Below are 110500 nucleotides of genomic sequence, written 5' to 3'. Positions count from 1 at the left end.
TCGAGCATGGCCTGTTGTCGCATATGCGCTCGGCCGGCAAGGACGTGCTCGACGGCATCCGCAAGGAGAAGGCGCTGTCCGACGATCTGCGCGCCAGGCTGAAGGCAGAAATCGACGCCTTCGCCAAGACCTTTGCTTGAGCAGGACGGACGGGATCAGGTTTGAAGCATGCCTTCGTTAAAAGACCTTCGTAACCGTATCGCCTCGGTCAAGGCGACGCAGAAGATCACCAAGGCGATGCAGATGGTCGCCGCGGCGAAGCTGCGTCGCGCGCAGGAAGCGGCGGAAGCGGCGCGTCCCTATTCGGAGCGCATGGGCGCGGTGCTGGCCAATATCACCCAGGCGATCGGCGGCGGCGGCGATGCCCCGGCGCTGATGACCGGCACCGGCAAGGACGACGTGCATCTGCTTGTTGTCTGCACGGCCGAACGCGGCCTGTGCGGCGGCTTCAATTCGCAGATCGCCCGTTTTGCCCGCGACCACATCCGCAAGCTTCTGGCCGACGGCAAGCAGGTCAAGATCATCTGCGTCGGCAAGAAGGGGTTTGACATATTGCGCCGCGACTACGGCGCGCTGATCATCGAGCGTGTCGACCTGCGCGAGGTCAAGACGCTGGGCTTCGTCAATGCCGATGCCATCGCCAAGAAGGTGATCCACCTGTTCAACGAAGGCGGCTTCGATATCTGCACGCTGTTCTATTCGCAGTTCAAGTCGGTGATCAGCCAGATCCCGACGGCGCAGCAAATTATCCCGGCGGGCGCGCCTGCGGCTGGCGCGGAAGTGAGGGATGGCGGCAGCGCCGTCTACGAATACGAGCCGGAGCCGGGCGAGATCCTCTCCGATCTCATCCCGCGCAACATTTCCGTGCAGGTTTTTCGCGCGCTGCTCGAGAATGCTGCCGGCGAGATGGGCGCCAAGATGAGCGCCATGGACAATGCGACGCGCAACGCCGGCGACATGATCAACAAATTGTCGATCACCTACAACCGCCAGCGGCAGGCGCAGATCACCAAGGAATTGATCGAAATCATTTCGGGCGCCGAGGCGCTCTAGGCACGCTCACAAGGAGGTCATCGACCTCAAGCGTGTGAGAAACAAAGAGACGAAAAGGGTAAGGACGATGGCGAAAGCAGCGACCCCGAAGACGGCAGCCCCGAAGACCGCGGCACCAGCGAAGGCTCCGGCAGCAGCAAAGGCCGCTCCGGCCAAGAAAGCGGCAGCAACCAAGGTCGCCGCTGTGAATGCGCCGGCCGCCACCATCAAGAAAACCGGCCTGGCAGGCAAGGTTCGCCAGGTCATCGGCGCCGTTGTCGACGTCCAGTTCGGCGAACATCTACCGGCGATCCTGAACGCGCTTGAGACGATCAACGTCGGCAATCGCCTGGTGCTAGAGGTGGCCCAGCATCTGGGCGAAAACACCGTGCGCTGCATCGCCATGGACTCGACCGAAGGTTTGGTCCGTGGCCAGGACGTCTATGATACCGGCGCTCCGATCACCGTGCCGGTCGGCCCGGGCATGCTCGGCCGCATCATCAACGTCATCGGCGAGCCGGTCGACGAGGCAGGCCCGGTCGACGGCATCGAGATGCGCTCGATCCATCAGCCGGCGCCGACCTATGTCGAGCAGTCGACGGAAGCGCAGATCCTGGTCACCGGCATCAAGGTGCTCGACCTGCTGGCCCCCTATGCCCGCGGCGGCAAGATCGGCCTGTTCGGCGGCGCCGGCGTCGGCAAGACGGTGCTGATCCAGGAACTGATCAACAACGTCGCCAAGGCGCATGGCGGCTTCTCGGTGTTCGCCGGCGTCGGCGAGCGCACCCGCGAAGGCAACGACCTCTATCACGAGTTCATCGAGTCCGGCGTCAACAAGAAGGGCGGCGGCGAAGGCTCCAAGGCCGCGCTCGTCTATGGCCAGATGAACGAGCCGCCGGGCGCCCGCGCCCGCGTCGGCCTGACCGGGCTGACGGTTGCCGAATATTTCCGCGATCAGGGCCAGGACGTGCTGTTCTTCGTAGACAACATCTTCCGTTTCACGCAGGCGGGCTCGGAAGTGTCGGCGCTGCTCGGCCGCATTCCTTCGGCCGTGGGCTACCAGCCGACGCTGGCTACCGACATGGGGGCGCTGCAGGAGCGTATCACCACGACGACCAAGGGTTCGATCACCTCGGTGCAGGCGATCTATGTGCCGGCCGACGACCTGACCGACCCTGCACCGGCGACCTCGTTCGCCCACCTCGACGCGACGACCGTGCTCAACCGTGCGATTTCGGAAAAGGGCATCTATCCGGCGGTCGATCCGCTCGATTCGACCTCGCGCATGCTCGACCCGATGGTTGTCGGCGAAGAGCATTACCAGGTCGCCCGCCAGGTGCAGTCGATCCTTCAGCGCTACAAGTCGCTGCAGGACATCATCGCCATCCTGGGCATGGACGAGCTGTCGGAAGAGGATAAGCAGACCGTGGCCCGCGCCCGCAAGATCGAGCGCTTCCTGTCGCAGCCCTTCTTCGTCGCCGAAGTGTTCACCGGCGCACCGGGCAAGCTGGTCGACCTCGCCGACACCATCAAGGGCTTCAAGGGCCTTTGCAACGGCGACTACGACCATCTGCCAGAAGCCGCCTTCTACATGGTCGGCGGCATCGAGGAAGCGGTCGAGAAGGCACAGCGCCTGGCCGCTGAAGCGGCCTGATGGTGAATGGTCAATAGTGAATTGTGAATGGGGAGTAGCGGATAGGAAATCGGGGCTGAGTGAAGGTCATTCTTTCTGACCGTTCACCATTCACCATTCACCAGTCGCTAGATTGATCATGCCTGAAGCTTTCAAATTCGAACTGGTCTCGCCGGAGCGCCTCTTGGTTTCCGAGCAGGTCGAATCCGTCGTCATCCCGGGCGCCGAAGGCGAGATGACTGTCATGGCGCATCACGCACCGGTCATGACCACAATCAAGCCGGGCGTCGTTACGCTGAAGACCGCGCAAGGCAAGGAAGAGCGCTATGTGGTGTTCGGCGGCTTTGCCGACATCGTTCCGGCCGGCTGCACGCTGCTCGCCGAATCGGCTGTGGCCGTCGGCGACATCGACCGCGCCGACCTTGCCCGCCGCATCCAGGAGGCGAGGGAAGACGCCGCCGACGCCAAGGACGACCAGACCCGCAGCAAGGCCGAGCAGTTCCTCAACCAGCTCACCACGCTCGAAGGCGCCATCCTGCCGGCTTGAGGTTCGCTCAAATGACTAACTGAAAAAGCGGGCTTGCCCCGCTTTTTTGTTTGGTGGACAGTCTGGCTGCCTTGGCGTGGGGGGTGGCCGATGACAAAACAAGCAGTGCAACAAGAAACTATCTCGCGATCCAGATGGTCGACGGCCCTGGTGTCGGCCTTTGGCGGCCCGTTTGGCGGGTTCCTCTGGATCGGCAGCGGCAAACTGGCGGTCGCTAGCCTGGTGGTGATCAGCGCCGTCGTTTTCGCGCTTGTTTACATTGGCTTTCCGGTATTGCCTGGCGTCGATCTTGCTTGGTGGGCCAATTTTTCAGGGATCGGTTTGATGGCCCTGTGGGCAGCGATCGTTGTTCCCTTCGCGCACCGGTTCAAGCCGGACAGATGGTACGCGCGTGGGCTTTCGGTGCTGGTGCTCGTCTTTCTGACTTCGTATCCGGCTGCATTCGCAATACGCGCGTTCCTGCTCCAGCCTTTTTCGATTCCCTCCAGCAGCATGGTGCCGACGTTGCAGGGAGGCGACTATCTCTTCGTCTCCAAAATGGCATACGGCTACAGCCGCTACAGCGTGCCGTTCAACTTGCTTCCCGTTGATGGACGTATATTCGGCGCGGAACCCAAAAGGGGAGATCTGGTTGTCTTCAAGTTCCCGCCCGATCCGAGCGTGGACTACATCCAGCGGATCGTCGGCCTTCCCGGCGAGAAGATCCAGATCATCGGCGGGGTGCTTCACATCAACGATGTCGCAGTGGGACTCGACGATATCGGCACTTTTTCGTCCGACGAGTTCTCGAAAGCCAAACTTCAACGCGAAACTCTGCCGGGGGGCGTCACCACCCATTCCGTCCTCAACCTTACCGACAACTCGATCGGCGACAATACGCGTGTGTTTGAGGTGCCCGAAGGCCACTACTTCGTGCTTGGTGACAATCGCGACAATGCCTCCGACAGCCGGTTCAGTGTCGGGTTTGTTCCCTATGAAAATCTGGTCGGCAAGGCCGTGCGGCTGTTCTGGAATTCCAAAGGTACCGATTATTCGTCTCGACAGACGCTGAACGGCCAGGCGAGCAAGTAGCTCAAACTGTCAGTGCCTCTACTGCGCGCATGACGCCGCGCAGTTCGGCGAGGCCCTTCAGGCGGCCGATGCAGGAATAGCCGGGGTTCACCTTCTTGCCGATGTCGTCGACGATCGCGTGGCCATGGTCCGGACGCATCGGCACCTGCCAGTCCGCCCTGCCTGCCGCCTTGCGCCGCCGCTCTTCGCCAATCAGCGCCGACACGACCGCCACCATGTCGGTGTCGCCGTCGAGGTGCTCGGCTTCGTGGAAGGAGCCGTCTGGCTCCTTGGTGACGTTGCGCAGATGGGCGAAATGGATGTTTTCGGCGAAGGCCTTGGCCATTGCGGGCAGATCGTTCTGCGCGCCCGCGCCGTAGGAGCCGGTGCACAGCGTCAGCCCGTTAGCCGGCGAAGCGACCGCGTCGAGCAGCGCGCGGGCATGATTGGCGTTGGAAACGATGCGCGGCAGGCCGAACAGCGAAAAGGGCGGATCGTCGGGGTGGATCGCCATCCTGACGCCGGCCTCTTCGGCCACCGGCACGATCTCGCGCAGGAAGGCAAACAGGGTTTCGCGCAGGCCTTCGGTGGAGACGTCCTTGTAGAGGTCGAGGGCGCGGCGGAAGCTTGCGCGATCGAAGATGAATTCGCGCGCCGGCACCCAGCCGATCAGGTTGCGCTCCAGCCTTGCCTTGTCGCTGTCGCTCATCCCTTGCAGCCGCGCACGCGCGGCCTCGATACGGACCGGTGGGTGATCGGCCTCCGCCCCTTCTCGCTCAAGGATGAAGACGTCATAGGCGCAGAGCTCGACGACATCGAAGCGCAGCGCGGTGCCGCCATGCGGCATGGGATAATCGAGGTCGGTGCGCGTCCAGTCGGTGATCGCCATGAAATTATAGCAGACGGTATTGATCCCGGCGGCGGCGACGGAGCGGACCGACGCCTTGTAATTGTCGATCAGGGTGCGCCAGTTGCCGCTGCGGGTCTTGATGTCCTCATGGACGACGATGCTCTCGACCACATCCCAGGTCAGGCCTGCTGCCTCGATGTCGGCCTTGCGCCTGGCGATCTCGTCCGCCGGCCAGGCGCGGCCGTCATTGAGGTGATGCAGCGCGCTGACGATGCCGACGGCGCCGGCTTGACGGACATGGGCAAGCGTCACCGGATCGTCCGGCCCGAACCAGCGCCAGGTCTGTCTCATGGCTTCTCACTCCCTATGCCAAGCGCCGCGAAGGCAGCGGCAGGTCCGCCCCGCCGCAGGCGCTCGAGATGGGCTGCCGTCAGATCGATCAGTGTCATGCGGTGGGAATGGTCCTTGGCGAAGCCGGCGAGATCGAATATCGCTGTCACCGTTTCATCAGCCGGCCGGCTGCCGAGCGCCGTAAGCCGAGCGTCGATCGGGTCGGTAAAATGGGCTTCCGGCAAGGTTTTGCCGCGCGCCTCGCAAGCGGTGATCCAAGCCGCCACCACCAGCATGAGATGCGCGGGCAGGTCACCGGCGCCCAGCCGATCGAGGGCAGAGGCGACGATGCGCTGCGGCAGCTTCTGGCTGCCGTCATTGGCGATCTGCGCCGTGCGATGGGCGAGCGCGGTGTTCGAATAGCGTTCGGCGAGCTGGGCCGTGTAGCCGGCCGTATCGAGCCCGGCGTCCTGCGGCAGCGTCGGGATGGCCTCGGCCCATAGTCCGTCGACGAATTGCCGGATCGCCGGATCGGCAAAGGCGCGGTCGACCGTGTCGTAGCCGCTGAGCAGGCCGAGATAGGCGATTGCCGAATGCGAACCGTTGAGCAGCCGCAGCTTCATGTCCTCGAAGGGCCCGACGTCGCCGACCATGGTGACGCCGAACTTTTCCCAGGCCGGCCTGCCAGCCGGGAAATCGTCTTCGACCACCCATTGGCAGAACGGCTCGGTCATCACCGGCCAGGCATCCTCGACGCCGAGCTCGACGGCGATACGCGCCCGGTCGGCGTCGGTAGTCGCCGGCACGATGCGGTCGACCATGCTCGACGGAAACGCGACGCCGTCGGCGATGTGGGCGGCGAGCCTGGCATCGCCTGAAGTGGCGAGCCTGGCATCGCGCAGTGCGGCGAATTCGACCAGCAGGCGGTGCAGCGTGGCGCCATTGGCCGGAAGGTTGTCGCAGCAGAGCACGGTGAAAGGCTGGATGCCTGCGGCACGGCGGCGCGACAGCGCCTCGGTCAGGAAACCATGCGCCGTCCGTGGCATTTGCGGGTTGGCCAGATCATGGACGATGTCGGGGTGGGTATTGTCGAGGCCGCCGCCGGCTGCCCTCAAATAGGCCTTTTCGGTGATCGTCAGCGTGACGATGCGGGTGCGCTGATCGGTCAGGGCGGCGAGCACCGCAGCCGGATCTTCCGGTGCCACCAGCAGCGACAGGATCGAGCCGACGACGCGCAGCTCTTCGCCGATGCTGCTCCTGATCGCCAGCGTGTAGAGGCCATCCTGCGGCGCCAGTGCGTCGCGCGTGTCAGGACTGCGCAAGGACACGCCGACAATGCCCCAGTCCGCCTCGCCCGCCGCCAGGCAGTCGTCGACATAGGCCGCCTGGTGGGCGCGATGGAAGGCACCGACGCCGAGATGGACGATGCCCGGTGCAATAGCGCCGCGGGCGTAGCGCGGGACCGCGACCGAAGCCGGCAGTGCCTTCAGCGTGCTGTTGGAAAGGCGTCTATTGGTCATTGCGCCACGTGTCTGATCGAGATTGTTGGGTCACTGCTGGCAGGCGGCGTAACACCCGATGCCGTCACGCACAATGGGCAATGGCCGACGAAAAGTCATCATACAACAACCCAGTTTTTGTATGTTGACATTATTTCTTTCCAACCCTACCGATGTTCGGATTGGGAGGATTCACGTGGCCGCATTGACGGATCCGGACTTGCTGTTTGCCGCCGAGGCGCGCCCGCGTTCGTTGGCCCGCGATCTCTATGCCGCGGTCAAAGACCTTCCGATCGTCAGCCCGCACGGCCACACCGATCCGCGCTGGTATGCGCTCAACGAGGCGTTTCCCGATCCGGCGCAGTTGCTGATCGTGCCGGACCACTACATTTTCCGCATGCTGTTCAGCCAGGGCGTTCGGCTTGAGGAGCTTGGTGTGCCGACGCTTGACGGCTCGCCGGTTGAAACCGACGGCAGAACGATCTGGCGGTGCTTCGCCGAGCATTATTACCTGTTCCGCGGCACGCCGACCCGGCTGTGGTTCGACCATGTGCTTGCCCATCTGTTCGGCATCGACGAGCCGCTGACGGCCGCAACCGCCGACCGCCATTACGATATGATCTCGACCTTGCTGCAGTGGGAGAATTTTCGCCCGCGAGCGCTGTTCGAGCGCTTCAATATTGAAGTCATCGCAACGACCGAAGGCGCGCTCGACGATCTCAGATGGCACCAGATGATCCGCGACAGCGGCTGGGACGGCCGCGTCGTCACCGCCTATCGGCCGGATGCGATCGTCGATCCCGACTTCGAAGGGTTCTCGGCCAATCTCGACCGGCTTGGCGAGATCACCGGCTGCGACACCGGCAATTGGGCCGGCTATCTCGATGCGCATCGCCAGCGGCGCGCCTTCTTCAAGAGCTTTGGCGCGACTTCCTCCGATCACGGCCATTCGACGGCCGAAACCGCCAATCTCTCGGATGCCGCCGCGCAGAAGCTGTTCAACCGCATCCGCCGGGGCTCGGACGACGAGCGCGAGCGAAAGCTGTTCCGCGCCCAGATGCTGACCGAGATGGCCAAGATGAGCCGCGACGACGGGCTGGTCCTGCAGATCCATCCCGGCTCCTGGCGCAATCATTCGCCGGCTATCTTTCGGAAGTTCGGCAGGGACAAAGGCTTCGATATTCCGACGCGAACCGACTATGTGACGGCGCTGAAGCCGCTGCTCGACTGCGTCGGGCTGGAGCGCGACCTCACCATCATCCTCTTCACCCTCGACGAGACCAGCTATGCGCGCGAGCTGGCGCCGCTCGCCGGCGTCTACCCGGCATTGAAGCTCGGGCCGGCCTGGTGGTTCCACGACAGCCCCGAAGGCATGCGCAGGTTCCGTGAGATGACCACCGAAACCGCCGGTTTCTACAACACCGTCGGTTTCAACGACGATACCCGCGCCTTTCCATCCATACCGGCCCGCCATGATGTGGCGCGCCGGGTCGATTGCGCTTTTCTGGCGCGTCTCGTCGCCGAGCAGCGGCGCGGCGAGGACGAGGCGCACGAGCTGGCGCAGGAACTTGCCTATACGCTCGCGAAAAAGGCGTACCGGCTCTAACGGCGCTTGCCGCCATCGTTCAAACGGGAGGAAACCAATGCTGCATTTTTCGAGACTGGCGGGGGCTACGCTAGTTGCCGCCGCACTGCTGGCCGGAACGGCAAGCGCTCAGACGGTTCTGCGCTCGTCCGACACCCACCCGGACGGCTATCCGACGGTCGAGGCGGTCAAATATTTCGGCGAGCTGGTGAAAGAGCGCACGGCCGGCCGCTATGTGGTCGAGATCTATCCTTCCGCGCAACTTGGCGAGGAAAAGGACACGATCGAGCAGGTGCGCACCGGCGTGATCGATCTCAACCGCGTCTCGATGGCGCCGTTCAACGGGCTCATCCCGGAGACCACCGTGCCCTCGCTGCCCTACATCTTCCGTTCGGAAGAGCATATGCACAAGGTCATGGACGGGGCGATCGGCGACCAGATCGCGGCGGCGTTCGACCAGGTCGGGCTGGTGTTGCTCGCCTTTTACGACGGCGGCTCGCGCTCCTTCTACAATTCGAAGAAGCCGATCAACACCGTAGCCGACATGGCCGGGATGAAGTTCCGCGTCATCCAGTCCGACATCTTCGTCGACATGGTGGCGGCACTTGGCGCCAACGCGACGCCGATGCCGTATGGCGAAGTGTATTCGGCGATCGAGACCGGGGTGATCGACGGCGCGGAGAACAATTTTCCGAGCTACGACACCGCCAAGCACGCGGAAGTCGCCAAATACTATTCGCTCGACGAGCACACGATGGTGCCGGAAGCCTTCGTCATGGCGAAGTCGAGCTGGGACAAGCTGACGCCGGAAGACCAGGCGATCTTCAAGGCGGCCGCCAAGGAGAGCGTCGCCAAGCAGCGCGAGCTGTGGACCGCCAAGGTCAAGGAATCGCGCGCCAAGGTCGAGGCGGCCGGTTCGCAGATCACGACGCCGGACAAGCAGCCCTTCATCGACGCGATGGGGCCGGTCTACGAGAAGCACGTCAAGGACGACAAGCTGAAGGCCATGGTCGAAGCCATCAAGGCCGTGCAGTGATCAAGCGGCGGCGCGGACATTCCGTGCCGCCATCCTCCTGGGGAGAAAACCGGTGACTTCCAGCCCAAGACCAACACCGCTTCTGTCCGGCGTCGCGCAAGTGATGTCGCGCGTCAGCACGGCGGCGCTGTCGATCGCCGGCATCGGGCTGGTGCTGATGACCGCCTTCGTCGCCTGGCAGGTATTCGGCCGTTATGTTCTGAACCGTTCGCCGAGCTGGACCGAGCCGGGCTCGGTGATGCTGATGAGCTGGTTCATTTTCCTCGGCGCTGCCGTCGGCGTGCGCGAGAACTATCACCTCGGCTTTGACGTCCTGCTCTACGTGCTGCCGAAAGGCGGCAAGCGCTGGCTGCGGATGATTTCGGACCTCGTCGCGCTCGCCTTCGGCATCGGCATGATCTGGTACGGCAGTCAGCTGGTCGCATTGACCTGGGGCTCTGTCTTGCCGTCGCTCGGCATATCGGGGGGCTGGGACTACGTCCCGCTTGTGGCGGGAGGCGCGCTCATCGTGCTCTTCACGCTGGAGCGCATTGTGCTTCGCCTCTCCGGCGCGCCGATCGACGATGCCCTCGATGAACTGCCGCCGGCCGAAGTCGCGGCCGAACTCGACACCGCCAACGTGAAGGTCTGACGCCATGGAACTGTGGATTCTCTTCGGCGTCTTCACCCTGCTGATGCTTATCGGCACGCCGATCGCTTTCTGCCTCGGCGTCGCAAGCCTCGCCACCGTCCTCTATATGGGCCTGCCGCCGCTGATCGTGTTCCAGCGCCTGAATTCCGGCATGAGCGTCTTTTCACTGCTGGCCATTCCGTTTTTCATCTACGCCGGCGACTTGATGGTGCGCGGCGGCATCGCCAGCAAGATCGTTGCCTTCGCCGGCTCGCTCGTCGGCCATTTGCGCGGCGGCCTCGGGCAGGTCAACATTGCAACCGCTACACTGTTCGGCGGCATTTCCGGCTCAGCGGTGGCGGAGGCAGCGGCGGTAGGCGGCCTGATGATCCCGCAGATGAAGGCGCGTGGATATGGAGCGGACTACGCCGTCAACGTCACGTCGATGGCGGCACTGATCGCGCTGCTGCTGCCGCCGTCGCACAACATGATCATCTACTCGATCTCGGCAGGCGGAAAGATCTCCATCGCCGATCTGTTCACGGCCGGCATCATCCCGGGCCTGCTGCTGGCCCTGTCGCTGATGGTCACCGCCTATATCGTGGCGCGCTCCCGCGGCTATCCGACCGAGGCGTTTCCGGGCTTCACCGCGGTCGCGCATCTTTTCGCCGTCGCCGTGCCCGGCCTGCTGTTGATCGCGATCATCTTCGGCGGCGTGCGATCGGGCGTCTTCACCGCCACCGAGAGTTCCTGTATCGCCGTCATCTATGCGCTGCTCGTGACCGTCTTCGTTTACCGGCAGATGACCTGGGAAGGGTTCGTTCATGCTACCCATGGCGCCGTGCGCACCACGGCCATGGTGCTGCTCATCATCGGCATGGCGGCGGCGTTCTCGTGGCTGATGGCCTTCCTGAAAGTGCCGGCAGCGTTGATAGCCTCCATGAACGCGATCTCGGACGATCCGCTGGTTGTGCTTCTCCTGCTCAACCTCTTGATGCTGTTCCTCGGCACGTTCATGGACATGGGGCCGACGATCATCATTTGCACGCCGATCTTCCTGCCCGTGGCGCAGGCCTACGGCGTCGATCCGGTGCATTTCGGCGTCATCATGATCCTCAATTTCGGCATCGGACTGAACACGCCGCCGGTGGGCGCGGTGCAGTTCGTGGCGTGTGCAGTGGGCAAGATATCCGTCTGGGAATCGATGCGCTCGATCTGGCCGTTCTATGCGGCAGGCCTCGTGGTGCTGGCGCTCGTCACCTACATTCCGGCCATTTCGCTATGGCTGCCGAGTGTCTTCAAATAGGGGTGCGACATGGCTTCGGATACCGCAGTCGGGCTCCGCGTCGAACGAAGACCGAAGCTTTCGGAAACCGTTGTCGCTGCGATCCGCAAGCAGTTGCAGGCGGGCGAGATCCAGCCCGGGCAAAAGCTGCCGACCGAGGGTCAGCTGACTGAAACCTTCGGGGTCAGCCGCACCGTGATACGCGAGGCGCTGGCCAAGCTTGCCGCGGACGGCCTGGTCGAACCGCGCCAAGGCGCCGGCGTCTTCGTCACCGAGCATATCTCGACAGCGTTCGGTGCTCTGGCAGCGGAGATGGGCAGCAAGGATTCGATCGCCCTCAACGTGCTCGAAGTCAGGTTGGCGATCGAGATCGAATCCGCCGGGCTCGCCGCCATCCGGCGCAACGCCGCGCAGGAAGCGGCAATCCAGGAAGCCTTCTTCGAGTTCGAACGGCTGCTCCTCAACAGCGAGCCGACTGGACCGGCCGACCTTGCCTTCCACCGCGCAATCGCCAGCGCCACCAACAATCCGTTCTATGTCGAGATGCTCGACGTGCTCGGCCGGCGCGCCATTCCTTGCGATGTGACCTCGCCCTGGTCGACCGAGTTCGCACAGTCCGACGCCTACCAGCGCGGCCTGCAGCGCGAACACCTGATGATCCTCAACGCCATCTCGGCAGGCGATGCCGAAGCGGCGCGGGAGGCGATGCGCGCGCATCTCGGTGCCAGCCAGCAGCGCTATCGCGAGCGCCTGCACGCGCGCCAGGTTTTTTATGCCGACTCGGTCAAGGCCGCGGCAACTGAATAAGCAATTGAGGCAGCGCCATGGGACAGCAATGAATCACACTGACAAGCATACGGATTTCACCTCTCGCTTCGCCATCGATCCTGTTTCTGCCGCAGCCATGGGAACGGACGAGCTGCGGCACAATTTCCTGATCGAGGACTTGTTCCAGCCCGGCCGCATCGGCCTGACCTACACCCATTACGACCGCATGATCGTCGGCGGCGCCATGCCCGCTGGTACACCGCTGCCGCTGCAGGCGATCAAGCCGACCGGGACCAAGAATTTTCTCGACCGCCGTGAGATGATCATCGTCAACATCGCCGGTGCAGGCGTCGTCAAAGCCGGCGGCCAATCCTACGAGCTGCAGGCACGCGACATGCTCTATCTCGGCATGGGCACCGATGAGGTGTCGTTCGCTGCGACCAATCTGGCTGAGCCGGCTAAGTTCTACCTGCTCAGCGCGCCGGCGCATCAGAGCCATCCCAACCGGCTGATCCGCATCGGCGATGCCAAGCGGCTCGATCTCGGCAGCCAGGCAACCTCCAACGAGCGCTCGATCTTCCAGTTCATCCATGCCGATGGGGTAAAGACCTGTCAGCTTGTCGTCGGCATGACGCAGCTTGCCTCCGGTTCGGTCTGGAACACCATGCCATGCCATGTGCATGACCGGCGCATGGAAGCCTATCTTTATTTCGATCTGCCGGAGGCGGCGCGGGTGTTTCATTTCATGGGCGAGCCGGACGAAACGCGCCATCTCGTCATGCGCAACGAGGAGGCGGTGCTGTCGCCGGGATGGTCGATCCATTCGGGCGCCGGCACCTCCAACTACGCCTTCATCTGGGCGATGGCCGGCGATAATGTCGACTATACCGATGTCGACCTGGTGGCGATGGAGGAGCTCAAGTGAGCGATCTCTCGGCCTTCAGCCTTGCCGGCAAGCGCATCCTCGTCACCGGCGCCAATACCGGCATCGGCCAAGGCATCGCCGTGCCGATCGCGCGCGCAGGCGGCGCGGTCGTCGGCGTCGGCCGGTCGGCGATGGACGAGACGGCGGAGAAGATTGCGGCTGTCGGCGGCCGCTTCGAGGCGGTCCGCTGCGATCTTGGTGATGATGCAGCTGCCCAGGCGATGCTTGACCGCGTCTGGGACGGCACCGGACCACTCGATGGCCTGGTCAACAATGCGGGCATCATCCGGCGTGCCGATGCGGTTGACCTCACCGAAGCCGACTGGGATGACGTCATGGGCGTCAATCTGAAGACGGTGTTCTTTCTCAGCCAGAGTTTTGCCAGGCGCGTGCTTGCCGAATCTGGACGGCGTGGCAAGATCGTCAACATCGCTTCGGTGCTGAGCTTTCAGGGCGGCATTCGCGTCGCCTCCTACACCGCCTCCAAACACGGCGTGCTCGGCATCACCCGCCTGCTGGCATGTGAATGGGCGGCAAAGGGCATCAACGTCAACGGCATTGCGCCGGGCTATATCGAGACCAACAACACCGAGGCGCTGCGCACCGATCCCGACCGCAGCGCTTCGATCCTGGCGCGCATTCCGGCCGGCCGCTGGGGCGCGCCGGAAGACATCGGCGACGCAGCCGTCTTCCTGCTGGCGCCGGCGTCCAACTACATGCACGGCGCGGTGGTGCCGGTGGACGGCGGCTGGCTGGCACGATGAACAGCGACGATGAGAGTCTGACGATGACCGGAACCAAAATCTTCTCGCATGCCGGCGAGGGTGCGTGGACGCCGACGCCCGACGGCAACCGCCGGCGCGTGCTCCTGCACACCGACGAACTGATGATGGTCGAGTTCGGTTTCGACAAGGGCGGCGTCGGCGCGCTGCACTCGCACCCGCATGTCCAGGCAAGCTACGTCGCCGAAGGCCGCTTCGAAGTCACCATCGACGGCAGGACCGAAATCCTGGAGACGGGAAGCAGTTTCATCGTTCCGTCCAATCTGGTCCATGGTGTCAGGGCGTTGGAGGCGGGACGACTGGTCGACAGCTTCACGCCGCACCGCGCCGATTTCCTCGACTGAGCTGCGGGCCCGAAGTTCAGGCAGCCGGCTCTCGGAACGAAAAAACCCGCGCCTCCGGAGAGACGCGGGCGTGTTGCCTGGGCGCTTGTGGCGCCGCGGTACTCAAAACATCACCGCAGAACCTGAACCTGCCGAATGATGGTGAAGATAGGATTAACCGCTCCGAGGCGTTGCGATATTCACAGCCAAAGCGAATAGGGGCTGGAACGACGGTCTGATATCGGCCAATGAGAGAGAAGTTCGCCTCAGGCGGTGCCGCGGACAGGACCAGAGGGGTCGATAAATGTTCGAATCTGCTGTCCAGGCAATCACCTGGCGATTCGCCGGCGAATTTCGGCAGGTCGTATCCCCGAAAGTTCTGTAATGCAGGTTGCAGCGAGCATCCCGGCAGAGGATTCCAAGCGGCGCGTCCTGAAAGATGTATTCGGCTTCGATGATTTTCGTCTCGGCCAGGCGGCCGTGATGGAGGCGCTGCTGGCCGGGCATCATGTGCTGGCTGTCATGCCGACCGGCGCCGGCAAATCGCTCTGCTACCAGGTCCCGGCGCTGGTCCTGGGCGGGCTCACCATTGTCGTTTCGCCGCTGGTGGCCCTGATGCAGGATCAAGTCGCCGCATTGCGCCTTGCCGGCGTGGCGGCCGATACGATCAATTCCTCGCTCGACCGCGATGCCAATGTCGCTGCATGGCGCCGTGTCGCGGCAGGCCAGACGCGCCTGCTCTATCTTGCACCGGAGCGGCTCATGACCGTGCGAATGCTCGAGGCGTTGACCAAGCTCGATGTCCGGCTGATCGCCATCGACGAGGCACATTGCATCTCCCAATGGGGACCAGCGTTCCGGCGCGAATACGAAGAATTGTCGAGACTACGTGATATCTTCCCGAAAGTGCCGATCATTGCGTTGACGGCGACGGCGGACGAAACGACGCGCACCGACATTGCCGCGCAACTGTTCGACGGGCGCGTCGATACCGTGGTGCTCGGCTTCGACCGGCCGAACATCAAGCTAGGCATTGAGCCCAAGCAGGACAGCAAGCGCCAATTACTAAACTTCGTGCAGCGCCATGCGGGCCGCAGCGGGATCGTCTATTGCCTGTCACGCAAAAAGACCGAAGAGATGGCGGCGTTCCTCGAGCGGAACGGCGTACGCGCGCTCGCCTATCACGCCGGCATGAGCAAGGACGCGCGTGAAGCGAATCAAAACGCTTTCATGACCTTGTCCGGCGTGGTGATGGTGGCGACCATCGCCTTCGGCATGGGGATCGACAAGCCGGACGTCGCCTATGTCTTCCACACCGACCTGCCGGGCAGCTTGGAGGCCTATTATCAGGAAATCGGGCGCGCGGGCCGCGACGGGCGGGCGGCCGAGGCACATATGCTGTTCGGTCTCGGCGATATCCGCATGCGCCGGCTTTTCATCGAAGACGAGGACGCGCCGGCTGAGCACAAAAGGCGCGCGCATGGCCGGCTCGAAACGCTGATCGGTTATTGCGAGACGACGCAGTGCCGGCGCCAGATCCTGCTTGGCTATTTCGGCGAAAGTGCTTCGCCTTGCGGCAATTGCGACAACTGCCTCGACCAGGCGCCGCATGCGGATGGCGAGGCGGAGGCGCGGATCATCCTGGCGGCGATCGCACAGACCGGCGAGCGCTTCGGCGTCGCCCATGTCGTCGATGTCCTGCTCGGCCATGAAACCGAGAAGGTCCTGGACAGGAACCACCACAGGCTTGCCAGCTTCGGCACCGGTGTGGCGCATAAAAAGAGTTTCTTGCTGTCGCTGCTCCGCCAACTCGTCGCGGGCGGGTTCCTGACATTGGACTCAGCCGGCCATGGCGGCCTCGCCATTGCCGAGAAGGGCCGTGCGCTGGCTCGGGGCGAGGCTTCGTTCCGGTATCGCGTGGACGCGCGCCAGTCATCGCGAGGCAAGATACGTCCTGAAGATACCGCAGCGGGCACGGAAGGTCTGGATTCGGCGCTGCTGGCCGCGCTCAAGGCTGTACGGCTGCGTCTTGCCCGGGAACGCCAGGTGCCGGCCTTCGTGATCTTTTCGGATCGTACACTGATCGATATGGCCGAACGCTGCCCGCGTGATCTGGACGCCTTCGCCGCGGTCAACGGCGTCGGCGCCGCCAAGCTCAAGGATTTCGGCGAGATATTCCTCGGCGCGATCGCTGCGCATCAATCCGGGGTGGCGGGCTGAAGACCCACTTCAGTGACGCAATCAGCACCGGCTTCGTCTCGCCGCCGCAATCGCAGCCTCCTGCTGCCGCAAGCGCTCGATCTTCGCACTCTGGCGGGCAGCCACGGTCGAAGCGACACGCTGCCCTCCCAACAGCCAGCCCGGAATGTTGGTGTGGACGACTTTGCCACGAGCGATGGCTGTCGCCGACATTTCGTCGGCGACAGCGCCCATCGCCACGTTGAGCTCGACGCAACTCATCTTGTCGTATTTCGCAGCATCAAAGGATGCCGGCAAAGGCGATGCGCAACTTCCGACAAACATGAGGCTGCATATCAGAGGCGTGGCCGTGGAGATCGCCTTCATTCCCTTATCAAGCACATTGATGCCGGACGGGCGGATTTCCGGAGGGTTCTCGATCTCAGGCGGCGAAGCGCTCCCGAGGTTCCGCGTAACTGAAGCATGTGACCTCTACAATACTCTGTGCTGACCGACCTGTTTGTCTTCAAAGAATTCCGAGAGAGTCGCTGCCGTCTTGTCGGGGTGCTCTTCCGGGAAAAAGTGCCCGCCTTGGACAGCGCATCCTGCCACTCTGTCGGCCCATTTCCTCCAGATGGCCAGCGGCCCGCCTTCTTGCGCATACCAGTTCTCCAGGGCGCCTTCGCCACTCCATAGCGCCAGTAGCGGACAGTCGATGCGACGACCGTTTGCGCGGTCCAACGCGTCATGTTCACGATCGATCGTCGCAGCGGCGCGATACTCTTCGCAGATGGCATGAATATGCGCGGGATCGCGAAGCGCATCAACATAGGCGTTCCTGACCTCTTTGGAGACCATTTTCGCTGACGATCCCCACTGCGTTATTGCATCGTCGACGACAGCATCGGGAGCCGCTCCGATCAGACGCTCCGGCAGGGGCTCCGGCTGGGCAAGAAGGCTCCAGGGCCAGAAGCCAAGCGCCAGTCTGGCATCCGCCCGATCCCATGTTGCGGCGGTGGGGATGATGTCGAGGACGGCGATTTTGAGCACTTTGTCGGAATGGTCCAGCGCCAGGCGATAGGCAACCCGCCCGCCACGATCATGCCCGGCAACCATGAACCGCTCAAACCCCACTTGCTTCATGGCCTGAACCATGTCGCCGGCCATGGCGCGCTTGGCGTATGGGCTATGATCGGCAGAGGAAAACGGGCATCCGCTTTGCCCATAGCCTCGAAGGTCGGCGGCGACGACCGTGAAGCGGGGCGCCAAGGCTGCGGCGATATCCCTCCACATCAGATGCGTTTCTGGAAAACCGTGAAGAAGCAGCAGCGGCGGACCGGTGCCTCCGACCCTTGCGAAAATCGTCGTATCGTCCAGTCGTAGGCTGGTGGCTCTGAAACCTGCAAACACCGTCAGCTTCCTCCGCGCCCTTAGGAAAGCTCCGTAAGGGCGCTAACGGCCGCCTGAGGCGAAAACCCCGGCCGCGATGGCCAGGGTTCAAGCCGGCCAGTTGCTAGAATCGAAACCAGACCCAAACGCGCCTGCGGAAGCACCGCCTGCGCCGATAGCCGTTTCGCCAGTAAACGCGACAGACCCTTCTCCAGGCGCGCCGGCGGCGCCGGCGCGGCATGTGCCACCGGCGATGATAGACTGGTTGCAACTCTGCTTGAGTTTCGTCGTCGTCGAAGGTCTCGACATCCGGCGCCTCGAGTTCATCGAGAATGCCCCTTCTGGCAGTTGGAACGCCGGCCACCGCATTGATTGGCCGAACCGTGCTTGCAAGGGCCGCGGCCCCGGCAATGCCAAACATTCCTGTCAAAAATAGTCGCCGATCCATGGAAACCTCCCAGTCTTCAACCAGCGATAGAACAAGCTGACGATGGGGAGATAGCGCAGTCGGTGCAAACGCCTAGTGCCGCACGGCGACTAGCGGTGGTCCGGTCGGCCGGAGGGTGTTGTCTCGTCCTCGAAGTGGGATGGCTACCTCGATCGACAAGCACCCGGAGTTTTCTGAATTGGAGGGCCGAAAACAATGAAGATCGAATGACGTCTACGCCATAGCCACGCAATTTCACGCTACTCGCGTTGCAAGGAGGCTTGACTGCCATCCTACCAGAAGGTAGGTAAAAGCATGAGCAACTTGTCTACCACCTCTGACGACATCCTGGCTTGTGCGCGTTCGCTGATCGTGGCTGGCGGCTACAACGGTTTCAGTTATGCCGACGTTGCTGATGTGGTCGGGATCCGTAAGGCGAGCATCCATCACCATTTCCCAAGCAAGGTCGATCTGGTTCGGACGCTGGTTGCGCGGTATCGCGAAGAAACTGAAGCGGGGATTGCAAATGTCGAACTTCACGAATCCGATCCGCTCGAACAGTTGCGGATCTATGCCGGGTATTGGGAAGCCTGCATCGCGAACGCCAGCGCCCCGTTTTGTATCTGCGCGCTGTTGGCAAGCGAGCTCCCCGTGCTGCCCGAGGAAGTTAGCCTTGAGGTCCGGGCGCATTTCCGCTCGCTGTCGGCTTGGCTGACATCCGTGATGGAGCGCGGTGCGCGGCACGGCCAATTTCGACTGATGAGTACCCCTCGTGCCGAGGCTGAAGCGTTCATGGCGACCGTTCACGGCGCGATGCTTTCAGCACGGGCCTATGGCGATCCGAAGATATTCGCCGTCGTGACCGGCCCGCTCCTGGAGCGGCTCCGCGCTTCCCCCCGGATACCAGCCTAGATCTCAACTAACCATACTAGCGATCACTCCGCGACGTTCGTCGAGAGCCCCTACCTACTAGTCGAAAGGACAATCCAATGACGGTTCACAGTGGCGATCTCTCCCGCGCCAGCCAGGAACAATGGCTCAAGCTCTATTACTTCGCTCGGACGACGTTCTCGGCTGTCTGGGTGGCGGCTGCCTTTACGGTGGGACAGCATTCCGGGGTGGTCGCGGCGGTTTTGCTCGTGGCTTATCCTGCATGGGATGCCCTGGCCAATTTTGTCGACGCATCGCGCAGCGGAGGATTGGGACAGAATCGCACCCAGGCCATCAACGTCGTGGTCAGTGTGGCGACAACGTTCGCGGTCGTTGTTGCGCAGAAGATGAGCATGAACTGGGTGCTGGGCGTGTTCGGCCTATGGGCGATCCTGTCCGGCCTGCTTCAACTCGGTACCGCTGTCCGCCGTTGGAAGAGCTCTGGTGCGCAGTGGGCGATGGTCCTGAGCGGAGGGCAGTCAGCACTGGCAGGCACGTTTTTCATCGCACAGGCGCGGATGCCGATGCCGCCATCGATCACCAACGTGGCCGGCTATGCCGCAGTAGGCGCCCTCTACTTCCTGGTTTCGGCGGTGTGGCTGAGCGTGAGCCAATTGCGGCGGAAGGCTGCATAGCGTGCCGTCTTAAGCCATTACCGGCGCGATGAGAGATGCTGTTACCTATGGGTCCGGAATGGACAATTCCGAAGTGGCGGAGAGGGAGGGATTCGAACCCCCGATGGGCTTGCACCCATGCCGCATTTCGAGTGCGGTGCATTCGACCACTCTGCCACCTCTCCGCGGTCATGGTCCGCCGTTGCCGGCGCGGCGCACTAGATAACGGCTGGACAGGCAGGTTACAAGGGCCAATCTGCCCCGGCGCCGCAGCTTCTGTCCGTGCTTCTTCGAGGCTCCGGTGGTCACTGCTCGATATTTGCAAGGTCTGGGCTCAACCCATTCGCAGCTTGCCCGCGGCGCTTGCCTTGACTCAAGCCGAACCTTCGGTTAGGGACAGCGCGCAATCGGCGTGGAGGGATCTTCCGCGCCGCTTGTTTTTTGAACCCGCAGACTGACAAAAAGACGGCCGAACCGCCTGAAGCGGTTCATCAAGGCCGACCGAACAGCGAAAGGCAAAAAATGTTCGCAGTCATCAAAACGGGCGGCAAGCAGTATCGCGTTGCCGCCAACGATCTCCTGAAGATCGAAAAACTCGAAGCCAATGTCGGCGACATCGTCGAGATCGGTAACGTGCTCGCGCATGGCGAAGGCGAGAACGTCACATTCGGTGCGCCGTTCGTCGATGGTGCGATGGTCACCGCCGAAGTCGTCGAGCAGGGCAAGAACCGTACCGTCATCGCCTTCAAGAAGCGCCGCCGGCAGAATTCGCGCCGCAAGATCGGCCATCGCCAGCTTTTGACCACCGTCAGGATCGCCGAGATCCTGCTGGGTGGCGCCAAGCCGGCGAAGAAGGCCGCCGCCAAGACCGAAGCGAAGGCTGAAGTTGCAGCCAAGACCGAGGCGAAGGCTGAAGCCGCGCCGAAGGCAGCAGTGAAGGCAGAGGCTGCGCCGAAGAAGGAAGCCAAGGCCGAGACGACCGAGGACAAGGCTGCCGAAGCCGCCGCACCGTTGTTCAAGGCGCCGAAGGGCGAGCCGGACGACCTGACCGTGATCAAGGGCATCGGCCCGGTCGCCGCCGGCCAGCTCAACGAACAGGGCATCACCACCTTTGCCCAGATCGCCAAGCTGTCCGACAAGGACGTCGCCAAGATCGACGAGCACATGCCGTTCAGCGCCGACCAGATCAAGGACTGGCGTGAGCAGGCCAAGGAATTGGCGAAGAAGTAGAACGAACCGACGCAATCGTCGCCGGATCGGACTTGAAACGGAACGCGAACGCGTTCATAAGATCGTTTAGGCGCCTCGCGGCGCATCGGAGTAGTTAGATGGCACACAAGAAAGCTGGCGGATCGTCGCGCAATGGTCGCGACTCCCATTCCAAGCGGCTCGGCGTGAAGAAGTTCGGCGGCGAAGCCGTGATTCCGGGCAACATCATCATTCGTCAGCGTGGCACGACGTGGCATCCCGGCACCAATGTCGGCATTGGCACGGACCACACGCTGTTTGCGCTCGAAGCTGGCGCAGTCACCTTCAACAAAAAAGCCAATGGCCGAACCTACGTATCGGTGAACCCGATGACGAAGGCAGCGGAGTAGCCGGTTCCGCACGAGAACACCGGCACCCATCTCGGGACCGGTGTCTGGCCAAGCCAGGAAATGGATCAGGGGAGATGGGTTTCCATCTCCCCTTTTTCTTGTGCCTGGAGGACTTTGATATGGTTGCCGAAGCGGAAGACTCAGACGACGAAAGTTACACGATAGATTGCCCGGTGCTCGCGACCGAGCGGCTGGTCATGCGTGCCCCGCGTGAAAGCGACATCGAGCAATTGGTGGCGCTCGCCGACAACCGCCATGTCGCGGAAATGCTGGCTCGCATGCCGCATCCCTATGGCGAGGCCGAGGCACGCGCTTTCCTGGCCATGACGGCATCGCGCCGGGCCGGAATCGCCTATGCGCTGACGCTGGCCGGCACCGAGACCTTCGTCGGCTGTGCCGGGCTCAACACCACGGATCGTGGGCTGGAGCTCGGCTACTGGATCGGCGAGCCGCACTGGAAACGCGGCTACGCGACGGAAGCAGCGCACGCACTGGTCGACCTTGCCTTCCAGAGAACCACGATCCAGGTGCTGCACGCCTCGACGCGGGTTATCAATCCGGCCTCGCGCCGGGTCATCCACAAATGCGGCTTCCAGTATGCCGGCCAGGGCATGCTGAACTCGATCGTTGCCGGTCAGGTGCCGGTCGAACGCTACCGCCTCGATCGCAAGACCTGGACCAGCCTGCGGAACTGGGTGCATTTTTGATGGGTGCGGCTCACGTCATCTCGAGCCAGACCGGCAAGTGATCCGAACCGGCCGCTTGCCGGTCGACCCACAGGCGCTTCAGCGACTTGGCAAGCGAGGCGCTGGTGAAGATGTAGTCGATGCGCTTGTAGCGGCTGGTATCGTCCGGCCGCTTGGGGTCGACCCAGGTGACGAGATCGGCGCCGCCAGCGCCGAGGCGGGTGGCAGCATCGATGGCGAGGTCGGCGGTCACCGGCATGCCGAATTCATGGTCAGCCTGACCGGCGAGTTCGACATGTTCCGGCGATCCGGCCAGCATGTTGAAGTCGCCCATGACGACGAAGGCTTCGGGACAAGGCAGGTCCGGCAAGCCGATCTCGGCGACGCCGGAGAGCCCGCCGCCCTCGAGCGGGTAGTTCAACAGGCGCTGGCGCAGAAAGCGGATCTGGCTCAGCCGTTCAACCGGGCTGCGATGGTCGAGATGGGTGGAATAGAAGCGGATCGGACCAAGCGGCGTTTCGATCAGCGCCTCCAGCGCGCCGCGCTGGAAGTTCATCGCTTCGACACTGCGGCTGCGCGGCAAAAGGAGATTGCGCGACAGATGGATCGGCGTCCTCGACAGCACCATGTTGCCGAGCTGGAAGGTGGTCGTGATGGCGCGGCCGTTCTCCAGGCGCGAGCCGGCGTCGGCTTCGAAATTGCTGCCGTAGACGGCAAAATAGTCGGGCAGCGCCTCGCCGAGGTCGGCCACCATGTCGCGGCCGCCATTCTTCGGGTTGGCGCGGGTGACCTCCTGCAGCGCGATCACGTCGGCGCCGCGCACGGCATCGGCGATACGGCCGACATCGTAGCGGGCGTCGAGACCGACGCCGTAGTGGATATTGTAAGTTACCAGTTTCATTCCGACATCTCGCGCTTGGAAAGCCGAAGATCGATTTTCGGCAAGGGTCAACCAAATGCTACGCGTCCAGAGCTACGCGCGACGTTACAGTAGCAAAAACGGCCCTCGCCCTTCGTCCCGCCTTGCTTTAGAGCAATCCCGCAAAGCCAATAACAGAAACCATACAATCCGATGAAATTTCTCGATCAAGCCAAGGTCTACATCCGCTCCGGCGACGGCGGCGCCGGTTCGGTGTCGTTCCGGCGCGAAAAGTTCATCGAGTTCGGCGGCCCCGACGGCGGCGACGGTGGCCGCGGCGGCGATGTCTGGGTCGAGGCGGTCGATGGGCTGAATACGCTGATCGACTATCGCTATCAGCAGCATTTCAAGGCCAAGACCGGCACGCACGGCATGGGCCGCAACATGACTGGCGCCAAGGGTGCCGACGTGACGCTGAAAGTGCCGGCCGGAACGCAGGTCTTTGCCGAGGACAATGAGACGCTGATCTGCGATCTCACGGTCGTCGGCCAGCGCTTTCTTTTGGCCAAGGGCGGCAATGGCGGCTTCGGCAACCAGCACTTCAAGACCTCGACCAACCAGGCGCCGCGCCGCGCCAATCCCGGACTGCCGGGCGAAGAGCTCAACATCTGGCTCAGGCTGAAGCTGATCGCCGATGCCGGCCTCGTCGGGCTGCCCAACGCCGGCAAGTCGACCTTCCTGGCGGCGGTCACCGCGGCCAAGCCGAAGATCGCCGACTATCCCTTCACCACGCTGCATCCCGGCCTTGGCGTGGCCCGCATCGACGGTCGCGAATTCGTCATTGCCGATATCCCGGGCCTGATCGAAGGCGCGCATGAAGGTGTCGGCATCGGCGACCGCTTCCTTGGCCATGTCGAGCGCACGCGTGTCCTTCTGCATCTTGTCTCGGCGCAGGAAGAAAATCCGGCCAATGCCTACAAGACCGTGCGTGCCGAGCTCGAAGCCTACGGCAATGGGCTGACCGACAAGGTCGAAATCGTCGCGCTTTCCCAGGTCGACATACTCGATGCCGACGCACGCAAGAAAAAGACCGCCTCGCTGAAACGTGCCGCCGGCCGCGCGCCGATGCTGCTTTCGGCGGTCACCGGCGAAGGCGTCGAGGCGGTGTTGCGCGCGCTGATCGCTGTGGTGGCCGATGCACGCGAGGCGGTCGCTGCGCCGGTCGAGACGCGCTGGAACACATAGCCATGGCCGCGCAATCGCTGAAAAATTATCGGCGCATTGCCGTCAAGATCGGCTCGGCGCTGCTTGTCGACCGCACGACGGGCCTGAAGCGCGACTGGCTGGCCTCGCTTGCCGACGACATCGCCATGCTGGCCAGTGGCGGCGCCGAAATTCTCGTCGTGTCTTCCGGGGCGATTGCACTTGGCCGCACCATCCTCGGTCTCGGCAAGCGGGCGCTGAAGCTCGAGGAGAGCCAGGCGGCGGCCGCCGTCGGGCAGATCGCATTGGCCGGCGCCTGGTCGGATGCGCTCGGCAAGAATGGCTTGAAATCGGGCCAGATCCTGCTGACGCTCGGCGACACCGAAGAGCGTCGCCGCTATCTCAACGCACGGGCGACGATCTCGACACTGCTCAAAATGAAGGCGGTGCCGGTCATCAACGAGAACGATACGGTGGCCACCTCCGAAATCCGCTATGGCGACAACGACCGCCTGGCGGCGCGCGTCGCCACCATGATGGGCGCCGATCTTTTGGTGCTGCTTTCCGACATTGACGGGCTCTACACGGCGCCGCCGGCGCGCGACCCGCAAGCCCGGTTCATTCCGGTCGTCGACCGCATCACCCCTGACATCGAGGCGATGGCGGGTGCCGCTGCTTCGGAATTGTCGCGCGGCGGCATGCGCACCAAGCTCGACGCCGGCAAGATCGCGACCGCCGCCGGCACCGCCATGATCATCACATCAGGCACGCGGCTGTCGCCGTTGCTGGCAATCGAGCGCGGCGAGCGCGCCACCTTCTTCCGGCCGAGCGCCAATCCGGTCAAGGGCTACAAGACCTGGATCGCCGGGCAGCTCGAACCGGCCGGCCGGCTGACCGTCGATGCCGGCGCCATCGGCGCGCTGCTCTCGGGCAAGTCGCTGCTGCCGGCCGGCGTCAAACTGGTCAGCGGCAATTTTGCGCGTGGCGACACGGTGGCGATCCTGTCGCCCGAGGGCCGCGAGATCGCGCGCGGGCTGGTTGCCTATGATGCCGCCGATGCCGTAAGGATCGCTGGCCTGAAGACGACCGAGATCGAAACGGTGCTCGGCTACGAGGCGCGTTCGGCGATGATCCACCGCGACGATCTTGTGGTGAGCCATGCCGGTGGCGAGCAAGTAGTCGGTGACCAGGTTACATAGCGGAGGATGAGCCATGCTGACGCTGCATGAAAAATCCCGGGATGATACCGTGGCGCTGATGGCCGATATCGGCCGCCGCGCGCGTGCCGCGGCCCGCCCGCTGGCCATAGCTGCGGCCGAGCGCAAGCACGCGGCGCTGTTCGGCATGGCTCAGGCGATCCTTCGGCATGAGCAGGACATCCTCGACGCCAATGCCATCGACATCAGAAATGGCAGGGAGGCTGGCCTATCGGCAGCGTCGATGGATCGGCTGAAGCTCGATCCCGCCCGCATCCGCGCCATGGCAGACGGTATCAGCGAGATCGCCGGGTTACGCGATCCGGTCGGCGATGTCATTGCCGCATGGGACCGGCCGAACGGGTTGCATATCGAACGGGTGCGCACGCCGCTCGGCGTCGTCGGCGTCATCTATGAGAGCCGGCCTAACGTGACCGCCGATGCCGGCGCGCTCTGCCTCAAGGCGGGCAATCCGGTGATCCTGCGCGGCGGCTCGGATTCGGCGAATTCTTCCGCCGCTATCCATGCCTGCCTGGTCGAGGGGCTGAAGGCAGCCGGGCTGCCGGAGGATGCCATACAATTGGTGCCGACCACCGATCGCGCCGCCGTCGGCGAAATGCTGAAAGGACTTTCCGGCAATCTCGAGGTCATCATTCCGCGCGGCGGCCGCAGCCTGGTCGAGCGTGTGCAGAACGAGGCACGGGTGCCGGTCTTCGCGCATCTCGAGGGCATCTGCCATCTCTATATCGACCGATCGGCTGATCTCGACATGGCGGTCAAGATCGCGGTCAATGCCAAGATGCGGCGCACCGGGGTGTGCGGTGCTGCCGAGACGCTGCTGGTCGACCGTGCCGCCGCCGGCACGCACCTGGTGCCGATCCTCGAGGCCTTGCGGGCGGCAGGCTGCGAGATCCATGCCGATGCCGAGGCGCTGAGGCTTTATGCCGATGCCCAGCCCGCGACCGATGCAGACTGGGTGACCGAGTATCTCGATGCCATCATTGCGGTGAAGCTGGTCGACGGCATTGGCGGCGCCATCGAGCATATCGAGACGTTTTCCTCGCATCACACCGAGGCGATCATCGCCGAGGACGCCACAGCGGTCGACCGGTTCTTCAACGAGGTCGATTCGGCGATCCTTCTGCACAACGCCTCGACCCAGTTTGCCGATGGCGGCGAGTTCGGCATGGGCGCCGAGATCGGCATCGCCACCGGCAAGATGCATGCACGCGGGCCGGTCGGCGTCGAGCAACTGACCTCGTTCAAATACCGCGTACGCGGGTCGGGACAGGTGAGGCCTTGAGCGCCGGTCTTACCCTCCCCCTTGTGGGGAGGGTGGCGAGCATCGCGAGCCGGGTGGGGGTGCGACGCTGAACTCTGCAACACCCCCACCCCGCTCCGCTTCGCGGATCGACCCTCCCCACAAGGGGGAGGGTAAGGAATCCGTATCCTCCCACTATCTGCACATGCCGCATGCCGGGAAAGGCGTGGCGGTCGGGCTGTTCGGCGGTTCGTTCAACCCGCCGCATGCCGGCCATGCGCTGGTCGCCGAGATCGCACTCAGACGCCTTGCGCTCGATCAGCTGTGGTGGATGGTGACGCCCGGCAATCCGCTCAAGAATGCCGGAGACCTGGCGCCGCTGGCCGAGCGGCTGCAGCTATCCGAAAAGATCGCCAAGAACCCGAAGATCAAGGTCACCGCATTCGAGGCGGCCCACCGCGTCCGCTTCACCGCCGACACGCTGGCGCTGGTCAAGGCGCGTAACCCGGGCGTCGATTTTGTCTGGATCATGGGCGCCGACTCGCTTCGCGACTTCCACCGCTGGCAGCGCTGGCGCCGCATCGTCATGACGTTCCCGATCGCGGTGGTCGACCGGCCAGGTGCGACGCTGTCGTTCCTGTCGTCGGTGGTCGCCAAGACCTTCGACTATGCTCGCGTCGACGAGGGCGACGCACCGCGGCTCGCCCGCATGACGGCGCCGGCCTGGACCTTCATCCACGGCCCGCGTTCGTCGCTGTCGTCGAGCGCGATCCGCAAGGTGGCAAAGGGATAGGAGTCTCCTTCTCCCCCCTGTGGGACAAGGTGGCCGAGCGAAGCTCGGTCGGATGAGGGGTGCTGGAATGATCGCTAGCTTGAAGAACTAAGCACTTAAAATCCGTCGGTCTTTTTACGCTGCATTTCTTCCAGCACCCCTCATCCGTCTCGGCGCTGCGCGCCGATCCACCTTCTCCCACAAGGGGAGAAGGCAAGTCCGGTGATGTCGCTTTTGCCGCTGCCTTGACCTGCTTGATGGGCGATCCTCGGTCATGACGATTCTCGAGCGCGACCAGGACAAGAGCGGCCTAAGGCAGCCGGCGCCGTCGATCGCCATTGCCAGCATCCTTTTGTCGATGGCGCTGATCGCCGTCGGCAATGGGCTGATGTTCGCCTATATCCCAGTCCGGCTCGGCGCCGAGGGCTTCGATCCGACATGGGCGGGGCTGATCGTCACCGGCCTTTCGGCTGGCGGCCTTGCCGGTTGCATCCTGACCGGGCCGCTGGTGCGGCGTGTCGGCCATGCCCGCGTGTTCATGGTGCTGTCGGCACTGATCGTGCTGTCCAACGCCGCGGTCGGCGCCGGGCCGCACCCCTTGCCATGGATCGCTGCACGGGCACTCTACGGCTTTGCCATATGCGGCCTGTTCATCGTCGCGCAGAGCTGGCTGAACGATGTCGTCGCCAACGCCATCCGCGGCCGGGTCATGGCCATCTTCTACGTTGCCTATGTCGCCGGGCTCGGCGTCGGTTATTCGACGCTGGCGTTGATCGATATCCGCGCGGCCGATGCGCCGCTGATCGGCATTGCCTTTACCGCGCTGTCGATCCTTCCCGTCGGGCTGACGCGGCTCGCGCAGCCGCCGGCGCCGCAAGCGGCGTCCGTGGCGCTCGGCCGCGCCTGGCGGATCTCCCCGGTCGGCGTTGCCGGCATGCTTGCCGTCGGCGGCCTGTCGATGACGATCTCGGGTTTTGCGCCGATCCATGCCACGACCAAGGGCTACAGCCAGGCCGACGTCGCCTTGCTGCTTTCGGCAATGCCGGTCGGCACGCTGATCCTGCAGATTCCGCTCGGCTGGATTTCCGACCGCACCGACCGGCGCTTTGTGCTGATCGCGGCGTCGGCGCTTGCCGCCGCGGCGGGCCTGTTTGCCCTCGGTTTCGACGGCGGCGCGCTGGCGGCTCTGCTTGTCATCTATGTGGTCTGGGACGGCGCCTCGGAATCGATCTACTCGCTGGCCAGCGCCCATGCCGGTGACCGCGCCGGCAAGGACGACATGGTGGCGCTGTCGAGCTCGCTTTTGTTTGCCTGGTCGCTTTCCGGCTTCGTCGTACCCGGCATTGTGACCGGACTTTCCGCCGTCTACGGCACGCAGGCCTTCATCTATGTGGCAATCGTCATTGCCGCCGCCTACTGCCTGTTCGTTCTCTGGCGCGTCGTCATGGTGCGGCCGGTGCCCGCCACCGAGACCGGCAGTTTCGCGCCAATGACGGCGCAGGCGCCGTTGCCTGTCGATCTCGCCTTCGCGCCTGAAGATCAGCGCGGGCGCGGAGAGCTTTGAGGGGCATCCTGCCAGCTGGCTGCAACGCTCTATTGCTGCGTGGCTGAGGCCTCCGGCTGCGGCGCTTGCGGCGCCGGCGCCGGAATTGAAAGACCTTCGGCATCGAACGCCTGCTTGACCCCTTTGGTGAGGTCGATCTGGGCGGCGAAGAAATCGGCAGCCGCCGTCCAGTAGCGCAAGCTGATGGCGACGGTGCTGTCGCCGACGGTCGCGACAAAGGCGATCGGCGCAGGCTGCCGCCTGACGCGCCGGTCGGCGGCGGCAACGCCAAGCATGGTCTTCTGCGCAAAATCGATGTCGTTCCAGGAGCCGATGCTGAGCGTGATGTCGCCGCGCCGCACACCGTTGCGGGTGAAGTTGCGGACCGGCTGGTTCCACAGGGTCGAGTTGGGTGCAAGCACGTAGACGCCTTCGACCGTCCTCAGCGTTGTGGCAAACAGCCCGATCTCCTCGACGGTGCCGGATATCGCGCCGACTTCGACATATTCGCCGATGCGGAACGGCCGCAGCGCCAGGAGCATGATGCCGGCGGCAATGTTCTGCAGCGTGCCTTGCAGCGCCAGGCCGATGGCCAGGCCGGCGGCACCGATAGCGGCAATGATCGAAGCCGTCTGCACGCCGAACTGGCCGAGAACCATGATCACGACCAGTCCCAGGATGGCGTAGCGGACGACCTGCGAGAAGAAATGGCGGAGCGTTTCGTCGAAGCCGCTGATATGGCCGAGGCCGGCATAGATCGAACGCTCGGCGAGGCCGGCGACGATGTAGCCGATGACCAGCAGGATGACGGCGCCGACCGCCGAAAGCGAGTAGGAGACGATCAGCGTGCTGAGTTGCGCCAGGCCGGATTGCACGGTGAGGAGGGCGTTCTGGGGATCGATCGGCATGTCGGGATTCCGGTTCGTGGATGAGCCGATAACCGCTGCGGGGCGAGGCGGTTCCGATTTTCTGGCCCGAAAAGCCGGATATTCGGCCGCTGCCGGGTGCCTGCTTGCGAGCGGTGTCTTGAAACTGCAACCTAACTCTGCCTATCTAAGCAGTGTCACCTGATTTCAGAGGTGATTTGGTTGTTCTTGCTGCGAAAGGAAATACACTGAGAACAGCACTGCGGAAGAAGGCCGACATCGTGCCTTCGCCGGCCGGGATCAGCGTAAACGACGCCGTGTCCCGCGCCATCAAGACAGTCCTTGCCAGTCTGGAAGACTCCAAGGCCGAAAATATCGTCTCAATCGACATTCAGGGGAAATCGAGCCTCGGCGACTACATGGTCGTCGCGTCTGGCCGATCGCACCGTCATGTCTCGGCTGTTGCCGATCATCTCCTTAAGGCGCTCAAGGATGCCGGGCTCGGCACTGCGCGCGTCGAGGGGCTGGCTGGCGCCGACTGGGTCCTGATCGATTCGGGCGACATCATCGTCCATGTCTTCCGTCCCGAGGTCCGCGACTTCTACAATCTCGAAAAGATGTGGCAGGCGCCTGATCTCGAGGAGGAGACCCTCCACTGAGCCGTACTCGTCTTGATGCATGTCGTCGTCCGACATGCATCAGCGGCTCTTCGAGGCAGGGATGAAGATTACGGTTCATGCCGTGGGCCGAATGAAAGCCGGCCCCGAGAAGCAGTTGGCCGACCGCTATTTCGAGCGTTTTGCCAGGAGCGGTCCTGCCGTAGGCCTCGAATTCGCTGGGATCGTCGAGATTGCGGAAGGTCGCGCGCAGACGGCCGATGAGCGCCGGCGCGAGGAAGGCCAGAAGCTGCAGACGCACTTGCAACCGGGCACGGCGCTGATGCTGCTGGATGAGCGCGGCAAGAACCTTTCCTCCGAGGATTTCGCCGGCCGCATAGGTTCGCTGCGCGATGGCGGGCGCAAGGCGCTGGTGATCGCCATTGGCGGCGCCGACGGCCATGACCAGTCACTGCGCGACCTGGCTGATCTGACGGTGTCGCTCGGCGCGCTTACCTGGCCGCATCAGCTGGTCCGCGTGATGCTGGGCGAGCAGCTTTACCGGGCGGCCACGATCCTTTCCGGTCACCCCTACCATCGTTCATGAAGTCGGCTCCGTCGGCGAATTGATGCCAGCCGCCCGGATTTTTGCCCCAATGCTCATCGACAGTTTGGGCTCATGGGGTTTGCGGATGGCGGCCGGGGCTCGAACATGGTTGATGGTTCGTTAACGAAGCCGCGCATAGAGTTAGGCTTCAATGTCTGAAGACTGGAAATCACGAACGGGCTCCTGGCGCGTGCGCTACGGCATCGCCGTGGCGACGATCGCGCTTTCGCTCGGCGTCGCGCGGGCCGAGAACACGCTCGACCTGGCGCCCGACCCGGACCAGAGCCGCGCCGAATACGAAAAAGTATCGAAAGAGATCACGCTGTCGTCCGAGCGGCTGGCCAAGCTCGCAGCCGACATAGCGGCGGTCAAGAAGGACCACGCCTCGATCACCGCGGCGCTGATCCAGTCGGCGATGACCGAGCAGAAGCTCGGCCAGGACATCGAGGACATCGGCGGCAAGCTGGAAGGGCTGAAGGCGCAGGGGCAGAAGATCCGCGCCTCACTGGCCGCCAGACGCGACGTTCTGGCCGAAGTCCTCGGCGCGCTGCAGCGCATGGGGCTCAATCCGCCGCCGGCGATCCTGGTCAAGCCGGAGGACGCATTGTCGTCGGTGCGCAGCGCCATCCTGCTCGGTGCCGTGGTGCCGGAACTGCGCCAGCAGACCGACATGTTGCTGGCCGACCTCAAGGAGCAGTCGCGGGTGACGGCCTCGCTCGAGGCCGCGCGGGCGCGGCTGACGGCAGCTGTCGGCGAGCAGGCGGCGGAAAAAAAGCGGCTCGGCATGCTGCTCGAAGCGAAGCAGAAGCTCGCCGCCGATACGCAAACCGCGCTGGCCGTCGAAAAGCAGCGGTCCGCGACGCTGGCGGCCAAGGCCGGCAGCCTGAAAGAACTGATCGCCTCGCTCGAGGCCGACAGAGCCCGCAAGGCGGCGGATGCGGCCAAGGCAGCCGAGCAAAAGACGGCCGACGCCGACAAGGGCCCGGTATCGGCTGCGGCGCCGACGGAATTGGCCTCGCTGCCGGTGCCGGAGAGCAACAGGCTCACCGCTGCCGCGCCGTTTTCCGCGCTTCAAGGGCAGATCGCGCTGCCGGTCACCGGCAGGATCAAGCGGCGCTTCGGGGCCGACGACGGTAACGGCGCGATGATGCTCGGTGACATGGTTGCGACACAATCGGGAGCCATCGTCACAGCGCCGGCGGATGGAAATGTGCTTTATGCGGGGCCTTTCCGCTCTTACGGTCAACTCTTGATCCTGAATGCGGGTGACGGCTATCATGTCGTCCTGGCGGGGATGAGCAGAATCAGCGTCGCGTCTGGCCAGTCGGTGCTCGCAGGTGAGCCGGTCGGCGCGATGGGAGAGGCCCGGGTGGCGAGCACCTCGGCATCGAAGAATGGAAATGCCACGCCGGAGCTCTATGTCGAGTTCCGCAAGGATGGAAAACCCGTCGATCCGGCCCCATGGTGGGCGGACCGTTTTTCTGGAAGGACGTGAATGATGCGGAAACTGTCGCTTCTGTTTGCCGGTGCGCTGATGGGTGCATCGGCGATGAGCCTGGTCTATGGCGCGCCCGGCTCGACAGCGAAAGCTGCGGGCTCCGAGACCTATAAGCAACTGGCGATCTTCGGCGATATCTTCGAACGGGTGCGGGCGAATTATGTGACGCCGCCCGACGACAAGTCGCTGGTTGAAAATGCCATCAACGGCATGCTGTCGTCGCTCGACCCGCACTCCTCCTACATGAATGCCGAAGAAGCGCAGGACATGCGCGTGCAGACCAAGGGCGAATTCGGCGGCCTCGGCATCGAGGTCACCATGGAGAACGACCTGGTCAAGGTGATCACGCCGATCGACGATACGCCGGCCGCCAAGGCAGGCGTGCTCGCCGGCGACTATATCGCCAAGATCGACGGCGAGGAGGTCCGCGGCCTGACGCTCAACGACGCCGTCGAGAAGATGCGCGGGCTGGTCAATACGCCGATCAAGCTCACCATCCTGCGCCAGGGCGCCGACAAGCCGATCGAACTGACGGTCGTGCGCGACATCATCAAGGTCAAGGCGGTCAAGTTCCGGGTCGAAAACGACATCGGCTACATGAAGATCACCTCCTTTACCGAAAAAACCTATGACGACCTCGAGAATGCCATCGACACCATCAAGAAGCAGGTGCCGAACGACAAGCTCAAGGGCTACGTGCTCGACCTGCGCCTCAATCCGGGCGGTTTGCTCGACCAGGCGGTGAGCGTGTCGGATGCCTTCCTCGACCGTGGCGAGATCGTCTCGACGCGCGGCCGCGACCCGAAGGACGTCACCCGCTTCGACGCGCGGGCCGGCGACGACATCGGCGGCAAGCCGCTGATCGTGCTCGTCAATGGCGGCTCGGCCAGTGCCTCGGAAATCGTCGCCGGCGCACTGCAGGATCTGCGCCGCGCCACGGTGGTCGGCACGCAATCCTTCGGCAAGGGTTCGGTGCAGACCATCATCCCGCTTGGCGAGAACGGGGCGCTGCGGCTGACGACGGCGCTCTATTACACGCCGTCCGGCAAGTCGATCCAGGGCAAGGGCATCACGCCCGACATCAAGGTCGACCAGCCGCTGCCGGCGGAACTGCAGGGCAGGGACCTGACGCGCGGCGAATCTGACCTCAAGGGCCATATCAAGGGCGCCGACGAAAGCACGACCGGTTCGGGTTCGGCAGCCTATGTGCCGCCGGAACCGAAGGACGATTTGCAGCTCATCTATGCCGAGCAGCTGCTGCGCGGCCAGAAGACGGATCCGGCGTTCCCGCCGAATCCGCAAAAGGCCGTGTTGAACCAGTAAGGGCAGGCAAGCCGGGCCAAACAGGTCTGGCTGCCTGGGCGAAGCGATGCGATGCTGCCGGGGCCGCGAGGCTCCGGCAGTTTGATTCGGGGGCCGCGGCCGGCATGCTGCGCGTCCAGTGAAGCAAGGGGACGCGCCGACATTTTGGATTTTGCGCCTCCGGAGAAGGTTTCACTTCGGGGATGCGCGCCGGGGATGCGGGCTTGGCTGATATCGGCAAGGACATAGAACGACCTCTCGGACAGGCGATCCGGCTGCCGCGCTCAGGCAGCGGGATCAGCGCCGGTACGGTCGCGGCCGCGCTTGTCGTGCTGTCCGTGGTCGGCGTCTCCAGCGCCATCGCCTTGCGAGACAAGCCGTTCCGGAAGCTGCAAGAAGCAGCCGTTTCGACGCCGAAGACGCCGGCGGCGGATACCGCCGCCGCGCCCGCCAAGGCGACACCCGAAATGGCTGCGCCAAGCAACGCAAGCGGGACCAACATAAGCGGGCCGAAGACGGGCGGTCCGCAGATCATCCATGTCCAGACCGAGGGGGGCGACGCTCCACCCGAGGCGGCCATAGTCATTCGCGACCCTTCGACGATCGGCCAGAACCTCAGGATCGCGCATATTCCCGACAAGGCGCTGGTCGAGGCCAGCGAAACCGGTCCGTTGCCGATCCGCGCCGCCGACGGCAGGCGCCCGTTCGATGTCTATGCGCGGCCGTGGTCCGGGGCTCGCGGTGCACGCGTCGCGCTCGTCATCGGCGGGCTTGCCGTGTCGCAGACCGGCACGCAGGCAGCCATCGCCAAGCTGCCGGCGGAAGTGACGCTGGCCTTCGCGCCGCAAGGCAACAGCATCGGCCGCTGGATGCAGGTGGCGCGGCAGAGCGGCCATGAGGTCATCATGCAGGTACCGCTTGAGCCGTTCGACTATCCGAACGTCAATCCCGGCCGTAACACGCTGACCGTGGCTGCAACGCCGGACGAGAATTTGAAGAATTTACGCTGGGCGCTGTCGCGAACGACCAACTACACCGGCGTCATGAACTATATGGGCGCCCGCTTTTCGGCCGACGCGACGGCGATGGGGCCGTTGATGGCCGAGCTTGGCAAGCGTGGTCTGGCCTATGTCGACGACGGTTCGTCGGCGCGCAGCCTGGCACCCGAACTGGCGCTGAAGGACGGCGTGCCGTTCGTCGGCGGCGATACGGCGATCGATGCGGTGCAGGACCGCGGCGCCATATTGAAGAAACTGGATGGGCTGGAAGCGACGGCACGGGCGAAAGGATTTGCCGTCGGCATCGGCTCGGCTTTCGACCTGACGGTGGATACCGTGTCTTCCTGGGTGACCGAGGCCAAGAAGCGCGGCATCGAGATCGTGCCGGTTTCGGCGGTGGCCATAGATCCGGAAAAAGGCTGAGATGACAAAGAACAAGCTCGTTGAGCCCGAGACGCTGCCCTACCGGCCCTGCATAGGGGTGATGGTCCTCAATGAGGCCGGCCTGGTCTGGGTCGGCCGTCGCATTGCCGAGCCGGACAGCGAATTCGCTGGAACGACGCAGCTCTGGCAGATGCCGCAGGGCGGCATCGATGATGGCGAGGAGCCGCTGCCCGCGGCGGCGCGTGAACTTTACGAAGAGACCGGCATGCGCTCGGTGTCGCTGCTGGCCGAGGCGCCGCACTGGATCAAATACGACCTGCCGGCGCATCTGGTCGGCGTCGCCTTCAAGGGACGATATCGCGGCCAGACGCAGAAATGGTTTGCCTTCCGTTTCCACGGCGACGAAAGCGAGATCGCGATCAATCCGCCGCCGGGTGGCCACAAGGCCGAGTTCGACCGGTGGGCGTGGCGGCCGATGCTGGAATTGCCGGGCCTGATCGTGCCGTTCAAGCGCAAGGTCTACGAAGACGTGGTGGCGGCGTTCCGGCACCTGGTGGCGTAGCCGCCGGCCTTCCGTTAAAACAGGTCGGCATGAACAACATCTCCAGCAAATCTCTTCCGCCGACCGTCACCCTGAGCGAACCGATCAGCGAAGCCGCGGCAGGGGCGATCCTGACCATCGATCTCGGCGCCGTCCGTGAGAACTACCGGCGGCTGAAGGCGCGGCTGGGCGGCGTCGGCTGTGCTGGAGTGGTCAAGGCCGACGGCTATGGGATTGGCGCGGCGCCGGTGGCGGCGGCGCTGATGGGTGAGGGCTGTAATACTTTCTTTGTTGCGCATTTGGCCGGCGGCATCTTGCTGCGCAAGGCGCTCGGCTCAGATCCGGCCATTTATGTGCTGAACGGCATTCCGCCGGGTGCGGAAACGGAAGCGGTTGTGGCAGGGCTTTGCACCGTACTCAACAGCGCCAGCCAACTCGCGGCATGGCGCGAGATGGCCGGGCGGGTGGGCCGTAAGTTGCCGGCCGCCCTCCAGGTCGACAGCGGCATGTCGCGGCTCGGCATGACGCCATCCGAGGTGAAGGCAGTTGCGCAGGATCCGCAGGCTTTCGACGGTGTCGAACTGACCTTCGTGATGAGCCATCTCGCCTGCGCCGATGAACCCGAGCAGCCGGCCAACGAGCGGCAGCGGCTGGAATTCGAACGGCTGCGCCGGATGCTGCCGGAAGCGCCGGCTTCCCTTGCCAATTCATCAGGCATTTTTCTCGGGCAGCGCTATCACTACGACCTCGTTCGTCCGGGTGCCGCTCTCTATGGTGTCAATCCGACGCCGGCGAAGGACAATCCGATGCTGCCGGTGGTGCGATTGCAGGCCAAGGTCATCCAGACGCGGATATTGGAGGCCGGCGCCGGTGTCGGCTACGGTCACACTTTCCACGCCAAGGCCCCGCTTGCCGCGGCGACGATTTCGCTCGGCTACGGCGATGGCTGGCATCGACGCGCCGCTTCCGCCGCCTGGCTCGAAAATGTGCGGCTGCCCTTCGTCGGCCGGGTTTCGATGGATTCGATCATCCTCGACATTTCCGCATTGCCGCCCGGCAGGCTGAAGGCCGGCGACCTCGTCGAACTCATCGGACCGTCGTCGCAGACGGTGGACCAGGTAGCCGGCCAGGCCGGCACCATCGGCTATGAGGTCTTGACCAGCCTCGGCCACCGTTTCCACCGGCGCTATGTGAATGGCTAGGACGCAAGGTTGTTGTCCTCACGCATGTCTTTTCCCTAAGCATCGGCACTTGGCTGACGCCACAGAATCCGGCAGACATGAGGCGGCGATGATCCCGGTCTCGAATCCCGACGAGATGCCGCCGCGGAGAACCAAACGATGAAGATCTTCGTGCTGGGCGGCGGCGTGATCGGGGTCACCACCGCCTATTTTCTTGCCGAGGCCGGTCATCAGGTGACGGTGATCGATCGCCAGAAAGGCCCGGCGCTGGAAACCAGCTTTGCCAATGCCGGCGAGATCTCGCCCGGCTATGCCTCGCCCTGGGCCGGGCCCGGCGTTCCGCTGAAAGCCATCAAATGGCTTTTGATGAAGCACGGTCCACTGGTGGTGCGACCGGCCCTCGATCCGCATATGTGGATATGGCTGGTCAAGATGCTGCGCAATTGCACGGCTGAACGCTACGCGCTGAACAAGGCGCGCATGGTGCCGCTGGCCGAGTACAGCCGCGACACGCTGAAGGCGCTGCGCGAGGCGACCGGCATCGCCTATGACGAGCGCGCCAAGGGCACGCTGCAGCTCTTCCGAACGCAAAAGCAGCTCGACGGCGTCGGCGGCGATGTCGAGGTGCTGAAGGCCTATGGCGTCCCCTACGAGGTCCTCGACCCCGACGGCTGCATTGCGGCCGAGCCTGGGCTGGCCGGCGTGCGCGAAAAATTCGTCGGTGGCCTGCGGTTGCCCGGCGACGAAACCGGCGACTGCAAGATGTTCACCGACAGGCTTGCCGAGCTTTGCGCAGCACGCGGCGTCACCTTCGAATACGACACGGAGATACGGCGCGTCGTCAAGAAGCGCGATCGCATCACCAACATCAGCACCAGCAAGGGCTGGATGGTCGCCGATGCCTATGTGATGGCGATGGGCAGCTATTCGGCACGGTTCATGCGCATGCTGAAGCGGCCCATCCCGGTCTACCCGGTCAAGGGCTATTCGATCACCCTGCCGATCAAGGACGCCGCCGCTGCACCGGTCTCGACCGTGATGGACGAGAGCTACAAAGTAGCGATCACCCGGCTCGGCGACCGTATCCGGGTCGGCGGCACGGCGGAGATTTCCGGCTTCGACCTGCGGCTGCATGAATCGCGGCGCCGCACGCTCGAACATTCGGTCGGCGACCTGTTTCCGGGCAGCGGCGACATGCGATCGGCGACCTTCTGGTGCGGGCTGCGGCCGATGACACCGGACGGGCCGCCGCTGATCGGCCGCACCGATTTCTCCAATCTCTATCTCAACACTGGCCATGGCACACTCGGCTGGACCATGGCCTGCGGCTCGGCCAAAGTTCTGGCCGACATCATCTCCAGCCGGGTGCCCGACATCGACGTCGGCGATCTCGGGCCCGGACGATACGCCAAGTAAGACGCCCACCAGCTAAGACAGCCAGCGGCCGGCAGGCTCACGCGAACAAACCCCTGTCCCGTTCGACGGCCTTGGTAATGAAGCTCGCGACGACCTGGACGCGGCGCAGCGGCCTGACCGATTCATGATAGACCAGCCAGTAGGCGCGGCGGATGGGTGCGACGATATCGAGAGGCACCAGCTCCGGCATCGAGCGGGCAACGAAGGTGTGCAGGATGCCGATGCCGGCGCCGGAACGCACCGCTTCGGCCTGGCCGAGCGCGGAGGAAATGGCGAAGCTGGTCCGCCAGTCGGGGCTGAATTCGGCCGCGTAGTCGAGCGAGGGACTGACGATCAGGTCCGGCACGTAGCCGATCAGCGTATGCTGGCCTAGCTCGGCGGCGGTTCCGGGCAGGCCATGGGTGTCGGCGTAGGCACGCGACGCGAACAGGCCGAGCGTGTAGTCGACCAGCTTTCCCGCCACCAGGCGGCCTTCCGTCGGCCGTTCGACGGTGATGGCAATGTCAGCCTCGCGCCGGGACAAAGAGAAGGAGCGTGGCACCGGCACCAGCTGGATGGTGAGCTCACGGTGCAGAGCGGTCAGCGCGCCGAGGCGCCTGGCCAGGAAGGCGACGCCAAAGCCGTCCGGCGCGCCGATGCGCACGGTGCCCGAGATGTCGTCGCCTTCGCCTGAAACGGTCGAGCGCGCGGCGATCATGTCGCCCTCCATGCGTTCGGCAATCTCGAGGAAACGCTCGCCCGCCGGCGTCAGCTCGCTGCCGGTGGTAAGCCGGCGAAACAGTTTTGTCCTGAGCGCTGCCTCGAGGGCGGCAATGCGGCGCGAGACGGTCGCGTGATTAAGCTCCAGCCGCCTGGCGGCGCCGAGGATCTGGCCGGCCCGCGCTACGGCAAGGAAGATACGGGCATCATCCCAGTTCATGAGGGTCCTGGCGATAACGATCAAAACCGCGTTCCTTCGCGCCCCCCTCTGTCCTGCCGGACATCTCCCCCTCAAGGGGGGAGATTGGCAGTTTCGCCGCAGGCGTCTTTCTTGCCGCGGTGAAGATTTCCGAAGGCGGGCGTGACAGCCAATCTCCCCCCTTGAGGGGGAGATGTCCGGCAGGACAGAGGGGGGCGGTGAAGGAACTCAATCTCAATCCTTGCTGCTGGGGACCTGCATTCTTCCTATTTGCGAGAATTGATGCTCTGCCGTCAACCGCTATCTATTTTCTGCACAACGGTTGCGTTTTCGCTCGCGTTGCCATCGCTCCCGCAAAGGCGGACAATGCCTCATCACGAACCAGGGAGAGAGACCATGATCGAATACGGTCATTTCATCGGCGGCAAGCGCGTCGCCGGAACCAGCGGCCGCAAGCAGGACGTCATGCAGCCGATGGACGGCACGGTGCGCGGCACGGTGGCGCTGGCTTCGCAGGCGGAATTGCGTGCGGCGGTCGAAAACGCCAAGGCCGCACAGCCCGGCTGGGCGGCGACCAATCCGCAGCGGCGCGTACGCGTCCTGATGCGGTTCCTCGAGCTGGTCGCCAAGGAGTATGACGCGCTGGCCGAGATATTGGCGCGCGAACACGGCAAGACCATCGCCGACGCCAAGGGCGACATCCAGCGCGGCCTCGAAGTGGTCGAGGTCTGCATCGGTGCGCCGCATATGATGAAGGGCGAGTTCACCGATGGCGCCGGCCCCGGCATCGACGTCTATTCGATGCGCCAGCCGCTCGGCGTCGTCGCCGGCATCACACCGTTCAATTTTCCGGCGATGATCCCGCTGTGGAAGATCGCGCCGGCCATCGCCTGTGGCAATGCCTTCATTCTCAAGCCGTCCGAACGCGACCCGGGCGTGCCGATGCGCATTGCCGAACTGTTCATCGAGGCCGGTCTGCCGGCGGGCATCCTCAATGTCGTCAATGGCGACAAGGAAGTGGTCGACGCCATCCTCGACGATGCTGACATCAAGGCCATCGGTTTCGTCGGCTCGACACCGATCGCCCAGTACATTTATTCGCGCGGCTGCGCTGCCGGCAAGCGCGTGCAGTGCTTCGGCGGTGCCAAGAATCACATGATCATCATGCCGGATGCCGACATGGACCAAACCGTCGACGCGCTGATCGGCGCCGGCTACGGCTCGGCCGGCGAGCGCTGCATGGCGATCTCGGTGGCCGTCCCGGTCGGCAACGACACCGCCAACCGGCTGATGGAAAGACTGGTGCCGCGCGTCGAGAGCCTGAAGGTCGGTCCGTCGACGGATTCTTCCGCCGATTTCGGCCCGCTGGTCACGGCGCAGGCGCTGGAGCGGGTCAAGTCCTATGTCGACACCGGCGTCAAGGAAGGCGCCAGGCTGGTCGTCGACGGCCGCGGCTTCTCCATGCAGGGCTACGAGAACGGCTACTATATGGGCGGCTGCCTGTTCGACAATGTGACCGCCGACATGCGCATCTACAAGGAAGAGATCTTCGGGCCGGTGCTCTCGGTCGTTCGCGCACCGACCTACGAGAACGCCATCAAGCTCGCCAACGAGCACGAGATGGGCAATGGCGTCGCCATCTTCACCCGCGACGGCGACGCGGCGCGCGACTTCGCCTCGCGGGTTCAGGTCGGCATGGTCGGCATCAACGTGCCGATCCCGGTGCCGATCGCCTACTACACCTTTGGCGGCTGGAAGGCGTCCTCCTTCGGCGACCTCAACCAGCACGGGCCGGACGCGTTCCGCTTCTACACCAAGACCAAGACGGTAACGTCGCGCTGGCCGTCCGGCGTGAAGGACGGTGCCGAGTTCGTCATCCCGACGATGAACTGACCGAACGGTTTCTGTCAGCGCGTCCTCGCCTTCGGCTTGGGGCGCGCTGGCCGGCGTGAAGGATGGCGCCGAATTCGTCACCCCGACGATGAACTGATCCAAATCGCAGAAAGCAAGAAAAGGCCCGGGCACCAAGCTCGGGCCTTTTTGCCGCGGTCTTCATCGGCATGAACACTAATGTGATGGAACCAAGAAGGCAGCAATCTTCTTAGGTTGCAGTCCTGCCGCGAAGGAGATGCTGGCAGATCAACCAACGGCGCTGGTGACGGCTCCGGGGGATATCGTCCGGCGCAAAGGAGGTGTCAGATGGCACGTCTCATGGCGACTATAGCTTGCGCTGCGATGGCCCTTTCCGCCGTCCCGGCAATGGCTGCCGAGCAATGTGCGGCACGCGCCGATATGGTCAAGGCGCTCGGCGAGAAGTTTCATGAAAACCCGAGCGCGGTCGGCGTCGTCAATCCGAATGTGGTGCTTGAAGTCTTCGTTTCCGACAAGGGCACATGGACCATCCTCGCCAGCGACACAAAAGGTCAAAGCTGCGTGATTTCAGTCGGCGAAGGCTGGGAGAGCGCGATGACGAAAGCGGCGCTGCCAGGCACCTGAACGATTTATCACGGGTCTGCGCGCCTCGGCATGGCCGCGCGGCCTGTGGCTCATTCTTTCGGCGACAGCCGTAAAACGGATCTGCAGGCGCCCGCTTGGGCGCCTGCTTGCGCTTTTCCATTATCGATACCATATATCGAGAACATAATGGGAACATCTTAAATCGTTCCCACCAATGGCAGACCGGAACACAGAAAGGAACGACGCGATGATGATGACGTCGGAACCGGCCTGGATCGCTCCGGCAAAATGAGGCCGTCAAACCCCTCCTTTGCCGGAACGTGATGGCAAAGGAGGTGCCCTATGGCACGCAAATCGCTGTTGAGATGGGTGAAAACCCTGGTTCTTGCTGGCGCATTGGCGGTGGGTACGAACACCGCAGGCGCGCAATATCAACACTGCGTTGAACATGGCGAGCTCGTCGCCCATTTGAGCGAGAAGTTCCAGGAAAGGCAGTTTGCTTTGGGGCTGATCGGTCATGAGGCGGTCATGGAAGTCTTTGTCGCCGAGACCGGAACCTGGACCATCGTCGTCACCGATATCGCCGGCAGAAGCTGCATCGTCGCGGCCGGCGACAATTGGGAAAACGTGATGGCCCTGCCCGGCCAGGGCGCATGACGAAATGGCAGGCTCAGCGTGTGGCAGCTGCCTCGGCATGGCCGCGCAAAAGCGCCATCAGGCGCTTGGCGTCCTTGGCCGCGGCATCTTCGTCGCCGGCGAGGATCGAACGGATCAGTGCGACATGGTGCTCGGCGGATTCGGCCAATCCGGTATCGGCCTTGTAGCGGAACCAGAAGCGACGGCTATGGGTTTGCAAGGGTGCCGCCAGGCGCGCGGCGAACGGGTTGTCGGCAGCCAGCGCCAGCGCCTCGTCAAGCGCCTTGTCGGCCTGGATAAAGTAGAACACATTTTCCGAAATCACCGCCTTTTGCATGGCAAGGGCAGCGTCATGGAACAGGTCGGCGGCCTCGCGGGTAACGAAGCGGGCGGCCGAGCGGGCAAGCACCACCTCGACGCCACGGCGGGCGTCGAGGACACGCAGCCAGTCGCCGGGGTGAAGCGGCGCGATGGCGATGCCGGCGCGCGGCCGGACCTCGAGCAGCCCCTCCCAGGCCAGCCGCTGGATTGCTTCGCGAACCGGGGTGCGGCCGAGGCCGAGCCTGTCAATCAGCGCCCCCTCGGTGATGAAGCTCGCCGGCGCCAGTTCGAGAGTTACGATCATGTGCTCGAGCCTGCGGTAGGCCTTCGCAGTTGCCGGCTCGGAGCCCGGGCTGTCATATACCAATGCGGCATCTCCTGATATATTGTTGATATATCATATCAGATTCAACGTTGACAGCCGGCTTCTTAAGAAATATACGACTGATATATCAGATGGAGCGATCGACATGTGGGCCGGAGTCTTCCCCGCCGTTACGACCAAATTCACCGAGGACGACGGCCTCGACCATGCCGAGATGGAGCGCTGCTTTGCGCTGCAGATGGAGGCCGGCTGTGACGGCATCATCGTCTGCGGGTCGCTCGGCGAAGGCCCGATGCTGTCGCACGACGAGAAGATCGCGGTGCTGAAGACCGCGCAGAAGATCGCCGGCAAGAAACCGGTGCTGTTGACGGTCAACGAGGCCGGTACACGCGAGGCGGCGGCGATCGCGCGCCGCGCCGCCAAGGAAGGCGCCAACGGTTTGATGGTGGTGCCGAGCCCGATCTACCATACCAATGCCGAGGAGACGGTCGCGGCACTCAGCGCCGTCGCCGCGGCCGGCGACCTGCCGGTGATGATCTACTCCAACCGGCTTGCCTACCGCGTCGACGTCACCGTCGACCAGATGGAGGAGTTGGCGAAGGACCAACGCTTCGTCGCCATAAAAGAGTCCTCCGACGACATCCGCCGCTCGACCGAGATCATCAACCGCCTCGGCGACCGCTACGACCTGTTCACCGGCGTAGACAATCTCGCCTTCGAGGCGCTGTCGGTCGGCGCCATCGGCTGGGTGGCGGGCCTGGTCACCGCGTTCCCGCGCGAGACCGTCGCCATCTACCAGCTGATGCGACAGGGCCGCCGCGAGGAGGCGTTGAAGATCTACCGCTGGTTCCGGCCGCTGCTCGACCTCGACGTTTCGACCTATCTGGTGCAGAACATCAAGCTTGCCGAAGTGCTGGCGATCAACACCAACGACCGCGTGCGCATGCCGCGCCAGCCATTGTCGGGCGAGCGGCGCAAGGCAGTCGAAAAGATCGTCAGGGATGCGCTGGCGGTGCGGCCAGAGCTGCCGACATTCTGATCCAGTCGCTTTGAAGGCATTTGCAGATGTGCAGCGCGGCGCATGGCAATGAATGATAATGCTACGCTCGATGTCGCCATCATTGGTGGCGGCATCATCGGCATCTGCGCCGCCGCCTTTCTGGCAGAGGCGGGGCGAAACGTGACGATCTTCGATCGGACGGGGATCTGTGAGGAAACCAGTTCCGGCAATGCCGCTGCCTTTGCCTTCTCCGATGTGCTGCCGCTCGCCCACAAGGGCATGATCAAGCAGTTGCCGAAATGGCTCGCCGACCCGCTCGGCCCGCTCAGCATCCCACCCGCGTATCTGCCGAAGCTGCTGCCCTGGCTGGTCCGCTTCTGGCGCGCCGGCCGAAGCGACCGCTATGAAGGCGGCCTTGCCGCGCAGGCCGGGATGATGAAGCTCGCCGAGGCGGAATGGATGGGCTTGCTCGACCGTTCCGGCACACGGCCGATGCTGCGTGAGGACGGCTCGCTCGAACTCTACGACAGCGAGGCCGAGTTCAAGGCTTCACTGCCCGGCTGGGCGGCAAGGCAGCGCTTCGGCATCGGCTTCAGCCATGTCGAGGGGAGCGCTCTCACAGCCCTGCAGCCCGGTCTGTCGCCGCGCTTCGTCAAGGGAACGTTCGTGCCGGGGTGGAAAACCGTTGCCGATCCCAAGCTGCTTGGAAAGGCCTTGTGGGCCTATGCCGAGAGGTTGGGCGCCGGGTTCGAAAGGGCCCGGATCGAGCGTGTCGAGGCGGGACAGGACGGCGCGATCCTGACCACGGCCGACGGCACGCGGCGACGGGCGAAGCACGTCGTCATCGCTGCCGGGGCCTGGTCGCATCTGCTGGCGAGACATCTCGGCGACGGAATCCCGCTGGAGACCGAGCGTGGCTACAACACGACGTTGCCGAAGACTGCCTTCGACGTAAAGCGGCAATTGATCTTCTCCGGACATGGCTTCGTCATCACGCCGCTCGAGACGGGCCTGCGCGTCGGCGGCGCGGTCGAACTCGGCGGCCTTGAGAGGCCGCCCAATTATGCGCGCTCGAAAGCGCTGCTCGAAAAGGCGCAGAAATTCCTGCCGGGACTGGATCCGGCCAATGGACGCGAATGGATGGGGTTCCGGCCGTCGCTGCCGGATTCGCTGCCGGTGATCGGGCGGTCGCAACAAACGCCGTCGGTGGTGTATGGTTTCGGCCACGGTCACCTCGGCCTGCCCCAGGCCGCGGTGACCGGGCGCTTGATCCGCGAGCTCGTTCTCGGGCAGAATCCATCGCTCGATCTCGGCCCGTTCAGCCCGCAACGGTTTTGAGTTCGAAGACAGTCAGTTGGGAGCCGGCATGGCCAAGAATTCCTTCTTCTGCATAGACGGCCACACCTGCGGCAATCCGGTGCGGCTGGTCGCCGGCGGCGGGCCTTTGCTCAAGGGCTCGACGATGATGGAGCGGCGAGCGCATTTCCTGGCCGAATATGACTGGATCCGCACCGGGCTGATGTTCGAGCCGCGCGGCCATGACGTGATGTCCGGCTCGATCCTCTATCCGCCGACGCGTGAAGATTGCGACATCGCCATCCTGTTCATCGAAACCTCGGGCTGCTTGCCGATGTGCGGCCACGGCACCATCGGCACGGTAACTTTTGCCGTCGAGCATGGGCTGATCAAGCCGAAGACACCGGGCGTGCTCAGGCTGGATACGCCGGCGGGCTTGGTCGTAGCGGAGTACAGCCAAGTCGGCGACTATGTGGAGGAGGTGCGCATCACCAATGTGCCTTCCTTCCTCTATGCCGAGGCTCTGACGGTCGAATGCCCCGGGCTCGGCGAGATCAGCGTCGATGTCGCCTATGGCGGCAATTTCTACGCCATCGTCGAACCGCAAAAAACCTATCGCGACATGGCCGACCATTCGGCCGGCGAACTGATCGCCTGGAGCCCGGTGATGCGGCAGCGGCTCAACGAGAAATATTCCTTCGTCCACCCGGAGAATCCCGGCATCGATAAGCTGTCGCACATATTGTGGACCGGGGCGCCGACCAACCCGCAAGCCGATGCCCGCAACGCCGTCTTCTACGGCGACAAGGCAATCGACCGCTCGCCCTGCGGCACCGGCACCTCGGCGCGGATGGCGCAGCTTCACGCCAAGGGCAAGCTTGGGGTCGGCGACGACTTCGTCCACGAATCGATCATCGGGTCGCTGTTCAAGGGCAGGGTGGAGAAAGAGGTCACCGTCGCCGGCAAGCCGGCAATCATTCCGTCGATCGGCGGGTGGGCGCGGATGACCGGATTGAACACGATCTTCATCGACGACCGCGACCCGTTCGCGCACGGCTTCGTCGTCAAATAGAGAAAACGCTGACGCAAGCGAAAGAAAGAGAGCGCAAACGGATTGCCTTCGACGGCGCAACGATCCCGCTCATCAACTTATTTTGACGGCGATTTCTTCGAAATGGGTCGCATGCTGCGATTGAATCGTCAAAGACATTGCGTTAGGCCAATGGTAGGGTCCGCGATGGTCCAGGGGGCGCACCGGAACAAAACGGGCAATCGGACGACGTGCGGCGAAAACACGCGTAATGATCGAAAAATCACGTTGCAATCCGGGCTCGAAACTTTACGACTAGGGAAAATACGAAAAGGAATGCGTCTGCATGGGCGACATTCCAGGGGAGCCACGACAGCATGCAGTATTTTGTCCAGCAGCTTATCAACGGGCTGACGCTGGGATCGATCTATGGGCTGATAGCGATCGGCTATACGATGGTCTACGGCATCATCGGCATGATCAATTTCGCCCATGGCGACATTTTCATGATCGGCGCTTTCACCGCGCTCATCGTTTTCCTTATCCTCGGTGCGTTGTTCTATTCGCTGCCGATCGTCGTTGCGCTGCTGATCATGATGATCGTCGCGATGCTGCTGACCAGCCTGTATAACTGGACGATCGAGAAGGTGGCCTACCGGCCTTTGCGTGGTTCATTCCGGCTGGCGCCGCTGATCACCGCGATTGGCATGTCGATTGCGCTGTCCAATTTCGTCCAGGTGACGCAAGGGCCGCGCAACAAGCCGGTCCCGCCAATGGTGTCCAAGGTCTACAACATCGAAGGCATCAGCGTCTCGCTGAAGCAGATCATCATTGTCCTGGTCACCATAGTCCTGCTCGCGCTGTTCTGGTACCTGGTCAACAAGACCTCGCTCGGCCGGGCGCAGCGCGCCTGCGAGCAGGACCGCAAGATGGCCGCGCTGCTCGGCGTCGACGTCGATCGCACCATCTCGATCACCTTCATTATGGGCGCCGCCCTTGCCGCTGTCGCCGGCACGTTGTTCCTGATGTATTACGGCGTTGTTGTGTTTTCCGACGGCTTTACGCCCGGTGTGAAGGCGTTTACTGCCGCGGTGCTCGGCGGCATCGGCTCACTGCCCGGCGCCGTGCTCGGCGGGCTGATGATTGGCTTCATCGAAAGCATGTGGTCGGCTTATTTCTCGATCGACTACAAGGACGTCGCCGCCTTCTCCATCCTGGCGATCGTGCTGATCTTCCTGCCTTCCGGCATTCTCGGCCGGCCAGAAGTCGAAAAGGTCTGAGATCATGGCGGTTACCGTGTCTCCGGAAAGCACCGTCGTCGCCACCCCGGTCCAGCGCGCTTTTCGCGAAGCGCTCTATGCCGGCGCCATCTCGCTTGGCCTGTTCGTGCTGTTTATCGGCCTGAAAACCGACCAGAATATCTCCAACGAACTGATCCTGGTGCAACGCTGGGGCTTGCTCGCCGGCGTCGTGATCGCCACCATGGCAGGACGCTTCCTCTATGTCGCCTATGGCCAGCCCTTCCTGGCGAACCAGAAGATCGTCGACGTCGCCACCGGCCTGCTGCCGGTCAGCTTGGCTTCGCGATTCTTCCGCCTTCCCGCGTTCATCGTGGCGCTCGCCGTCGCCGTTATTCTGCTCGCGCTCAGCAGCTTTCTGACCGAGGCCTTAGGGCCGGAACTTTCCGATTTTGTGCGGTTCCTGCGGGCGCTCGCAATCATCTATGCGCTGGCTTGGCTGATATATCGGTTCCGGGCCTTCATTCACGCTCATTTCTCGGCATTGGGCATAACCGCACTGGCGCTCTACCCGATTATCGTGGTGTTGGTGCTGGCTCTATATGCCGGGTCGATGGCCGCCGGTTTCCAGGGCTCGCTGAAATATGTCGACAATTACGGCATCCAGATCCTGATCTACGTGATGCTGGCTTGGGGGCTGAATATCGTTATCGGCTTGGCCGGCTTGCTCGATCTCGGCTATGTCGCCTTCTACGCCGTCGGTGCCTACGCCTATGCGCTGCTCGGCACGCATTTCGGCCTCTCCTTCTGGATCCTGCTGCCCGCCGCTGGCCTGATGGCTGCGTTCTGGGGCGTGATGCTCGGCTTCCCGGTGCTGCGCCTGCGCGGTGACTATCTGGCGATCGTGACGCTCGCCTTCGGCGAAATCATAAGGCTGGTGATCATCAACTGGCGCGAGGTGACCAACGGCTCGGCCGGCATTTCCGGCATCCCGAAGGTGTCTTTCTTCGGCCTGATGTCGTTCAACGTCTCCGATCCGAACTACATCTCGAAGGTGCTCGGCATCGCCCAATCGGGTGCCTACTACAAGATATTCCTCTACTATTTGATCCTTGGGCTCTGTCTGCTGACGGCCTTCGTCACCGTGAGGCTCAGGCGTCTGCCGGTCGGCCGCGCCTGGGAAGCGCTGCGCGAGGACGAGATCGCCTGCCGCTCGCTCGGTATCAACACCACCACCACCAAGCTCACGGCCTTTGCCACGGGCGCGATGTTTGGCGGCTTCGCCGGCTCGTTCTTTGCCGCGCGGCAAGGCTTCGTCAGCCCGGAATCCTTCGTCTTCCTGGAATCCGCGATCATCCTTGCCATCGTCGTGCTTGGCGGCATGGGCTCGCTGGTCGGCATTGCCGTCGCCGCGATGGTGATGATCGGCGGCACCGAAATCCTGCGCGAACTGGATTTCCTCAAGACCGGCCTGAGTTGGGGCAACATCAAGGTTATACCCGGGTTCGGCCCCGACTTCACGCCGGAGCTTTATCGCATGCTGTTGTTCGGCATGGCCATGGTCATCGTCATGCTGTGGAAGCCGCGCGGCTTCGTCGGCAGCCGCGAGCCGACAGCCTTCCTCAAGGTGCGCAGGGCGGTGTCGGGGTCCTTCACCAAGGAGGGACACGGCTGATGAACGCGAGTCCCTCCGTGAACGATGCCATCCTGCAGGTCGATCATTTGTCGATGAAGTTCGGCGGTCTCGTCGCCATCGGCGACCTGTCGTTCCAGGCCAAACGCGGCGAGATCACCGCGCTGATCGGTCCCAACGGCGCCGGCAAGACCACCGTGTTCAATTGCATCACCGGTTTCTACAAACCGTCGGAAGGCATGATCACGCTCAATCGGCGCGACGGCTCGACCTTCCTGCTCGAACGTTTGCCGAACCATGAAATCCCGGCGCGGGCCAAGGTGGCGCGCACCTTCCAGAACATCCGCCTGTTCTCGGGCATGACGCTGCTGGAGAACCTGCTGGTGGCCCAGCACAACAAGCTGATGAAAGCGTCCGGCTATACCATTCTCGGCCTGTTCGGTTATAGCGGATACAGACAGGCTTCGGCGGAATCGGTTGAACTGGCCGAGCACTGGCTGGAAAAGGCCGATCTCGTCGACCGCGCCGACGATCCTGCCGGCGATCTGCCATATGGCGCGCAGCGACGGCTCGAAATTGCTCGCGCCATGTGCACCGGCCCTGAGCTTCTGTGCCTCGACGAGCCGGCCGCCGGCCTTAATCCGAAGGAATCGGCGGCGCTCAATGCACTGCTGATGGACATCAAGGACAACACCGGCACGTCGATCCTTTTGATCGAGCATGATATGGCGGTGGTTATGCAGATTTCAGACCATGTCGTCGTGCTCGAATACGGGCGCAAGATCTCCGACGGCAACCCGCAATCGGTGCGGACCGACCCGCGCGTCATCGCTGCCTACCTCGGCGTCGAAGACGAGGACGTCGAGACGGTGCTGACCGAAGTCGGCGACGAAGACGTCATCGAGCAATTGGATACGGGTCCGGATGCGGCCCACGGCCCAGGCACGTCGTCTTCGTATCTCGCCGGACCGGTTGCCGACACGGTTGGCCACAGCGAGGGCGAACGCGTCACCGTGTCAAAGGGCGCTTCGAAAGCCGGGCAGATCGATGCAAGGTCGAGTGCCGCGGCAAAGTCCGGATCGCCGGCCAAAGCCAAATCGGCCGCGAAATCTTCTGCCGCAAAATCTTCCACTGCAAAGCCGGCCTCCAAGGCTCCGGTGAAGTCAAAAACTCCCGGCACCTCTAATCGGCGTGGAGGGCGGAAATAATGGCCGGCACAACGCTGCTCGATATCAAGGGCGTCCAGACCTACTACGGCAACATCAGGGCGCTGAACGGCGTCGATGTCACGGTCAAGCAAGGTGAGATCGTAGCGCTGATCGGTGCCAACGGCGCCGGCAAGTCGACGCTGATGATGACCATCTTCGGTGCTCCCCGCGCCCGCGCGGGTACCATCACATTCGCCGGTACCGACATCACCCAGATGCCGACCCACGAGATCGCGCGCATGCGCATCGCCCAGTCGCCGGAAGGGCGCCGCATTTTCCCGCGCATGACGGTGATGGAAAACCTGCAAATGGGCGCCAGCCTCGACAACCTCGAGCATTATGACGAGGACGTCGAGAAGGTGTTCACGCTGTTTCCACGCCTGAAGGAACGCATTGCCCAGCGTGGTGGCACGCTGTCCGGCGGCGAGCAGCAGATGCTGTCGATCGGGCGCGCGCTGATGGCGCGGCCGAAGCTGCTTTTGCTCGACGAGCCGTCGCTTGGCCTGGCGCCGCTGATCGTCAAGCAGATATTCGACGCTATCCGGGAGCTGAACCGCACGCAGGGACTGACCGTGTTCCTGGTCGAGCAAAACGCCTTCGGCGCTCTGAAGCTCGCCACGCGCGGCTATGTCATGGTCAACGGCAACGTGACGATGAGCGGCACCGGCAAGGAGTTGCTCGCCAATCCGGAGGTGCGCGCCGCCTATCTCGAAGGCGGCCATCACTGAGTTTCAGGAGACATCAATCATGCAGGGCATTGTCTATGAGGAACCCTCGATCTGGCAGTTCTTCTTCGTCACCTGCCTGCTCGGCGGCTGGGCGGCGTGGATGACGGGCAAGGCATGTGCGCAGACGTGGCGCAGCTTCGCCCAGTTGTTCGCCTACATGCTGGGGCTCGGCATCGGCGTAAGATTCATCCATCATGCGCTGTTCGGCGGAACGATGTTTTCGCTGCATTACTACGTGGTCGACACCATCGTGCTGATGATATTGGGCTTCATTGGCTACCAATACACGCGCACCAACCAGATGGTAACGCAGTATAATTGGCTTTACGAAAGAGCCTCTCTTTTGAGCTGGAAACCAAAAGGTTGACATTTATCATTAACGGCGCTTCAGGGATGAATCGGCGTGACAAGTGCCTGAAAATCGGCAAAGTACTCTTTCTGCGAGCAAGAGTGGGCATCGCATGAAAGCAACATCCACGCCCACTCGGTAAATGGGAGCGTTTCAATGAAAAAGTCACTTTTGTCCGCCGTCGCCCTGACCGCGCTTGTCGCGTTCAGCGGCAGCGCGTGGGCTGACATCCTGATCGGCGTTGCCGGTCCGATCACTGGCCCGAACGCAGCATTCGGCGCGCAGTTGCAGAAGGGCGCCGAACAGGCTGCCGCCGATATCAACGCGGCTGGCGGCATTAACGGCGAGCAGATCAAGATCGAGGTCGGCGACGACGTGTCGGATCCGAAGCAGGGCATCTCGGTCGCCAACAAGTTTGTCGCCGATGGCGTCAAATATGTCGTCGGCCACTTCAATTCGGGCGTCACCATTCCGGCGTCAGAGGTCTATGCCGAGAACGGCATTCTCGTCATCACGCCTTCCGCGACCAACCCGAAGCTGACCGAGCGGGGCCTGTGGAACACGTTCCGTACCTGCGGACGCGACGATCAGCAGGGCAAGGTTGCCGGCGACTACCTCGCCGCGCACTTTAAGGACGGCAAGATCGCCGTCGTCCACGACAAGACGCCTTACGGCCAGGGTCTCGCCGACGAAACCAAGAAGGCACTCAATGCTGATGGCGTGACCGAAGCCATGTATGAGGGCATCAATGTCGGCGACAAGGACTTCTCGGCGTTGATCGCCAAGATGAAGGATGCCGGCGTCAACGTCGTCTACTATGGCGGCCTGCACACCGAGGCCGGCCTGATTATGCGCCAGCTCGCCGATCAGGGTCTCAAGGCCCAGTTCATGTCCGGCGACGGCATCGTGTCGAACGAATTGGCCTCCATCGCCGGCGATGCCGTCGACGGCACGCTGATGACGTTCGCTCCCGATCCGCGCAAGAACCCGAACGCCAAGGAACTCGTGGAGAAGTTCCGCGCCGCCGGTTTCGAGCCTGAAGCCTATACGCTCTACTCCTATGCCGCGCTGCAGATCGTCGCCGCCGCCGCCAACAAGGTCGGCTCTTCCGATGACGCGCAGAAGGTTGCGGAAGAGATCAAGAAGAGTGGCCCGTGGAAGACCGCCATCGGCGACATCGGCTATGACGCAAAGGGCGACATCACCCGTCCCGACTACGTCATCTACACTTGGAAGAAGGGTGACGACGGCAAGTACACCTACTTCGAACAATAAGCCGGCAAACGCCTGCAGCCCAAAAAATGCCCGGCGCCTCGCGCCGGGCATTTTTCATTTGTCTTTTGCTTCATCGCATAGCCGCAAGGATTTAAATCGGTTTAGCCGACGTCTCCATTTTTGTTTGCACTGCAGCATTTTCGCGCTAATCATGTCCAGCAGTTCCCTTTCCCGCGTCCGGAGCCCTGTCCTTGGCAATCTCGAAGATCCTTGTCGCCAACCGCTCCGAAATAGCCATCCGCGTCTTCCGCGCGGCCAATGAGCTCGGCCTCAAAACCGTGGCGATCTGGGCAGAGGAGGACAAATACTCCCTGCATCGCTTCAAGGCCGACGAAAGCTACCAGGTCGGGCGCGGGCCGCATTTGGCCAGGGACATGGGGCCGATAGAAAGCTATCTGTCGATCGAGGAGGTTATCCGCGTCGCCAGGCTATCGGGCGCCGATGCCATCCATCCAGGCTACGGCCTGCTGTCGGAAAGCCCGGAATTCGCCGAGGCCTGCGCCACGGCCGGCATCATCTTCATCGGGCCAAAGCCGGATACGATGCGCAGGCTAGGCAACAAGGTCGCCGCTCGCAACCTCGCGATCGAAGTCGGCGTGCCGGTAATTCCCGCCACCGATCCCTTGCCGGACGACATGGAGGCGGTAAAGGAACTCGCCAAGACGATCGGCTACCCGGTGATGCTCAAGGCATCCTGGGGCGGCGGCGGCCGCGGCATGCGCGCCATCCGCTCCGAGGCAGATCTCGCGCGCGAGGTCATGGAAGGCAAGCGTGAGGCGAAGGCGGCTTTCGGCAAGGACGAGGTCTATCTCGAAAAGCTGATCGAGCGCGCACGCCATGTCGAGGTGCAGGTGCTGGGCGACACTCATGGCAACGCCGTGCACCTGTTCGAGCGCGATTGTTCGATCCAGCGCCGCAACCAGAAAGTGGTCGAGCGGGCGCCGGCGCCCTACCTCGAAATGTCACAGCGCGAGGAGCTTTGCGGCTACGCGCTGAGGATCGCGCGCGAAACCAGCTATATCGGCGCCGGCACGGTCGAGTTCCTGCAGGATGCCGATACCGGAAAATTCTACTTCATCGAGGTCAATCCGCGTATCCAGGTCGAGCACACGGTCACCGAACAGGTGACCGGCATCGACATCGTCAAGGCGCAGATCCATATCCTCGACGGCTTTGCCATCGGCACGGCGGAATCGGGCGTTCCGGCGCAGAAGGACATCAGGCTCAACGGCCACGCGCTGCAGTGCCGCATCACCACGGAAGATCCCGAGCATAATTTCATCCCCGACTATGGCCGCATCACCGCCTATCGCGGTGCCACCGGCTTCGGTATCCGCCTTGATGGCGGCACCGCCTATTCGGGCGCGGTCATCACCCGCTTCTACGATCCGCTGCTGGAAAAGGTAACGGCGTGGGCGCCGACGCCGGCCGAGACCATCGCCCGCATGAACCGGGCGCTGCGCGAATTCCGCATCCGCGGCGTGGCGACCAACCTCACGTTCCTCGAGGCGATCATCAATCACCCGAGCTTCGCCGACAATTCCTACACCACCAAGTTCATCGACACGACGCCGGAACTGTTCGCCAGTGTGAAGCGGCAGGACCGCGCGACCAAGCTGCTCAACTACCTTGCCGACGTTTCGGTCAATGGTCATCCCGAGACGCGCGGCCGGCCGCAGCCAAAGGCCGATGCGGCGCCACCGGTAGTGCCATATCTCAACGGCAATGTGCCTCAAGGCAGCAAGCAGAAGCTCGACGTGCTCGGGCCGGAGAAATTCGCCGCGTGGATGCGCGAGCAAAAAGAGGTGCTGGTCACCGACACGACAATGCGCGACGGGCATCAATCCTTGCTCGCGACGCGTGTGCGCACCTATGACATTGCCGGAATTGCCGGCACCTATGCGCGTGCTCTGCCGCAGCTTTTGTCGCTCGAATGCTGGGGCGGCGCCACATTCGACGTCGCCATGCGCTTTCTCACCGAAGACCCATGGGAGCGGCTGTCGCTGGTGCGCGAGGCAGCACCCAACCTTCTGCTGCAGATGCTCCTGCGCGGTGCCAACGGCGTCGGCTATACCAACTATCCCGACAATGTCGTCCAGCATTTCGTCCGCCAGGCCGCTGCCGGCGGCATCGACCTGTTCCGGGTCTTCGACTGCCTGAACTGGGTCGAGAACATGCGCGTGGCCATGGATGCGGTCGGCGCCGAGGGCAGACTGATCGAAGCGGCGATCTGTTATACCGGCGACATACTCGATCCGGCGCGGGCGAAATACGATCTGAAATACTATGTCGGCCTGGCCAGGGAATTGCAGGCGGCAGGCGCCCACATCATCGCCGTCAAGGACATGGCTGGGCTTCTAAAGCCGAGCGCTGCCCGCGCGCTGTTCAAGGCACTGCGCGAGGCGACGGACCTGCCGATCCACTTCCACACCCACGACACATCCGGCCTGTCGGCGGCAACCGTGCTGGCGGCGGTGGAGAGCGGCGTCGACGCCATCGACGCGGCGATGGATTCGCTATCGGGCAACACCTCGCAGCCGTGCCTGGGTTCGATCGTGGAGGCGCTGAAGGGCACCGAGCGCGATCCGGGCCTCGACCCGCAGTGGATCAGGAACATCTCGTTCTACTGGGAGGCGGTGCGCAACCAGTATTCAGCCTTCGAAAGCGACCTGAAGGGGCCGGCATCGGAGGTCTATCTGCACGAAATGCCGGGCGGTCAGTTCACCAACCTCAAGGAACAGGCGCGCTCGCTCGGGCTGGAGACACGCTGGCACGAAGTGGCGCAGACCTATCACGACGTCAATCTGATGTTCGGCGACATCGTCAAGGTGACGCCGTCGTCCAAGGTCGTCGGCGACATGGCGCTGATGATGGTGAGCCAGGACCTGACCGTCGCCGACGTCGAGAATCCGGCGAGGGACATCGCCTTCCCGGATTCGGTGGTGTCGATGTTGCGCGGCGATCTCGGCCAGTCGCCGGGCGGCTGGCCAAAGCCATTGCAGAAGAAGGTGCTGAAGGGCGAAAAGCCGATCACGGTGCGGCCGGGTTCGCTGCTCAAACCGGCGGACCTCAAGGCCAGTCGCGCGGAGGTCGAGGAAAAGCTCGAGCGCAAGCTCAGCGGGTTCGAATTCGCGTCGTGGCTGATGTATCCGAAGGTGTTTTCCGATTTTGCCGCCGCGCAGGAGACCTACGGGCCGGTCAGCGTGCTGCCGACGCCGACCTATTTCTACGGCATGAAGCCGGAAGACGAGATTTTCGTCGACATCGAAAAAGGCAAGACGCTGGTGGTGCGCTGCCTTGCCATCGGCGATGTCGACGAAAAGGGCATGGTCACCGTGTTCTTCGAGCTCAACGGGCAGCCGCGCCGGGTGAAGGTGCCGGACCGGGCCCATGGCGCGTCCGCTGCCAAGGCACGGCGCAAGGCGGAGCCGGGCAATGAGGCGCATGTCGGCGCGCCGATGCCTGGCGTCGTCTCGGCGCTTGCGGTCGCTGCCGGCCAGGCGGTGAAGGCCGGCGACGTGCTGCTGTCGATCGAAGCGATGAAGATGGAAACGGCGTTGCATGCCGAACGCGACGGCACCATAGCCGAGGTGCTGGTCAAGGCCGGCGACCAGATCGATGCCAAGGATCTGCTGATCGCGTTCGGGTGAAACAGGCCGGCATCAGAGAGACTTGTCGGCGCCTGGCAGCAGCCCTTCATGCCGCATCGATAGTACCTTGACCCGCCGCGCCCGGTCGGGCATCGAACCGCTGCAATTCGCCGCTCGGGTCACCCCGAGTCGCGGCGAGAAACGACGCGGAGAGAAGAATATGGCCGACGACATCACCGAGACCAGCCAGACTGTTGCCGCCGGCCAGCTGCGCGCCTTCATCGAACGAATCGAGCGGCTCGAGGAAGAGAAGAAGACGATTGCCGACGACATCAAGGAAGTGTTCGCCGAGGCCAAGGGCACCGGATTCGACACCAAGGCGATGCGGTCGATCATCCGGCTGCGCAAGAAGGACCAGGCCGAGCGGCAGGAAGAGGAGTCCATCCTCGATCTGTACAAGGCTGCGCTCGGCATGGTGTAAAGGCCGGCCTCGGCGCCGGAGACGATCGCGGGAGAAGCGGTTCTGACCATGGATTCCAGCCATGAGCGAATTCGATTTTGGCGCCCGCCGCGCCTCTGAATTCCGCCAACGCAGCTTCTGGACGCTGTTCGCGGAACGGCATCCGGATGAAAGGGCTCTGTTGGCGAGGCGCGGACCGTGGTTCTGGCAGCGTGGGCTGCCCGATTTCGCATTGGTCCTTTCCATGTATGTCGCGCCTGCGCACAATCATGTCGGCGTCTTCTTCGGCCGCAACGAGAAGTTCGGTGCCACGCAAGCCTGGTCGCGGTTGAAGCCGTTCCAGCCGGCCATCGAAGACAGGCTGAAGCTCAGGCCAGAACAAAGTTGCGACGGCCTCGGCATCAATTCGATGTGGCGGGTGAATTGTTTTGCCGAGGACAATTGGCCGGCGATGACCGACTGGCTGGTGACGGAAGCCTCACGTTTCGAGCGCGCGATTGCCGACGTTCTGGGTCAGGAATAAAGCAGGGTTTCCAGACGCAATCCTTGTGGAAGGGTTGCTCTGGTGAGCAGCCAGGGAGCCGGTCGATCGATGACGATCATGTCGCGCGTTGCCGCTTTCTTCCGCTCACGCTGGTTCGGCGGCGTGCCGCTCGATCGGCTGTTCTGGCGCGACCTGGTCGTTGTCGGCACAGCGATCAACGTCGCGTCGTCGGTGGCGGCGCTCATTCTGCTAGGATTGAAGCTGCCGCTTGCGCTCGTCCTGGCGGTGCATTTCGCGCCGGTTCCCTACAATATCTTCCTGACCTTTGCCGTTTGGCGAACTGCCGGAAAATCGAGTGGCGTCATGGCCTCGCTGATGACTCTTGGCGCCACGTTGTGGCTGATCCTGGTGGTTGTGGCCTGACGATCAGGCGGCCGGCTCGAATTTGAGCGCCACGCCGTTGATGCAATAGCGCAGACCGGTCGGTGGCGGGCCGTCCTCGAAGACATGGCCGAGATGGCTGCCGCAGCGGGCGCAATGGCATTCGGTGCGGACCATGCCGTAGCTGCGGTCGACGGTGGTCTCGACCGAACCCGGCACTGGGTCGTTGAAGCTCGGCCAGCCGGTGCCGCTCTCGAATTTCAGCTTGGATTCAAACAAGGGCTGGTCGCAGCCGACGCAGGAGAAGGTGCCGGCGCGCTTCTCGTGCAGCAGGGCGCAGCTTCCCGGCCGCTCGGTGCCGTGGTTGCGCATCACCGCATATTGCTCAGGCGTCAGCCGGGCGCGCCATTCGGCATCGGTGCGGGTAACGGGGTAGGTGTGGCTGTCCATTTTTTCCTCTTAGCTTATGTCGCTATTTGGGTTGCCTTCGCAACTTCGCCTGAAATAGGCATTTGTTACGGCGTTTGCTCGTATTTCCTGTCCTGCTGCGAAGAATCCCTCAGGCGATGGCCGCGAGATAGCGCGCAACCGATGCTGAAAATGCTGCCTTTGCATCTCCGATGACGTTCTGGTTCCACCATGCGCCGTAGATATGGTCGAACGCGAAAGGCTCCAGCGCGGCCTTGATGCCGAGCACTTTCGTCGCGTTGAGCGGGATATAGTTCGGATAGCTGTACATGAAGCTGACATGACGGCGGGTCGGCGTCACCTGCAGGATGTCGCCGGCCAGGATGGCATTGCCGCGGTCGCGCTTCCAGTGCAGTACCTGGCCACCGGCAAAGTGGCCGCCGCAGCGGATGAGCGTCAGCGACGGGTTTATGGCGCGCATCTCGCCTTCCCAACTGATGATTGCCGGATGCGGCCGCATGATCCACTGACGATCATCGGCGTGCAGATAAATCGGCACGCCGCCAAACGCCCCGCTCCATTCGACCATTGCCGAATAATAATGGCAGTGCGAAATGGCGATGGCGGTCAGGCCGCCCCGGCGGTTGATCTCGGCCACCGCCTCGTCGCTGACCATCGAGATGCAGTCCCACAGCACATTGCCGTGCGGCGTTTGCGCCAGCAATGCGCGCTGGCCGATAGCGAAGCGTGGCTCGATGCCGAAGGCGAGCACGCCGGCATCATCCTTGATCACGACCCGATGGCCGGCGGCGAGCTCTTCCGGCGTGGTCCAGGCCTGACCTTCCCAGCGCACATATTGCCGCTCGTCCTCGCAGATCGGGCAATGTCGCGGCGGCGTCGCTGTCGCCGCGAACTGGACACCGCATTGCAGGCAAAGGAAACAGGTCGACCGTCCTGTTTTGCGTGGATCCATTCAGTGCTTCCTTGAAAGTTGCTTCGTCGCGGCTTCGAGGCCGGCGAGCGTCAGCGGAAACATGCGGCCGCCAAAAATATCGCGGATCATGGCAATCGAATGGGTAAAACCCCAGTTCTTCGCGTCTTCCGGATTGAGCCAAATGGCGTTCGGCCATTGCTGCAGCAGCCTGCCGAGCCAGACGGCGCCGGCCTCCTTGTTCCAATGCTCGACCGAGCCGCCGGGTTGAGCGATCTCATAGGGGCTCATCGAGGCGTCGCCGACGACGATCACCTTGTAGTCGGGGCCATATTTATGGAGGAGATCGAAGGTCGGAATCACCTCGGCATGGCGGCGGCGATTGTCCTTCCACACGCCCTCGTAGAGGCAGTTGTGGAAATAGAAATATTCGAGCTGGCGGAACTCGGCGCGGGCGGCCGAAAACAGCTCCTCGACACTCCTGACATGGTCGTCCATCGAGCCGCCGACATCGAAGAACATCAGCAGCTTCACGGCATTGCGACGTTCGGGTTGTGTCTTAACGTCAAGATAACCGTGCTCGGCGGTGGCGTGGATGGTGCCGGGCAGGTCGAATTCCTGTTCGGCGCCTTCGCGCACCCAGCGGCGCAAGCGCTTCAGCGCGACCTTGATGTTGCGGGTGCCGAGTTCGACGGCGTCATCGAAATTCCTGAACTCGCGTTTGTCCCAGACTTTTACCGCGCGGCGGTTGCGGCTTTCGTGCTGGCCGATGCGCACGCCTTCGGGATTGTAGCCATAGGCGCCGAAGGGCGAGGTGCCGCCGGTGCCGATCCATTTCGAACCGCCCTGATGCCGGCCGTTTTGCTCCTCCAACCGCTTCTTCAGCGTCTCCATCAGCTTTCCGAAGCCGCCCAGCGCCTCGATCAGCTTCCTCTCCTCGTCGGTCAGGTGCTTTTCGGCGAGCCTCCGCAGCCATTCCTCCGGGATGTTTGCGACATCGACCGCGTTTTCGCCAGCTTGCGCCTCGACACCTTTGAAGATGTGCGAAAAGACCTGGTCGAAGCGGTCGATGTGGCGCTCGTCCTTCACCAGAGCGGCGCGGGCGAGATAGTAAAAGCCCTCGACATCATAGTCGACCAGCCCGGCCTCCAGCCCCTCCAGCAGCGACAGATATTCGCGGAGCGAGACCGGAACCCGCGCTGCCTTCAGTTCGAGGAAGAAGGGGATGAACATGGTCCGACTTTATCTGTGTCCCTCGATCTTCTCCCGTGCGGCGCTGGCGATAAAGGCGGAACGCGTCAGACCACGCCGACCCGCTTCTTCGTCGATTGCCGCCAAAAGACCTGCGTCGAGCGACAGATTGGCCCGGACAGGCCGTCCGGAATCGATCAGCACAGGGATCATCACGGCGGATTCACCGGCAGCGCTATCGACTTCGCCCAGTCGGAGCAGATCTGCCACAGTGCGCGCCGCGGGCAAGGGCAAGTTCTTCGCCATTCGTGTCTCTGCCCATTCGCGAACGGCAGAAGTCGCATCGGCTATCGCCTCTTCGGGACTTGCGCCACCGCCGTGACATCCGGGAAGATCAGGCACCCGCACTCCCCAGACTTCATCTGCGCCGTCAAGAATTCCGACATAGTGCGTCATGATTCGTCCTTAAATCCATCCAGCAAGCCGGGCGATCGACCGCGCAACACCCAGAGATTGTTCGCGATGCCGCGGCACGATAATCATGATCTCCGGCCTTTCCGGATGCTCGTACTTCTCGTGTTTGCCGCCGCCTACGTTCACCCAGCCGTCACGTAAAAGCCTCGTGACAATCTTGCGCGTGTTGGTCTCGATCAGCGGCACTGTCGCCCCTGATCATGTGCAATATATTGCGCACAGGTGATTATTTCAATCGTTGGCCTCATCATAGCAGATCGTATTCGATGAAGCCGGTCCTGCGCGCCACGTGGTCGTAGAGCTTGCGCGCGGTGGTGTTGGTTTCGTGGGTCATCCAGTAGACGTTCTTGACGCCGATCTTGCCGGCTTCCTGCTTGACCGCTTCGATCAGGGCGGCGCCGACGCCCTTGCCGCGTACATCGGGGTCGGCGAACAGGTCCTGCAGGTAACAGTTGTTTATCTGCGACCAGCAGGAGCGATGGTAGAGATAGTGCGTCAGGCCGACGGCCTTGCCGTCGAGGGTGGCGATGAAGCCTTTCGGCTCGAACTCGCCCGCCGTGAACAGCCGCTTCCAGGTGACGGCGTAAACCTCTTCCGGCAGCTTGGTTTCGTAGAAGGTGAGATAGGCGGTCCAAAGACGCCGCCAATCGGCGTGGTCGGATTGCACAAGCGGGCGGACGGTGATCTCGGTCATTTCATTTCCCTCTGAAGTCGGCAACCCGAAGCTGCCTTCACGCCTCGCTGGCTGCAACGGTCCAGCGAAGGGAAAGCGCTGTCCGGCGGCTTCCGGCCGACCGCCCCTCACCCCTGCCGTCTCGCCATAAAGGCCAGGCGCTCGAACAGATGCACGTCCTGTTCGTTCTTCAGCAACGCGCCATGCAGCTTGGGCAGCACGTTCTTCGGGTCGGCGCGCAGGTCCTCGGGCGCGATCTCGTCGGCGACCAGCAGGCGGATCCAGTCGAGTGCCTCGGAGGTCGACGGCTTCTTCTTGAGGCCCGGCACGTCACGGATTTCATAGAATTGCGTGAGTGCGGCGCGCACCAGGTTCTGCTTGATGCCGGGATAGTGCACGTCGACGATTTTGTGCAGCGTCTCGACGTCGGGAAAGCGGATGTAGTGGAAGAAGCAGCGGCGCAGGAAGGCGTCCGGCAGCTCTTTTTCGTTGTTGGAGGTGATGATGACGATCGGCCGGACTGTGGCACGGATGGTCTCGCCGGTCTCGTAGACGAAGAACTCCATCCGATCCAGTTCCTGCAACAGATCGTTGGGGAACTCGATATCGGCCTTGTCGATCTCGTCGATCAGAAGCACGACTTTCTTGCCGGCAGCAAAGGCGTCCCACAGCTTGCCGCGCTTGATGTAATTGCGGATGTCGTTGAAGCGCTCGTCGCCGAGCTGGCTGTCGCGCAGCCGCGAGACGGCATCATATTCATAGAGGCCCTGCTGCGCCCGCGTGGTCGATTTGACATGCCATTCGATCAGATCGATGCCGAGCGCCGCCGCCACCTGGCGGGCAAGTTCGGTCTTGCCGGTACCGGGCTCGCCCTTGACCAGCAACGGCCGCTCGAGCGCGATCGCCGCGTTGACCGCCACCATCAGATCCTTGTCGGCGACATAGGCTGCCGTGCCTTCAAAACGCATTTTTGCTCCCGGGTTCATCGCGCGACCCTAAGGAGGCGGCCTTCGCTGTGCAAGGCGCTGCTGGCAAAGCGGGGATCTTGCCGGCGCGACCCTCGTCGAGCGGTTCTGCGTCGATTTAAGACTCGAAACATGTCGTCTCTCTGGCGCTTGGTCTGCCGTCTGCCTATATTGGCGGAGACGGTCTGCGCTTCCCGGCAGGAGAACATTTTCCCCGGGGCCTTAATGATCCCTAGGGAGCTGTCCCTGGGAAGACCCGTGGGTTTTCTCATACGGCGCCCACCTACTTTGTAGGTTCCCGGGATCGCTCTCTCCACCGGTTGTGTGGATCGTCACCTGTCGAAAAGGCAATGTCTGGCGGATCTTGTCGTCGCGCCGCTTTGTGCGGTGCTCTCACGAACGAAAGCTCGCCCCGCTCCTCCAAAACGTCGCTCGTAAAACTCCATCCAAATCTGACCTTTTCTAACGTCGGCGCATGACATCCCCAAAAGACCTGAAAAAAACTCTCCGCAACCAAGCCCTCGGGCGCCGCGACGCGCTCGATCCTTTCTGGCGGGTGGAGGCAGCACTCGAAATGGCCGAGACGGCGCGCGACCGGATCACGGTCGAGCCGGCCCAGATCGTCTCAGGCTTCTGGCCGATGCGCTCGGAAGTCGACGTCCGGCCGCTGATGTTTGCCTTGCGCGAAAAGGGGGCAAGGCTCTGCCTGCCGGCCATCCTCAACAAGACCACCATCGTTTTTCGCGAACTGGTGCGCGGCGCGCCGATGATCGACATGGGCTTCGGCACCGTCGGGCCGCATGAGGAAGCCGAGGTGCTCGATCCCCAAATGATGCTGGTGCCGCTTGCCGCCTTCGATGCGCGCGGCCACCGCATCGGTTACGGCGCCGGCTATTATGACCGGGCGATCGCGCGGCTGGCCGACAAGGGGCAGCAGCCGCGGCTGATCGGCATTGCCTTCGACTGCCAGGAGGTGGCCTTGGTGCCGGACGAGCCGCATGACGTGATCATTCCGGAAATACTCACCGAGAGCGGGTTGCGCCGGTTCGCGCCGAAATTGTAGATAAGTTCCTGGACGCATGGTCTTTTCCGAAAGTCATGCAGCTTTTTGCTTCGCTGACCTTCGGTTCGGGATCACGCTTATATGAGACTTCTCTTCCTCGGCGACATGGTCGGCAAGACAGGACGTACGGCGGTGTGGGAACAACTGCCCGGCCTGATCTCGGATTTCAAACTCGACTTCGTCATCGTCAATGGCGAGAACGCCGCCGGCGGCTTCGGCATCACCGAGGAAATTTTTCGCGAGACGATCTCGGCCGGCGCCGATGTCGTCACCACCGGCAACCATGTCTGGGACCAGCGCGATGCGCTGATTTTCGCGCCGCGCGAAGAGCGCTTCCTGCGTCCGTCCAATTTCCCCAAGGGTACGCCGGGGCGCGGCTCAGGCGTCTACGTCGCCAGGAACGGCGCGCGCGTGCTGGTCGCCAACATCATGGGCCGGGTGTTCATGCATCCCGAGCTCGACGATCCGTTCCAGGCCGGCGAGCGCGAACTTGCCGCTTGTCCGCTTGGTGAGCAGGCCGATGCGATCGTCATCGATTTCCATGCCGAGGCGACCTCGGAAAAAATGTGTTTCGCCCACTTTGTCGACGGCCGTGCCAGCCTTGTTGTCGGCACCCACACGCATCAGCCGACCGGCGATCACCAGATCCTCAATGGCGGCACCGGTTATATTTCCGATGCCGGCATGTGCGGCGATTACGATTCCTCGCTCGGCATGGACAAGGAGGAGCCGCTCAACCGGTTCCTGTCCAAGGTGCCGAAAGGCCGCTTCGAGGCGTCGACCGGACCGGCGACATTGTGCGGCGTCGGCGTCGACATTTCCGACCGTAGCGGCCTGACCGAACGGATCGCGCCGTTTCGCCGCGGCCCGCGGCTGGAGGAAACGGCGCCATCCTTCTGGTCGTGACATTGATATGGACGCTTGCAGTACCCAATTGCCGGCGAAACTGCTCTAGATCGTAGAGGGGACGACCTCCATGCAGCTAGTCGAATTCCTGGCGCCGCATTTCGCCTTTGTCTCCGACCCGACGGCATGGGTCGCGCTGCTGACGCTGGTCGTGCTGGAGGTCGTGCTCGGCATCGACAATCTGATCTTCATCTCGATCCTGACCAACAAATTGCCGGTAGCGCAGCGGGCCCGCGCCCGGCGGCTCGGCATATCCGCCGCGCTGGTGATGCGGCTGATCCTGCTGGCCACCATCTCGATCATCGTCCAACTGACGACGCCGATATTCACCGCCTTCGGCCACGGCTTTTCATGGCGCGACCTGATCCTGATCGCCGGCGGCCTGTTTCTCGTCTGGAAGGCGACCAAGGAGATCCACCACACGGTTGATCTCGATGATCACCAGGACACCATGATGGGCGAGACGCTGCAGCTTTCGCTGGCCGGCGCGATTTTCCAGATATTGCTGCTCGACCTCGTCTTCTCGATCGACTCGATCATCACCGCCGTCGGCATGACCGACGAAATCGCGATCATGTACATCGCGGTGATCGTGGCGGTGAGCGTGATGATGCTGGCGGCCGGGCCGCTGGCCGATTTCATCGCCAGGAACCCCAGCATCGTCATGCTGGCCCTCGGCTTCCTGCTGATGATCGGCATGACGCTGATCGCCGACGGCATGGGTTACCACGTGCCGAAAGGCTACATCTACGCCGCCATGGGTTTTTCGGCCTTGGTCGAAGGGCTCAACATGCTGGCTCGGCGGCGGAAGAAGGCAAAGGGCGGGGGCGGGCATTGACTTGACTCTTACAGAATTGTGCGTACAATTTTGTAAATAACGGTGCCGCCATATTGCGATTTGGATGGGATCCCGAGAAGGCCAAGCGCAACCGTGCGAAGCATGGTGTTGCGTTCGATCTCGCCAAAGATGTCTTCAAGGATCCGCTTCATCTGATTGTGCCTGACCGGTTTGAAGATGGCGAGCAAAGGTGGCATGCGATCGGGATGAGGGCTGGTGGTACTGCTCGTTGTTCACACTTATCCCGATCTCGAAGATGAGGAACGAATTCGGATTGTCGGTGTCCGGAAAGCAACGCCGCATGAATGGAGGCGCTATGAGCAGGAAGGAACTTAGCCAAGATCAGCGCAACCAGCTCGCCAATTTGGCAGATTTGCCTGACAGCGAAATTGACACGTCCGACATTCCGGAAACTTCGGCCGAGAATTGGGTTCATGCTCGCCGAGGGCACCTCTACCGGCCACTAAAGCAGCCGGTGACCATTCGGCTTGACGCTGATGTGCTGTCCTGGTTCAAGGAGCATGTCGAAGGCGGTGGCTATCAAACGGAGATCAACCGCGTGCTCCGCCGTCATGTGCTAGAGCAGGAAAAGCGGCGTTCCTGAGCATTCGCGGTCTGTTGCCAGCCGATCTTGGCTCGCCGTTACTTAATTTGCTGGAACGTCCTTCGGGTGGCGGTCGCCGATCAGGCCGAGCATCACGCCTTGCTCCAGCCACGCCTTGGCGCCGGCGAGCACCAGCGCAAAACCGCCGGTCGAGCCGATCGCCTGCTTGACCTGCTCGTCAGGGCTGCCGGCAAAGCCGAAATTGCGGACCTCGACAAAGGTCGTGTTGCCCGGCATCTCCTCGAAAGTCCAGACCACCGTAGTCGGCGGATCGCTCCATTGCATGACGATCTTCTTGTTATCGACGATCTCACTGACATTGATCGTCGTCGAGACGCCATACATGCGCCATTCCCAGCGAACTTTGTTGCCGCTGTCCAGCCTGTTGCTGCCATGGGTGAACCAGAACTTCGTCGTGATCGCCGGATCGACGAAGGCTTCGAATACGTCGGCGACCGGCCGCCTTATCAGCATGCCGGCTTCGGCGGTCGGTGTTTCACGGATTTTCATAGCGTCCTCCTTTCCACGGCGCCGCCCTGTTCACCAGGCATCGGGTTCGCGTACGAGGTGAATGATGTTGGCCGGATTGGTGATCCAGCCGCCGCGAAAGCCTTCACCCAGTGCCTCGATGGCATCGCAGCGCACGACGCCGGCCTCGGCGAGATGCTCCGCCGCGCCTGGAAAATCATCGGTGAACAGTTCCAGCCAGATCTCGGCCTGGCTCATCATCGGCGCCTCGTCGATCCACAGTCGATTGGGACCGAGTTCGAACCCGATGGCCGGCGATTTGGCCGTGAATGGCTTCAGGCCGATGACGTCGCGATAGAAGGCGATCGTTGCCTGGTATTGATGTGGCGGGACCTTCATCGCGATGTTGATGCCGCCGGTGATCTTCGCGGTCATTCTTACTCCATTTGCTCTCAGATGTTGTTCTCGTTGGCCGGCTCGCCCTTCATCTCGCTGCGGTAATAGCCGTCGCGCAGATTGATGCCGTATTCGACATAGGCCTTCATGCAGGCCAGCATCTGCGACCAGCCCTCGCAATTGAGGTAGGATTTCTTCAGGCCGACCGCGTTCTCGTGCCAGCCGGTTTCGGCGATGGTGACGAAGGTGCCGCCATCGTCGAGCGGCTCGAAATTCATCTCGATGCGGGTCTTGTAGGCTGGCTTGCCGTCGGCGTCGGTGGCATCCCAGCGCAGCACGATGCGGCTGTCTTTCTTCACCTCGTCGACCTCGACGGGAACCTTGCCCCACCAGATGACGGTGGCGCCCGCCACCAGCAGTGCGCTGGCGCCGCCGATCGTGGTGAAGTAGCCGCTAAGTTTCTTCGGATTGACGACCGCATCGAAGACTTCGGCGACGGGTTTGCCGATGCGGCCAGAAACCCTGAATCCAAGAGACATATCCACAGCTCCTTCCTTGAATGGCACAAAGATATGTTATAGAAATATAACATGTCAAGCCAATCGCGGGACGACAATGTTTTCAAGGCGCTGGCGCATCCGCGCCGGCGTGCGTTGCTCGACCGGCTGAAGGATGCGCCGCAGACCACCGGCATGTTGTGCGATGCCTTCCCCGACATGGACCGTTGCACGGTCATGCTGCACCTGAAGGTGCTGGAGGAGGCCGACCTGGTCGTGGCGCGGCGCGAGGGGCGCGAACGCTGGAACCATCTCAACGCGCTGCCGATCAAGCACATCCACGACCGCTGGATCAGTCAATATGCCACGCACGCGATCGGCATCCTCGACCGGCTGAAATCCGATCTTGAGGGATGAAAGGTTTGCCGAAGCCTGCCGATTTTCGGATCTTGAAAGCCTTGCGTGCCGGCAGCAATGGCGCGGCTGGACGAATTGAGCCGATTTATCTATAAGCCGGCCATTCCGACAGCGAGCGCCGTCCGTCCGTCAGGGACGCAGCAGGACGTTCTGAAATTTTGAATTCGAGCATTTTTGCAAGATGCCGGGTGGTTCACCAGGCGGCAGATGCTCTAGCCGAGAAGATGACAGGGGTGCCATGGCTGGCCATTCACAGTTCAAGAACATCATGCACCGCAAGGGCCGCCAGGATGCGGTGCGGTCGAAAATGTTTTCCAAGCTGGCGCGCGAAATCACCGTCGCCGCCAAGAGCGGCACGCCCGATCCATCGATGAACCCGCGCCTGCGCCTTGCGGTGCAGAACGCCAAGGCGGTGTCGATGCCGAAGGACAATATCCAGCGCGCCATCAACAAGGCGTCGATGGGCGATGCCGAGACCTACGAAGCCGTGCGCTACGAGGGTTACGGGCCAGGCGGCGTCGCGCTGATCGTCGAGGCGCTGACCGACAACCGCAACCGCTCGGCGTCGAATGTACGCGCTGCCTTCACCAAGGCGGGCGGGGCGATGGGCGAGACCGGCTCGGTATCGTTCATGTGGGACCGCGTCGGCGAGATCTACTATCCGGCATCGGCCGGCAGCGCCGAGAAGGTGATGGACGCGGCGATCGAGGCCGGCGCCGACGACGTCCAGTCGGACGAGGACGGGCACACGATCTACTGCGCCTTCGAGAATCTCGGCGAGGTGTCGAAGGCACTGGAAGGCGCGCTTGGCGAGGCTGAATCGGTGAAGCCGATCTGGAAGCCGCAGACCAATATCGCGGTCGACGAGGAGCGGGCACAATCACTGATGAAGCTGGTCGCGACGCTCGAGGACGACGACGACGTGCAGAGCGTCTACGCCAATTTCGAGGTCGACGAGGAGACCTTGGCAAAGCTCAGCGCGGCATGATCCAACACGCGCTGCCCACAGTCCGTATCACCTATTGCATCCAGTGCCAGTGGCTGCTCAGGGCCGGCTGGATGGCGCAGGAGCTGCTGTCCACCTTCGGCACCGATCTGGGCGAAGTGACGCTGGTGCCCGGCACCGGCGGCATCTTCACCATTTCCTGCAATGACACGCTGGTCTGGGACCGCAAGCGTGACGGCGGTTTTCCCGACGCCGCAAAGCTCAAGCAACTGGTTCGCGACGTCATCGATCCGGATCGCGATCTGGGCCATGCCGACCGCAAGGGCCATAAGTCAAAAGACCCTGCCTGACGGCCTTTTAGGACTTCCGTCCTGCATTCACCGCCATGCGAAGATGAAGCAGCCCAGCGCCACGATGGCGGTGATGGTGCGGACATGGTTCCACATCACCCAGTCCCTGAGATAGGTGGCCCATACCGCGGCGCCGTTGGCGCTTGCCGGATCGACCGCGGCCAGGGCGTTGTTGAGCGGCACGTTGAACATCATCGTCACGATCGGGTTGCCGACGAGGTAGATCAGGGCGCCGGCGAGGAGCCAGAACGAACCCGGTTGGCTCCAGCCGATAAGAGCGCCGGCGGCAAGGACAAGACAGACCAGCCCGGTGGCGAAAAGCGCGGTCATGAATGCCGGCGTAATCACGGTGATGTTGATCGAATTCATGGCGGCGATGCCGCCTCCGGCAGGCAAGCGGGCGAGCGCCGGCATGATAAAGTTGGAGAAGGCGAAGAAAACGCCGCCGACAACGCCTGAGCCAATGGCAGCGACGAAGGTGAGGGTGGGAAGCAGTTTCATGATCATGTCAGTTCCTCCGGCTTCAGATTCGAGCAGTTCGATTGGTGTGTCGTCTAAAAATATGAATGATCCTCACATTTGCAAAACGTGATAAACCCTCGTATTTTCTCAGTCAAGCCATTTTTCTGGAGACAGTCATGGAAGGCACCGCTGCACCGGGTTCCCGCAACGAGCAGATCGCATCGCCGCGCCGGGCACCGAGCCAGCAGCGCAGCCGCGAGCGGGTCGAGCGGATGTTGGCCGCCGCCTCGGCGCTGATCGCCGAGCAAGGCAGCGACGCCATGCGCATGGGCGAGGTGGCCGAGAGGGCCGGTGTGTCGATCGGCTCGCTCTATCAGTTCTTCCCCGACAAGAGGGCGATCATCTGGGCGCTGGCCGAACGCTACACCGCCGAAAGCCAGGCCTGCATTGCGGCAGCGCTAGCCGAGGTCAATGACGCCGAAGGCCTGCGCCGGGCATTTTCGGAACTGGTGGATATCTACTACGGAATGTTCCTGGCGGAGCCGGTGATGCGCGACATCTGGTCGGGCACGCAGGCCGACAAGGCGCTGCGCGAACTCGAGCTCGCCGACAGCCGGGCCAACGCCGAATTCCTTACGGCCGTGCTGAAACGGCTGCGGCCGTCCGCCGATCCGGAAGCGCTCGAAACGACGGCGTTTCTCATCTGGCAGATGGGCGAGGCCGCAATGCGGCTGGCGATCTCGGTCGGGCGGCAAGAAGGCGACCGGCTGGTTGCTGCCTACAAGCGGATGGCCCTGCGCGAGTTGCTCGGCGGGTAGGGCCGTATTTTCCCAACAAAAAACCCGCCACGAAGGCGGGTTTCTCGATCTGCGAAATGCCAATGCGGCTTAGAGGCCGAAGCCTTCGAAACGCTTCTTGAACTTCGACAGGCGGCCACCGCGGTCGAGCAGGGTCTGCTGGCCGCCGGTCCAGGCCGGATGGGTGGTGGGGTCGATATCGAGGTTCATCGTATCGCCTTCCTTGCCCCAGGTCGAACGGGTCATGTATTCGGTGCCGTCGGTCATGACGACCTTGATGGTGTGGTAGTCGGGATGGATATCGGTCTTCATGGGTCTGTTCCTGGCTTGCCGGGTGCTGCCGACGGGCTGAAGCCTGCGTCGATGCGCCCCTTTTTAAAACTCGAAGCCGCAGCTATTGAGGAGCCACGGCTTCTAAAACGGTCGGCGAGCCTATACATCAGCCGGAATTGAATCACAAGGCCGCGGCAAGCGCATATTGATGGCGCAAGCCTCAAAGGGCCAAAGGAAACGGTCATGGCGAACATCAGCGGCGATGCAGACGAGCGCAGGCGCTCGCTGAAGCCGCTGCAGCGCCTGTTTCCCTACATCACCCATTACCGCAAAATGGTCATCGGCGCGATCGTCTCACTGGCCGTCGCGGCGGCGACGACGCTGGCGCTGCCGCTGGCCGTGCGGCGGATGATAGATCACGGCTTTTCCGCTTCCGATTCCAGCTTCATTGCCGAATATTTCGCCATGCTGGTGGTGATGGCCGCCGTGCTGGCGGCGGCATCGGCCAGCCGCTACTATTTCGTCATCACGCTCGGCGAGCGCGTCGTTGCCGATATCCGCCGCGATGTCTTTGCCCACGTCACCACGCTGTCGCCCTCGTTCTTCGATACAGCCCAGTCGGGCGAGATCGTCTCGCGGCTCGCCGCCGACACGACACAGGTCAAATCGGCCGTCGGTGCTACCGCCTCGGTGGCTTTGCGCAACGTCATCCTCGGCCTTGGCGCCGTGGCGATGATGGTCTTCACCAGCCCAAAACTGTCCGGCCTGGTCATCGCGGCCATTCCGCTAATCGTGCTGCCGCTGGTCGCCTTCGGCCGCTCGGTGCGGCGCAAGTCACGGCTGGCGCAGGATACGCTTGCCAATGCCACCGCCTATGCCAGCGAGCAGATCGGCGCGGTGCGCACCCTGCAGGCCTTCACCAACGAGAAGCTTGTAACCAGATATTTTTCGTCCGCCGTGGAAGCAGCGTTCGAAGCGGCGCGGGCCTCGATCTTTGCCCGCTCCTTTCTCACCTTCTTTGCCATCTTCATGATCTTTTCCTCAGTCGTGGCGGTGCTGTGGTTCGGTTCGCGCGACGTGCTCGACGGCACGCTGTCGCCGGGCACGCTCGGTCAATTCCTGCTCTATTCGGTGTTCGCCGCCGGCGCGCTCGGCGCCCTGTCGGAGGTCTGGGGCGAACTGTCCCAGGCAGCGGGCGCTGCCGAACGGCTGACCGAGATCCTGGCCGAGAAACCCGCGATCCAGGCGCCCGCCGATCCGAAGCCGCTGCCGGCAAAGGCGAGAGGTGCGATCAGCTTCGACGATGTCTCCTTCTCCTATCCGGCCCGGCCCGACCGCGCCGCCGTCCATGGCCTGAGCTTTCAGGTCAAACCCGGCGAGACGGTGGCGATCGTCGGACCCTCGGGCGCCGGCAAGAGCACCGTGTTTTCGCTGCTTCTGCGCTTCTACGATCCGGAGTCCGGCGGGATCATCATCGACGGGGTCGATCTGCGCGAGGCCGATCCGGCGGCGATCCGCGCGCGCATCGCCATCGTGCCGCAGGACGTCACCATCTTTGCCGCAAGCGCGCGCGACAATATCGGCTTTGGCCGGCCTGGCGCCAGCCAGGCCGAGATCGAGGCGGCGGCGAAGGACGCGCTTGCCGACGAGTTCATCCTGAAACTCGAAAAGGGCTATGACAGCCAGGTCGGCGAGCGCGGCGTGACGCTGTCGGGCGGCCAGCGCCAGCGCGTGGCGATCGCCCGCGCCATTTTGCGCGATGCGCCCATCCTGCTGCTCGACGAGGCGACCTCGGCGCTAGATGCCGAAAGCGAGACGCTGGTGCAGACGGCGCTGGACCGGCTGATGCAGGGCCGCACCACGATCGTCATCGCCCATCGGCTGGCAACCGTGCTGAAGGCCGATCGCATCCTGGTCATGGATGGCGGCCGCATCGTCGAGGAAGGCACGCATCAGAGCCTGGTCGCCAAGGGCGGCATCTATGCGCGGCTGGCCAAGCTGCAGTTCGATACCGGGGCGAATGCTTTCAGGGGCGCGGCAGAGTAGCATCGCTCATCCCGATGAAATCGAGATGAGGCTCCATCTTCTTGTTTGACCATGATCTCTTCCGAAAACCGGCAGCCACTTTTCGGGGTCATGGTGCCCAGCGGCCGCCGAGATTCTTCAGCTACCGAAAGCTCGGCGTTTGCCACGTCGATAGGCGATGAACAGGGGAACGCCGACAAGCAACGACAACAAAAGCATGCTGGCGACGGTCTGTCGCTGCTCCTTTGCCGGATCGCTGAGCTGCACATCGGCAGGCGGCTCTTCATAGGTAAAATCGTACTGCCAGCGAACCTGGTCTGCGAGGTCATCGACGGTTTTCAGATAATCGGCAATCGCCTTGGCCGGTACTTCAGTCGCCAGCGTCTGAAAATTCCATTCAACTTGAAATTCGGTGGGCGTGTTGGACCAGGATGCCTTGAGAGACAGATAGGGTGTCACGACGTTTTTCATCGACTCGCCGGAAAACCTCGCCTTGAGGTTGCGCACGGTCACCTTGTGGCGGCGATAGAACTGGGGGCCGAGGGAGACGGGCCCGGTTCGGTCGACAATTGTCGGGGTTGGAAGAGAGTTGTTGCCGAGATCGGCCGCGCGGATCGGGAAATTCTTTGCCAGATCGTTGGCCGCCAGCGCCTCCGCCGGCAAGCGATAACTTTCCTTCACGCTCACTATGTTGCCGTCGCGGCGATCCACGATTTCCGGCTTGGCGATGGTTTGGATGCCCGGATATTGCTTGTTGTAGTATTTCAGGTAGGCGTCCGACACCTCGCTCAGCGACCGGCTGGCGAAATTGCCGCGCATCCAATCGGCATCGGCGTCCTCATATGTCGAGAAGACCGTCAGCACGAGGGGATCGCCCGGTTTCCGCGGAAAGTCGAATTCCTCGGCGATCTGGATCGATGGGCTGGTAAGCACAGGGCTCGGCATCTTCTCCAACCCGCCGGTGCTGGAAAGCGGCAGCGCGAAGCCGTAGTCGGGCTGTGCGAGATTGTGCGCCCTGCCGCCCTGAAGATAGTTCGTGGCGTCCAGCCAATATGTCTTTGCTCCGATCCTTGCCTTGACGATGGCATGGTCGAAATCGCGGAGCGCCGGCAGATGCTGGTCCAGGGCCCGTCCCTCGTCGAGATCGGCCAAGGCGACCTCGGCAGCAATGCCAAGCCGCACAAGCGACGAAACCAGCAGCAGGGCCTTGTCCTTGCAGTCACCGAACCCGCTCAGGATGACCGTCGCGGGATCACGCGGAACGTAGGAACCGGCACCCATCGACAGGCTTACATAGCGGATCTGGTCCTGCACCAGCCGCATTGCCTCGACCATCCGGTCTTCGGGCACCGGATGCCGCAGAGCGATGTCGTCGAGCTTTGCGGCAAAAGCCGGGGGAAAAACGGTCGCTGGCTTGTAATAGGGCGCAACGGCATCGACCACACTTTGCCAATTCGCGGTAGACGCGACATCGATGGAGCCCCAGCCTGGATAGGTCACGGGCAGGTTGTCCTCGACATTGACCGGTTTCGGGTTTGGAATCTCCCACAGATAGGTGGTGTCCGGTCCAGTCGGGGAGATTGAGGGCTTGAGTCGGGTTCCCCGTGTCTTGATCTGGAGCGGCTGGTCCGAAGGCCAAATGATGCTTGTGCGGATAAGCGCTACCGGCTCTTCCCATTCGGTGGAGAAATTCTTGAAGAAAAGGTCCTTGCCGACCAGCGGCGTTATCTCATAGGTCGACCCGTAGTCGACGATGTCGCCGGTGCGCACATCATCGATGTTGACATGTGCTGTCAGCCAGCCGTCGAAGACACCCTTCTCGGCGTCTCTTTCCCTGCGGAAGATGTCGAATTCGACACCTTCCAGCCGGTCCAAAACGGCGCCATCGCGGATGATGTGAAGATGGTTGAGCGTGACCTTGTGCCGGGACGGATCGAACTGCAGATCGATACTCGCGCCACGATCCAGGCCGGGACGGTCGACGATTTTATAGACGGTGCGCGAGTACTCGACATAGCCGCCGGCGCGATGCTTGATCTGGTCGTCCGAGAGCAGCCATGAAACGCCATTCTTGATTTGATCCGATCGGGTGGGATCGGCAGCCGGAATATCAAGCTGCTTTACCCAGCTTTCTGCCGGACCCTTGAGAACCATGTCGTCGGCCATGGCCGGAGAACTCAGGCCGATCAATAAGATGAAAAATACCAAGCGGGGCCAGAAAGACTTCATCCTATGAAAACTGTAACAGACAGACATCTACGCTCGCCCAACTTGGAAGAACTCCTTTTTCAGAGGCTTTCCCACCAAAGTAAAGGCCAGTTTCGCGGATTTCTGCAGTCACCGCGGCAAGAACCTGGAATAGACGAAGCGGCTCAGTTCCCGTACCGCTTCTTCAGGTGATCGGTGAAATGCACGGCATTGAGCTTTTCGCCGGTGGCGCGTTCGAGCAGTTCCGGTGTCGACCAGCGCGAGCCTTGCGACCAGATCCTTTTGCGGCGCCAGTCGTTGATCGCGGCGAAATCTCCCTTGGCGAGGTCTTCGTCGGCTGAAGGATGATCCCTGGTCAGCGCCGCCCATTGCTGCGCCGCCATCATGGCGCCCAGCGTGTAGGAGGGGAAATAGCCGAAAGCGGCACCCGGCCAGTGGACGTCCTGCATCGGACCGTCAGCCGGATTGTCTGATGTCGACAGGCCGAGATAATCGCGCATCTTGGCATCCCAGGCTTCGGGCAGGTCGGCTGCTTCCAGCCGTCCCGAGACAAGCTCCTGCTCCAGCTCGTAGCGCAGGATGACGTGCAGCGGATAGGTGACCTCGTCGGCATCGACGCGGATCAGGCCGCGCTCGACCCGGTGCACATGCGGCAGGATATCGTCGATTGTCGAGCGCTCGCCGAGGTGTCTTTCGACCACCGGCAGCGCCCAGCGCCAGAATTCTGGATTGCGGCCGATCTGCTTTTCGACGAACAGGCTCTGGCTTTCATGCACCGCCATGCCGCGCGCTCTGCCCAGCGGCCAGTGCGCCCACGCCTTCGGCAGATTCTGCTCGTACAGCGCATGGCCGGTCTCGTGCAGCACGCCCATCAGCGCCGACAGGAAATCCGAGGTCTTGTAGCGGGTGGTGATGCGCACGTCGCTCGGCACGCCGCCGCAGAACGGATGGTGCGAAACCGCCAGCGAGCCGTGGGTGAGGTCGAAGCCGACTGCCGCCATCATGGCGAGGCCGAGCTCGCGCTGCTTGTCCAAGGGGTAGCTGCCGGAAAGCGGCTTCAGCGGATGTTTCGCCAGCCGCTCTTCCTGCACGGCCAGTGCCTCCGGCACGAAACCTTTCAGGAAGGTCTTCAACTCGACAAACACAGGCGTGACGTCGGCGGTGCGATTGCCCGGATCATATTGCTCCATCAGCGCGTCGTAAGGCTCGAGCCCGAGCACCTGGGCGCGAAGGGCCGCCTCCTCGCGGACCAGCGCCACGACGCCTTCCAGCGCCGGCAGGAAGCCGGCCCAGTCGTTCTTGGCCCGCAGGTCGCGCCAGAGCTGCTCGGAGCGCATGCGCGCGGTCGTCTGGCGCTCGACGAACTCGACCGGCAGGCAGGTCAGGTTGGTATATTGCCGGCGGAATTCCCTGACCGCGGCCTGCTGCTCTTCGTTCAGCGCCTCCTGCTCGGCCGCCGCGATCCAGTCGGCAATCTCCGGCGCAGTCGCCCGGGCATGGTGCATGCCGGCAAGCACCGACATTGCCTCTGCGCGCTTCTCGCCGCCGCCGACCGCCATATGGGTCGCCTCGTCGGCGCCGAGGATGGCGAGGGCGTGTTCCAGTGCTTCGAGCTTGTGGCCGAGGTCGTCGAGTTTTTGAAAGGACATTGTGGGTTCCGCTGATTTGACGGCGGGAAAAGATACCAATGCAAAACTGTTGGCAACCCCTGAAGACCGTCCGCGACCGATGCATCGACTGCCGGCCGCAACGGTCGAAAGGCACCTCGCGGAAGCGGTGGCGTGCGTGATCAATGTCGTCCGGCGGCGGCAGACCGCGATGGGGGAGACGAAAAATGATCGCCAATGTGCTGGTCGGGCTGGTGGCCGTGATCCACCTCTGCATCGCCTATCTGGAGATGGTGCTGTGGGACACGCCGCGCGGCCACATGGTGTTCAGGCTGACGCCGGAATTCGCCAGGGCCTCGAAAGTGCTTGCGGCCAATCAGGGCTTTACGACGGCTTTCTCGCAGCCGGCCTGACCTGGGGCTTTACCTCGGCGAAGCCGGTTTTCAGTAGTCTTCTTCTTGCTCTGCGTCGCCGTCGCCGGCCTTTACGGCGGCAACGGCGGGCGCAAAATCCCTGTTCATCGAGACAGTGCCGGCAGTACTGGCGCTGATTTGCGCTGGCGTTGGACTAGCGCATGATCCCTGAACCGAAAGCTGGAAAAGGATCATGGGCAAAATCAATTACCACAGCGCCGGGCATTGCGGCCGATTTCAGCCGCCTGGATAAGTTGGGCCATAGCCGTTGGGATAGTATCCGCCATCGGCGCCGTTGCCGATGAGGAAGGCACTGCCGGTGTCAGCGCGCAGCTTTTGGCTGACATCGTCGAGCTGCGCCATCAACTGCTGATATTGCGTGCTCGGCATCGTTCCACGGCGAGCGGCCCTCTGGGCGGCCCGATCGAGTTGAGCGACCTGCGTGCGCAAGTCGCGCGCCTCGCCCGGCTCGAGCTTGTTCGCCCGGATGGCGCCCTGGATACCCGTCTCCACGCTCTGGATCTGATTGATCAAGGCCGTCGCACGCGGGCCGGCGTAAGCGCCAGCAAACGGAACGGCGAGGAAAAGTGTGGCGAGCGTAGCAGTCCTGAGATTCCTGGGAGCGAAGAAGCGCATGGTTGCGTCTCCTTTACTGGGGAAGGCGGTGGTTGGGAGGGTCCTGCCTTCCGGCCGCGGGCCGTCAGGTTCCGTCGCGTCGCGATGAGCGGTTCCACCGCCGGCGGTTCTCGGCCCATGACCAAGGCTAAAGGCCACGGCGGCAAAGTGTAATTAAAAAATGGTAATTTTTTCAGCTCTTGCCGCTGCCGCACCAGTGCCCTAAATGCCGCCGACTTGAGCCGGCTCGAGCCGGCCCGACCTGGCGCATGATACAAGCCAAAGGCTTGCAGATCACCGCTCGGTCAGCTTCAACTCGATGCGGCGGTTCTTGTTGCGCGCCTCTTCGGTATCGGCGGGGTCGAGCGGCTGGAATTCGCCGAAGCCGGCCGCGACCAGCCGGTTGGCCGGCACGCCGTTCTCGATCAGGAACTTGACCACCGATGTCGAGCGCGCCGTCGACAATTCCCAATTGTCGCGGTAGCGGCCGGTGCCGGAGAGCGGCTTGTTGTCGGTGTGGCCATCGACGCGCAGCACCCAGTTGATCTCCGGCGGGATTTCCTTTTGCAATTCGATGATGGCATCGGCAAGCTTCTTCATCTCGACCTTGCCGGCATCGTTGATCACCTCGGAGCCGGTCGGGAAAAGCACTTCCGACTGGAAGACGAAGCGGTCGCCGACGATGCGGATGTTCTCGCGGTCGGCAAGAATTTCACGTAAGCGGCCGAAGAAATCGGAGCGGTAGCGGTTCAGCTCCTGCACGCGTTGCGCCAGTGCGACGTTGAGGCGGCGGCCGAGATCGGCGATCTTGGTGTTGGATTCGCGGTCGCGCGTTTCGGACACGTCGAGCGCTTGTTCGAGCGCTGCGATCTGCCTGCGCAGCGCCGAAATCTGCTGGTTGAGGATCTCGACCTGGCTCAACGCCTGCTGGCTGATCTGGCGCTGGCTGTCGAGCTCGCCGGAAAGTGCCGTCGCGCGCTGGTTGGCGGCATCGCCGGCACCGGCGCCTTGCGCCAGCAATTGCTCGAGCCGGCTCTTTTCCGCCTCCGATGCAGACAGCGATGCCTGCAAATTGGCAAGGGTGTCCTCCTTGTCCTGCGTCGTCGAGCGTTCCAGCGCCAGAAGCTGGGTCAACTCGTTGATCTGCGAATTGAGGCGGTTGAGCACCGTGTCCTTGCCGGAGATCTCGCGGCCGAGCAGGAACTGCGCCAGCACGAAAACAGTCAGCAGGAACATGATCGCCAACAGCAGCGTCGACAGCGCATCGACGAACCCCGGCCAGTAATCGATGCGGCGGTCGGAGCGCCGGCCTCGTGCCAACGCCACGTCAATGCACTCCAGGCTTCTTCAAGGCGTCGGCGATCTTCTCCAGGGTGTTGCGCATCGCCTTCTGCTCGTCCGACTGGGCCTCGACCCAGTCGCGCATGATCTGCTGTTCCGAGCGCATGTTCTTGACCAGGCCGGAAATGCCGTCGGCGAGATTGGCCATGGCGGTGGCGACGCGCGGATTGGAGCCGCCGCCATTCTCCTGCAGGGTGCGCAGCTTTTCCGACAACAGCCGGATTTCCTCGGAGGGTTCGGTCTTGGCCGAGTCGGCAACGACGATGTCGGAGGACAGGTCGGTGACCGAGGATAGCCAGTTTTCGAGTTCGGTATAGAAGCGCGTCTGGGCGCGGCCGGCCTGCAGGTCGAGGAAGCCGAGCACCAGCGAGCCGGAGAGGCCGAACAGAGAGGACGAGAAGGCGGTGCCCATGCCGGCCAACGGAGCGGAAAGCCCCTGCTTCAGGGATTCGAGCACGGCCGCCGCATCGCCGGTGCCGGGGTCGAGCGACTCGATGGTTTCGCGGATCGAGCCGATCGTGTTGAGCAGGCCCCAGAAAGTGCCGAGCAGGCCGAGGAACACCAGCAGTCCGACAAGGTAGCGCGACGTGTCGCGGCTTTCGTCGAGCCGGGTGGCGATCGAATCCAGCATGGTGCGCATCGAACTGGTCGAGAAGGCAATCGTCGAGGAGCGGCCGATCATCGCCTTCATCGGCGCCAGCAGCACCGGTTCGGTGGTTTCGGAACCGGCGCGGAACGAGTTGACCCAGCGCACCTCGCGGAACAGCCGGCCGACCTGGACGAAGGCCAGCAGGATGCCGACCGCCAGCACGCCGATGATCAGGCCGTTGAGGCCGGGATTGGTGACGAAGGCGGTCGAGATCTGGCGGGTCAGGATGGCGGCGATGAAGGCCACGATGAACAGAAAGATCACCATGGTCAGCAGAAACACCTGAGGGCTCGACAATTTGTGCGGGTCGTAGATCAGAACGTCGGAGCGCCTGCCCATGCCGAAGGATCTGAGAAGAGTCATCCGTGCCCCGTTTCCGATGCCGTCGCCGCCGATCAATTTGTGTTTGCGACTCTAAACGGAATTGTGACGAAATTGAATGGCGCTTGGCAATATTGCCACTGTCCGCGACCGGAGGTCAAAGCCGGTTGATGACCAGGCAGTCGACCATTGCGGCCAGATGCAGGCCGGCGCCGGTGACGACAAAGCCATGCCACAGCGCATTGTGGAAGCGCAGGCCCTTCCAGGCGAAGAAGATCACGCCACAGGAGTAGACGATGCCGCCGGCAACGATGAGCGCGATCGATGTCGCCGGCAGCGTCCGCACGAGCGGCTCCACCAGAACGATACCGCTCCAGCCGATGGCTAGGTAGAAGACGATAGCCAGCCGGTCGAAACGGCCGGGAAGAAAGACCTTGATGGCGATGCCGACCGCCGCGGCGGTCCAGACCAGGACGATCATGGAAACGGCCAGCGGCGCGCCGCCGAGCTGCGCCAGGAAAGGCGTGTAGGTGGCAGCGATCAGCAGATAGATCGCGGCATGGTCGAAGCGCCGCAATATCCATTTTGCCGGCGACGACACCGGCCAGACATTGTAGGCCAGCGAAACCGACAGCACGGTGAGCAGCGAGACTACATAGAAGGCGGCGGCGATGTATTCGCCGGGGCCGGTTCGATAGGCGGCCAGTGCCAGCAGCGTCGAGCCGGCAGCGATCGCCAGCACGATGCCCACGGCGTGGACAATGCCGTCGGCGATGATCTCGGCGCGCGAGTAATGCCAGCGCCCCATGAAGGGAATGTCGAGCTGGGAGAGTTCGCTCTGGGGTTGGGGCCGGCTGTTCGTCATCGATGATCCTGCGCCACCTTATCTGGGCGGCAGCGGGACAGTATTTCAAGCTTTGGTTGCGGTTTTGCGACTGCGGCGGTTCAGCGCGGCGTGCCTCTATCAGCCGGCTGAGAGTGGCCTTTTGATAGTCTTCAACAGCGCGCGCTGGATGAGTTCGTTGCCGGCGACCAGTGAACCGGCGTTCAGCACATCCTGTCCCCCGGCGAAATCGGAGACGAAACCGCCTGCCTCGCGGATCAGCAAAATGCCGGCGGCGACATCCCAGGCCGACAGGCCGGTTTCCCAGAACCCGTCCATGCGGCCAGCGGCGACGTAGGCGAGATCGAGCGAGGCGGAGCCGAGACGGCGGACGCCAGAGACCTCGGCCATGACATTGCGCAACTCGATGAGGAAATTGCCGTGCTGGCCACGCCCGAGATGCGGCATGCCGCAGCCGATCACCGCATCGACCAGCTTGGTGCGGCCGGCGACGCGCAGCCGGCGGTCGTTCATGAAAGCGCCGCCGCCGCGCTCGGCGGTATAGAGCTCATCCATCGCCGGATTGTAGACGACGCCGGCGACGATCTGGCCCTGGCGCTCCAGCGCGATCGAAACGGCAAAGAGCGGAATGCCGTGCAGGAAATTGGTGGTGCCGTCGAGCGGGTCGACGATCCAGCGGTGCTGGCCGTCGTCGCCCTCGATCACGCCGCGTTCCTCCATCAGGAAGGCGTAGCCGGGCCGCGCCTTGGAGAGTTCGGCAAAGACGATGTCTTCGGCCTTGCGGTCGGCCTGGCTGACATAGTCGCCCGGCCCCTTCATCGAGACCTGCAGGTTCTGCACTTCGCCGAAGTCACGCGACAGCGAGCGGCCGGCCTTCATTGCGGCCTGGACCATGACATTGAGGATCGCGGAACGCGCCATTGCTGTTCTTCCTGTCGCTGCGCCTATTTGCCTTGACGCATGATCTTATCCAAAAAGTCTGCAACTCTTTGGGATCACGCCTTAGTCGGCGCGGCGCACGTAAGTGATTTCGTTGGTATCGACGATGATGCGCTCGCCCGAGCCGATGAACGGCGGCACCAGCACGCGGATGCCGTTTTCGAGTATCGCCGGCTTGTAGGACGAGGCTGCCGTCTGGCCCCTCACCACCGGGTCGGCCTCGGTGATGGTCAGCGTCACCTGGTCGGGCAGCGAAATGCCGATCGGCCTTTCGTCATAGAGCTGGACCGTCACCATCATGCCGTCCTGCAGGAAGGCGGCGCGATCGCCGACGAACTCCTTTTGCAATTCGAGCTGCTCGTAGCTTTCGGTGTCCATGAACACCAGCGCGTCGCCCTGCTCGTAGAGGAAGGAAAAATCCTTCAGATCGAGCCGGATCTGCTCGACCGTCTCGGCCGAACGGAAGCGCTCGTTGAGCTTGGTGCCGTTGATCAGGTTCTTGAGTTCGACCTGGTTGTAGGCGCCGCCCTTGCCGGGTTTGACGGTGTTGGTCCTGACCGCCACCCAAAGGCCGCCATCATGCTCGATGACGTTGCCGGGACGGATTTCGTTGCCATTGATCTTGGCCATGGTGAGGTGATCCGGAAATGAGATGATCGCCGCAAAGGGCAATTTGGCGCCTCCAAGACCACAAATCGCCAGCAGAGGCAAGGAGCGCCTTCCGATGAAGCGGGAACGAAGCTGGCCCGGCAGCGCGGCGTGGCGGCCTCAGTCCGTCCTGACAGTCGCGGTGACGGCCTCGGTCACTGCGTCGGCGACCTCTCTCAAAAGATGCAGGTGCGGCGAACGCAGGACGACAATTCGCAGCGACAGCTCGAGGCCGGGAGCGTCGACCAGGGCAATGCCCTGCGGCAGCTTTTCCCGCAGCAGCCGCCTGGGCAGCAGGCCAAGGCCTTGGCCTCGACGAACCCAGTCGATCTGCAGCGCGCTGTCCTGAATCTCGGCGCCGACCATCAACCTGTGGCCGCCCTCGGCCAGGGCAGCCGCCAGCCGCCGGCGCGCGTCGCAAGGCTCAGGGCTGAGGATCCAGGGCATGGTCTTGACGTCGGCTTGCCGGACAGTGCTTTCGGCAGCGATGACGCCGAGGGCCTCGGTTCCGACAACGCCGTCGCCAGCTTTGGAATTGCTGCCGTCCAGGATGACGGCGAGGTCAAGCTGTCCGCGCTTGTGCTGGTCGGCCAGCTCAAGGCTCCAGCCGCTCTTCAGACGCAGCGAGACCTTCGGAAACCGCGCCACGGCATCACCAATGGCGGCGGCCACGGCTTTGTCGCAAAGTCCATGCGCGAGGCCGAGCCGCAGCAGGCCCCCCGGCTCGTCGCCCTTGGCGAATGATCTCAGCGCGTCGACGGCGGCGAGAATGTCCTTGCCGCGTGCCAGCACCTCTACGCCGGCCGGGGTCAGTCGCGACGGCTTTAGCCGGCGGTCGAGCAATTCCGTGCCGAGCATCTCCTCCAGCCGCTGGATCTGGCGGGTGACGGCCGGCTGCGTCAATGGCAGGCGTTGCGCCACCTTCTGAATCGAACCCTCCTCGGCAAAGAGCGCCAGTGTTTTCAGTTCTTCAAGCACGACACACCCGAACATGTCAGAGAAGCATAATTATCCTGAACATTATGAATTTGAAATCCGATGGATGGCAAGCGATTTTCCTCTGGCAGGACCCAGCTGGAAAGGAACGACGATGAAGGCGATCGAATTGCAGAGCCCGGGCGGCCTCGAGAACCTTAGAATGGTCGAGCGGCCGATGCCTGAGCCAGGGCGCCAGGAGATGATTGTGAAGGTCAAGGCGACGGCGCTGAACTACCGCGATGCCGAGATCGTCCGCGGCAGCTATCACACGAAGTTTTCATTGCCGCTGGTGCCGCTGTCGGACGGCGTCGGCGAAGTCGTTGCCATCGGCGCCGAGGTCAGCCGGTTCAAGATCGGCGACCGGGTCTGCGGCACGTTCTGGCAACGCTGGGTCGGCGGCAGTTTCGCGATGGCCGAGCCCTCCTATCAACGCGGCGGCCCGATCGACGGGCTGCTCAGCGAATTTGCCCGGCTCGACGAACAGGCGGCGGTGCTGGCGCCGGCCAATCTGAGCGACCCCGAAGCGGCGACGCTGCCATGCGCCGGCGTGACGGCATGGCACGCGCTGTTTACGGAGGGCAGCGTCAAACCCGGCGACACCGTGCTTTGCCTCGGCACCGGCGGCGTTTCGCTGTTTGCGGTGCAGTTCGCCGCCGCTGCCGGCGCGCGCGTCATCGTGACGTCGAGCAGCGACGAGAAACTTGCGCGGGCGAGGCAACTTGGCGCGCAGGACGGCGTGAACTATCGCAGCGTCCCCGACTGGGCATCGGCCGTGCTGGGATTGACGGATGGCCGCGGGGCCGACCATATCATCGAGGTTGGCGGACCGCAGAGTTTTGCACAATCGCTGAGGGCAGCGGCGCGCGGCGCCCAGATCAACGTCATCGGCTATCTCGGCGGCAGTGACGGCGCCATCAACCCGCTCGACATCTTCCGCCGGCAGGTCCGGGCGCGAGGCATACCGGTGGGCTCACGCGAATCCTTCGAGGCGATGAACCGAGCCATTGTCGTCAACCGGTTGAGACCGGTGATCGACCGGGTCGTGCCATGGAGCCGGGCCGCCGAAGCCTTTCGGTACCTTGAACACGGCTCGCCCTTCGGCAAGGTCGTGCTCGATCATACCCAATGAGCCCGCCTGACGAGCCCGGTGCGATGAGTCTCGAGACCGCGGTCAGGGCAGGCGGTTGGCCCGTTGCAGCGCCTGCTGCGTCTGGTCGTCGGTCAGGCCCTGCAGGAAATCGTCCATCTCTTGGTCGATGAGCCCGGCGCGGCGGGCGACAACATACCAGGCGCCAGCGAGGATCAGATCCGGGTCGGTGCCGATGCCGTTCATGTAGAGCTTGGCGAGACGGTTCTGGGCGGCGACATTGCCGCCCTCGGCGGCCTGCTTCATCCAGTTGAAGCCGGATTTCAGGTCGCGGGCGCCGCCGCGCCCCTCGATCATCCAGGTTGCGAGATCGATCTGTGCCGTGTCGTAGTTCTGCCGCGCGGCCTGTGCCAGCAGGCTGCGGGCGCGGACATCGTCGCGCGGCTTGCCGCCGGCGCCATTGGCGTAGACCTGTGCCATCGCATATTGTGCGTCGGCAAGCCCGGTCGCGGCAGCGCGCTCGTAATAGGATACGGCTTTGGCAATACCGGCATCGCCGGGCTCTTGTTCGACCATCAGCTGCGCAAAATTGAACTGCGCCAGGCGGTTGCCGGCCTCGGCGGCGGCCTGCATCAGCGCATAGGCCTCCTTCTCGTCCTTTTTGACGTAGCGGCCGTCGAGCAGCATCAGCGCATACTGGAATTGCGATTCCGGGACGCCCTGCTCGGCGGCAAGCGCATACCACTTCGCCGCCCCTGCCGCGTCGACCGGCACGCCGAGGCCGCGCGACAATATCTCGGCCACCAGCGTCTGTGCCGCCGGATCGCCGTTTTGAGCGCGCGAAAGCGCAAGGTTGTAGGCCGTCTTGTAGAGTCCGCGCTGAAAGGCGCCATAGGCAGCGTCGGACGGCTTTGCGCCGAAGCGGTCGGGGTTGATGGTGTCGGCCGACGGCAACGGGGTGGTGGTGGCGGGCTGCGGCAATTGTGCGGCGATCGGCTTGTCGGCAGGTTCGCTGGAATCCGGCCTGGGCTGCGGCAGCGGAACGGGTTCCGCCGCTATCGCCTGCGTCACGGCCGTTGCAAGAAAGGCGCTGAAAAGGATTTTCCGCGAGAGCACGTCAGTCCTCGAAGCGCGGCGCGGTTTCGTCGAGCAGCGCGTTGGCGGCGGCGACCGCCATCTTCGGATCGACGTCGTCGGCGAAGACGGCGCTGGACAGCGCCACGAATTCAGCGCCGGTGGCGGCGACCGCTTCCACCGAGGCAAGATCGGATCCGGCCATGACGATGCAGGGGATCTGGATGACGTCCGCCCACCATTGCCCGAGCGACAGGTTGCGCGGGTGCGGCTCAGGCTTGTTGTCGTAGCCGAAACGGCCGAAGAAAATGTAATCAGGCCTGACTTCGCCGAGTTCCAGCGCATCGTCGCGGGTCTTGGCGCCGCCGGTGCCGACCATCATCCTGGCCTGGAAGTGTTGGATCGTTTCGGCGAGCTCGTCCTTGCCGACCTCGACATGAATGCCGTCGGCCTGGACGCGGCCGGCGATGCGGGTGTCGCCGGCAATGATGACGGCAATGCCGGCCGCTTGCGCCACCGGCACGATCTGCTCGGCAAAGGCTTGGAAAGAGGCCTCGTCCATACCGTTTTCCGGCAGGATAAGCGAGGCGACGTCACCGCCCTCGAAGGCCGCGGCGATGCGCTCGGCCGGCACGTTCGGCGGCGCGATCAGCACGATACGGCAGCGGTTGGGCGGCGTTGCGTCATTCATTGGTGTTCGATCCCGGTTATCGCCTATGCTGGGCGAAGATGGTTGCATTGCGGCATAGAGCAAAGTGCGGGGATTGAACAGGCGGCAGGGGGATCACGATTGCCGTCAACGATTCCATAGGGCTCGGCGCATGACTGCCGTTGGCCGAAATTCTCCTCGCCTGGTCGCCTGCGGCCCTACGCAGGCACCTTCGATTTCCACAGCGACCAGCCGAGATTCATGCCGGCCGCGGCGACCAGGATGGCGGCGGCGCCGACGATCTGCGCCGGATGCAGCCGATGGCCGAAGGCGACGACATCGACGAGGATGGCGACGACGGGATAGATGAAGGACAGCGATCCCTGCAGATGCGTCGGCAGCTTCTGGATGGCGCCGTACATGAGGATGTACATCAGGCCGGTATGGACGATGCCGAGTGTCGCCAGCATGACCCAGCTCCGCGCATCGGCGGGAAGGTGGGTGAGATTGGCGACGGGTGCCAGCATGAGAACGCCGACGCAGACCTGGATCAGGGCGATCAGGTGCGGCGGCGTGCCTTTGAGCTTCTTGGTGACGATAGCCGCAACGGCCCAGAAGAAAGCCGCGGCCAGCGCCATCGCAATGCCGGTAAAGTAATCCGTACCATGATCGCCTGCATCGGGCGCGGCCTGCACGATCAGCAGCATGCCGGCGAAGGCGATGCCGAGCCAGGTCAGCTTGGTCACCGTCAGCCGTTCGGAGAAGAAGAGCGCGCCAAAACCCACCAGCATGAAGGGCTGCGTGTTGTAAACGGCCGTGGCGATCGAGATCGACGCGCGGGAAAACGCGCTGAACAGCAACAGCCAGTTGATAACGATGGCAGCACCGCCGAGAGCCGCGATCGCGACGATGCGAAGCGACAGCCTGCCACGCAGCAGTCCCAGCGCCGCGCAGATGATCAGCAGCGTTACCGCCCCGAAAGCACAGCGCCAGAACACCACGTCCATGATGGGCTGGCCGGAAAGGACGACGAACCAGCCGATCGTGCCGAGGATCGCCATCGCCGCCGTCATTTCGATCGTGCCGCGTACCGTGTTGTCCATGGATGCTCCTGAAACCCGTTGAGATTTTATAATCCCACGGCGGATCGGGTATTTCCATGACTTGCAGCTGGTGATATGCAGGACGAACCTCATTTAATTAGGTAGACATCGGCTTTTTTCTTGGAATTGTAAAATGCTGGACGAGCTCGACAGAAAGCTCCTCGATATCCTGGTCAAGGATTCACGGACCTCGCTGAAGGAACTGGCGCTGCAGGTCGGGCTGTCGTCGCCAAGCGTTTCGGAGCGGCTTCGGCGGCTTGAGGATCGCGGCGTCATCCGCGCGTTCACCATCGACATCGATCCGCAGGCGCTCGGCTACGCCTTGCAGGCGATCGTTCGCATCCGGCCATTGCCGGGCAAGCTGCACATCGTCCAGAAGCTGATCGAGGAAATCCCGGAATTCGGCGAATGCGACAAGGTGACGGGCGATGACTGCTTCGTTGCCCGGCTGTTCGTCCGCTCGATCGGCGAGCTCGACGGGATTCTCGACCGCATCGCCGACAAGGCCGAAACCAGCACCGCCATTATCAAGGCGCAGCCGATCCGGAGACGCCCGCCGCCGCTCGACATGCCAAACATGTGACGGGTTTCGGTGGCGTGGCCCACATATTTGCGGTCGCGGTCTGGCCATTTCTGGTCTATTCCAGAGTTCAACTTTCCCTCCAGCGTCCCTTCCCCATGTCAGGCCTGCTCGTCGATCCCTGGTTCTATGCCGCGGCCATTCCGGCCGTCATCCTCGTCGGCCTGTCGAAAGGCGGCTTCGGCGGCGCCGTCGGCTTTGTCGGCGTGCCGTTGATGGCGCTGACCATGCCGCCGGTTCAGGCTGCCGCAATCCTTCTGCCAATTCTGTGCCTGATGGACATTGTCTCGGTATGGACGTGGTGGGGCATCTTCGACCGCAAGATGCTGGCCGACATGATGCCGGGCGCCGTGATCGGCATCGCCCTTGGCTGGCTGACGGCGGCACTTGTAACCGAAGAGATGGTGCGGCTGATCGTCGGCGCGGTTGCCCTGATCTTCGTGCTGCGCTGGCTCTATTTGCAACTCCGCCACGGTGCCGGCCACGCGGCGGAGCCCAACCGCGTCGCCGCCGGCTTCTGGGGTACTGTTGCCGGGTTCACCAGCTTCGTCGCCCATGTCGGCGGGCCGCCTTTTCAGGTCTATGCGCTGCCGATCAGGCTCGATCCGAAGGTGCTGTCGGGCACCGCGGCGATCTTTTTCGCCGTCACCAACGCGCTGAAGCTCATCCCCTATTTCGCGCTCGGCCAGTTCGACACCACCAATTTGACCGCATCGGCGGTGCTGATGCCGCTGGCGCCGCTGTCGACCATCGCCGGCGCCTGGCTGGTGCGGCGGATGCGGCCGGAGCTGTTCTATCCCTTCACCTATGCGACCGTAGCGGTCGTCGCGGTCAAGCTTCTGTGGGACGGCATCGCCGGCCTCCTGTAAGACGGCGGCCCCATTCGGCCGCCGCCGGATATCCTTACACCTCAGGCGGCACTCGGCAGCAACTGCCGCGTCCTGCCAAGCGCCAGGGCAATGCCGGTTGCCAGTACGAGCGCCATGCAGCCCAGAATGGTGATGTCGTGCAGCGTCGGCTTCAGCACCATGTCCGCGATGATCACCAGCATCACCGAATAGTCGAAGCGCGCGGCGCTGAGGACGCGCTGGCCCTGGGCAAGCACTGCCGGCGTCACACCCTCCTTGGCGATCATGCCTGCCATGCGGTCGGCAGTCGGCTTGAAGATGAACATGCCGATGCAGAAGGTCGTCGCATAACCGGCAAGGCCGATCAGCACCCACAGATCGGAAAAGCCGACCCAGAGGCCGCACATGATGAGGCCGAAAAGCAATGTCAGCATCGACATCGGCGCGAAGAACCGGTTGCCGAGCTCGCCGGTGGCGCGCATCGCCTGCAGCATGCCTTCGACGTTCCCGGCGCGGTCGGCGCGTACTGCGAGCAGCATCAGCGTGAAGCCGCCGCCGACCCAGAGGATCGCCGAGACGATATGCAGAAATTTAACGGCCGAGTACCAGTCCATTATTCGCTCCTTGAGAGATTTGATGATTTGCCGGAGCGCAAGGTTTGCTCCGCCTCGTTGCGAGGAGCGGGCGTTTAGCGCGGCGCCTGTTTCGGAACGATGTCGCGCGCAGTGCCGTTTTGTTTCGGTAAGCCGGTCACCATTTGGAGGAAACCATGGCGCAAGCGCGTCGCCCCGACTTTCCAGGCGGTGGTGTGAACGGCGCCGTGGCCAGTCAGCTGTGTTGTTACGGCACAGATGCTGGGTTCTTGATCGAAAAATATGCCCCGCGTTAAGGCTTCGTTAAGCTTTACAGGCGTTTACTATGTCCATCCAGTGATCTGGATTCTTACCGAGTGGTTGGAGCCACTTTGTTTGACGCCTCCCTGTTAAACTCCTGAGAGCCGCCTTATCCGCGGCTCTTTTTTTGTCCGCCGGCATGGGCGTCCTTCCGGCTAAATGCGGCCGTTAACCGTTTGTTAAACATGTGCTTGCCTTCGCTGGCAGCGAAGCGCATTTTCAAGCTTCAGTCGTTTAGGCTGCCGGATATGGCGGCCAAGAGCCGAATCGGCCGGCTGTCAGGCAAGTGCAGGGGCGTAGCGATGAACGAGCCTTCGAAGGCGAGCGCGAAAACCATCAAGCTGGCGGAGCGCCGGGTTTTCTCCCAATCCTTCAAGCCGCTCTATCAGGAAGGCATGGGCCTGGTCGAGCAGGCGGCCGAATATCTCGACGGCAAGGGCCGCGCCGAGGCCAAGAAGCTGTCGAGGCTGGCGGCGACGCTTTATGCGGCCGAATCGATGCGGCTGACCACCAGGCTGATGCAGGTCGCCTCGTGGCTGCTTTTGCAGCGGGCGGCGAATTCCGGCGAGATGACCCGCGATCAGGTGGCCTCAGAAAAATCCAAGGTGCGTCTCGACACTGCCTCGGCGCATGACGAGGCGCCCGGCTGGGCCGAGCTGCCGAAGGATTTCATCGACCTCGTCAACCGTTCGCTGCGGCTGCAGGCGTTGGTGCGCCGGATGGACGAGGAGATCTATGGCGGCCTTGCCGAGGTGCCGCCGTCGAGCCGTCGCCTCAATCCGGTCTCCGACCAGATCACGCTGCTCAACACGGCTTTCGCCCGCGGCTGAGAGACCGTTTCATAATTCTACTCCGGCGGCCATCTAGACTAACCGCGAAGGGATGGGCTCGCGATCATCAGGCGGGGAGAATCACGCAGCAGCAGGCGCGATCCGACCTCCACGATAGACCTGATCGCTGGGAGCAGCTCCTGCCCCAATGACGTCAGATCATACTCCACGGTCGGCGGCGATGTCGGCATCACGTGGCGTGCGAGGACGCCACGCTCCTCGAGATCGCGCAACCTGCCGGTCAGCACCTTCGCCGAAATGGCTGGGATATCGCGGCGCAATTCGGAGAACCGGCGCGGGCCGTCGCTCAAGGACCAGAGCACCTCGGGTGTCCAGCACCCGCCAAGCAGCGCCATGCACCTCGACATGGGGCAGCCGGGAAGCGCCTTCACCTTCGTTCGCATCCTGAGGACCATCGCGCATCTTCCATGAGAGTTTCCAGTTGGTTACCGGAAAATGATGGTAACTACAAGATACGTGGTTTCCGCGGGTAACGAGAGCCGCTATCTGAGGCTCTCAATCCATCCAACCACGAAATGGACAGAACGATGTACGCAATAACTGGAGCAACAGGACAGCTTGGCCGTCTCGTGATCGACGCACTGCTGAAGACAGTTCCGGCCAGCCGGATCGTTGCGGCGGTTCGTGATCCGGCAAACGCCAGCGATCTTGTCCAACGCGGCGTAGTCGTGCGGGAGGCGGACTATGATCGTCCCGACACGCTCCCGATGGCGCTGGCCGGCGTCGATAGACTGCTGCTGATTTCCTCGACCGAAGTCAGCGGCCGCTTGCCGCAGCATCGGTCAGTGATCACGGCCGCCCAACGGGTGGGGGTTTCGCTGATCGCTTACACAAGCATGCTGCATGCGGACACGTCTCCCGCGAGGCTCGCGGTCGAACATCGGCAGACGGAGGAGGTCATCGCGGCCTCCGGCCTACCCGCCGTCATCCTGCGCAACGGCTGGTACACCGAGAACCATCTGATGGCGCTCCCGGCGGCTCTGGAGCACGGCGCCTTCATCGGCGCCGCAAATGAGGGGCGCTTCTCGTCCGCGGCGCGGCAGGATTATGCCGAGGCCGCGGCCGTGGTGCTGACGAGCGAGGATCAAGCAGGGAGGATTTACGAGCTCGCGGCGGACCAAGCGTTCACGCTCGCCGAGCTTGCGGCGAAGGTCTCGCGGCAATCGGGCAAGGCGATCGCCTACAACGATCTTGCCGGGGTGGCCTATGAGGGCGTGTTGACAGGCGCCGGGCTGCCCGCCGATCTCGCCGCTATCCTGGCCGATGCCGACATTGCAGCCTCACGCGGAGCGTTGTTCGATGACGGCGGCGCCATGAGCCGGCTAATCGGTCGACCGACAACGCCACTGGAGAGCGTCGTTGCGGCAGCATTGCGCGGTTGAAACCGAGATGGCTGTCACATCCGCCAAAGGATCAGAGGACCGTCTGTCGCTCGCGCCAACAGTTATTCAAACGACGAGACTAGCGCCGCTTTCCGCGCTTCCGGTGCTCGCGTACTTATGTACGCTCCGCTCCGGTTCTCGAAAACCAAGCCATCTGTCTCGCCAGAGCGACTCTCAAACATTCTCTAAACAGACTCGGCTTGCTGTTTCTGGTTTGTTCACATTTCGCTGGCATCGCTGTCCCCCCGAAGGTAGACTTGACGGATGGGGGAAGCGATTCGCATCATCGGCATCGATCCGGGGCTGAGGCGCACCGGCTGGGGCATCGTCGAGAGCCTCGGCAATTCGCTGCGCTTCGTCGCTTCCGGCACGGTGCGGTCCGACGACAAGGCCGCGCTGGCGGTGCGTCTTTGCCAATTGCATGACGGGCTCGCCGAGGTCCTGCATGCCGCGATGCCGCACGAGGCGGCGGTCGAGCAAACTTTCGTCAACAAGGACGCGGCGGCGACGTTGAAACTTGGCCAGGCACGCGGCATCGCCATGCTGGTGCCGGCGCGTGCCGGCCTTGTCGTTGCCGAATATGCGCCAAACGCCGTCAAAAAGGCGGTGATCGGCGTCGGCCATGGCGACAAAAAGCAGATCCACATGATGGTCAAGGTGCTGATGCCGAAGGCGACGTTCGACAGCGATGACGCCGCCGACGCGCTGGCTATCGCCATCTGTCACGCGCATCACCGGCAGAGCATCGCCTACAGGATGGCGGCGCTGGCCGGATAAGTATGTTCTTGACTTGTTCTCCATGGGCAATAAGTAATACCAACGAGGTATTACCATGCGCGTTACCACCAAGGGCCAAGTGACCATCCCGAAGGAAATACGGGATCATCTGGGTATCGGCCCGGGCTCGGAGGTGGAGTTCGTCCCCACCGAGGACGGGGCTCGTGTTATTGCGGTCGACGAAAACATGTCGGAGGAGGAAGCCTCGCGCAGATTCAGCCAGATGCTCGGCCGTATGGCCGGTACGCTGGATCTGGGAGGCATGACGGCGAACGAATATATGGAATGGCTGAGGGGCCCACGTGAAGATCTCGACATTGATTGACACAAATGTCCTGATCGACGTTTGGGGTCCTGCCGGACGGGAGACGAAATGGTCGGCATCCGCGATTACCGCATGCCGGCGCGACGGCGCACTCGTAATCAATGCAATCGTCTGGTCCGAGCTCGCGCCGTTGATTGCGACCGAACAGGCCCTTCGCCAAGCAGTCGACATGCTCAAGATGGATCGCGAATTCCTGCCGTGGGAGGCAGCCTTCCTCGCTGGTGTCACGCATTCCCGCTATCGCCGCGCCGGCGGCATTGGCGAACGAACGCTGCCGGATTTCTTTATCGGCGCCCATGCGGTTGTCGCCGGGCATCGGCTGCTGACGCGCGATGCCGCGCGCTATCGCAGCTACTTCCCGGACCTCGATATCATCTCTCCGGAAACCCACCCGGCATGATCGGCACGCTCAAATGATCGGCAAGCTAAAAGGCACGCTGGACGAGATCGACGAGGATTTCTGCATCATCGACGTACATGGCGTCGGCTACGTTGCCTATTGCTCGGCGCGCACGCTGGCGGCATTGCCGCCGCCCGGCGAGGCGGTGGTGCTGTTCATCGAGACCTATGTGCGCGAGGACATGCTGCGGCTCTATGGGTTCCAGTCGGTGCTGGAGCGCGAATGGTTCCGGCTGTTGATGAACAATGTGCAAGGCGTCGGCGCCAAGGTGGCGCTGGCCATCCTGTCGACGCTGGCGCCGGCCGACCTCGCCAATGCGATTGCGCTGCGCGATATCGCCATGGTCAGCCGTGCTCCCGGCGTCGGCAAGAAGGTCGCCGAGCGCATCGTCACCGAATTGAGGAACAAGGCGCCGGCCTATGCGGGCACTGCCTCCGGCACCATCGGCCTGAAGCAGGAGCTCGGCGAGGGCGTCGCCTCGGCGCCGATCACCGACGCCGTCTCGGCGCTGGTCAATCTCGGCTATTCGCGCGACACCGCGGCCAATGCGGTGGCGGCAGCGCTGAAGACGGCAGGCGAGGAGGCGGACGCCTCGAAGCTGATCCGCTTCGGGCTGAAGGAGCTGGCACGGTGAGACGTTGCTTGTCCGGTCCCTTGCCATATGCAAGGAAGGCGGCATGAGCCTTTCGCCACGCCTCATTGCTCCCGACAGACGCGGCGAGGACGCCGAGCAGACCTTGCGGCCGCAGACGCTTGGCGACTTCGTCGGCCAGGCGGCGGTGCGGGCCAATCTCAAAGTGTTCATCGAGGCCGCCAAGGGGCGCAGCGAAGCGCTCGACCATGTGCTGTTCGTCGGCCCGCCCGGCCTCGGCAAGACGACGCTGGCGCAGATCATGGCGCGCGAGCTTGGCGTCAATTTCCGCTCGACCTCGGGTCCGGTCATCGCCAAGGCCGGCGATCTCGCGGCGCTGCTCACCAACCTCGAAGACCGCGACGTGCTGTTCATCGACGAGATCCACCGGCTCAACCCGGCGGTCGAGGAAATCCTCTATCCGGCGATGGAGGATTTCCAGCTCGACCTGATCATCGGCGAGGGGCCGGCGGCGCGCTCGGTCAAGATCGACCTTGCCCGCTTCACGCTTGTCGCCGCCACCACCCGGCTCGGCCTGTTGACCAACCCGCTGCGCGACCGGTTCGGCATTCCGGTGCGGCTCAATTTCTACTCGGTCGAGGAACTCGAGCAGATCGTGCGGCGCGGCGCCCGCATCCTTGCCATGCCGCTCGGCGACGACGGTGCTTTGGAGATCGCCCGGAGGGCGCGCGGCACGCCGCGCATCGCCGGCCGGCTGTTGCGCCGGGTGCGCGACTTCGCCAGCGTTGCCGGCGACGGCCATGTCGACCGCAAGATCGCCGACGAGGCGCTGACGCGGCTGGAGGTCGACGGGCTCGGCCTCGACTCGCTCGACCGCCGTTATCTGTCGTTGATCGCCCGGAATTTCGGCGGCGGGCCGGTCGGCATCGAGACAATCGCCGCCGGGCTTTCCGAGCCACGCGATGCCATCGAGGACATCATCGAACCCTTTCTGATCCAGCAAGGCTTCATCATGCGTACCCCGCGCGGCCGCGTGCTGGCGGCCAATGCCTGGCGGCATCTCGGCCTCGACGCGCCAAAGGACCTGGCGCAGCAGCAGATCAGCCTGTTCCAGGAAGAACCCTAAGTTCCGCTGTTTATGGCTTCGGTGCTGGCAGTCCCCGGCCCAGCCCTCCAGGTCTTGATCATCGCCGGTCTATGCGCAAAACAGGTGTTGCTTGAAACAGGGCCTGTCGGGCCAAAAGGACAGCGCAATGGACGATCACGGTGAATCGGCATTGTCCGCCGGACTTTCCGGCGCGCTCACGGAATTCGGCCATCGATTGATGGCGCGGGTCTATTATGCAGACACCGATTTTTCCGGCGTCGTCTACCACGCGCGCTATCTCGAATTCTTCGAGCGCGGCCGGTCCGACTATCTGCGGCTGGCCGGCGTCCACCACACCGAGCTTGCCGACGGCAAGCATGGCGAGAAAATAGTCTGGGTGGTGCGGCGCATGGAGATCGATTTCCGCGGTTCGGCCCGCATGGATGACATCCTGACCATCGATACGCGCACCGAAGACATTTCCGGCGCCCGCATCGTCATGGCGCAGCAGTTGAAACGCGGCAGCGAAGTGCTGGTCGAGGCGCGGGTCGAAGCGGCGATCGTCGGCGAGAACGGCCGGCCGCGGCGCTTTCCCAAGGATTGGGTGGCAGCCTTCATGCCCGGAACGCGCAAATAAGAGTTCAGAGGCGGAAGATCCGGAGCTCCCGGTCGAGGCGAGGATCGCCGGGCTGGTCGTCGGGGCGCGGCAATGCGCCGCGCTGTACGTCCTAACCCATCCTTAACCATAACGGTCCATGAAGGGATTGGTTAAGATTGGAAGAATCCAAGCGCCTTCCTTTCACCAATATTTGCCCCGAAAAGGCCGCCAACGGTGCATTTGGGGTTATTCCGCAAGCTTAACGCGAACGGACCACAAGGGATGCCCATGGGCCAGCCGCCAGCCACGCCCGGAAAATCTTTAAGGACGTAACATGGAAAACATCGCTCTCGCCGAACCGGGCGCGCATTTATCGATTTGGGCCTTGTTCATGCAGGCCGGTTGGGTGGTCAAGCTGGTCATGATCGGGCTGCTTGGTGCCTCGATCTGGACCTGGGCGATCATCGTCGACAAGCTCGTCGCCTATGCCCGCATGCGGCTGGCGCTCAACCGCTTCGAACAGGTGTTCTGGTCGGGGCAGTCGCTGGAAGAGCTTTACCGCACGCTCGCCGACCGCAAGACGACCGGCATGAGCGCGATCTTCGTCGCCGCCATGCGCGAATGGAAGAAGAGCTTCGAGAAGGGCGCAAAATCGCCGCTCGGCCTGCAGACCCGCATCGACAAGGCTATGGATCTGGCGCTGACCCGCGAGATGGAAAAGCTGGAAGGGCGGCTCGGCTTCCTCGCCACCACCGGCTCGGCGGCGCCCTTCATCGGCCTGTTCGGCACCGTGATCGGCATCATGACCTCGTTCCAGGCGATCGCCGCTTCGAAGAACACCAGCCTGTCGGTGGTCGCGCCCGGTATCGCCGAAGCGCTGCTGGCGACGGCCATCGGCCTGCTCGCCGCCATCCCCGCCGTCATCGCCTACAACAAGCTGTCGTCCGACGCGAGCAAGATCGCCGTCCGCATGGAAGGGTTCGCGGATGAGTTCTCCGCCATACTCTCGCGCCAAATCGATGAAAAAGTCGCGCAGAAGGCCTGAGGAACGATCATGGGAATGTCTGTAGGCGCGGGTGGCGGAGGACGCGGTGGTCGAGGCCACAGGCGGCGCGGCCGCCATCACGCCTTGATATCGGAGATCAACGTCACGCCGATGGTCGACGTGATGCTGGTGCTGCTGATCATCTTCATGGTCGCGGCGCCGTTGCTGACGGTCGGCGTGCCGATCGACCTGCCGGATACCCAGGCCAAAGCGATGAACGCCGATACGCAGCCTATAACCGTGTCCATCAACTCGGCCGGTCAGATCTACCTCCAGGAAACCGAGATCCCGATCGAGGAGCTGGTGGCAAAGCTGCAGGCGATCTCGAAGACCGGCTATGACGAGCGCATTTTCATCAGGGGTGACAAGTCCACCGACTATGGCACTGCCATGAAGGTGATGGCCCGCATCTCGGCTGCTGGCTACAAGAATATCGGCCTGGTTTCACTGCAGGAACAGGATCAGTAGACGCAAGATGAGGACCGGCCTCACCACATCGGTGATCTTGCATACGGTGGCGATCGCCTTCGGGCTGTTCACGTTGTCCTCGCCGCCTGCGATGCCTGCGTCCGATGCGGAATCGGTGTCGGTCGAGATCGTGCCGATGGAAGCGACGGCACAGGTCCTGCAAGGCGACAAGAAAGCTGTAATGCACGACAAGCCGGCGCCGGTACCGACGCAGCGTCCCGACATCGTTCCCGATGCCCAGAAAGTCGGCGATAACAGCGTCGACACCGACAAGCCGCCGACACCTGAGCCCAAGCCCCAGCCAGTCGACATGACGGCGGCTCCGCCACCCGCGCCGACGCCGGTCGAAAAGCCCAAGCCCGAGGACGTGCCGAAGCCGAAGGAAGAGCCGAAGCCTATTCCTGCTACGGAGGTGGCGCCGGTGCCGCAGCCGAAGGAAGAGGTCAAGCCCGAACCTGTCAAGCAGACCGAGCCCAAGCCGACGCCGGCCAAGGAGCCGACGCCCACGCCGCCGCAGGACAAGACTGCCGCGATCGATCCGCAGCCCGAGGTCAAGCCGGATGCCGTCGCCGAGGCGATTGCCAAGCAACCGCCAACCGAGGAGGCGCAGCTTCCCGACTCGGCGCCGGCACCCGAGGCTCGGCCAAAGCCGCAGCCGGCCCAGGCCGAGAGCGCGAAGGCACCGGAGCGCAAGGACGCCGACAAGCCGGTCAAGGAAGCCTCATCCAGGCCGAAATCGGACGACAAGCAATTCAACGCCGACGAGATTTCGGCTCTGCTTGACAAGCGGAAGCCGTCCGGCGGCGGCGCCAAGCGCTCGACCCAGCAGGCATCGCTCGGCGGCGAGAAGGATCAGGGCCAGAAGCTTTCGAAATCGGAGCAGGGGGCATTGGAGGCCCAGCTTGGTGGTTGCTGGACGCTTCCGGCAGGGCTCGAGGGTTCGGAGAATTTCGTCGTCGTGGTCCGGTTTAATCTGGACGCCTCCGGCAAGCTGGATGGCCGGCCGAGCGTTGAAAAGTCGAGCGGAAACCGCCCGTTTGACGAAAGTGCAGTGCGCGCGGTTCAGAAATGCGATGTGGCCGGCTTGCAGGTTCCGGCGGGCAAGCAAGACATCTGGTCCGACGTTCGGGTCACTTTTGACCCCAGGGAGATGCTCGGTCTTTAGGCCTGGCGCTCACAGAATCAGCGAAAGAAGCGAGAAGACATGAAATCCATCCTCAAGCCGCTCCTGACGATCGCAGCGATGGCGCTGGGTATGACCGTTGCTGTCACCCTGCCGGCGCGGGCGCTCGTTGAGCTCAACGTCAATAAGGGCAATGTCGAGCCGTTGCCGATCGCCATCACGGACTTCCAGGGCGGCGATGCGCTCGGCGCCGAGATTTCTGGCATCGTCAGTGCCGACCTGAAACGCTCCGGCCTGTTCGCGCCGATCGACAAAAGCGCTTTCATCGAAAAGATCTCGAACCCGGATGCCACGCCGCGCTTCGAAGACTGGAAGGTGATCAATGCGCAGGCGCTGGTCACCGGCAGTGTCGGCAAGGAGGCTGACGGCCGCATTCGCGCCCAGTATCGGTTGTGGGACACGTTTGCCGGCCAGCAGATGTCGGGCGAGCAGTTCTTCGCCAACGACGCCAATACCAGGCGCGTCGCCCATATCATCGCCGATGCGATCTACGAGCGGCTGACCGGCGAGAAGGGCTATTTCGACACGCGCGTCGTCTTCATCGACGAGTCCGGTGCCAAGAATGCGCGCAAGAAGCGGCTAGCCATCATGGACCAGGACGGCGCCAACGTCCGCTATCTCTCGAACGGCAAATCGATCGTGCTGACGCCGCGCTTCTCGCCGAACCGGCAGGAAATCACCTACATGTCCTATGAAAGCGGTCAGCCGCGGGTGTACCTGCTGCAGATCGAGACGGGGCAGCGCGAGCTGGTCGGCAATTTCCCCGGCATGACGTTTGCGCCGCGCTTTTCGCCGGACGGCCAGAAGGTGATCATGAGCCTGCTGCGCGATGACGGCAATTCCAACATCTTCGCCATGGATCTGAGAAGCCGCTCGACGACCAGGCTCACCAATTCGACCGCCATCGACACCTCACCGTCCTACTCGCCTGACGGCAGCAAGGTGGTGTTCACCTCGGATCGCGGCGGCCGCGCGCAGATCTATGTGATGGGCGCCGACGGCTCGGGCCAGACCCGCATCTCGTTTGGCGACGGCGTCTATTCGACGCCGGTGTGGTCGCCGCGCGGCGATCTCATCGCCTTCACCAAGCAGACCGGCGGCGAATTCCAGATCGGCGTCATGCGCACCGACGGTTCGGGTGAGCGCATCCTGTCCACCGGCTTTCAGCAGGAAGGGCCGACCTGGGCGCCCAACGGCCGGGTGCTGATGTTCTTCCGCGATTCCAATGGTGGACCAAAACTTGTTTCGGTCGATCTCACCGGCCGCAACGAACAGTCGATCCCCACGGCGAACTTCGCCTCGGATCCGGCCTGGTCGCCGCTGCTGGAGTGATGGAAGAAGAACTGAGGAGTTGAAGAACTGAGGAGTTGAAGAGTTGAAGAACTGAAGAATGGAGAAGGCAGAGGGGTCTACATCGAGCACGCGAGGGATTTAGAAGTCTATAAGCGTGCCTGTGCGGTTTCCCTTGGGGTACACAGAGCCACGCTTGCTTTTCCGAAAATGGAGCAATACGCGCTCGCCGATCAACTACGTCGTTCCAGCAAGGCGATCTGCGCCAATTTGGCCGAAGGCTTTGCCAAACAGGCTCACTCCAAGCCCGAATTCGCACGCTTCATTTCAATGGCCATAGGATCATGCAGTGAGGTGGAGACCTGGAGTTCGTATGCGTTCGACCTCGAGTACATCACACAGGCGCAACGCGACCATTGGTTGCAATCCTATGCCCGTATCTACGGAGTGCTGGTCAATCTCAGAGAGAAGCTGAGGTGATCTCTTTGCTCAATTCCTCGATTCCTCAATTCCTCGGTTCTTCAGTTCCTCAATTCCCTCTTTTTCATGTTTTAGCCGCATTTCCGCCTACGGTCCGCGCTCATTGTCGCCCCTCGGCAGAACGGTTGCGGACGGCAGCCGAAAACCAAATTTTAACCGTGTTTCTTGAGCGCCGGTTAACCCAAACGTGGTTACTGGACGATCAATGAAATCACTCGAATTGCGAAGGAGAGGCGGCATGGGCCGTATCGCAGCACTTACCACAAACCCGGTCATGATCGCGCTGGTCGCGATGCTCGCGATCACCGGTTGCGCCTCGAAGAAGACGCCGAACAGCGCCGCCGATCTCGGCCTCAACGGCGCCGGCGCGGCAACGCCCGGATCGGCCCAGGACTTTACCGTCAACATCGGCGACCGCATCTTCTTCGACACCGATTCGTCCTCGATCCGCGCCGATGCGCAGACGACGCTGTCGCGCCAGGCGCAGTGGCTGAACCAGTACAAGCAGTATGCCATCGTCATCGAAGGCCATGCCGACGAGCGCGGCACGCGCGAATACAATCTGGCGCTCGGCGCCCGCCGTGCTGCCGCCACACGCGACTTCCTGGTCGCCAAAGGCGTTTCGGCGCAGCGCCTGAAGACCATTTCCTACGGCAAGGAGCGTCCGGTCGCGGTTTGCGACGACATCTCCTGCTGGTCGCAGAACCGCCGCGCCGTAACCACGCTGGGCGGCGCCGGTTCTTGATCGGCATAAATGCAACACTTGGTGCGAAAGGCGGCCAAAAGGCCGCCTTTTTCATATCTGCCCGCTCCAAACAAAATTTGGCCGAAGTCTCACGTCCTGTTAAGAGCCGAGGGCGCCTGGCCACTTCGGTTGGCAAGGGCGCGCAACAGGCTAACGGTTTCACGGCGAGAGGCACATGCATTTCAGATCGGTCTTGAGCGGCACGCTTGCGCTGCTGCTCGTATCAAGTATCGCGGCACTTGCTGACGGGGCAAACGGCACCGGGCAGTCATCGGAAAGCGGTTTTTCCTTCCACCTGCCGACGATCAAACTGCCCGGCATTTTCGGCGAAAAGAAAAAGCCGGATCAGGTTCAATTCGCGCAGCAGGATGGTACCGGCACTCCGGCGCTGGAGGAACAGCTCCGGCAGATGAATGGCAAGATCGAGGAACTCAATTTCCAGGTCCTGCAGATGCAGGAGCAGATCCGCAAGCAGCAGGAAGACAACGAATTCCGCTTCCAGCAGCTGGAAGGCGGTCCGCAAGGCGCGCAGCAGCCGGCCGAGCAGAAGAAGTCCGAGGCCGCGCCCAGCAGCGACAGCCCCAACGGCGACAGTAACGTGGCGGAGGCGCCGGGGACGCCGGCTCCGGCCGATGCGGGCAAGGCGGCAGACGGCGACAAGAGCGTCGAGGACGTCATCGTCGAATCGCCCAACGGCGATCCCGGCAAGCTGATCCCCGGCGCGCCGCCCAAGACGTTCGGCACCATCACCGTCGACAAAAACGGCAATGTCGTCGAAGCCGATGGCAATGCGCAAGCGAATGCGCCGCAGCAGAATACGGCCCCAGCCAACGGCGCCAGCGCAGCCGGCAACAAGGCCGGTAAATCCGACGATACGGTGGTTGCGGCACTCCCGTCGACCAACGATCCGGAGGAGCTTTACCGCAACTCTTACCAGTTCATCCTGTCGGGCGACTACAGCACCGCCGAACAGGGCTTCCGCGACCATATCGCCCGTTTTCCCAAGGACGCCAAAGCAGCGGACGCGCATTACTGGCTCGGTGAATCGCTGCTCGGCCAGCAGAAATACCGCGATGCGGCCGAGATTTTCCTCGCAGCCAGCAAGGACTATCCCAAGGCCAAGAAGGCGCCCGACATGCTGCTGAAGCTCGGCGTTTCACTGGTCGGGCTGAAGCAGCGCGACGTGGCCTGTGCCACTTTCAGCGAGATCGGCAAGCGCTACCCCGATATTTCCGGCGCGCTCAAGGAGCGGGTCAAGCAGGAAAGGGCACTCGCGGCGTGCTAGTTTTTCCGTTGCGTGTCGTTGCCGCAAAACCGGGCCCACGCTTGGGCGACATGCATGACGCTCGACAGCGAGCCTGACCTTTCGGATTTTTCGCGGATCGACTTTTCCAACGGCGCTGTTGCGGCCGTGTCCGGCGGCAGCGACTCGACCGCCCTTCTCCTCCTCCTCAAAGCCCATCTCGATCGTAACGCCCCGGCAACGAAATTGCTGGCGGTAACGATCGATCATCAATTGCGGCCGCAAGCGGCAGCGGAAGCGCAAGCCGTGGCCAGGCTGTGCGCGGCGCGCGGCATTGCCCATCGCATCCTCGCCTGGTCGGGGCACAAACCATCGACCGGCCTGCCCGCCGCCGCGCGCGAAGCCCGCTACCGGCTGCTCGCCGAGGCCGCCGAAGCGGCAGGCATCGGCCTGATCCTGACCGGCCACACCGCCGACGACCAGGCCGAGACCGTGCTGATGCGGCAAGCACGTGACGACGGGCCAGGTGAGGAGAGGCCGCGCGACGAAGCGCGGGGCCTTGCCGGCATGGCGCCGGCAACCCTCTACGAGTGGCGGCACTGGATCGTGCGGCCGCTGCTCCGCGTGCGGCGTGCTGAGCTGCGCGAATTCCTGCGGCGTGAACAGGTTGCCTGGATCGAAGATCCGACCAATGCCGACACCGCTTTCGAGCGGCCGCGCGTCCGCGCAGCACTTGCCGAAGGCGATGGTACGCCTAGCGTGGCTGAAGCGATAGCGCTGGCCAGCAAGGCGGCGGTCGAGCGTGAGCAGCTGGGACATCGCGCGGCCATGCTGATCCACAGCTTGGCCTCCAGGCCGGCCGCCGGCCTCGTCCGGCTCGATCGGGATTTTGCGACGGCCGCCGACAGCCGGTCGGCCATTTATGCGCTGCGCATCCTGCTGGCGGCGACCGGCGGCACCGCCTTTCTTCCCGACCAGGCCCGCAGCGAAGCCCTTTTCGGCCGGTTCCGCACCGGGCCGCTTTGTGCCACATTGTCGCGGACCGTGATCGATGCCCGGCGTACCGGCATCTTTCTGCACCGCGAATTGCGCGATCTGCCGCCCGCTGTTGCGGTTTCCGGCAATGCCCTGTGGGACGGCCGCAGACGGATCACATTGGGCGACAGTCCAGGTGCATTGTTGATGATCGCGCCGCTGTTGATAGCACCGCTCGGGGCGGCTCTTGCCGCAAAGCGGGCAATTGCCGGGCATGGCACGCCGGCAAGCCTTGTGCGTGCCGCCTTGGCCGCCGAGCCGGCGCTCTGGCGGGATGGCGAATGCCTTGGTTTGCTGGGGGAAGGCCCGGGTTTGCCCGGGGAAGGCCCGATGCCGGCGGCTGTCGCCGCATATCCGGCAGTCGCGCCCTTCGCCCGTTTCCTGCCGTCCTTCGATCTGGCGCCGGCCGATGCCGTCGCCGCGTTGCTTGGCGCGGCGCCCGTTCCAGCCGTGCCGTTCGGCGGCCACAATGCCGGCCTACCACGGGCGAAAGCTTAACCGAGACCTGCTGTTATGCTTGGCAATGGGAGACGCTCTCCCTATGTTAGGGCCAAGTTTCCTCTCACGACGCGTGTCCGCCCAGCGGGCGCCAACGGGACAATTGATGAATCCGAATTATCGCAACCTCGCGCTCTGGGCGATCATAGCGGTCCTGCTCATCGCTCTCTTCAATCTTTTCCAGACGCCGCAGACGCGTGGAGCCTCGAGCGATGTTCCCTATTCGCAGTTCCTGCAGGAAGTCGCGGCGGGACGGATCAAGTCGGTGACCATCGCCGGCGCCCGTATCTCCGGCAATTACACGGACAGTTCCAACGGCTTCCAGACCTATTCGCCTGGGGACCCGTCACTGGTTTCGCGGCTGCAGGACAAGAACGTCACCATCAACGCGCGTCCTGAATCCGACGGCTCCAATTCGCTGTTCGGCACCCTGATCTCCTGGCTGCCGATGATCCTCATCCTCGGCGTCTGGATATTCTTCATGCGCCAGATGCAGTCCGGTTCCGGCCGCGCCATGGGCTTCGGCAAGTCGAAGGCCAAGCTTTTGACCGAAGCACATGGCCGCGTCACCTTCCAGGACGTCGCCGGCGTCGACGAAGCCAAGGAAGATCTGGAAGAGATCGTCGAGTTCCTGCGCGACCCGCAGAAATTCCAGCGGCTCGGCGGCAAGATCCCGCGCGGTGTGCTGCTCGTCGGTCCTCCTGGAACCGGCAAGACGCTGCTCGCCCGCTCGGTCGCGGGTGAAGCCAACGTGCCGTTCTTCACCATTTCGGGCTCGGACTTCGTCGAGATGTTCGTCGGCGTCGGCGCAAGCCGCGTTCGCGACATGTTCGACCAGGCCAAGAAGAACGCGCCTTGCATCATCTTCATCGACGAAATCGACGCGGTCGGCCGCCATCGCGGCGCCGGCCTGGGCGGCGGCAATGATGAACGCGAGCAGACGCTGAACCAGCTGCTGGTCGAGATGGATGGCTTCGAATCCAACGAAAGCATCATCCTGATCGCCGCCACCAACCGGCCAGACGTGCTCGATCCGGCGCTGCTGAGGCCGGGCCGCTTCGACCGCCAGGTGGTGGTGCCGAACCCCGACATCGTCGGCCGCGAGAAGATCCTGAAGGTGCATGTGCGCAACGTGCCGCTGGCGCCCAATGTCGACCTCAAGGTGATCGCGCGCGGCACGCCGGGCTTTTCCGGCGCCGATCTGATGAACCTGGTCAACGAGTCCGCCCTGATGGCGGCGCGGCGCAACAAGCGCCTCGTCACCATGGCCGAATTCGAGGACGCCAAGGACAAGATCATGATGGGCGCCGAGCGCCGCTCGTCGGCGATGACACAGGCCGAGAAGGAGCTGACCGCCTATCACGAGGCTGGTCATGCCATCCTGGCGCTCAACGTGCCGTCGGCCGATCCGCTGCACAAGGCGACCATCATTCCGCGCGGCCGGGCACTCGGCATGGTCATGCAGCTGCCGGAAGGCGACCGCTATTCGATGAGCTACAAATACATGATCTCGCGCCTCGCCATCATGATGGGCGGCCGTGTCGCCGAGGAGTTCAAGTTCGGCAAGGAGAACATCACCTCCGGCGCCTCCTCCGATATCGAGCAGGCGACCAAGCTGGCGCGTGCCATGGTGACGCGCTGGGGCTTCTCCGACAAGCTCGGCCATGTCGCCTATGGCGACAACCAGGAGGAGGTGTTCCTCGGCCATTCGGTGGCGCGCACGCAGAACATCTCGGAAGAGACGGCGCAAATCATCGACGCCGAAGTGCGCCGGCTGATCGACGAGGCCTATTCGACGGCAAGGTCTATCCTGACCAAGAAAAAGAAGGAATGGATCGCGCTGGCGCAGGGCCTGCTCGAATACGAGACGCTGTCCGGCGAGGAGATCAAGCAGCTGATCGCCGGCAATAAGCCCGCGCGCGACCTTGGCGACGACACGCCGCCGAGCCGCGGCTCGGCCGTGCCGAAGTCCGGCCGCCGCAAGAAAGGCCCCGAGCCCGAAGGCGGCATGGAACCTCAGCCGTCAAGCTAGGCTCCGGCCCGGCACAGATCGACTTCGAAACGCCGCGGCTCTAACCGCGGCGTTTTCTCTTGGGGAATGCGACCCTTCCTGCATCGCAGGAAATTGGCGAAAGTGACGATGACGGCCAATCTCCCGCCTCGCGGGGGGATGTCCGGCAGGACAGAGAGAGGCGCGAAGGAATGGAGCCTTCTATCGGCCTCGTTGACGACTTCGGGAAGATCGACAAGGCGCGCCGGAGAATGAAGCTCGCATTTTTTGCCGGCGGCGCCACATTTTGTTCTTGCTTTGTGCCGGCAGCTATGCTATCAATTTGGGTGTGGTGCCAATTGGCGCTGAATGACCCGCCCGCCGAGGCGGGTTTTCTGCTTCTGGCTATGAGAGTTCCGGTGGTGCCGAGATCGATGTCGGCCGGACAGAGCCAAGAAACACGATCTGACAGTTGGTTCGACCTCGGAAGGCCCTCTCACTTGTTCGGCAGCAACAAAAAGCCCGCGAACCTTGCGGCTCGCGGGCTCATGTCGTCGGATGGTGGCGCCGGTCAGCTCTTCAGCTTGGCGTTGCAGAGGCTGTAGAAGCCGCCGCCCTTCTGGATCCACCTGAGGCCGCCCAGCGTGTTGGCGTCCTTGTTGGCGTAGTAGAGGTCGAGACAGGTGTGCATGCGGCCCTTGGCCGGGGTCTCGGTTGCATACTTCTTGGAGATCGCCGTCGGGAATTTCACGCCCTGGGGGGCGGTGATGGTCGGCGGTTGCGGATCGCCGGTGTATTTGGCATCGGGAGCCGGCAGGGTGTCGTCGTCGGCTGCGCCGGCGCCGCATTGGCTCTTGCGGAAGTCGTTCCACTTCATGCCGTTCAGCGTGTTGCCGGCCTTGGCAGCCTGATATTTGGCGCTGCAATCCGCCATGCTGACGCCTTTGCCGGTATCGGTCGCGGCGGCTGTCGTCGCCTTGGCAGGTGCCGCGGCGGGTTGTGCGGCTGCACTTGCGCCGGCGGCGCATTCACTCTTGCGGAAGTCGTTCCACTTCATGCCGTTGAGCGTGCCGGCAGCCTTGGCGGCCTGGTATTTGGTGCTGCATTCCTTGGCCGTCAGCCCAGGCGCTGCGTCATCGCTGCTGGCCGCCGCTGCTTTGGTCTTGGCGGCGGGTTGTGCGGCTGCCGTCGCGCCGGCGGCGCACTGGGTCTTGCGGAAATCGTTCCACTTCATGCCGTTGAGCGTGCCGGCAGCCTTGGCGGCCTGGTATTTGGTGCTGCACTCCTTCGCCGTCAGGCCCGGCGCCGCATCGTCGGCGGCGGCTGCCTTGGTCGTGTCGGCAGCCTTGGCCGTGGCTTTGGCTGGCGCGGGTTCGGTTGTAGCGGCGGAAGCATCGGTGCCGCATTGGGCCTTGCGGAACTGGTTCCAGTTCTGCCCGCCAAGCGTTCCCGCGTCCTTGGCCGTGTTATACTTGGTGCTGCACTCGGCCATGGTCAGCGCGCTGGCAGGCGCCGCCAGGAATAAGGTCGCGACGGCAAGACCCGTCAAAGTGGCAAGTCGGTGGATGAGCATGCGTTTTCTCCCTGCGGCGGTTCATGATATGTCCCAGTGCAGCAATAGCGCTCAACGGCTGGTTGCGCCAGATGCTAAGTAGCGTAGAGACAAATTTAGAAGTGCATTCTTTTCTTTAAGGTGATGAATTCGTTGCCGGGACCGTCTCCCCGCCAAGTTCGTCCGGGTGCATTGCACGGAGCGCGCGCCTATGGCTGGTTCCCAGCGAGGACACTGCGTCGAATGACAGCCAGTCAAATCGGCGGCTGCGGCGGACCTGAGCCACCGCTGTCTGGAGCAGCACGATGCGGATTCGGGTTCAAGGCCACACTGCCACAGCCCAAAGGAACCAGATGAGGTTTGAGTTGACGTTTCTGATGCTGCTACCGCAACAAGGGCTCGGAACTTGAAAATCAACACACTAGCGTGACGTAAAACACACAAAACAACAATTTTCTAAGGATTGGTCGTCCATAATCATACAATGTGATGACGGGGCTTGGGCCATTTTATGGCATGAGATGCTCGGAAAGAACCATCGGGAAGCTGGCGAACATGGCAGGACATTATTTCGGTACGGACGGCATTCGTGGGCGCGCCAACAAGTTTCCAATGACGGCGGAGGTCGCCATGCGGGTCGGCATGGCCGCCGGCCTCTCGTTCCAGCGCGGCAGCCACCGCCACCGCGTCGTGCTCGGCAAGGATACCAGGCTTTCCGGCTACATGATCGAGAACGCCATGGTGTCGGGCCTGTGCGCCGCCGGCATGGATGTCTTCCTGCTCGGCCCGATCCCGACGCCGGCTGTTGCCATGCTGGTGCGCTCGCTGCGCGCCGATATCGGCGTGATGATCTCTGCCTCGCACAACCCCTATTACGACAACGGCATCAAGCTGTTCGGCCCCGATGGCTACAAGCTGTCCGATGAGATCGAGGAGCGTATCGAGGGGATGCTCGACAAGGATATCGAACTGGCGCTCGCCGATTCCGATGGGCTCGGCCGCGCCAAACGCGTCGACGGCGTGCATGACCGCTATATCGAATTCGCCAAGCGCACGCTGCCGCGCTCGATGTCGCTGTCGGGCCTGCGCATCGTCGTCGATTGCGCCAATGGCGCCGCCTACAAGGTGGCGCCCGACGCGCTGTGGGAACTCGGCGCCGAGGTCGTTGCCATCAATGTCGAGCCCAACGGCTTCAACATCAACAAGGAATGCGGCTCGACTCATCCGGCCGGTCTGCAAAAGAAGGTGCACGAGGTGCGCGCCGATATCGGCATTGCTCTCGACGGCGATGCCGACCGTGTCGTCATTGTCGACGAGAACGGCGCGATCGTCGATGGCGACCAGATCATGGCGCTGATCGCCGAATCCTGGCAGCAGAGCGGACGGCTGGCCGGCGGCGGCGTCGTCTCGACGGTGATGTCCAATCTCGGCCTCGAACGCTTCCTCGGCGACATGAACCTGCAGTTGCATCGCACCAAGGTCGGTGACCGCTATGTCGTCGAGCACATGCGTGCCCATGGACTCAATGTCGGCGGCGAACAGTCGGGCCACATCGTGCTGTCCGATTTCTCGACCACCGGCGACGGCCTCGTCTCGGCGCTCCAAGTGCTCGCCTGCATCAAGCGGCATAACCGACCGGTCAGCGAACTGTCGAAGAAATTCGAGCCGGTGCCGCAGCTTTTGAAGAATGTGCATATTTCCGGCGGCAAGCCGCTGGAGGAGGCGCCGGTCAAGGCGGCGATCGAAGATGCGCGCAATCGCCTCGGCAAGGCCGGGCGCCTGGTCATCCGGCCATCCGGCACGGAGCCGCTCATCCGCGTCATGGCGGAGGGCGACGACCCGCAGCTTGTCGAGTCCGTGGTCAACGACATCGTCGAGGTCATTTCGGAAACGCGTAGCGCCGCCTGATCTCCCTCCAACATCGGTTCAAAAGCCCGCCTTGCCGGCGGGCTTTTTTATTGGGTCGCGGCCAGCTCCGCCTGCAGCAACGGCCGCCAGATTGCTCCACTTTTAGAGATTCGTGGTTAATCAATACGGTTAAACGCCTTTTAACCTTTCCGATTCATTATCCACAACTGAGGTCAATCACATTTCGGGCGCGTTCGCCGTTCGAGGGTTCTCAGGGGTGATAAGCATGTTCAACACAGCTAGAATGGCTCTTCTGGCCGCGCTGTTTGCCGGCGTCGGACCGGCATTCGCCGCCGATTTCGTCGAGCCGCCCGTCGTCGAGGAGGCACCGCCACCGGTTGCCTATGAGCAGCCGGCCGAATTCGGCGGCTGGTATATCCGCGGCGACATCGACTATCACTGGTCGAAGTTTCGTGGTGGCGAGTACATCACCTACGGTGTGGCGCCCCAGAATCCCGGCAAGTTCGATACAGGCAAGCTGGATGGCGCCTTCTCGGCCGGCGGCGGTGTTGGTTACCAGATCGACGAGCATTTCCGCACCGATCTCACCCTGGACTGGATGAGCAAGTCCAAATTCCGCGGCTCGACCAACGGCTTCTGCGGCCCACAGCAAACGCCTTGCACGTCCGTCGATACCTCGTCCTATTCGGCGCTGCTGCTCTTGGCCAACGCCTATGTCGATATCGGCACCTGGCATGGGATCACGCCTTACGTCGGCGCCGGCATCGGCGGTGCCTGGGTCAAGTGGGATGAACTGCACAACGTGGACAGCGACGGTTCATTTGATCATGCCGGTGGCAAGGGCTGGCGGTTTGCCTATGCTGCCATGGCGGGCGCATCCTACTGCCTGACTGACCGCGTCAAACTAGATGTCGGCTACCGCTTCAGCCACATCAACGGCGGTAAGATGTTCGACTATGCCTCCCTCCCCAATGTCGGCCCCGGCTATGACAAAGGTATCAACGTTCACGAAGTGCGCGGCGGCCTGCGCTACCAGTTCGGCAGGTCGGACTGTGCGCCGCCGGAGCCTTACGTCCCGGAACCCGAGCCCGTCTACACGAAGTAGTCGCTTCGAAATCGAGGAATTCGTCGACCGCCCGGCTGATGCCGGGCGGTTTCGTTTGGCTGCCTAAAGATGCTGCGTTGCCCTGTAACACCGTCCGGCTCGAGGAGCGAAAACGGATCAAATCAATTGCTAACGCCTTGTTATCCTTAACCCGCACTTAACCACTATGGTTAACAATGCTGTCTGAAACGGCGCGCGCGATCGCGAATGCGCCAAGTTCGGGAGCCGAGGACCATGACATTCAAATCGCCTATAGCACTGGCGCTTGCAGCAGTCGTCCTGGTGCCGCTGACGCCGGCGCTTGGCGCCGATTACGAACCGCCGGTCTATGTCGACCAGGCGCCCGACTATGTACCGGTCGAGGTTGGCTCGGGATGGTATCTGCGCGGCGATGTCTCCTATCTGGTGCAGAAGAGCTTCAAGGATGAGCATTTCGCCTTTACACCCGCGAGCTTCGACGAAAAGGAAGATCCCATCTTCGCCAGCATCGGCTTCGGCTACCATTTCAACGACTATCTGCGCGCCGATCTCAATGTCGGCTATCTTCCCGGCAACAAGATCGACGTCGGCTATAACGACGGAACGACCGTGGCATCGGCGACCCTGAAGAACTATGCCTTCTCAGGCATACTCAACGGCTATGTCGACCTTGGCACCTATGTCGGAATCACACCTTATCTCGGCGCCGGTGTCGGTGTCGTGCAGAGCAAGCGTCGCCTGTCGGCGAGCTACTTCACCGACAACGCCGACCCCACCGACGATTTCGTCCGGCGTGACAACAAGACCCAGTACTCCTTCGCCTACACGCTGAATGCCGGGCTTGCGTACCAAGTGTCCAAGAACGTCTCGGTCGATCTGGGCTATCAGTATTTTTCCGCGCCAGACGCCGAATATG

The 110500-nt window shown here is 63.0% G+C and carries 115 protein-coding genes, 1 tRNA gene, 1 other RNA gene and 2 pseudogenes (2 of these 119 cut by a window edge); 83 read left to right on the top strand and 36 right to left on the bottom strand.

Annotated features, from left to right (window positions below; all coding sequences use genetic code 11):
• From atpA to lepB, 5 genes are all read left to right on the top strand, one after another.
• On the top strand, positions 1 to 140 hold the 3' end of the coding sequence (gene atpA, locus NKI72_RS05525; protein ID WP_352471281.1) for a F0F1 ATP synthase subunit alpha. Its footprint begins 1390 nt before the window's first position; only the last 140 of its 1530 coding nucleotides appear in the window; its start codon lies off the left edge, out of view; the stop codon is at positions 138 to 140.
• 28 nt (positions 141 to 168) lie between these two features.
• A complete protein-coding gene (locus tag NKI72_RS05520; protein WP_352471280.1) occupies positions 169 to 1053 on the top strand; it encodes a F0F1 ATP synthase subunit gamma in 885 nt (294 codons plus the stop codon).
• Positions 1054 to 1120: 67 nt separating this feature from the next.
• A complete protein-coding gene (gene atpD / locus NKI72_RS05515) occupies positions 1121 to 2686 on the top strand; it encodes a F0F1 ATP synthase subunit beta (protein WP_352834035.1) in 1566 nt (521 codons plus the stop codon).
• A 118-nt stretch (positions 2687 to 2804) separates the two neighbouring features.
• A complete protein-coding gene (locus NKI72_RS05510; protein WP_352489184.1) occupies positions 2805 to 3212 on the top strand; it encodes a F0F1 ATP synthase subunit epsilon in 408 nt (135 codons plus the stop codon).
• A gap of 90 nt (positions 3213 to 3302) precedes the next feature.
• Positions 3303 to 4283 (top strand): signal peptidase I, encoded by a 981-nt coding sequence (lepB, locus tag NKI72_RS05505; protein WP_502896518.1) that lies wholly within the window; start codon positions 3303 to 3305, stop codon positions 4281 to 4283.
• Position 4284: 1 nt separating this feature from the next.
• Here lepB and uxuA read toward each other — a convergent pair whose 3' ends face one another.
• Both uxuA and NKI72_RS05495 read right to left on the bottom strand, forming a co-directional pair.
• Entirely contained in the window at positions 4285 to 5463 is a 1179-nt protein-coding gene (uxuA, locus tag NKI72_RS05500) for a mannonate dehydratase (protein WP_352849971.1), read from the bottom strand.
• Complete coding sequence (locus tag NKI72_RS05495) at positions 5460 to 6962, bottom strand: mannitol dehydrogenase family protein (protein ID WP_352834030.1); 1503 nt, start codon at positions 6960 to 6962, stop codon at positions 5460 to 5462. Before NKI72_RS05495 ends, uxuA begins: the two co-directional genes overlap by 4 nt.
• 175 nt (positions 6963 to 7137) lie before the next feature.
• On the opposite strand from NKI72_RS05495, the gene uxaC reads away from it, so the two are divergent.
• The 9 genes from uxaC to recQ all read left to right on the top strand — a co-directional run bounded on the left by uxaC (position 7138) and on the right by recQ (position 16475).
• On the top strand, positions 7138 to 8547 hold the full coding sequence (gene uxaC, locus NKI72_RS05490; protein WP_352849970.1) for a glucuronate isomerase: 1410 nt from the start codon (positions 7138 to 7140) through the stop codon (positions 8545 to 8547).
• A 37-nt stretch (positions 8548 to 8584) separates the two neighbouring features.
• On the top strand, positions 8585 to 9562 hold the full coding sequence (locus tag NKI72_RS05485) for a TRAP transporter substrate-binding protein (RefSeq protein WP_352834027.1): 978 nt from the start codon (positions 8585 to 8587) through the stop codon (positions 9560 to 9562).
• 103 nt (positions 9563 to 9665) lie between these two features.
• A complete protein-coding gene (locus NKI72_RS05480; protein WP_023719697.1) occupies positions 9666 to 10193 on the top strand; it encodes a TRAP transporter small permease in 528 nt (175 codons plus the stop codon).
• Between the two features lie 4 nt (positions 10194 to 10197).
• Positions 10198 to 11478, top strand: coding sequence for a TRAP transporter large permease (locus tag NKI72_RS05475; protein ID WP_292656436.1), 1281 nt, complete (start codon positions 10198 to 10200; stop codon positions 11476 to 11478).
• 9 nt (positions 11479 to 11487) lie between these two features.
• On the top strand, positions 11488 to 12264 hold the full coding sequence (locus NKI72_RS05470) for a FadR/GntR family transcriptional regulator (protein WP_352621452.1): 777 nt from the start codon (positions 11488 to 11490) through the stop codon (positions 12262 to 12264).
• Between the two features lie 28 nt (positions 12265 to 12292).
• Positions 12293 to 13150 carry a 5-dehydro-4-deoxy-D-glucuronate isomerase gene (gene kduI / locus NKI72_RS05465; protein ID WP_352834024.1) on the top strand — a complete coding sequence of 286 codons (858 nt, stop codon included), beginning with the start codon at positions 12293 to 12295 and terminating at the stop codon, positions 13148 to 13150.
• Positions 13147 to 13914, top strand: coding sequence for a 2-dehydro-3-deoxy-D-gluconate 5-dehydrogenase KduD (gene kduD / locus NKI72_RS05460; RefSeq protein WP_352834021.1), 768 nt, complete (start codon positions 13147 to 13149; stop codon positions 13912 to 13914). Before kduI ends, kduD begins: the two co-directional genes overlap by 4 nt.
• Before the next feature lie 23 nt (positions 13915 to 13937).
• Complete coding sequence (locus NKI72_RS05455; protein WP_352540932.1) at positions 13938 to 14276, top strand: cupin domain-containing protein; 339 nt, start codon at positions 13938 to 13940, stop codon at positions 14274 to 14276.
• A 363-nt stretch (positions 14277 to 14639) separates the two neighbouring features.
• Positions 14640 to 16475 (top strand): DNA helicase RecQ, encoded by a 1836-nt coding sequence (gene recQ, locus NKI72_RS05450; RefSeq protein WP_352834018.1) that lies wholly within the window; start codon positions 14640 to 14642, stop codon positions 16473 to 16475.
• A 21-nt stretch (positions 16476 to 16496) separates the two neighbouring features.
• On the opposite strand, the gene NKI72_RS05445 is transcribed toward recQ, so the two are convergent.
• Together NKI72_RS05445 and NKI72_RS05440 are read right to left on the bottom strand one after the other, a co-directional pair.
• A complete protein-coding gene (locus tag NKI72_RS05445) occupies positions 16497 to 16751 on the bottom strand; it encodes a hypothetical protein (protein ID WP_352500791.1) in 255 nt (84 codons plus the stop codon).
• A 174-nt stretch (positions 16752 to 16925) separates the two neighbouring features.
• A complete protein-coding gene (locus tag NKI72_RS05440; protein ID WP_352849969.1) occupies positions 16926 to 17843 on the bottom strand; it encodes an alpha/beta fold hydrolase in 918 nt (305 codons plus the stop codon).
• Between the two features lie 721 nt (positions 17844 to 18564).
• On the opposite strand from NKI72_RS05440, the gene NKI72_RS05435 reads away from it, so the two are divergent.
• Together NKI72_RS05435 and NKI72_RS05430 are read left to right on the top strand one after the other, a co-directional pair.
• Positions 18565 to 19161, top strand: coding sequence for a TetR/AcrR family transcriptional regulator (locus NKI72_RS05435; protein ID WP_352834012.1), 597 nt, complete (start codon positions 18565 to 18567; stop codon positions 19159 to 19161).
• A 77-nt stretch (positions 19162 to 19238) separates the two neighbouring features.
• Positions 19239 to 19814, top strand: a complete 576-nt coding sequence (locus NKI72_RS05430; protein WP_352834009.1) for a DUF308 domain-containing protein — start codon at positions 19239 to 19241, stop codon at positions 19812 to 19814.
• A 74-nt stretch (positions 19815 to 19888) separates the two neighbouring features.
• On the opposite strand, the gene NKI72_RS05425 is transcribed toward NKI72_RS05430, so the two are convergent.
• Positions 19889 to 19978, bottom strand: a tRNA-Ser gene (locus tag NKI72_RS05425).
• Positions 19979 to 20315: 337 nt separating this feature from the next.
• On the opposite strand from NKI72_RS05425, the gene NKI72_RS05420 reads away from it, so the two are divergent.
• The 3 genes from NKI72_RS05420 to NKI72_RS05410 all read left to right on the top strand — a co-directional run bounded on the left by NKI72_RS05420 (position 20316) and on the right by NKI72_RS05410 (position 22098).
• On the top strand, positions 20316 to 21023 hold the full coding sequence (locus tag NKI72_RS05420; protein ID WP_352834007.1) for a 50S ribosomal protein L21: 708 nt from the start codon (positions 20316 to 20318) through the stop codon (positions 21021 to 21023).
• A 98-nt stretch (positions 21024 to 21121) separates the two neighbouring features.
• Positions 21122 to 21391 carry a 50S ribosomal protein L27 gene (rpmA, locus tag NKI72_RS05415; RefSeq protein ID WP_023678077.1) on the top strand — a complete coding sequence of 90 codons (270 nt, stop codon included), beginning with the start codon at positions 21122 to 21124 and terminating at the stop codon, positions 21389 to 21391.
• Between the two features lie 119 nt (positions 21392 to 21510).
• Positions 21511 to 22098 carry a GNAT family N-acetyltransferase gene (locus NKI72_RS05410; RefSeq protein ID WP_352834005.1) on the top strand — a complete coding sequence of 196 codons (588 nt, stop codon included), beginning with the start codon at positions 21511 to 21513 and terminating at the stop codon, positions 22096 to 22098.
• Positions 22099 to 22108: 10 nt separating this feature from the next.
• On the opposite strand, the gene NKI72_RS05405 is transcribed toward NKI72_RS05410, so the two are convergent.
• Entirely contained in the window at positions 22109 to 22978 is an 870-nt protein-coding gene (locus NKI72_RS05405) for an endonuclease/exonuclease/phosphatase family protein (RefSeq protein ID WP_352834002.1), read from the bottom strand.
• A gap of 171 nt (positions 22979 to 23149) precedes the next feature.
• Between NKI72_RS05405 and obgE the strand changes: the two genes are divergently transcribed.
• The 5 genes from obgE to NKI72_RS05380 all read left to right on the top strand — a co-directional run bounded on the left by obgE (position 23150) and on the right by NKI72_RS05380 (position 28932).
• Positions 23150 to 24181 (top strand): GTPase ObgE, encoded by a 1032-nt coding sequence (obgE, locus tag NKI72_RS05400; protein WP_352450880.1) that lies wholly within the window; start codon positions 23150 to 23152, stop codon positions 24179 to 24181.
• A gap of 2 nt (positions 24182 to 24183) precedes the next feature.
• Positions 24184 to 25338: a glutamate 5-kinase gene (gene proB / locus NKI72_RS05395; protein ID WP_352834000.1), complete on the top strand. Its 1155-nt coding sequence runs from the start codon at positions 24184 to 24186 to the stop codon at positions 25336 to 25338.
• 13 nt (positions 25339 to 25351) lie between these two features.
• A complete protein-coding gene (locus tag NKI72_RS05390) occupies positions 25352 to 26638 on the top strand; it encodes a glutamate-5-semialdehyde dehydrogenase (protein WP_023678072.1) in 1287 nt (428 codons plus the stop codon).
• A 163-nt stretch (positions 26639 to 26801) separates the two neighbouring features.
• On the top strand, positions 26802 to 27389 hold the full coding sequence (locus NKI72_RS05385) for a nicotinate-nucleotide adenylyltransferase (RefSeq protein ID WP_031212055.1): 588 nt from the start codon (positions 26802 to 26804) through the stop codon (positions 27387 to 27389).
• A gap of 253 nt (positions 27390 to 27642) precedes the next feature.
• Positions 27643 to 28932 (top strand): MFS transporter, encoded by a 1290-nt coding sequence (locus NKI72_RS05380; protein WP_352833997.1) that lies wholly within the window; start codon positions 27643 to 27645, stop codon positions 28930 to 28932.
• 29 nt (positions 28933 to 28961) lie between these two features.
• On the opposite strand, the gene NKI72_RS05375 is transcribed toward NKI72_RS05380, so the two are convergent.
• Entirely contained in the window at positions 28962 to 29819 is an 858-nt protein-coding gene (locus tag NKI72_RS05375) for a mechanosensitive ion channel family protein (protein ID WP_352471253.1), read from the bottom strand.
• A gap of 239 nt (positions 29820 to 30058) precedes the next feature.
• Here NKI72_RS05375 and rsfS point away from each other — a divergent pair, with 239 nt between their 5' ends.
• The 8 genes and pseudogenes from rsfS to NKI72_RS05335 all read left to right on the top strand — a co-directional run.
• Positions 30059 to 30436 carry a ribosome silencing factor gene (gene rsfS / locus NKI72_RS05370; RefSeq protein ID WP_023678068.1) on the top strand — a complete coding sequence of 126 codons (378 nt, stop codon included), beginning with the start codon at positions 30059 to 30061 and terminating at the stop codon, positions 30434 to 30436.
• 61 nt (positions 30437 to 30497) lie between these two features.
• Positions 30498 to 30980 carry a 23S rRNA (pseudouridine(1915)-N(3))-methyltransferase RlmH gene (gene rlmH, locus NKI72_RS05365; protein WP_352833994.1) on the top strand — a complete coding sequence of 161 codons (483 nt, stop codon included), beginning with the start codon at positions 30498 to 30500 and terminating at the stop codon, positions 30978 to 30980.
• A 151-nt stretch (positions 30981 to 31131) separates the two neighbouring features.
• A complete protein-coding gene (locus NKI72_RS05360) occupies positions 31132 to 32475 on the top strand; it encodes a murein hydrolase activator EnvC family protein (RefSeq protein WP_352849968.1) in 1344 nt (447 codons plus the stop codon).
• Positions 32476 to 33801: a S41 family peptidase gene (locus NKI72_RS05355; RefSeq protein ID WP_023678065.1), complete on the top strand. Its 1326-nt coding sequence runs from the start codon at positions 32476 to 32478 to the stop codon at positions 33799 to 33801.
• A 203-nt stretch (positions 33802 to 34004) separates the two neighbouring features.
• Complete coding sequence (locus tag NKI72_RS05350) at positions 34005 to 35201, top strand: divergent polysaccharide deacetylase family protein (RefSeq protein WP_352849967.1); 1197 nt, start codon at positions 34005 to 34007, stop codon at positions 35199 to 35201.
• A 1-nt stretch (position 35202) separates the two neighbouring features.
• Entirely contained in the window at positions 35203 to 35724 is a 522-nt protein-coding gene (locus NKI72_RS05345) for an RNA pyrophosphohydrolase (RefSeq protein ID WP_352833990.1), read from the top strand.
• A 29-nt stretch (positions 35725 to 35753) separates the two neighbouring features.
• Complete coding sequence (gene alr / locus NKI72_RS05340) at positions 35754 to 36905, top strand: alanine racemase (protein WP_352833988.1); 1152 nt, start codon at positions 35754 to 35756, stop codon at positions 36903 to 36905.
• Positions 36906 to 37022: 117 nt separating this feature from the next.
• Positions 37023 to 38300 (top strand): annotated as a pseudogene (locus tag NKI72_RS05335) (D-amino acid dehydrogenase); the annotation flags it as partial.
• 37 nt (positions 38301 to 38337) lie between these two features.
• On the opposite strand, the gene NKI72_RS05330 reads toward NKI72_RS05335, so the two are convergent.
• Positions 38338 to 39219, bottom strand: a complete 882-nt coding sequence (locus NKI72_RS05330) for a LysR family transcriptional regulator (protein WP_352613322.1) — start codon at positions 39217 to 39219, stop codon at positions 38338 to 38340.
• 375 nt (positions 39220 to 39594) lie between these two features.
• Here NKI72_RS05330 and NKI72_RS05325 point away from each other — a divergent pair, with 375 nt between their 5' ends.
• The 3 genes from NKI72_RS05325 to NKI72_RS05315 all read left to right on the top strand — a co-directional run bounded on the left by NKI72_RS05325 (position 39595) and on the right by NKI72_RS05315 (position 42312).
• Entirely contained in the window at positions 39595 to 41091 is a 1497-nt protein-coding gene (locus NKI72_RS05325; protein ID WP_352831297.1) for a CoA-acylating methylmalonate-semialdehyde dehydrogenase, read from the top strand.
• 306 nt (positions 41092 to 41397) lie between these two features.
• Complete coding sequence (locus NKI72_RS05320) at positions 41398 to 41694, top strand: hypothetical protein (protein ID WP_352471247.1); 297 nt, start codon at positions 41398 to 41400, stop codon at positions 41692 to 41694.
• A gap of 303 nt (positions 41695 to 41997) precedes the next feature.
• The gene (locus NKI72_RS05315; RefSeq protein ID WP_352471246.1) at positions 41998 to 42312 is read left to right on the top strand and encodes a hypothetical protein; all 315 of its coding nucleotides are present in this window, start codon (positions 41998 to 42000) and stop codon (positions 42310 to 42312) included.
• A gap of 13 nt (positions 42313 to 42325) precedes the next feature.
• Here the strand turns inward: NKI72_RS05315 and NKI72_RS05310 are convergent, their stop codons facing one another.
• On the bottom strand, positions 42326 to 42916 hold the full coding sequence (locus NKI72_RS05310; protein WP_502893709.1) for a GntR family transcriptional regulator: 591 nt from the start codon (positions 42914 to 42916) through the stop codon (positions 42326 to 42328).
• Between the two features lie 166 nt (positions 42917 to 43082).
• Here NKI72_RS05310 and NKI72_RS05305 point away from each other — a divergent pair, with 166 nt between their 5' ends.
• The 13 genes from NKI72_RS05305 to NKI72_RS05245 all read left to right on the top strand — a co-directional run bounded on the left by NKI72_RS05305 (position 43083) and on the right by NKI72_RS05245 (position 57651).
• A complete protein-coding gene (locus tag NKI72_RS05305) occupies positions 43083 to 43976 on the top strand; it encodes a dihydrodipicolinate synthase family protein (RefSeq protein WP_352471244.1) in 894 nt (297 codons plus the stop codon).
• A gap of 48 nt (positions 43977 to 44024) precedes the next feature.
• The gene (locus tag NKI72_RS05300) at positions 44025 to 45275 is read left to right on the top strand and encodes an NAD(P)/FAD-dependent oxidoreductase (protein WP_352849966.1); all 1251 of its coding nucleotides are present in this window, start codon (positions 44025 to 44027) and stop codon (positions 45273 to 45275) included.
• Between the two features lie 28 nt (positions 45276 to 45303).
• Positions 45304 to 46305, top strand: a complete 1002-nt coding sequence (locus tag NKI72_RS05295; RefSeq protein ID WP_352767576.1) for a 4-hydroxyproline epimerase — start codon at positions 45304 to 45306, stop codon at positions 46303 to 46305.
• A 335-nt stretch (positions 46306 to 46640) separates the two neighbouring features.
• Positions 46641 to 47543 (top strand): branched-chain amino acid ABC transporter permease, encoded by a 903-nt coding sequence (locus NKI72_RS05290; protein WP_352454929.1) that lies wholly within the window; start codon positions 46641 to 46643, stop codon positions 47541 to 47543.
• 4 nt (positions 47544 to 47547) lie between these two features.
• On the top strand, positions 47548 to 49176 hold the full coding sequence (gene livM, locus NKI72_RS05285; RefSeq protein WP_352767577.1) for a high-affinity branched-chain amino acid ABC transporter permease LivM: 1629 nt from the start codon (positions 47548 to 47550) through the stop codon (positions 49174 to 49176).
• Positions 49176 to 50342, top strand: a complete 1167-nt coding sequence (locus tag NKI72_RS05280) for an ABC transporter ATP-binding protein (RefSeq protein ID WP_352540330.1) — start codon at positions 49176 to 49178, stop codon at positions 50340 to 50342. Before livM ends, NKI72_RS05280 begins: the two co-directional genes overlap by 1 nt.
• Positions 50342 to 51070 (top strand): ABC transporter ATP-binding protein, encoded by a 729-nt coding sequence (locus NKI72_RS05275; protein ID WP_352471239.1) that lies wholly within the window; start codon positions 50342 to 50344, stop codon positions 51068 to 51070. Before NKI72_RS05280 ends, NKI72_RS05275 begins: the two co-directional genes overlap by 1 nt.
• Positions 51071 to 51089: 19 nt before the next feature.
• Complete coding sequence (locus NKI72_RS05270; RefSeq protein WP_352471238.1) at positions 51090 to 51437, top strand: DUF6867 family protein; 348 nt, start codon at positions 51090 to 51092, stop codon at positions 51435 to 51437.
• A gap of 138 nt (positions 51438 to 51575) precedes the next feature.
• Entirely contained in the window at positions 51576 to 52694 is a 1119-nt protein-coding gene (locus tag NKI72_RS05265) for a branched-chain amino acid ABC transporter substrate-binding protein (RefSeq protein WP_352471237.1), read from the top strand.
• 191 nt (positions 52695 to 52885) lie between these two features.
• On the top strand, positions 52886 to 56344 hold the full coding sequence (gene pyc, locus NKI72_RS05260) for a pyruvate carboxylase (RefSeq protein WP_352768410.1): 3459 nt from the start codon (positions 52886 to 52888) through the stop codon (positions 56342 to 56344).
• Between the two features lie 160 nt (positions 56345 to 56504).
• Complete coding sequence (locus NKI72_RS05255; protein ID WP_023719653.1) at positions 56505 to 56765, top strand: DUF2312 domain-containing protein; 261 nt, start codon at positions 56505 to 56507, stop codon at positions 56763 to 56765.
• A gap of 61 nt (positions 56766 to 56826) precedes the next feature.
• The gene (locus NKI72_RS05250; protein WP_352683328.1) at positions 56827 to 57267 is read left to right on the top strand and encodes a hypothetical protein; all 441 of its coding nucleotides are present in this window, start codon (positions 56827 to 56829) and stop codon (positions 57265 to 57267) included.
• 69 nt (positions 57268 to 57336) lie between these two features.
• Positions 57337 to 57651 (top strand): hypothetical protein, encoded by a 315-nt coding sequence (locus NKI72_RS05245; protein ID WP_023678043.1) that lies wholly within the window; start codon positions 57337 to 57339, stop codon positions 57649 to 57651.
• A 3-nt stretch (positions 57652 to 57654) separates the two neighbouring features.
• On the opposite strand, the gene msrB is transcribed toward NKI72_RS05245, so the two are convergent.
• The 7 genes from msrB to NKI72_RS05210 form a co-directional block, all read right to left on the bottom strand.
• Positions 57655 to 58059 (bottom strand): peptide-methionine (R)-S-oxide reductase MsrB, encoded by a 405-nt coding sequence (gene msrB, locus NKI72_RS05240; protein ID WP_027152870.1) that lies wholly within the window; start codon positions 58057 to 58059, stop codon positions 57655 to 57657.
• Positions 58060 to 58168: 109 nt separating this feature from the next.
• Positions 58169 to 58990, bottom strand: coding sequence for an MBL fold metallo-hydrolase (locus tag NKI72_RS05235; RefSeq protein ID WP_352768406.1), 822 nt, complete (start codon positions 58988 to 58990; stop codon positions 58169 to 58171).
• A complete protein-coding gene (locus NKI72_RS05230; RefSeq protein ID WP_352831303.1) occupies positions 58991 to 60181 on the bottom strand; it encodes a vWA domain-containing protein in 1191 nt (396 codons plus the stop codon).
• A 9-nt stretch (positions 60182 to 60190) separates the two neighbouring features.
• A complete protein-coding gene (locus NKI72_RS05225) occupies positions 60191 to 60595 on the bottom strand; it encodes a type II toxin-antitoxin system HicB family antitoxin (protein WP_254816428.1) in 405 nt (134 codons plus the stop codon).
• 9 nt (positions 60596 to 60604) lie between these two features.
• Positions 60605 to 60799: a type II toxin-antitoxin system HicA family toxin gene (locus tag NKI72_RS05220; RefSeq protein WP_126104508.1), complete on the bottom strand. Its 195-nt coding sequence runs from the start codon at positions 60797 to 60799 to the stop codon at positions 60605 to 60607.
• Between the two features lie 61 nt (positions 60800 to 60860).
• Entirely contained in the window at positions 60861 to 61307 is a 447-nt protein-coding gene (locus NKI72_RS05215) for a GNAT family N-acetyltransferase (protein WP_352814863.1), read from the bottom strand.
• A gap of 107 nt (positions 61308 to 61414) precedes the next feature.
• Entirely contained in the window at positions 61415 to 62254 is an 840-nt protein-coding gene (locus NKI72_RS05210) for an AAA family ATPase (protein WP_352540325.1), read from the bottom strand.
• A gap of 176 nt (positions 62255 to 62430) precedes the next feature.
• Here NKI72_RS05210 and ssrS point away from each other — a divergent pair.
• The 6 genes from ssrS (at position 62431) to NKI72_RS05180 (ending at position 65662) form a co-directional block, all read left to right on the top strand.
• Positions 62431 to 62586: non-coding RNA, 6S RNA (gene ssrS / locus NKI72_RS05205), on the top strand.
• A gap of 140 nt (positions 62587 to 62726) precedes the next feature.
• Positions 62727 to 63314, top strand: coding sequence for a 5-formyltetrahydrofolate cyclo-ligase (locus NKI72_RS05200; RefSeq protein ID WP_352450855.1), 588 nt, complete (start codon positions 62727 to 62729; stop codon positions 63312 to 63314).
• A gap of 81 nt (positions 63315 to 63395) precedes the next feature.
• Positions 63396 to 64220, top strand: a complete 825-nt coding sequence (locus tag NKI72_RS05195) for a TIGR00282 family metallophosphoesterase (RefSeq protein ID WP_352831305.1) — start codon at positions 63396 to 63398, stop codon at positions 64218 to 64220.
• A 70-nt stretch (positions 64221 to 64290) separates the two neighbouring features.
• The gene (locus NKI72_RS05190) at positions 64291 to 65058 is read left to right on the top strand and encodes a TerC family protein (protein ID WP_352454918.1); all 768 of its coding nucleotides are present in this window, start codon (positions 64291 to 64293) and stop codon (positions 65056 to 65058) included.
• Between the two features lie 53 nt (positions 65059 to 65111).
• The gene (locus NKI72_RS05185) at positions 65112 to 65318 is read left to right on the top strand and encodes a BrnT family toxin (protein WP_352768394.1); all 207 of its coding nucleotides are present in this window, start codon (positions 65112 to 65114) and stop codon (positions 65316 to 65318) included.
• Between the two features lie 56 nt (positions 65319 to 65374).
• Positions 65375 to 65662 (top strand): BrnA antitoxin family protein, encoded by a 288-nt coding sequence (locus NKI72_RS05180; RefSeq protein WP_352450852.1) that lies wholly within the window; start codon positions 65375 to 65377, stop codon positions 65660 to 65662.
• A gap of 42 nt (positions 65663 to 65704) precedes the next feature.
• Here NKI72_RS05180 and NKI72_RS05175 read toward each other — a convergent pair whose 3' ends face one another.
• The 3 genes from NKI72_RS05175 to NKI72_RS05165 are packed head-to-tail and all read right to left on the bottom strand — an operon-like array spanning position 65705 to position 67065.
• Positions 65705 to 66172 (bottom strand): SRPBCC family protein, encoded by a 468-nt coding sequence (locus NKI72_RS05175; protein ID WP_352831307.1) that lies wholly within the window; start codon positions 66170 to 66172, stop codon positions 65705 to 65707.
• Between the two features lie 30 nt (positions 66173 to 66202).
• Positions 66203 to 66565: a VOC family protein gene (locus NKI72_RS05170; protein WP_352540322.1), complete on the bottom strand. Its 363-nt coding sequence runs from the start codon at positions 66563 to 66565 to the stop codon at positions 66203 to 66205.
• Positions 66566 to 66582: 17 nt separating this feature from the next.
• Positions 66583 to 67065, bottom strand: coding sequence for an SRPBCC domain-containing protein (locus NKI72_RS05165; RefSeq protein ID WP_352574684.1), 483 nt, complete (start codon positions 67063 to 67065; stop codon positions 66583 to 66585).
• A gap of 51 nt (positions 67066 to 67116) precedes the next feature.
• On the opposite strand from NKI72_RS05165, the gene NKI72_RS05160 reads away from it, so the two are divergent.
• From NKI72_RS05160 to NKI72_RS05150, 3 genes are all read left to right on the top strand, one after another.
• Entirely contained in the window at positions 67117 to 67440 is a 324-nt protein-coding gene (locus NKI72_RS05160; RefSeq protein ID WP_352471223.1) for an ArsR/SmtB family transcription factor, read from the top strand.
• A 238-nt stretch (positions 67441 to 67678) separates the two neighbouring features.
• The gene (locus NKI72_RS05155) at positions 67679 to 68428 is read left to right on the top strand and encodes a YebC/PmpR family DNA-binding transcriptional regulator (protein ID WP_352540320.1); all 750 of its coding nucleotides are present in this window, start codon (positions 67679 to 67681) and stop codon (positions 68426 to 68428) included.
• Positions 68425 to 68736 (top strand): Rdx family protein, encoded by a 312-nt coding sequence (locus tag NKI72_RS05150; RefSeq protein WP_352540319.1) that lies wholly within the window; start codon positions 68425 to 68427, stop codon positions 68734 to 68736. Before NKI72_RS05155 ends, NKI72_RS05150 begins: the two co-directional genes overlap by 4 nt.
• Before the next feature lie 27 nt (positions 68737 to 68763).
• Here the strand turns inward: NKI72_RS05150 and NKI72_RS05145 are convergent, their stop codons facing one another.
• Positions 68764 to 69243 carry an anthrone oxygenase family protein gene (locus NKI72_RS05145; protein WP_352831309.1) on the bottom strand — a complete coding sequence of 160 codons (480 nt, stop codon included), beginning with the start codon at positions 69241 to 69243 and terminating at the stop codon, positions 68764 to 68766.
• A gap of 131 nt (positions 69244 to 69374) precedes the next feature.
• Here NKI72_RS05145 and NKI72_RS05140 point away from each other — a divergent pair, with 131 nt between their 5' ends.
• A complete protein-coding gene (locus NKI72_RS05140; RefSeq protein ID WP_352831311.1) occupies positions 69375 to 70016 on the top strand; it encodes a TetR family transcriptional regulator in 642 nt (213 codons plus the stop codon).
• Between the two features lie 69 nt (positions 70017 to 70085).
• On the opposite strand, the gene rpmE is transcribed toward NKI72_RS05140, so the two are convergent.
• Positions 70086 to 70307, bottom strand: a complete 222-nt coding sequence (rpmE, locus tag NKI72_RS05135) for a 50S ribosomal protein L31 (protein ID WP_006327661.1) — start codon at positions 70305 to 70307, stop codon at positions 70086 to 70088.
• A gap of 204 nt (positions 70308 to 70511) precedes the next feature.
• On the opposite strand from rpmE, the gene NKI72_RS05130 reads away from it, so the two are divergent.
• Positions 70512 to 72314, top strand: a complete 1803-nt coding sequence (locus NKI72_RS05130; protein WP_352831313.1) for an ABC transporter transmembrane domain-containing protein — start codon at positions 70512 to 70514, stop codon at positions 72312 to 72314.
• A gap of 117 nt (positions 72315 to 72431) precedes the next feature.
• Here the strand turns inward: NKI72_RS05130 and NKI72_RS05125 are convergent, their stop codons facing one another.
• Positions 72432 to 74459, bottom strand: coding sequence for a DUF3857 domain-containing protein (locus NKI72_RS05125; RefSeq protein ID WP_352831315.1), 2028 nt, complete (start codon positions 74457 to 74459; stop codon positions 72432 to 72434).
• A 206-nt stretch (positions 74460 to 74665) separates the two neighbouring features.
• Positions 74666 to 76150: a carboxypeptidase M32 gene (locus NKI72_RS05120; RefSeq protein WP_352831317.1), complete on the bottom strand. Its 1485-nt coding sequence runs from the start codon at positions 76148 to 76150 to the stop codon at positions 74666 to 74668.
• A 185-nt stretch (positions 76151 to 76335) separates the two neighbouring features.
• Here NKI72_RS05120 and NKI72_RS05115 point away from each other — a divergent pair.
• Positions 76336 to 76693: pseudogene (locus NKI72_RS05115) on the top strand (DUF1304 domain-containing protein).
• 65 nt (positions 76694 to 76758) lie between these two features.
• Here NKI72_RS05115 and NKI72_RS05110 read toward each other — a convergent pair.
• The 7 genes from NKI72_RS05110 to NKI72_RS05080 all read right to left on the bottom strand — a co-directional run bounded on the left by NKI72_RS05110 (position 76759) and on the right by NKI72_RS05080 (position 82856).
• Entirely contained in the window at positions 76759 to 77157 is a 399-nt protein-coding gene (locus tag NKI72_RS05110) for a hypothetical protein (RefSeq protein WP_352831319.1), read from the bottom strand.
• Between the two features lie 273 nt (positions 77158 to 77430).
• Positions 77431 to 78462: a peptidoglycan -binding protein gene (locus NKI72_RS05105; RefSeq protein ID WP_023678020.1), complete on the bottom strand. Its 1032-nt coding sequence runs from the start codon at positions 78460 to 78462 to the stop codon at positions 77431 to 77433.
• Position 78463: 1 nt separating this feature from the next.
• On the bottom strand, positions 78464 to 79489 hold the full coding sequence (locus NKI72_RS05100) for a MotA/TolQ/ExbB proton channel family protein (RefSeq protein WP_352831320.1): 1026 nt from the start codon (positions 79487 to 79489) through the stop codon (positions 78464 to 78466).
• Between the two features lie 115 nt (positions 79490 to 79604).
• Positions 79605 to 80312, bottom strand: coding sequence for a PAQR family membrane homeostasis protein TrhA (trhA, locus tag NKI72_RS05095; protein WP_352849965.1), 708 nt, complete (start codon positions 80310 to 80312; stop codon positions 79605 to 79607).
• Positions 80313 to 80411: 99 nt separating this feature from the next.
• A complete protein-coding gene (locus tag NKI72_RS05090; protein WP_023678017.1) occupies positions 80412 to 81212 on the bottom strand; it encodes an inositol monophosphatase family protein in 801 nt (266 codons plus the stop codon).
• 81 nt (positions 81213 to 81293) lie between these two features.
• The gene (efp, locus tag NKI72_RS05085) at positions 81294 to 81860 is read right to left on the bottom strand and encodes an elongation factor P (RefSeq protein WP_023678016.1); all 567 of its coding nucleotides are present in this window, start codon (positions 81858 to 81860) and stop codon (positions 81294 to 81296) included.
• 138 nt (positions 81861 to 81998) lie between these two features.
• Positions 81999 to 82856, bottom strand: coding sequence for a LysR family transcriptional regulator (locus tag NKI72_RS05080; protein WP_352831324.1), 858 nt, complete (start codon positions 82854 to 82856; stop codon positions 81999 to 82001).
• Positions 82857 to 82968: 112 nt separating this feature from the next.
• Between NKI72_RS05080 and NKI72_RS05075 the strand changes: the two genes are divergently transcribed.
• Positions 82969 to 83985 (top strand): zinc-dependent alcohol dehydrogenase family protein, encoded by a 1017-nt coding sequence (locus NKI72_RS05075; protein ID WP_352849964.1) that lies wholly within the window; start codon positions 82969 to 82971, stop codon positions 83983 to 83985.
• 42 nt (positions 83986 to 84027) lie between these two features.
• Here NKI72_RS05075 and NKI72_RS05070 read toward each other — a convergent pair whose 3' ends face one another.
• From NKI72_RS05070 to NKI72_RS05060, 3 genes are all read right to left on the bottom strand, one after another.
• Entirely contained in the window at positions 84028 to 85059 is a 1032-nt protein-coding gene (locus NKI72_RS05070) for a tetratricopeptide repeat protein (protein WP_352683356.1), read from the bottom strand.
• Position 85060: 1 nt separating this feature from the next.
• Entirely contained in the window at positions 85061 to 85708 is a 648-nt protein-coding gene (locus NKI72_RS05065) for a thiamine phosphate synthase (RefSeq protein WP_352737793.1), read from the bottom strand.
• A gap of 176 nt (positions 85709 to 85884) precedes the next feature.
• The gene (locus tag NKI72_RS05060; RefSeq protein ID WP_352831327.1) at positions 85885 to 86769 is read right to left on the bottom strand and encodes a DMT family transporter; all 885 of its coding nucleotides are present in this window, start codon (positions 86767 to 86769) and stop codon (positions 85885 to 85887) included.
• A 133-nt stretch (positions 86770 to 86902) separates the two neighbouring features.
• Here NKI72_RS05060 and NKI72_RS05055 point away from each other — a divergent pair, with 133 nt between their 5' ends.
• Positions 86903 to 87352, top strand: coding sequence for an Lrp/AsnC family transcriptional regulator (locus NKI72_RS05055; protein ID WP_023678010.1), 450 nt, complete (start codon positions 86903 to 86905; stop codon positions 87350 to 87352).
• A 95-nt stretch (positions 87353 to 87447) separates the two neighbouring features.
• Positions 87448 to 88218, top strand: coding sequence for a sulfite exporter TauE/SafE family protein (locus NKI72_RS05050; RefSeq protein ID WP_352450835.1), 771 nt, complete (start codon positions 87448 to 87450; stop codon positions 88216 to 88218).
• A gap of 41 nt (positions 88219 to 88259) precedes the next feature.
• Here the strand turns inward: NKI72_RS05050 and NKI72_RS05045 are convergent, their stop codons facing one another.
• Complete coding sequence (locus NKI72_RS05045; protein WP_352831329.1) at positions 88260 to 88811, bottom strand: DUF2269 family protein; 552 nt, start codon at positions 88809 to 88811, stop codon at positions 88260 to 88262.
• Between the two features lie 581 nt (positions 88812 to 89392).
• Between NKI72_RS05045 and rcdA the strand changes: the two genes are divergently transcribed.
• Positions 89393 to 89920: a protease adaptor protein RcdA gene (gene rcdA / locus NKI72_RS05040; protein ID WP_352450833.1), complete on the top strand. Its 528-nt coding sequence runs from the start codon at positions 89393 to 89395 to the stop codon at positions 89918 to 89920.
• A gap of 38 nt (positions 89921 to 89958) precedes the next feature.
• Here the strand turns inward: rcdA and NKI72_RS05035 are convergent, their stop codons facing one another.
• Complete coding sequence (locus NKI72_RS05035) at positions 89959 to 90276, bottom strand: winged helix-turn-helix transcriptional regulator (RefSeq protein ID WP_352831331.1); 318 nt, start codon at positions 90274 to 90276, stop codon at positions 89959 to 89961.
• 192 nt (positions 90277 to 90468) lie between these two features.
• Here NKI72_RS05035 and NKI72_RS05030 point away from each other — a divergent pair, with 192 nt between their 5' ends.
• The 16 genes from NKI72_RS05030 (at position 90469) to ftsH (ending at position 105121) form a co-directional block, all read left to right on the top strand.
• Entirely contained in the window at positions 90469 to 91323 is an 855-nt protein-coding gene (locus NKI72_RS05030; RefSeq protein WP_352471204.1) for an SDR family oxidoreductase, read from the top strand.
• Between the two features lie 264 nt (positions 91324 to 91587).
• Positions 91588 to 92100 carry a crossover junction endodeoxyribonuclease RuvC gene (gene ruvC / locus NKI72_RS05025; protein WP_352471203.1) on the top strand — a complete coding sequence of 171 codons (513 nt, stop codon included), beginning with the start codon at positions 91588 to 91590 and terminating at the stop codon, positions 92098 to 92100.
• A 55-nt stretch (positions 92101 to 92155) separates the two neighbouring features.
• A complete protein-coding gene (locus tag NKI72_RS05020; RefSeq protein WP_352471202.1) occupies positions 92156 to 92425 on the top strand; it encodes an AbrB/MazE/SpoVT family DNA-binding domain-containing protein in 270 nt (89 codons plus the stop codon).
• The gene (locus tag NKI72_RS05015) at positions 92403 to 92825 is read left to right on the top strand and encodes a type II toxin-antitoxin system VapC family toxin (protein ID WP_352471201.1); all 423 of its coding nucleotides are present in this window, start codon (positions 92403 to 92405) and stop codon (positions 92823 to 92825) included. Before NKI72_RS05020 ends, NKI72_RS05015 begins: the two co-directional genes overlap by 23 nt.
• Before the next feature lie 13 nt (positions 92826 to 92838).
• Positions 92839 to 93459 carry a Holliday junction branch migration protein RuvA gene (gene ruvA, locus NKI72_RS05010; protein WP_352471200.1) on the top strand — a complete coding sequence of 207 codons (621 nt, stop codon included), beginning with the start codon at positions 92839 to 92841 and terminating at the stop codon, positions 93457 to 93459.
• Positions 93460 to 93502: 43 nt separating this feature from the next.
• Positions 93503 to 94543, top strand: coding sequence for a Holliday junction branch migration DNA helicase RuvB (ruvB, locus tag NKI72_RS05005; RefSeq protein ID WP_352849963.1), 1041 nt, complete (start codon positions 93503 to 93505; stop codon positions 94541 to 94543).
• A gap of 127 nt (positions 94544 to 94670) precedes the next feature.
• Complete coding sequence (ybgC, locus tag NKI72_RS05000; RefSeq protein WP_352471199.1) at positions 94671 to 95141, top strand: tol-pal system-associated acyl-CoA thioesterase; 471 nt, start codon at positions 94671 to 94673, stop codon at positions 95139 to 95141.
• A 295-nt stretch (positions 95142 to 95436) separates the two neighbouring features.
• Positions 95437 to 96147: a protein TolQ gene (gene tolQ / locus NKI72_RS04995; RefSeq protein WP_023677997.1), complete on the top strand. Its 711-nt coding sequence runs from the start codon at positions 95437 to 95439 to the stop codon at positions 96145 to 96147.
• A 9-nt stretch (positions 96148 to 96156) separates the two neighbouring features.
• Entirely contained in the window at positions 96157 to 96615 is a 459-nt protein-coding gene (tolR, locus tag NKI72_RS04990) for a protein TolR (RefSeq protein ID WP_352831336.1), read from the top strand.
• Positions 96616 to 96622: 7 nt separating this feature from the next.
• Positions 96623 to 97780: a cell envelope integrity protein TolA gene (gene tolA / locus NKI72_RS04985; protein ID WP_352768348.1), complete on the top strand. Its 1158-nt coding sequence runs from the start codon at positions 96623 to 96625 to the stop codon at positions 97778 to 97780.
• A 78-nt stretch (positions 97781 to 97858) separates the two neighbouring features.
• Positions 97859 to 99130, top strand: a complete 1272-nt coding sequence (gene tolB, locus NKI72_RS04980) for a Tol-Pal system beta propeller repeat protein TolB (RefSeq protein WP_245274748.1) — start codon at positions 97859 to 97861, stop codon at positions 99128 to 99130.
• A gap of 51 nt (positions 99131 to 99181) precedes the next feature.
• Positions 99182 to 99568, top strand: a complete 387-nt coding sequence (locus NKI72_RS04975) for a four helix bundle protein (protein ID WP_352849975.1) — start codon at positions 99182 to 99184, stop codon at positions 99566 to 99568.
• A gap of 238 nt (positions 99569 to 99806) precedes the next feature.
• Entirely contained in the window at positions 99807 to 100313 is a 507-nt protein-coding gene (gene pal / locus NKI72_RS04970) for a peptidoglycan-associated lipoprotein Pal (protein WP_023677992.1), read from the top strand.
• A 175-nt stretch (positions 100314 to 100488) separates the two neighbouring features.
• Positions 100489 to 101598 carry a tol-pal system protein YbgF gene (gene ybgF / locus NKI72_RS04965; RefSeq protein WP_352831338.1) on the top strand — a complete coding sequence of 370 codons (1110 nt, stop codon included), beginning with the start codon at positions 100489 to 100491 and terminating at the stop codon, positions 101596 to 101598.
• A 54-nt stretch (positions 101599 to 101652) separates the two neighbouring features.
• Positions 101653 to 103089 carry a tRNA lysidine(34) synthetase TilS gene (gene tilS, locus NKI72_RS04960; protein WP_352471195.1) on the top strand — a complete coding sequence of 479 codons (1437 nt, stop codon included), beginning with the start codon at positions 101653 to 101655 and terminating at the stop codon, positions 103087 to 103089.
• 106 nt (positions 103090 to 103195) lie between these two features.
• On the top strand, positions 103196 to 105121 hold the full coding sequence (ftsH, locus tag NKI72_RS04955) for an ATP-dependent zinc metalloprotease FtsH (protein ID WP_023677989.1): 1926 nt from the start codon (positions 103196 to 103198) through the stop codon (positions 105119 to 105121).
• Positions 105122 to 105650: 529 nt separating this feature from the next.
• Here the strand turns inward: ftsH and NKI72_RS04950 are convergent.
• Positions 105651 to 106313 (bottom strand): hypothetical protein, encoded by a 663-nt coding sequence (locus tag NKI72_RS04950; RefSeq protein ID WP_502893708.1) that lies wholly within the window; start codon positions 106311 to 106313, stop codon positions 105651 to 105653.
• An 873-nt stretch (positions 106314 to 107186) separates the two neighbouring features.
• Here NKI72_RS04950 and glmM point away from each other — a divergent pair.
• The 3 genes from glmM to NKI72_RS04935 all read left to right on the top strand — a co-directional run.
• Complete coding sequence (gene glmM, locus NKI72_RS04945; protein ID WP_352471193.1) at positions 107187 to 108539, top strand: phosphoglucosamine mutase; 1353 nt, start codon at positions 107187 to 107189, stop codon at positions 108537 to 108539.
• A gap of 226 nt (positions 108540 to 108765) precedes the next feature.
• Complete coding sequence (locus tag NKI72_RS04940; protein ID WP_352814908.1) at positions 108766 to 109605, top strand: outer membrane protein; 840 nt, start codon at positions 108766 to 108768, stop codon at positions 109603 to 109605.
• A 234-nt stretch (positions 109606 to 109839) separates the two neighbouring features.
• Positions 109840 to 110500, top strand: partial view of an outer membrane protein gene (locus NKI72_RS04935; protein ID WP_352613401.1) — the 5' portion only. The gene runs 89 nt beyond the window's last position; 661 of the gene's 750 nt are visible here — the first part of the coding sequence; its start codon is at positions 109840 to 109842; the stop codon falls past the right edge of the window.

Origin of the sequence: Mesorhizobium sp. M0437 (assembly GCF_040321335.1) — a bacterium.
Lineage (GTDB): Bacteria > Pseudomonadota > Alphaproteobacteria > Rhizobiales > Rhizobiaceae > Mesorhizobium.
Note: the sequence above shows the minus strand (reverse complement) of the source record. Positions and strands in the feature narration are given on the sequence as shown.

Excerpts from the sequence above, each read along its gene's own strand:
- NKI72_RS05520 (WP_352471280.1), top strand. The coding sequence starts at position 169 with ATGCCTTCGTTAAAAGACCTTCGTAACCGTATCGCCTCGGTCAAGGCG.
- obgE (WP_352450880.1), top strand. The coding sequence starts at position 23,150 with ATGAAATTTCTCGATCAAGCCAAGGTCTACATCCGCTCCGGCGACGGC.
- tolQ (WP_023677997.1), top strand. The coding sequence starts at position 95,437 with ATGGAAAACATCGCTCTCGCCGAACCGGGCGCGCATTTATCGATTTGG.
- NKI72_RS05170 (WP_352540322.1), bottom strand. The coding sequence starts at position 66,565 with ATGACCGCGAAGATCACCGGCGGCATCAACATCGCGATGAAGGTCCCG.
- NKI72_RS05330 (WP_352613322.1), bottom strand. The coding sequence starts at position 39,219 with ATGAACTGGGATGATGCCCGTATCTTCCTTGCCGTAGCGCGGGCCGGC.
- NKI72_RS05430 (WP_352834009.1), top strand. The coding sequence starts at position 19,239 with ATGACGGTTCACAGTGGCGATCTCTCCCGCGCCAGCCAGGAACAATGG.
- NKI72_RS05360 (WP_352849968.1), top strand. The coding sequence starts at position 31,132 with ATGTCTGAAGACTGGAAATCACGAACGGGCTCCTGGCGCGTGCGCTAC.
- NKI72_RS05145 (WP_352831309.1), bottom strand. The coding sequence starts at position 69,243 with ATGATCATGAAACTGCTTCCCACCCTCACCTTCGTCGCTGCCATTGGC.
- NKI72_RS05510 (WP_352489184.1), top strand. The coding sequence starts at position 2,805 with ATGCCTGAAGCTTTCAAATTCGAACTGGTCTCGCCGGAGCGCCTCTTG.
- ruvC (WP_352471203.1), top strand. The coding sequence starts at position 91,588 with ATGGGGGAAGCGATTCGCATCATCGGCATCGATCCGGGGCTGAGGCGC.
- tolA (WP_352768348.1), top strand. The coding sequence starts at position 96,623 with ATGAGGACCGGCCTCACCACATCGGTGATCTTGCATACGGTGGCGATC.
- NKI72_RS05470 (WP_352621452.1), top strand. The coding sequence starts at position 11,488 with ATGGCTTCGGATACCGCAGTCGGGCTCCGCGTCGAACGAAGACCGAAG.
- NKI72_RS05035 (WP_352831331.1), bottom strand. The coding sequence starts at position 90,276 with ATGGCGCTGCTTGGCGGGTGCTGGACACCCGAGGTGCTCTGGTCCTTG.
- NKI72_RS05455 (WP_352540932.1), top strand. The coding sequence starts at position 13,938 with ATGACCGGAACCAAAATCTTCTCGCATGCCGGCGAGGGTGCGTGGACG.
- NKI72_RS05100 (WP_352831320.1), bottom strand. The coding sequence starts at position 79,489 with ATGACTCTTCTCAGATCCTTCGGCATGGGCAGGCGCTCCGACGTTCTG.
- NKI72_RS05030 (WP_352471204.1), top strand. The coding sequence starts at position 90,469 with ATGTACGCAATAACTGGAGCAACAGGACAGCTTGGCCGTCTCGTGATC.
- NKI72_RS05290 (WP_352454929.1), top strand. The coding sequence starts at position 46,641 with ATGCAGTATTTTGTCCAGCAGCTTATCAACGGGCTGACGCTGGGATCG.
- NKI72_RS05405 (WP_352834002.1), bottom strand. The coding sequence starts at position 22,978 with ATGAAACTGGTAACTTACAATATCCACTACGGCGTCGGTCTCGACGCC.
- NKI72_RS04940 (WP_352814908.1), top strand. The coding sequence starts at position 108,766 with ATGTTCAACACAGCTAGAATGGCTCTTCTGGCCGCGCTGTTTGCCGGC.
- NKI72_RS05300 (WP_352849966.1), top strand. The coding sequence starts at position 44,025 with ATGAATGATAATGCTACGCTCGATGTCGCCATCATTGGTGGCGGCATC.
- NKI72_RS05410 (WP_352834005.1), top strand. The coding sequence starts at position 21,511 with ATGGTTGCCGAAGCGGAAGACTCAGACGACGAAAGTTACACGATAGAT.
- NKI72_RS05140 (WP_352831311.1), top strand. The coding sequence starts at position 69,375 with ATGGAAGGCACCGCTGCACCGGGTTCCCGCAACGAGCAGATCGCATCG.
- NKI72_RS05190 (WP_352454918.1), top strand. The coding sequence starts at position 64,291 with ATGCAGCTAGTCGAATTCCTGGCGCCGCATTTCGCCTTTGTCTCCGAC.
- NKI72_RS05380 (WP_352833997.1), top strand. The coding sequence starts at position 27,643 with ATGACGATTCTCGAGCGCGACCAGGACAAGAGCGGCCTAAGGCAGCCG.
- NKI72_RS05345 (WP_352833990.1), top strand. The coding sequence starts at position 35,203 with ATGACAAAGAACAAGCTCGTTGAGCCCGAGACGCTGCCCTACCGGCCC.
- NKI72_RS05045 (WP_352831329.1), bottom strand. The coding sequence starts at position 88,811 with ATGGACTGGTACTCGGCCGTTAAATTTCTGCATATCGTCTCGGCGATC.
- NKI72_RS05060 (WP_352831327.1), bottom strand. The coding sequence starts at position 86,769 with ATGGACAACACGGTACGCGGCACGATCGAAATGACGGCGGCGATGGCG.
- NKI72_RS05255 (WP_023719653.1), top strand. The coding sequence starts at position 56,505 with ATGGCCGACGACATCACCGAGACCAGCCAGACTGTTGCCGCCGGCCAG.
- proB (WP_352834000.1), top strand. The coding sequence starts at position 24,184 with ATGGCCGCGCAATCGCTGAAAAATTATCGGCGCATTGCCGTCAAGATC.
- NKI72_RS05050 (WP_352450835.1), top strand. The coding sequence starts at position 87,448 with ATGTCAGGCCTGCTCGTCGATCCCTGGTTCTATGCCGCGGCCATTCCG.
- NKI72_RS05225 (WP_254816428.1), bottom strand. The coding sequence starts at position 60,595 with ATGACGCACTATGTCGGAATTCTTGACGGCGCAGATGAAGTCTGGGGA.
- NKI72_RS05180 (WP_352450852.1), top strand. The coding sequence starts at position 65,375 with ATGAGCAGGAAGGAACTTAGCCAAGATCAGCGCAACCAGCTCGCCAAT.
- NKI72_RS05420 (WP_352834007.1), top strand. The coding sequence starts at position 20,316 with ATGTTCGCAGTCATCAAAACGGGCGGCAAGCAGTATCGCGTTGCCGCC.
- NKI72_RS05155 (WP_352540320.1), top strand. The coding sequence starts at position 67,679 with ATGGCTGGCCATTCACAGTTCAAGAACATCATGCACCGCAAGGGCCGC.
- NKI72_RS05230 (WP_352831303.1), bottom strand. The coding sequence starts at position 60,181 with ATGTTCATCCCCTTCTTCCTCGAACTGAAGGCAGCGCGGGTTCCGGTC.
- ybgC (WP_352471199.1), top strand. The coding sequence starts at position 94,671 with ATGGACGATCACGGTGAATCGGCATTGTCCGCCGGACTTTCCGGCGCG.
- rlmH (WP_352833994.1), top strand. The coding sequence starts at position 30,498 with ATGAAGATTACGGTTCATGCCGTGGGCCGAATGAAAGCCGGCCCCGAG.
- NKI72_RS05150 (WP_352540319.1), top strand. The coding sequence starts at position 68,425 with ATGATCCAACACGCGCTGCCCACAGTCCGTATCACCTATTGCATCCAG.
- NKI72_RS05495 (WP_352834030.1), bottom strand. The coding sequence starts at position 6,962 with ATGACCAATAGACGCCTTTCCAACAGCACGCTGAAGGCACTGCCGGCT.
- NKI72_RS05215 (WP_352814863.1), bottom strand. The coding sequence starts at position 61,307 with ATGACCGAGATCACCGTCCGCCCGCTTGTGCAATCCGACCACGCCGAT.
- NKI72_RS05055 (WP_023678010.1), top strand. The coding sequence starts at position 86,903 with ATGCTGGACGAGCTCGACAGAAAGCTCCTCGATATCCTGGTCAAGGAT.
- rpmE (WP_006327661.1), bottom strand. The coding sequence starts at position 70,307 with ATGAAGACCGATATCCATCCCGACTACCACACCATCAAGGTCGTCATG.
- kduI (WP_352834024.1), top strand. The coding sequence starts at position 12,293 with ATGAATCACACTGACAAGCATACGGATTTCACCTCTCGCTTCGCCATC.
- glmM (WP_352471193.1), top strand. The coding sequence starts at position 107,187 with ATGGCAGGACATTATTTCGGTACGGACGGCATTCGTGGGCGCGCCAAC.
- rpmA (WP_023678077.1), top strand. The coding sequence starts at position 21,122 with ATGGCACACAAGAAAGCTGGCGGATCGTCGCGCAATGGTCGCGACTCC.
- NKI72_RS05090 (WP_023678017.1), bottom strand. The coding sequence starts at position 81,212 with ATGGCGCGTTCCGCGATCCTCAATGTCATGGTCCAGGCCGCAATGAAG.
- NKI72_RS04950 (WP_502893708.1), bottom strand. The coding sequence starts at position 106,313 with ATGAAGTGGAACGATTTCCGCAAGACCCAGTGCGCCGCCGGCGCGACG.
- NKI72_RS05390 (WP_023678072.1), top strand. The coding sequence starts at position 25,352 with ATGCTGACGCTGCATGAAAAATCCCGGGATGATACCGTGGCGCTGATG.
- ruvB (WP_352849963.1), top strand. The coding sequence starts at position 93,503 with ATGAGCCTTTCGCCACGCCTCATTGCTCCCGACAGACGCGGCGAGGAC.
- NKI72_RS05165 (WP_352574684.1), bottom strand. The coding sequence starts at position 67,065 with ATGTCTCTTGGATTCAGGGTTTCTGGCCGCATCGGCAAACCCGTCGCC.
- NKI72_RS05200 (WP_352450855.1), top strand. The coding sequence starts at position 62,727 with ATGACATCCCCAAAAGACCTGAAAAAAACTCTCCGCAACCAAGCCCTC.
- NKI72_RS05020 (WP_352471202.1), top strand. The coding sequence starts at position 92,156 with ATGCGCGTTACCACCAAGGGCCAAGTGACCATCCCGAAGGAAATACGG.
- recQ (WP_352834018.1), top strand. The coding sequence starts at position 14,640 with ATGCAGGTTGCAGCGAGCATCCCGGCAGAGGATTCCAAGCGGCGCGTC.
- tolB (WP_245274748.1), top strand. The coding sequence starts at position 97,859 with ATGGCGCTGGGTATGACCGTTGCTGTCACCCTGCCGGCGCGGGCGCTC.
- alr (WP_352833988.1), top strand. The coding sequence starts at position 35,754 with ATGAACAACATCTCCAGCAAATCTCTTCCGCCGACCGTCACCCTGAGC.
- rcdA (WP_352450833.1), top strand. The coding sequence starts at position 89,393 with ATGAACGAGCCTTCGAAGGCGAGCGCGAAAACCATCAAGCTGGCGGAG.
- NKI72_RS05305 (WP_352471244.1), top strand. The coding sequence starts at position 43,083 with ATGTGGGCCGGAGTCTTCCCCGCCGTTACGACCAAATTCACCGAGGAC.
- NKI72_RS05485 (WP_352834027.1), top strand. The coding sequence starts at position 8,585 with ATGCTGCATTTTTCGAGACTGGCGGGGGCTACGCTAGTTGCCGCCGCA.
- tolR (WP_352831336.1), top strand. The coding sequence starts at position 96,157 with ATGGGAATGTCTGTAGGCGCGGGTGGCGGAGGACGCGGTGGTCGAGGC.
- NKI72_RS05130 (WP_352831313.1), top strand. The coding sequence starts at position 70,512 with ATGGCGAACATCAGCGGCGATGCAGACGAGCGCAGGCGCTCGCTGAAG.
- NKI72_RS05295 (WP_352767576.1), top strand. The coding sequence starts at position 45,304 with ATGGCCAAGAATTCCTTCTTCTGCATAGACGGCCACACCTGCGGCAAT.
- NKI72_RS05125 (WP_352831315.1), bottom strand. The coding sequence starts at position 74,459 with ATGGCCGACGACATGGTTCTCAAGGGTCCGGCAGAAAGCTGGGTAAAG.
- NKI72_RS05265 (WP_352471237.1), top strand. The coding sequence starts at position 51,576 with ATGAAAAAGTCACTTTTGTCCGCCGTCGCCCTGACCGCGCTTGTCGCG.
- NKI72_RS05315 (WP_352471246.1), top strand. The coding sequence starts at position 41,998 with ATGGCACGCAAATCGCTGTTGAGATGGGTGAAAACCCTGGTTCTTGCT.
- NKI72_RS05275 (WP_352471239.1), top strand. The coding sequence starts at position 50,342 with ATGGCCGGCACAACGCTGCTCGATATCAAGGGCGTCCAGACCTACTAC.
- NKI72_RS05210 (WP_352540325.1), bottom strand. The coding sequence starts at position 62,254 with ATGCGTTTTGAAGGCACGGCAGCCTATGTCGCCGACAAGGATCTGATG.
- NKI72_RS05065 (WP_352737793.1), bottom strand. The coding sequence starts at position 85,708 with ATGAATGACGCAACGCCGCCCAACCGCTGCCGTATCGTGCTGATCGCG.
- NKI72_RS05195 (WP_352831305.1), top strand. The coding sequence starts at position 63,396 with ATGAGACTTCTCTTCCTCGGCGACATGGTCGGCAAGACAGGACGTACG.
- NKI72_RS05270 (WP_352471238.1), top strand. The coding sequence starts at position 51,090 with ATGCAGGGCATTGTCTATGAGGAACCCTCGATCTGGCAGTTCTTCTTC.
- NKI72_RS05310 (WP_502893709.1), bottom strand. The coding sequence starts at position 42,916 with ATGATCGTAACTCTCGAACTGGCGCCGGCGAGCTTCATCACCGAGGGG.
- pal (WP_023677992.1), top strand. The coding sequence starts at position 99,807 with ATGGGCCGTATCGCAGCACTTACCACAAACCCGGTCATGATCGCGCTG.
- NKI72_RS05110 (WP_352831319.1), bottom strand. The coding sequence starts at position 77,157 with ATGCGCTTCTTCGCTCCCAGGAATCTCAGGACTGCTACGCTCGCCACA.
- efp (WP_023678016.1), bottom strand. The coding sequence starts at position 81,860 with ATGGCCAAGATCAATGGCAACGAAATCCGTCCCGGCAACGTCATCGAG.
- NKI72_RS05160 (WP_352471223.1), top strand. The coding sequence starts at position 67,117 with ATGTCAAGCCAATCGCGGGACGACAATGTTTTCAAGGCGCTGGCGCAT.
- NKI72_RS05175 (WP_352831307.1), bottom strand. The coding sequence starts at position 66,172 with ATGAAAATCCGTGAAACACCGACCGCCGAAGCCGGCATGCTGATAAGG.
- NKI72_RS05385 (WP_031212055.1), top strand. The coding sequence starts at position 26,802 with ATGCCGCATGCCGGGAAAGGCGTGGCGGTCGGGCTGTTCGGCGGTTCG.
- NKI72_RS05475 (WP_292656436.1), top strand. The coding sequence starts at position 10,198 with ATGGAACTGTGGATTCTCTTCGGCGTCTTCACCCTGCTGATGCTTATC.
- NKI72_RS05325 (WP_352831297.1), top strand. The coding sequence starts at position 39,595 with ATGATCGAATACGGTCATTTCATCGGCGGCAAGCGCGTCGCCGGAACC.
- msrB (WP_027152870.1), bottom strand. The coding sequence starts at position 58,059 with ATGGACAGCCACACCTACCCCGTTACCCGCACCGATGCCGAATGGCGC.
- NKI72_RS05075 (WP_352849964.1), top strand. The coding sequence starts at position 82,969 with ATGAAGGCGATCGAATTGCAGAGCCCGGGCGGCCTCGAGAACCTTAGA.
- NKI72_RS05355 (WP_023678065.1), top strand. The coding sequence starts at position 32,476 with ATGATGCGGAAACTGTCGCTTCTGTTTGCCGGTGCGCTGATGGGTGCA.
- NKI72_RS05435 (WP_352834012.1), top strand. The coding sequence starts at position 18,565 with ATGAGCAACTTGTCTACCACCTCTGACGACATCCTGGCTTGTGCGCGT.
- NKI72_RS05250 (WP_352683328.1), top strand. The coding sequence starts at position 56,827 with ATGAGCGAATTCGATTTTGGCGCCCGCCGCGCCTCTGAATTCCGCCAA.
- NKI72_RS05320 (WP_352471247.1), top strand. The coding sequence starts at position 41,398 with ATGGCACGTCTCATGGCGACTATAGCTTGCGCTGCGATGGCCCTTTCC.
- NKI72_RS05245 (WP_023678043.1), top strand. The coding sequence starts at position 57,337 with ATGACGATCATGTCGCGCGTTGCCGCTTTCTTCCGCTCACGCTGGTTC.
- NKI72_RS05375 (WP_352471253.1), bottom strand. The coding sequence starts at position 29,819 with ATGCCGATCGATCCCCAGAACGCCCTCCTCACCGTGCAATCCGGCCTG.
- atpD (WP_352834035.1), top strand. The coding sequence starts at position 1,121 with ATGGCGAAAGCAGCGACCCCGAAGACGGCAGCCCCGAAGACCGCGGCA.
- NKI72_RS05235 (WP_352768406.1), bottom strand. The coding sequence starts at position 58,990 with ATGGATCCACGCAAAACAGGACGGTCGACCTGTTTCCTTTGCCTGCAA.
- trhA (WP_352849965.1), bottom strand. The coding sequence starts at position 80,312 with ATGACGAACAGCCGGCCCCAACCCCAGAGCGAACTCTCCCAGCTCGAC.
- livM (WP_352767577.1), top strand. The coding sequence starts at position 47,548 with ATGGCGGTTACCGTGTCTCCGGAAAGCACCGTCGTCGCCACCCCGGTC.
- ybgF (WP_352831338.1), top strand. The coding sequence starts at position 100,489 with ATGCATTTCAGATCGGTCTTGAGCGGCACGCTTGCGCTGCTGCTCGTA.
- tilS (WP_352471195.1), top strand. The coding sequence starts at position 101,653 with ATGACGCTCGACAGCGAGCCTGACCTTTCGGATTTTTCGCGGATCGAC.
- ftsH (WP_023677989.1), top strand. The coding sequence starts at position 103,196 with ATGAATCCGAATTATCGCAACCTCGCGCTCTGGGCGATCATAGCGGTC.
- uxuA (WP_352849971.1), bottom strand. The coding sequence starts at position 5,463 with ATGAGACAGACCTGGCGCTGGTTCGGGCCGGACGATCCGGTGACGCTT.
- ruvA (WP_352471200.1), top strand. The coding sequence starts at position 92,839 with ATGATCGGCAAGCTAAAAGGCACGCTGGACGAGATCGACGAGGATTTC.
- NKI72_RS05120 (WP_352831317.1), bottom strand. The coding sequence starts at position 76,150 with ATGTCCTTTCAAAAACTCGACGACCTCGGCCACAAGCTCGAAGCACTG.
- NKI72_RS05280 (WP_352540330.1), top strand. The coding sequence starts at position 49,176 with ATGAACGCGAGTCCCTCCGTGAACGATGCCATCCTGCAGGTCGATCAT.
- lepB (WP_502896518.1), top strand. The coding sequence starts at position 3,303 with ATGACAAAACAAGCAGTGCAACAAGAAACTATCTCGCGATCCAGATGG.
- NKI72_RS05480 (WP_023719697.1), top strand. The coding sequence starts at position 9,666 with ATGTCGCGCGTCAGCACGGCGGCGCTGTCGATCGCCGGCATCGGGCTG.